The organism is Synechococcus sp. MIT S9508, from assembly GCF_047303045.1.
GTDB lineage: Bacteria > Cyanobacteriota > Cyanobacteriia > PCC-6307 > Cyanobiaceae > Synechococcus_C.
The window spans coordinates 280073-395415 of the sequence record NZ_CP138941.1; the positions used below are offsets into that span (position 1 = coordinate 280073).

General features: G+C 50.9%; 100 protein-coding genes and 1 pseudogene (2 of these 101 running past the window's edge). 33 read left to right on the top strand and 68 right to left on the bottom strand.

Features of this window, described 5'->3' with window-relative positions; all coding sequences use genetic code 11:
- Positions 1-701, top strand: partial view of a magnesium chelatase subunit D family protein gene (locus tag SIB42_RS01560; protein WP_067093204.1) — the 3' end only. It extends 1459 nt beyond the left edge of the window; only the last 701 of its 2160 coding nucleotides appear in the window; its start codon lies beyond the left edge, outside the window; it ends in the stop codon at positions 699-701.
- Between the two features lie 6 nt (positions 702-707).
- Here the strand turns inward: SIB42_RS01560 and SIB42_RS01565 are convergent, their stop codons facing one another.
- Complete coding sequence (locus SIB42_RS01565) at positions 708-1637, bottom strand: MlaD family protein (RefSeq protein WP_067093205.1); 930 nt, start codon at positions 1635-1637, stop codon at positions 708-710.
- Positions 1638-1640: 3 nt separating this feature from the next.
- Positions 1641-2384, bottom strand: a complete 744-nt coding sequence (locus SIB42_RS01570) for an ABC transporter ATP-binding protein (RefSeq protein ID WP_067093345.1) — start codon at positions 2382-2384, stop codon at positions 1641-1643.
- 237 nt (positions 2385-2621) lie between these two features.
- Between SIB42_RS01570 and SIB42_RS01575 the strand changes: the two genes are divergently transcribed.
- Positions 2622-3983 (top strand): gluconeogenesis factor YvcK family protein, encoded by a 1362-nt coding sequence (locus tag SIB42_RS01575; protein WP_067093206.1) that lies wholly within the window; start codon positions 2622-2624, stop codon positions 3981-3983.
- A gap of 53 nt (positions 3984-4036) precedes the next feature.
- Here the strand turns inward: SIB42_RS01575 and SIB42_RS01580 are convergent, their stop codons facing one another.
- From SIB42_RS01580 to SIB42_RS01590, 3 genes are read right to left on the bottom strand one after another with little or no spacing between them, the layout of a single operon-like run.
- Entirely contained in the window at positions 4037-4585 is a 549-nt protein-coding gene (locus tag SIB42_RS01580) for an NAD(P)H-quinone oxidoreductase subunit J (RefSeq protein ID WP_067093207.1), read from the bottom strand.
- On the bottom strand, positions 4582-5355 hold the full coding sequence (nuoB, locus tag SIB42_RS01585) for an NADH-quinone oxidoreductase subunit NuoB (RefSeq protein WP_067093208.1): 774 nt from the start codon (positions 5353-5355) through the stop codon (positions 4582-4584). Before nuoB ends, SIB42_RS01580 begins: the two co-directional genes overlap by 4 nt.
- Positions 5356-5359: 4 nt before the next feature.
- Positions 5360-5722 carry an NAD(P)H-quinone oxidoreductase subunit 3 gene (locus tag SIB42_RS01590; RefSeq protein ID WP_066905075.1) on the bottom strand — a complete coding sequence of 121 codons (363 nt, stop codon included), beginning with the start codon at positions 5720-5722 and terminating at the stop codon, positions 5360-5362.
- 213 nt (positions 5723-5935) lie between these two features.
- On the opposite strand from SIB42_RS01590, the gene SIB42_RS01595 reads away from it, so the two are divergent.
- The 7 genes from SIB42_RS01595 to SIB42_RS01625 all read left to right on the top strand — a co-directional run bounded on the left by SIB42_RS01595 (position 5936) and on the right by SIB42_RS01625 (position 8855).
- Positions 5936-6292, top strand: a complete 357-nt coding sequence (locus tag SIB42_RS01595; protein ID WP_231856350.1) for a rubredoxin — start codon at positions 5936-5938, stop codon at positions 6290-6292.
- Between the two features lie 78 nt (positions 6293-6370).
- The gene (locus SIB42_RS01600; protein ID WP_067093209.1) at positions 6371-7381 is read left to right on the top strand and encodes a photosynthesis system II assembly factor Ycf48; all 1011 of its coding nucleotides are present in this window, start codon (positions 6371-6373) and stop codon (positions 7379-7381) included.
- A gap of 108 nt (positions 7382-7489) precedes the next feature.
- Entirely contained in the window at positions 7490-7738 is a 249-nt protein-coding gene (psbE, locus tag SIB42_RS01605) for a cytochrome b559 subunit alpha (protein WP_067093210.1), read from the top strand.
- Positions 7739-7747: 9 nt separating this feature from the next.
- Entirely contained in the window at positions 7748-7885 is a 138-nt protein-coding gene (psbF, locus tag SIB42_RS01610) for a cytochrome b559 subunit beta (protein WP_074160697.1), read from the top strand.
- A gap of 23 nt (positions 7886-7908) precedes the next feature.
- On the top strand, positions 7909-8028 hold the full coding sequence (locus SIB42_RS01615) for a photosystem II reaction center protein L (RefSeq protein WP_066904825.1): 120 nt from the start codon (positions 7909-7911) through the stop codon (positions 8026-8028).
- Between the two features lie 11 nt (positions 8029-8039).
- Entirely contained in the window at positions 8040-8243 is a 204-nt protein-coding gene (locus SIB42_RS01620) for a photosystem II reaction center protein J (RefSeq protein ID WP_074160698.1), read from the top strand.
- A gap of 141 nt (positions 8244-8384) precedes the next feature.
- The gene (locus SIB42_RS01625) at positions 8385-8855 is read left to right on the top strand and encodes a hypothetical protein (RefSeq protein ID WP_067093211.1); all 471 of its coding nucleotides are present in this window, start codon (positions 8385-8387) and stop codon (positions 8853-8855) included.
- A gap of 43 nt (positions 8856-8898) precedes the next feature.
- On the opposite strand, the pseudogene SIB42_RS01630 reads toward SIB42_RS01625, so the two are convergent.
- The 9 genes and pseudogenes from SIB42_RS01630 to SIB42_RS01670 all read right to left on the bottom strand — a co-directional run.
- A pseudogene (locus tag SIB42_RS01630) lies at positions 8899-9119 on the bottom strand (GDP-mannose 4,6-dehydratase); the annotation flags it as partial.
- Between the two features lie 239 nt (positions 9120-9358).
- Complete coding sequence (locus SIB42_RS01635) at positions 9359-10363, bottom strand: GDP-L-fucose synthase family protein (protein ID WP_067093212.1); 1005 nt, start codon at positions 10361-10363, stop codon at positions 9359-9361.
- Positions 10360-11514: a GDP-mannose 4,6-dehydratase gene (gmd, locus tag SIB42_RS01640; RefSeq protein ID WP_067093213.1), complete on the bottom strand. Its 1155-nt coding sequence runs from the start codon at positions 11512-11514 to the stop codon at positions 10360-10362. Before gmd ends, SIB42_RS01635 begins: the two co-directional genes overlap by 4 nt.
- 182 nt (positions 11515-11696) lie before the next feature.
- Complete coding sequence (locus tag SIB42_RS01645) at positions 11697-13139, bottom strand: nucleotide sugar dehydrogenase (RefSeq protein ID WP_067093214.1); 1443 nt, start codon at positions 13137-13139, stop codon at positions 11697-11699.
- A gap of 36 nt (positions 13140-13175) precedes the next feature.
- Positions 13176-14504, bottom strand: coding sequence for a histidine--tRNA ligase (hisS, locus tag SIB42_RS01650; protein WP_074160700.1), 1329 nt, complete (start codon positions 14502-14504; stop codon positions 13176-13178).
- Positions 14505-14977: 473 nt separating this feature from the next.
- A complete protein-coding gene (locus SIB42_RS01655; RefSeq protein WP_067093217.1) occupies positions 14978-15262 on the bottom strand; it encodes a hypothetical protein in 285 nt (94 codons plus the stop codon).
- Positions 15259-16119: a YdcF family protein gene (locus tag SIB42_RS01660; RefSeq protein WP_231856330.1), complete on the bottom strand. Its 861-nt coding sequence runs from the start codon at positions 16117-16119 to the stop codon at positions 15259-15261. Before SIB42_RS01660 ends, SIB42_RS01655 begins: the two co-directional genes overlap by 4 nt.
- Positions 16077-16430: an asparagine synthase-related protein gene (locus SIB42_RS01665; RefSeq protein ID WP_067093218.1), complete on the bottom strand. Its 354-nt coding sequence runs from the start codon at positions 16428-16430 to the stop codon at positions 16077-16079. The genes SIB42_RS01660 and SIB42_RS01665 overlap by 43 nt, the downstream gene beginning before the upstream one ends.
- Before the next feature lie 77 nt (positions 16431-16507).
- Positions 16508-17662 (bottom strand): glycosyltransferase family 4 protein, encoded by a 1155-nt coding sequence (locus SIB42_RS01670; RefSeq protein WP_197459847.1) that lies wholly within the window; start codon positions 17660-17662, stop codon positions 16508-16510.
- On the opposite strand from SIB42_RS01670, the gene SIB42_RS01675 reads away from it, so the two are divergent.
- A complete protein-coding gene (locus SIB42_RS01675) occupies positions 17655-18095 on the top strand; it encodes a GtrA family protein (protein ID WP_197459848.1) in 441 nt (146 codons plus the stop codon). The two genes, SIB42_RS01670 and SIB42_RS01675, sit on opposite strands and share 8 nt — an antisense overlap.
- On the top strand, positions 18092-19141 hold the full coding sequence (locus SIB42_RS01680; RefSeq protein ID WP_067093220.1) for a glycosyltransferase family 2 protein: 1050 nt from the start codon (positions 18092-18094) through the stop codon (positions 19139-19141). The genes SIB42_RS01675 and SIB42_RS01680 overlap by 4 nt, the downstream gene beginning before the upstream one ends.
- Positions 19142-20092: 951 nt before the next feature.
- Here the strand turns inward: SIB42_RS01680 and SIB42_RS01685 are convergent.
- The 3 genes from SIB42_RS01685 to SIB42_RS01695 form a co-directional block, all read right to left on the bottom strand.
- A complete protein-coding gene (locus SIB42_RS01685) occupies positions 20093-20827 on the bottom strand; it encodes a methyltransferase domain-containing protein (RefSeq protein ID WP_074160702.1) in 735 nt (244 codons plus the stop codon).
- Complete coding sequence (locus SIB42_RS01690) at positions 20820-21776, bottom strand: hypothetical protein (RefSeq protein WP_156485122.1); 957 nt, start codon at positions 21774-21776, stop codon at positions 20820-20822. The genes SIB42_RS01685 and SIB42_RS01690 overlap by 8 nt, the downstream gene beginning before the upstream one ends.
- A gap of 166 nt (positions 21777-21942) precedes the next feature.
- Positions 21943-22212, bottom strand: a complete 270-nt coding sequence (locus SIB42_RS01695; protein WP_067093221.1) for a hypothetical protein — start codon at positions 22210-22212, stop codon at positions 21943-21945.
- A 271-nt stretch (positions 22213-22483) separates the two neighbouring features.
- On the opposite strand from SIB42_RS01695, the gene SIB42_RS01700 reads away from it, so the two are divergent.
- Complete coding sequence (locus SIB42_RS01700) at positions 22484-23080, top strand: hypothetical protein (RefSeq protein ID WP_413328276.1); 597 nt, start codon at positions 22484-22486, stop codon at positions 23078-23080.
- 354 nt (positions 23081-23434) lie between these two features.
- Here SIB42_RS01700 and SIB42_RS01705 read toward each other — a convergent pair whose 3' ends face one another.
- From SIB42_RS01705 to SIB42_RS01825, 25 genes are all read right to left on the bottom strand, one after another.
- Positions 23435-24283, bottom strand: a complete 849-nt coding sequence (locus SIB42_RS01705; protein ID WP_074160703.1) for a PIG-L deacetylase family protein — start codon at positions 24281-24283, stop codon at positions 23435-23437.
- Between the two features lie 818 nt (positions 24284-25101).
- Positions 25102-26136, bottom strand: a complete 1035-nt coding sequence (locus SIB42_RS01710; RefSeq protein ID WP_197459849.1) for an EpsG family protein — start codon at positions 26134-26136, stop codon at positions 25102-25104.
- Positions 26137-26251: 115 nt separating this feature from the next.
- Positions 26252-26410: a hypothetical protein gene (locus SIB42_RS01715; RefSeq protein ID WP_197459850.1), complete on the bottom strand. Its 159-nt coding sequence runs from the start codon at positions 26408-26410 to the stop codon at positions 26252-26254.
- The gene (locus SIB42_RS01720; protein ID WP_156485124.1) at positions 26385-26525 is read right to left on the bottom strand and encodes a hypothetical protein; all 141 of its coding nucleotides are present in this window, start codon (positions 26523-26525) and stop codon (positions 26385-26387) included. Before SIB42_RS01720 ends, SIB42_RS01715 begins: the two co-directional genes overlap by 26 nt.
- Before the next feature lie 34 nt (positions 26526-26559).
- Positions 26560-28494: an asparagine synthase (glutamine-hydrolyzing) gene (gene asnB / locus SIB42_RS01725; RefSeq protein WP_067093225.1), complete on the bottom strand. Its 1935-nt coding sequence runs from the start codon at positions 28492-28494 to the stop codon at positions 26560-26562.
- On the bottom strand, positions 28494-28661 hold the full coding sequence (locus tag SIB42_RS01730; RefSeq protein ID WP_156485125.1) for a hypothetical protein: 168 nt from the start codon (positions 28659-28661) through the stop codon (positions 28494-28496). Before SIB42_RS01730 ends, asnB (SIB42_RS01725) begins: the two co-directional genes overlap by 1 nt.
- A gap of 142 nt (positions 28662-28803) precedes the next feature.
- On the bottom strand, positions 28804-28926 hold the full coding sequence (locus tag SIB42_RS01735; protein WP_255359898.1) for a hypothetical protein: 123 nt from the start codon (positions 28924-28926) through the stop codon (positions 28804-28806).
- 146 nt (positions 28927-29072) lie between these two features.
- On the bottom strand, positions 29073-30152 hold the full coding sequence (locus SIB42_RS01740; protein ID WP_082824986.1) for a glycosyltransferase: 1080 nt from the start codon (positions 30150-30152) through the stop codon (positions 29073-29075).
- A gap of 18 nt (positions 30153-30170) precedes the next feature.
- Positions 30171-31286, bottom strand: coding sequence for a glycosyltransferase (locus SIB42_RS01745; protein ID WP_413328281.1), 1116 nt, complete (start codon positions 31284-31286; stop codon positions 30171-30173).
- A gap of 101 nt (positions 31287-31387) precedes the next feature.
- Complete coding sequence (locus SIB42_RS01750; RefSeq protein WP_413328283.1) at positions 31388-32242, bottom strand: class I SAM-dependent methyltransferase; 855 nt, start codon at positions 32240-32242, stop codon at positions 31388-31390.
- 470 nt (positions 32243-32712) lie between these two features.
- Positions 32713-33645, bottom strand: coding sequence for a class I SAM-dependent methyltransferase (locus SIB42_RS01755; protein WP_197459852.1), 933 nt, complete (start codon positions 33643-33645; stop codon positions 32713-32715).
- 665 nt (positions 33646-34310) lie between these two features.
- Positions 34311-35255 (bottom strand): FkbM family methyltransferase, encoded by a 945-nt coding sequence (locus SIB42_RS01760; protein ID WP_067093228.1) that lies wholly within the window; start codon positions 35253-35255, stop codon positions 34311-34313.
- A 17-nt stretch (positions 35256-35272) separates the two neighbouring features.
- Positions 35273-36376: a CDP-glucose 4,6-dehydratase gene (rfbG, locus tag SIB42_RS01765; RefSeq protein ID WP_231856333.1), complete on the bottom strand. Its 1104-nt coding sequence runs from the start codon at positions 36374-36376 to the stop codon at positions 35273-35275.
- Positions 36337-37113 carry a glucose-1-phosphate cytidylyltransferase gene (gene rfbF / locus SIB42_RS01770; protein WP_067093351.1) on the bottom strand — a complete coding sequence of 259 codons (777 nt, stop codon included), beginning with the start codon at positions 37111-37113 and terminating at the stop codon, positions 36337-36339. Before rfbF ends, rfbG begins: the two co-directional genes overlap by 40 nt.
- Positions 37114-37158: 45 nt before the next feature.
- The gene (locus SIB42_RS01775; RefSeq protein WP_074160704.1) at positions 37159-38130 is read right to left on the bottom strand and encodes an NAD-dependent epimerase/dehydratase family protein; all 972 of its coding nucleotides are present in this window, start codon (positions 38128-38130) and stop codon (positions 37159-37161) included.
- A gap of 12 nt (positions 38131-38142) precedes the next feature.
- The gene (locus SIB42_RS01780) at positions 38143-39453 is read right to left on the bottom strand and encodes a class I SAM-dependent methyltransferase (RefSeq protein ID WP_067093230.1); all 1311 of its coding nucleotides are present in this window, start codon (positions 39451-39453) and stop codon (positions 38143-38145) included.
- Complete coding sequence (locus SIB42_RS01785; protein WP_156485126.1) at positions 39450-40451, bottom strand: glycosyltransferase family 2 protein; 1002 nt, start codon at positions 40449-40451, stop codon at positions 39450-39452. Before SIB42_RS01785 ends, SIB42_RS01780 begins: the two co-directional genes overlap by 4 nt.
- 63 nt (positions 40452-40514) lie before the next feature.
- Positions 40515-41651 (bottom strand): hypothetical protein, encoded by a 1137-nt coding sequence (locus SIB42_RS01790; protein WP_067093232.1) that lies wholly within the window; start codon positions 41649-41651, stop codon positions 40515-40517.
- 49 nt (positions 41652-41700) lie between these two features.
- Entirely contained in the window at positions 41701-41898 is a 198-nt protein-coding gene (locus SIB42_RS01795; RefSeq protein WP_156485127.1) for a transposase, read from the bottom strand.
- A gap of 824 nt (positions 41899-42722) precedes the next feature.
- Positions 42723-44291: a TIGR04372 family glycosyltransferase gene (locus SIB42_RS01800; RefSeq protein WP_413328289.1), complete on the bottom strand. Its 1569-nt coding sequence runs from the start codon at positions 44289-44291 to the stop codon at positions 42723-42725.
- A gap of 282 nt (positions 44292-44573) precedes the next feature.
- The gene (locus tag SIB42_RS01805) at positions 44574-45566 is read right to left on the bottom strand and encodes a glycosyltransferase family 2 protein (RefSeq protein WP_074160705.1); all 993 of its coding nucleotides are present in this window, start codon (positions 45564-45566) and stop codon (positions 44574-44576) included.
- Positions 45567-45625: 59 nt separating this feature from the next.
- Positions 45626-46561, bottom strand: coding sequence for an NAD-dependent epimerase/dehydratase family protein (locus SIB42_RS01810; protein WP_074160707.1), 936 nt, complete (start codon positions 46559-46561; stop codon positions 45626-45628).
- A 771-nt stretch (positions 46562-47332) separates the two neighbouring features.
- On the bottom strand, positions 47333-48190 hold the full coding sequence (locus tag SIB42_RS01815) for an FkbM family methyltransferase (protein ID WP_067093237.1): 858 nt from the start codon (positions 48188-48190) through the stop codon (positions 47333-47335).
- Between the two features lie 24 nt (positions 48191-48214).
- Positions 48215-50008 carry a thiamine pyrophosphate-binding protein gene (locus SIB42_RS01820; protein ID WP_197459853.1) on the bottom strand — a complete coding sequence of 598 codons (1794 nt, stop codon included), beginning with the start codon at positions 50006-50008 and terminating at the stop codon, positions 48215-48217.
- A 271-nt stretch (positions 50009-50279) separates the two neighbouring features.
- Entirely contained in the window at positions 50280-51083 is an 804-nt protein-coding gene (locus SIB42_RS01825; protein ID WP_074160708.1) for a phytanoyl-CoA dioxygenase family protein, read from the bottom strand.
- A 35-nt stretch (positions 51084-51118) separates the two neighbouring features.
- Here SIB42_RS01825 and SIB42_RS01830 point away from each other — a divergent pair, with 35 nt between their 5' ends.
- On the top strand, positions 51119-51907 hold the full coding sequence (locus SIB42_RS01830) for an SDR family NAD(P)-dependent oxidoreductase (protein ID WP_074160709.1): 789 nt from the start codon (positions 51119-51121) through the stop codon (positions 51905-51907).
- Between the two features lie 227 nt (positions 51908-52134).
- On the opposite strand, the gene SIB42_RS01835 is transcribed toward SIB42_RS01830, so the two are convergent.
- The 13 genes from SIB42_RS01835 to SIB42_RS01895 all read right to left on the bottom strand — a co-directional run bounded on the left by SIB42_RS01835 (position 52135) and on the right by SIB42_RS01895 (position 67440).
- Positions 52135-54174: a dehydrogenase E1 component subunit alpha/beta gene (locus SIB42_RS01835; protein WP_231856336.1), complete on the bottom strand. Its 2040-nt coding sequence runs from the start codon at positions 54172-54174 to the stop codon at positions 52135-52137.
- Between the two features lie 19 nt (positions 54175-54193).
- Entirely contained in the window at positions 54194-55132 is a 939-nt protein-coding gene (locus tag SIB42_RS01840) for an NAD-dependent epimerase/dehydratase family protein (protein WP_067093240.1), read from the bottom strand.
- The gene (locus tag SIB42_RS01845) at positions 55129-56151 is read right to left on the bottom strand and encodes an NAD-dependent epimerase/dehydratase family protein (protein WP_067093241.1); all 1023 of its coding nucleotides are present in this window, start codon (positions 56149-56151) and stop codon (positions 55129-55131) included. The genes SIB42_RS01840 and SIB42_RS01845 overlap by 4 nt, the downstream gene beginning before the upstream one ends.
- Entirely contained in the window at positions 56148-57644 is a 1497-nt protein-coding gene (locus tag SIB42_RS01850; RefSeq protein WP_067093242.1) for a PfkB family carbohydrate kinase, read from the bottom strand. Before SIB42_RS01850 ends, SIB42_RS01845 begins: the two co-directional genes overlap by 4 nt.
- Positions 57641-58699 (bottom strand): zinc-binding dehydrogenase, encoded by a 1059-nt coding sequence (locus SIB42_RS01855; RefSeq protein WP_067093243.1) that lies wholly within the window; start codon positions 58697-58699, stop codon positions 57641-57643. The genes SIB42_RS01850 and SIB42_RS01855 overlap by 4 nt, the downstream gene beginning before the upstream one ends.
- A 2-nt stretch (positions 58700-58701) precedes the next feature.
- The gene (locus SIB42_RS01860; protein ID WP_067093244.1) at positions 58702-59373 is read right to left on the bottom strand and encodes a class I SAM-dependent methyltransferase; all 672 of its coding nucleotides are present in this window, start codon (positions 59371-59373) and stop codon (positions 58702-58704) included.
- A complete protein-coding gene (locus SIB42_RS01865) occupies positions 59373-59987 on the bottom strand; it encodes an SIS domain-containing protein (RefSeq protein WP_067093245.1) in 615 nt (204 codons plus the stop codon). The genes SIB42_RS01860 and SIB42_RS01865 overlap by 1 nt, the downstream gene beginning before the upstream one ends.
- Entirely contained in the window at positions 59984-60700 is a 717-nt protein-coding gene (locus SIB42_RS01870; RefSeq protein WP_067093246.1) for a nucleotidyltransferase family protein, read from the bottom strand. Before SIB42_RS01870 ends, SIB42_RS01865 begins: the two co-directional genes overlap by 4 nt.
- On the bottom strand, positions 60697-61929 hold the full coding sequence (locus SIB42_RS01875; RefSeq protein ID WP_067093247.1) for an NAD(P)/FAD-dependent oxidoreductase: 1233 nt from the start codon (positions 61927-61929) through the stop codon (positions 60697-60699). The genes SIB42_RS01870 and SIB42_RS01875 overlap by 4 nt, the downstream gene beginning before the upstream one ends.
- The gene (locus tag SIB42_RS01880; RefSeq protein WP_231856337.1) at positions 61922-62557 is read right to left on the bottom strand and encodes a D-glycero-alpha-D-manno-heptose-1,7-bisphosphate 7-phosphatase; all 636 of its coding nucleotides are present in this window, start codon (positions 62555-62557) and stop codon (positions 61922-61924) included. Before SIB42_RS01880 ends, SIB42_RS01875 begins: the two co-directional genes overlap by 8 nt.
- A gap of 9 nt (positions 62558-62566) precedes the next feature.
- Positions 62567-64330, bottom strand: a complete 1764-nt coding sequence (locus SIB42_RS01885; RefSeq protein ID WP_067093249.1) for an ABC transporter ATP-binding protein — start codon at positions 64328-64330, stop codon at positions 62567-62569.
- Between the two features lie 724 nt (positions 64331-65054).
- A complete protein-coding gene (locus SIB42_RS01890; protein WP_304440526.1) occupies positions 65055-66368 on the bottom strand; it encodes a nucleotide sugar dehydrogenase in 1314 nt (437 codons plus the stop codon).
- 40 nt (positions 66369-66408) lie between these two features.
- Positions 66409-67440 (bottom strand): NAD-dependent epimerase, encoded by a 1032-nt coding sequence (locus tag SIB42_RS01895; protein ID WP_067093251.1) that lies wholly within the window; start codon positions 67438-67440, stop codon positions 66409-66411.
- A gap of 1245 nt (positions 67441-68685) precedes the next feature.
- Here SIB42_RS01895 and SIB42_RS01900 point away from each other — a divergent pair.
- The 3 genes from SIB42_RS01900 (at position 68686) to SIB42_RS01910 (ending at position 73609) form a co-directional block, all read left to right on the top strand.
- The gene (locus tag SIB42_RS01900; RefSeq protein WP_067093253.1) at positions 68686-69879 is read left to right on the top strand and encodes a polysaccharide biosynthesis/export family protein; all 1194 of its coding nucleotides are present in this window, start codon (positions 68686-68688) and stop codon (positions 69877-69879) included.
- A gap of 2 nt (positions 69880-69881) precedes the next feature.
- On the top strand, positions 69882-71642 hold the full coding sequence (locus SIB42_RS01905) for a GumC family protein (protein ID WP_067093254.1): 1761 nt from the start codon (positions 69882-69884) through the stop codon (positions 71640-71642).
- A 350-nt stretch (positions 71643-71992) separates the two neighbouring features.
- Positions 71993-73609, top strand: a complete 1617-nt coding sequence (locus SIB42_RS01910; protein WP_156485128.1) for a hypothetical protein — start codon at positions 71993-71995, stop codon at positions 73607-73609.
- On the opposite strand, the gene SIB42_RS01915 is transcribed toward SIB42_RS01910, so the two are convergent.
- Both SIB42_RS01915 and SIB42_RS01920 read right to left on the bottom strand, forming a co-directional pair.
- The gene (locus SIB42_RS01915) at positions 73599-75038 is read right to left on the bottom strand and encodes a cytochrome P450 (protein ID WP_067093256.1); all 1440 of its coding nucleotides are present in this window, start codon (positions 75036-75038) and stop codon (positions 73599-73601) included. The two genes, SIB42_RS01910 and SIB42_RS01915, sit on opposite strands and share 11 nt — an antisense overlap.
- Positions 75038-76027, bottom strand: a complete 990-nt coding sequence (locus SIB42_RS01920) for a hypothetical protein (protein ID WP_156485129.1) — start codon at positions 76025-76027, stop codon at positions 75038-75040. The genes SIB42_RS01915 and SIB42_RS01920 overlap by 1 nt, the downstream gene beginning before the upstream one ends.
- A gap of 121 nt (positions 76028-76148) precedes the next feature.
- Here SIB42_RS01920 and SIB42_RS01925 point away from each other — a divergent pair, with 121 nt between their 5' ends.
- Positions 76149-76706: an SRPBCC family protein gene (locus SIB42_RS01925; protein ID WP_067093258.1), complete on the top strand. Its 558-nt coding sequence runs from the start codon at positions 76149-76151 to the stop codon at positions 76704-76706.
- On the opposite strand, the gene SIB42_RS01930 is transcribed toward SIB42_RS01925, so the two are convergent.
- From SIB42_RS01930 to SIB42_RS01945, 4 genes are all read right to left on the bottom strand, one after another.
- On the bottom strand, positions 76703-77944 hold the full coding sequence (locus tag SIB42_RS01930; protein WP_067093259.1) for a glycosyltransferase: 1242 nt from the start codon (positions 77942-77944) through the stop codon (positions 76703-76705). The genes SIB42_RS01925 and SIB42_RS01930 overlap by 4 nt on opposite strands.
- Positions 77881-84408 carry a thioester reductase domain-containing protein gene (locus SIB42_RS01935; protein WP_067093260.1) on the bottom strand — a complete coding sequence of 2176 codons (6528 nt, stop codon included), beginning with the start codon at positions 84406-84408 and terminating at the stop codon, positions 77881-77883. Before SIB42_RS01935 ends, SIB42_RS01930 begins: the two co-directional genes overlap by 64 nt.
- Positions 84409-84652: 244 nt before the next feature.
- The gene (locus SIB42_RS01940) at positions 84653-85972 is read right to left on the bottom strand and encodes an MFS transporter (protein ID WP_197459856.1); all 1320 of its coding nucleotides are present in this window, start codon (positions 85970-85972) and stop codon (positions 84653-84655) included.
- A gap of 140 nt (positions 85973-86112) precedes the next feature.
- The gene (locus tag SIB42_RS01945) at positions 86113-87255 is read right to left on the bottom strand and encodes an MGDG synthase family glycosyltransferase (protein ID WP_067093262.1); all 1143 of its coding nucleotides are present in this window, start codon (positions 87253-87255) and stop codon (positions 86113-86115) included.
- Between the two features lie 126 nt (positions 87256-87381).
- Here SIB42_RS01945 and galE point away from each other — a divergent pair, with 126 nt between their 5' ends.
- Together galE and selD are read left to right on the top strand one after the other, a co-directional pair.
- The gene (galE, locus tag SIB42_RS01950; RefSeq protein ID WP_067093263.1) at positions 87382-88446 is read left to right on the top strand and encodes a UDP-glucose 4-epimerase GalE; all 1065 of its coding nucleotides are present in this window, start codon (positions 87382-87384) and stop codon (positions 88444-88446) included.
- Complete coding sequence (gene selD, locus SIB42_RS01955) at positions 88443-90602, top strand: selenide, water dikinase SelD (protein WP_067093264.1); 2160 nt, start codon at positions 88443-88445, stop codon at positions 90600-90602. Before galE ends, selD begins: the two co-directional genes overlap by 4 nt.
- Here the strand turns inward: selD and SIB42_RS01960 are convergent.
- Positions 90523-91995: a glycosyltransferase family 39 protein gene (locus tag SIB42_RS01960; protein ID WP_231856352.1), complete on the bottom strand. Its 1473-nt coding sequence runs from the start codon at positions 91993-91995 to the stop codon at positions 90523-90525. The genes selD and SIB42_RS01960 overlap by 80 nt on opposite strands.
- 152 nt (positions 91996-92147) lie before the next feature.
- Positions 92148-94559: a UvrD-helicase domain-containing protein gene (locus tag SIB42_RS01965; RefSeq protein ID WP_067093265.1), complete on the bottom strand. Its 2412-nt coding sequence runs from the start codon at positions 94557-94559 to the stop codon at positions 92148-92150.
- Positions 94560-94600: 41 nt separating this feature from the next.
- Between SIB42_RS01965 and SIB42_RS01970 the strand changes: the two genes are divergently transcribed.
- The 11 genes from SIB42_RS01970 (at position 94601) to asnB (SIB42_RS02020) (ending at position 107146) form a co-directional block, all read left to right on the top strand.
- Positions 94601-95653: a glycosyltransferase gene (locus SIB42_RS01970; RefSeq protein WP_231856338.1), complete on the top strand. Its 1053-nt coding sequence runs from the start codon at positions 94601-94603 to the stop codon at positions 95651-95653.
- Positions 95650-96852 (top strand): glycosyltransferase family 4 protein, encoded by a 1203-nt coding sequence (locus SIB42_RS01975; protein WP_067093266.1) that lies wholly within the window; start codon positions 95650-95652, stop codon positions 96850-96852. Before SIB42_RS01970 ends, SIB42_RS01975 begins: the two co-directional genes overlap by 4 nt.
- Positions 96849-97802 (top strand): glycosyltransferase family 2 protein, encoded by a 954-nt coding sequence (locus SIB42_RS01980; protein WP_067093267.1) that lies wholly within the window; start codon positions 96849-96851, stop codon positions 97800-97802. Before SIB42_RS01975 ends, SIB42_RS01980 begins: the two co-directional genes overlap by 4 nt.
- A gap of 63 nt (positions 97803-97865) precedes the next feature.
- Positions 97866-98555 (top strand): class I SAM-dependent methyltransferase, encoded by a 690-nt coding sequence (locus SIB42_RS01985; protein WP_067093268.1) that lies wholly within the window; start codon positions 97866-97868, stop codon positions 98553-98555.
- Positions 98556-98682: 127 nt separating this feature from the next.
- Complete coding sequence (locus SIB42_RS01990) at positions 98683-100095, top strand: lipopolysaccharide biosynthesis protein (RefSeq protein WP_067093269.1); 1413 nt, start codon at positions 98683-98685, stop codon at positions 100093-100095.
- Entirely contained in the window at positions 100092-101081 is a 990-nt protein-coding gene (locus tag SIB42_RS01995; RefSeq protein ID WP_067093270.1) for a hypothetical protein, read from the top strand. The genes SIB42_RS01990 and SIB42_RS01995 overlap by 4 nt, the downstream gene beginning before the upstream one ends.
- The gene (locus SIB42_RS02000; protein WP_067093271.1) at positions 101078-102268 is read left to right on the top strand and encodes a glycosyltransferase; all 1191 of its coding nucleotides are present in this window, start codon (positions 101078-101080) and stop codon (positions 102266-102268) included. The genes SIB42_RS01995 and SIB42_RS02000 overlap by 4 nt, the downstream gene beginning before the upstream one ends.
- Positions 102269-102293: 25 nt before the next feature.
- Positions 102294-103157, top strand: coding sequence for a glycosyltransferase family 2 protein (locus SIB42_RS02005; RefSeq protein ID WP_231856339.1), 864 nt, complete (start codon positions 102294-102296; stop codon positions 103155-103157).
- Positions 103154-104359: a glycosyltransferase family 4 protein gene (locus SIB42_RS02010; protein WP_067093272.1), complete on the top strand. Its 1206-nt coding sequence runs from the start codon at positions 103154-103156 to the stop codon at positions 104357-104359. The genes SIB42_RS02005 and SIB42_RS02010 overlap by 4 nt, the downstream gene beginning before the upstream one ends.
- Before the next feature lie 5 nt (positions 104360-104364).
- Positions 104365-105411, top strand: coding sequence for a glycosyltransferase family 4 protein (locus SIB42_RS02015; RefSeq protein WP_231856341.1), 1047 nt, complete (start codon positions 104365-104367; stop codon positions 105409-105411).
- A 1-nt stretch (position 105412) separates the two neighbouring features.
- Positions 105413-107146, top strand: a complete 1734-nt coding sequence (gene asnB, locus SIB42_RS02020; protein WP_067093274.1) for an asparagine synthase (glutamine-hydrolyzing) — start codon at positions 105413-105415, stop codon at positions 107144-107146.
- Between the two features lie 70 nt (positions 107147-107216).
- Here asnB (SIB42_RS02020) and SIB42_RS02025 read toward each other — a convergent pair whose 3' ends face one another.
- The 4 genes from SIB42_RS02025 to SIB42_RS02040 all read right to left on the bottom strand — a co-directional run bounded on the left by SIB42_RS02025 (position 107217) and on the right by SIB42_RS02040 (position 112377).
- Positions 107217-108440 carry a glycosyltransferase family 4 protein gene (locus SIB42_RS02025; protein ID WP_231856342.1) on the bottom strand — a complete coding sequence of 408 codons (1224 nt, stop codon included), beginning with the start codon at positions 108438-108440 and terminating at the stop codon, positions 107217-107219.
- The gene (locus SIB42_RS02030) at positions 108422-109555 is read right to left on the bottom strand and encodes an SGNH/GDSL hydrolase family protein (RefSeq protein ID WP_156485132.1); all 1134 of its coding nucleotides are present in this window, start codon (positions 109553-109555) and stop codon (positions 108422-108424) included. Before SIB42_RS02030 ends, SIB42_RS02025 begins: the two co-directional genes overlap by 19 nt.
- A 10-nt stretch (positions 109556-109565) precedes the next feature.
- Entirely contained in the window at positions 109566-110912 is a 1347-nt protein-coding gene (locus SIB42_RS02035; protein ID WP_067093277.1) for a sugar transferase, read from the bottom strand.
- A gap of 373 nt (positions 110913-111285) precedes the next feature.
- On the bottom strand, positions 111286-112377 hold the full coding sequence (locus tag SIB42_RS02040; protein WP_156485133.1) for an SGNH/GDSL hydrolase family protein: 1092 nt from the start codon (positions 112375-112377) through the stop codon (positions 111286-111288).
- 122 nt (positions 112378-112499) lie between these two features.
- Between SIB42_RS02040 and SIB42_RS02045 the strand changes: the two genes are divergently transcribed.
- From SIB42_RS02045 to SIB42_RS02055, 3 genes are read left to right on the top strand one after another with little or no spacing between them, the layout of a single operon-like run.
- Positions 112500-114362: a carbamoyltransferase gene (locus SIB42_RS02045; protein ID WP_067093278.1), complete on the top strand. Its 1863-nt coding sequence runs from the start codon at positions 112500-112502 to the stop codon at positions 114360-114362.
- Positions 114363-114367: 5 nt separating this feature from the next.
- The gene (locus SIB42_RS02050) at positions 114368-114763 is read left to right on the top strand and encodes an SxtJ family membrane protein (protein ID WP_074160711.1); all 396 of its coding nucleotides are present in this window, start codon (positions 114368-114370) and stop codon (positions 114761-114763) included.
- A 24-nt stretch (positions 114764-114787) separates the two neighbouring features.
- A complete protein-coding gene (locus tag SIB42_RS02055) occupies positions 114788-114949 on the top strand; it encodes a DUF5989 family protein (protein ID WP_231856343.1) in 162 nt (53 codons plus the stop codon).
- Between the two features lie 29 nt (positions 114950-114978).
- Here the strand turns inward: SIB42_RS02055 and SIB42_RS02060 are convergent, their stop codons facing one another.
- Positions 114979-115343, bottom strand: partial view of a CCA tRNA nucleotidyltransferase gene (locus SIB42_RS02060; protein WP_067093279.1) — the 3' portion only. Its footprint extends 883 nt past the window's final position; the window shows 365 of its 1248 coding nt (coding positions 884-1248); its start codon lies off the right edge, out of view; the stop codon is at positions 114979-114981.

Consider the following 115343-nt stretch of genomic DNA (forward strand, 5'->3'; position numbering starts at 1 on the left):
CAGCGGCGCCCTACCAGAAGGCAAGGCGCGAACGCCAGCCTGGGCGCAACGTGATCGTTGAGGAAGCCGATCTGCGGGCCAAGCTGTTGCAACGCCAGTCCGGAGCTCTGGTGATCTTCCTGGTGGATGCCAGCGGTTCCATGGCCCTGAACCGCATGCAGAGCGCCAAAGGTGCTGTGATTCGGCTGCTCACCGAGGCCTATGAAAACCGCGACGAAGTGGCACTGATCCCCTTCCGAGGCGACCAGGCCGAAGTGCTGCTGCCGCCCACACGCTCGATCACCGCAGCGCGCCGGCGCCTGGAATCGATGCCCTGCGGCGGCGGATCACCGCTGGCCCACGGACTGACCCAAGCAGCCCGGGTTGGCGCCAATGCCCTGGCCACAGGAGATCTGGGCCAGGTGGTGGTAGTGGCGATCACCGATGGGCGCGGCAACGTGCCACTGAGCACCTCACTAGGCCAACCGGAGCTGGAAGGTGAAGAGAAGCCTGATCTCAAACAGGAAGTACTGGATGTGGCGACGCGTTACCGAATGCTGGGCATCAAGCTGCTGGTGATCGACACCGAACGCAAATTCATCGGCAGTGGCATGGGCAAAGACCTGGCCGAAGCAGCAGGTGGTAAATACGTGCAACTACCTAAAGCCAGCGATCAGGCCATCGCTGCCATTGCCATGGATGCCATCAACGCAGTGACCTGATTCTGGCTACTTCGATCCACCGGTTTGTGCAGGGTAGACCTCCTCGAACAAGGTGCCGAGACCGATCATCACGCTGCGGAGACCCTTCATGAAGCGGGGGTCATCGGTGAGCTGTTCGATATCACCACCAACCTGATCAATGCGTGCGGTGAGCTCACGGGCATTGGTCACAGTCTGCTTCAGATCACTGACTGTTTCTGGGTTGTCGATCGCTCCTGCCAGGTTGTTGATATGGGCAGCAGCATCGGCAGCCTCAGCCGTGGCCCTGTTGAGATTTTCAATGGTGGGCTTGGCTCTGGCCACTTCAGCGCGCAACTGGTGGACGAGCGTGTCGACATTTTCAGCCGCCAGATCAGCTGTGTTGAGAAACTTCGAAGCGTCCTGACTGGTGATCCCGAACTGCTTGGTGGACTCCACCAGTGCTGGAATCAGGTTCGACTTCTGAGCTTCATTGAGCAGCTGCTCAAGGGAGGCTGTCACGGCGGAAAGACTCGTGGCTGACTCTCCTTGGATGGTTGCACCGTTGCAAAGGATTCCGCTATTGCGACAACGGCCTGATTTCGGCTTTGGCGCATTCTTCGGGAGCGGTGAACCGGTTGTGACCAGTTCGACCTGTGAGTCTCCCCCGAGCAGTGAAGCCGAGGAAACGGCAGCCTTCACAGGCAAAGGCAGCTGCAGATCATCGGCATTGATCTCCAACGTTGCCTTCACCGCCATCGGAGTGACGTCGATGGATCGAACCGTGCCGACCATGATTCCGCGGAAGGTGACGGGCGAGCGGGCCGCCAGCCCTGCGGCATTGGCGAAGTCTGCGGTAACAGTCCAGGTCTCCGACCCCAGACGCACACCTCTCAGCCACAGCATGGTGCCGGCAAATCCTGCGAGCGCTCCAACGATCGAAAACCCAACCAGGGCTTCACGGACACTACGGCGCATGGCTCATTGATCGGAGGGCTGCATCGGTCCGCGAAGGTTACCCGTCCTGAACTGAACGACGTAAGGGTTGTCGGTGGAGCGATACTCATCAACCGTGCCGTCCCACTGGAAACGACCTCCGTAGAGCATCACAATCCGTTCGGCTGATCGCTCGATCGTGCTGTGCACATGACTCACCACCACTGAGCAGCCACGGGCAACGGTGGTGGTCTTCACGATCAAATCCTCGATACGGGTTGATGCAACAGGGTCAAGCCCTGCCGTCGGCTCGTCGTAAAGCAGCAAGGGCATCGCCCCCTCCTCGCGATCGGGATCATCAATCAGAGCCCTGGCGAAACTCACCCGTTTCTGCATGCCACCGCTGAGCTGGCCGGGATATTTGTTAGCCACATCATTCAGCCCAACGGCCTCGAGACACTGCTGAACCCGCTCACCGATCTGGGCAGGGCTCATGCGCCCGAGGCGCATCAACAGAAAGCCGACGTTTTCCTCAACCGTGAGTGAGGCCAGCAAGGCAGGGTTCTGAAACACCAGTCGCACGTCGGCTGGACGGCGCTGATCGAGACGCAGGTACTCCTGAGGTTCGCCAAACAGGCGCAGCTCCCCTGCCGTCGGCAACTGAAGTCCTGCAAGCAGCCTGAGAACCGTGGATTTTCCCGCACCAGAAGGGCCAACAACAGCAATGCGCTCTCCTGGCTGCATGCAGAGCGACACCTTGTCCAAAACTGGCTTAGAACCCCACTGCATCGTGAGGTCACGCATCTCCACCACTGGAGTCTGGGTTGCTGGAGATGTCGGGTCCAGCCTGATCTGCACGGGGTTTTCGCGCGTTACGCGCCCATCTTGCCTCGTTTACACCAATGAGGATGCCCATCAGGAACAACTTCCGTACAGTTCCCTCATCGCGAGGGAAGCGACGACCCTGGCCCCGGATTGCACTTGACCAGCCCAAGCCACCGCGGACGCCGTCAACGCATCCGGGCCATGCAGGCAGCTCGGCAGCGTGATCTAGTGCTGCGCTCCCGCCGAGCGGTGCGTTGGCTGCAGCCAGGTCTAGTGGTTAAGCGCTGGCTGCTCACCTCAGGAATTGGACTGATGTTGGCGCTTCTGGGCGCTGCCGTCTGGGCCGACTTACAGCCCATTTACTGGATGCTCTGGGCTATCCAGGAATCTCTGAGCTGGATCACTCGCGTGTTGCCGAGGGGAATTACCGGGCCGTTAGTACTGCTGGTAGGCGTCGGCCTGCTGCTCTGGGGGCAGAGCCGCAGCTTCGGCTCCATCCAGCAGGCCCTGGCCCCGGAAAAAGACACCGTTCTGGTAGATGCACTGCGGGCGAAAAGCCGCCTCAATCGGGGGCCAAACATTGTTGCCATCGGCGGCGGCACCGGGCTGTCCACGCTGCTGAGTGGCCTCAAGCGTTACAGCAGCAACATCACAGCCGTCGTCACCGTGGCTGACGACGGTGGCAGCAGCGGCGTGCTGCGCAAAGAACTGGGCGTGCAGCCACCCGGCGACATCCGCAACTGCCTGGCCGCATTATCTACTGAAGAACCGCTGCTGACGAAACTTTTCCAGTACCGCTTCTCCGCCGGAGGAGGCCTTGAAGGTCACAGCTTCGGCAATCTGTTTCTTTCGGCGCTCACCGCCATCACCGGCAGCCTGGAAACGGCAATCACCGCCTCCAGCCGAGTGCTGGCGGTTCAGGGCCAGGTTGTACCCGCTACGAATGTAGATGTGCGGCTGTGGGCGGAACTGGAAGACGGTCGCCGCATCGAAGGCGAATCGGCGATCGGACAAGCACCGAGCCCCATCGTTCGTCTGGGCTGCCTACCAGAACGCCCACCAGCGCTGCCGAGGGCTCTTGAAGCGATTGCCCAAGCCGATCTGATTCTGCTGGGCCCAGGCAGCCTCTACACCTCACTTCTGCCCAATCTGCTGGTCCCAGAACTGGTGAGCGCAATCCAGCGCAGCCGCGCTCCCAGGCTTTACATCTGCAATTTGATGACGCAGCCAGGAGAAACGGATGGGCTGGATGTGAGCGGACACCTCAGGGCCATCGAAGCGCAACTGGCCTCTCTCGGCATCAGCCATCGACTGTTTGACGCCGTGCTAGCGCAAGAGCCCATCAGGGAATCACCACTGATTAAGCACTACCGCTCACGCGGAGCTGAAACTGTGACCTGCAACCGCCGTGAACTCGAGATTGAGGGATACGACGTGATGGAAGCACCACTACAAGGCAGTCGGCCCACCGCAACCCTGCGTCACGATCCCCGCAGCTTGGCCCTAGCAATAATGCGTTTTTACAGAAAGCACAAAACAGATAAACCTTCGGTTGCAATTTAATTCACAACACAAAAATATATTTATTCAAGAGCAAAAGTCTTTTTGATGCACGTTTAATAAGCGTCCTGCATCTCATAAAAATCAGGCTGGACATAGTCCTTCCTTAAGGGCCAACCGGTCCAATCTTCAGGCATCAGCAACCTCTTGGGATGGGGGTGGCCTTCAAAATTGATCCCGAACATGTCGAATGTCTCACGTTCCTGCCAATCGGCACCTCGGAACAGTCCGTAAAGGCTGGGGATACTCGGCTCTCCCTCTCTGGACAGAAAGACTTTCAGACGTACTTCGCGCAACTGATCTACACGACCATCGGCAACTTCTGCCAACGCGATGAAATGATAGAAGCTGACCAATTGTTGGCCGGGTCCTTCGTCATAGCCGCCTTGGCACTGGAGATGATCAAATCCATGGCTTTTAAGAGCCGCGGCAATCACGGGGAGAAACAGTGCCTCAACGCCGATTTGCTCAACTCCAACATGGTCGGGATCGAGCACGGAGTGATCAAAGCCTTGCTCACTAAGCCATTGGCTGACCGAGCCTGGCTCTGGACCAGTCGCAACTGGAGAATCTGTTTTGGTGTCTTTCTCTGGAGTTGGGCTCATGACTCCTCAGGGATCTTGACGGGCTCGGCTGTTTCAAGCGCGGGCATCGGTAGACCTGCGCCAGGCTTCAATGCAGCCACCTGGGTTTCAGCGCGCAGGTAAGCACCAGTAACGATCGGCTCAACCTGGGTCATCGCATGCTCAACCGTGCAGTAGCGATGGGTCTGGATCAACAGACGGCGATCGGCCACAGATTCATTGGCCACCTTCTTGCGCAGCTTGATCACTGCATCGAAAATTGCTTCTGGCCTGGGCGGACAGCCTGGCAAGTAGAGATCAACGGGAATCAGCTTGTCCACACCACGGACAGCAGTAGTTGAGTCTGAGCTGAACATGCCCCCGGTGATGGTGCACGCACCCATGGCAATCACATATTTGGGCTCAGGCATCTGCTCATACAGACGCACCAATGCAGGTGCCATCTTCATGGTAACCGTGCCAGCGACGAGCAAGAGGTCTGCCTGGCGCGGTGAACTGCGTGGCACTAGACCAAACCGGTCGAAATCGAAACGAGAGCCCAGCAAGGCAGCGAATTCGATGAAACAGCAAGCCGTTCCGTAGAGAAGTGGCCAGAGACTGCTCAATCGAGCCCAGTTGTGCAGATCATCAAGACTGGTGAGGATGATGTTTTCACTCAGGTCCTGGGTGACAGTCGGCACCCCATCAGCCGAGCCAGCCACGGGGCCGCAGCTGGACTCCCTCAGATCACGGACCGCCTGAATCGAGGGGGCTTCTCCAGTTGTTGCAACTCGTTCGGTCGATGAGGTCATGGGATCAGCTCCACTCCAGGGCGCCCTTGCGCCAGGCATACGCCAAAGCCACCACGAGGATGGCGATGAACACCAGCGCTTCTATAAAAGCCAAAATACCTAGTCGATGGAATGCAACGGCCCAGGGGTAGAGGAAAACCGTCTCCACATCGAAGATCACGAAGACCAGCGCAAACATGTAGTAGCGGATGTTGAACTGGATCCAGGCACCGCCAATCGGCTCCATACCAGATTCGTAGGTGAGTTCGCGCTCACCGACCTGACTCCGCGGCGACACAAGCTTGTTGGTCACCAGGGCGAGCACAGGCACGGCTCCTGCGATCAGCAAGAAGCCGAGGAACGCGTCATACCCCGGAAGGACAAACATCTGGGCTGAACGGAATAGGCTGCAGTCTGGCATTTGCAGCCTCTGGCTGACGTTTGGCCAGGAGACGTCGATAGAGTGTCCACATCCGGTCAATCAGCGGTGAGCGACGAAACACAACCACCGCAGGACCCTGCGAATGACATCGATGCTGATTCAGAGGCGAAGCCAGTTGGCGAGGCTGATCACCTAGCGGAGGCCACAGAAGAGGTTAAAGTGCGTGTCCCAGAAAAGACTCTGGCGGAACAAGCGAGTGATCCACTCACGCACCGTTTCGAGTGCCGAAGCTGCGGATTTGTCTACGACCCTGAAGAGGGCGTCAAAAAATTGCGCATCGAATCAGGCACCGCTTTTCAGCAGCTTGATGCTTTGGCGTTCCGTTGTCCGGTCTGCCGTAGCAAAGTTGGCGCTTTCCGAGACATCGGACCACGTGCAAAGGCCAGTGGCTTCGAAGAGAATCTCGATTTCGGTTTGGGCGTCAATCGTTTAACCCCGGGGCAGAAGAATGTGCTGATCTTCGGCAGCTTGGCTCTTGGCTTCGCCTTCTTCCTCTCGTTGTATTCCCTGCGTTAATTACTAAATGATCGGCGCAGATACTTTTGCGCTGCACCACCCGTATTGCTCCAAGCCTGTCTTCATTTTCAACCCGGCATGAATTCCCTGATCAAATCCCTGGCCCACTTGGCACTCGTGGTCTGTATCGGCTTCGGTCTTGGCGGGTGCGTCACCACCAAAGTGCCAACCGCAACTGCCAGCCCCTGGCAAGTGATCGATCTCAACACTCAGGCCAATCCTCTGGATATCGCCTTCACCAGCGCCGAGCACGGATTCTTGGTGGGCAGCAACCGCCTGATTCTGGAAACCAATGATGGTGGCGCGAGCTGGAACGAGCGCAGCCTGGATCTGCCGGAGGAAGAGAACTTCCGCCTGATCAGCATTGCTTTTGATGGTGATGACGGCTGGATCGCCGGTCAGCCCGGCCTGCTGATGCACACCACCGACGGGGGCCAGAACTGGACGCGACTATTCCTGGACACGAAGCTGCCAGGCGAGCCCTACCTGATTACGGCACTGGGACCCAACAGTGCAGAACTAGCGACCAACGTGGGAGCTGTGTACCGAACCAGCGATGGTGGTGGCAGCTGGGATGCCGAGGTGAGCGATGCAGCGGGTGCAACCCGTGACCTGCGCCGGAGCCCTGATGGCGCCTACGTGAGCGTGAGCAGCCTGGGGAACTTTTACGCCACCTGGGATCCAGGACAACCGGTCTGGCAGGTTCACCAACGCGTTAGCAGCCAACGACTGCAGAGCATTGGCTACCAGCCCGATGGCCGGCTCTGGATGGTTGCTCGCGGTGCTCAGATTCGTTTCAACGAAGACGCTGCCGACAACGAAAGCTGGAGCAAGCCGATTATTCCTATTACCAATGGCTATGGCTATCTGGATATGGCCTGGTCCGACGACGGAGCGATCTGGGCCAGTGGTGGTAACGGCACCTTGTTGGTGAGCCGAGATGAAGGCAACAGCTGGGAGCGCGATCCTGAAAGTGTGCAGGCTCCAACCAACTTCACGCGATTTGTGTTCGACGACACAGATCGTCAACAGCATGCATTCCTACTGGGCGAGAGGGGGCTGATGCTGCGCTGGTCAGCCCTCACCTAACAGCTGCTGAGAGCCAATGGCGAACAACGCTCTGTAACCAACTGGCAGGTCCCAGCGCAGTCGCAGGGCCCCTGCCTTTAGGATCATTGGGCAATTACACTCGAAGTCATGGCCGGCGGCTCAACGGGGGAACGCCCGTTTTTCGAGATCATCACCAGCATCCGCTACTGGGTGATCCACGCAATCACACTGCCTTCGATCTTCCTGGCCGGATTCCTGTTCGTGTCTACAGGCCTTGCCTATGACGCCTTCGGAACTCCTCGCCCTGACTCGTATTACCAAGCCAGTGAGAGCAAAGCTCCCGTGGTTGGTCAGCGATTCGAAGGCAAGTCGAGCCTCGACACACGGCTGAAATAAGTATTTTCCATGACTCAAACACCCACCTCTTCAAAGCCACGCGTTTATCCGATCTTCACGGTGCGCTGGCTTGCTCTGCACACCCTGGGAGTCCCTGCAGTGTTCTTTATTGGCGCTTTGGCCGCCATGCAATTTATTCGCCGCTGATCCCCCAATCGTTCTGAGACATCATGGAGCGCAACAAAAATCCTAATACGTTGCCGGTTGAACTCAACCGGACCAGCCTTTATCTGGGTCTGCTGTTTGTGTTCGTCACAGGCATTCTGTTTTCCAGCTACTTCTTTAACTGAGTTTTTTAATTATGAAGCCTAAGAATGCAGGCAATTTGCCCGACGGACGTATTCCAGATCGTCTTCCTGACGGCTCTCCCGCCGTTAAGTGGCGCTCACGTTGGACTGAGGGAACGTTGCCTCTGTGGCTAATTGCCACAGCAGGTGGGATGGCTGCAATCTTTGTGCTTGGACTCTTCTTCTACGGTTCTTACACAGGTGTGGGTTCCGCCTGACTGGCTTTGCATTGGAATTGCAAACAAATTCTCCGGGTGCATGCCCGGTTTTTTTGTGCCTTTCTTGCGCACTCATCCCAGCGATCAATCCAGACGAAGGTCAGCTCGTCGGCATACGGTTGAAGGGACAGCCAGTCTCTGATGGTTCTTCTCGCCCAGAAGCCAGCCGACTCCAAGGTTTCGAACTCACCCAAGCGCAATCGCCGCCCCAAGAAGCGGCAAGTGTTTTGCCCAGCCCACCCTGAGCAGCCGATCGAAGGCAACGGCAGGAAGTACTACCTGCATCTGCTGCAGCCCGAACAACTACAGGAACGAGGCATTTCGGCCAAACGCGCTCAGCTGATCATCCACGCCTATCCAGTGCTGGTGCTCAGCAATGAATGGCTGGAGGAGTTGTATTGCCCACAATGCGGGAGAATGCAGTGGTGTCATGTGATCAAGCACGACCGCGTAAATCACACGGTGCGTTGGGCTCCCAGGGAGCTATGGGAACAGGTGGCCCATGTTGATCCTGTCGCGGCAAACCCCACGGCAAGCGAGTACTCGCGCAGGGAAGCAGGGCGACACCGCCAGAAACGTATGGATGGAAAACGCTATTACGACTTAAATTAAGTACACATCATCCATTACAAATACGAGGGAATACTTCATGAAACCGCCGCTGCATCACCACAGAATCCCTTGCATAAAAACAATCCCTCAATGAATCAAGATTGTCCAAATACAGTCAATCATTTATGCCCGCATCAATCTCTGCCAAGCCCCGTGGTGCGATCTTGCCGTGACGAACATTTCACCACGCCTCGGGCTCCCATTGTTAAACAGCATTCCATTACAGGCATATAGCTCATAGGCCTCACGGTAATTCACAGTGATTCAGCACAACTTCACAGAGGCTGCTTGGGGAAAATGGTGCTCTCTCTTTCTGCAGAAGCTCCTTTTACTTGACAAAACCAATACAATTCGCAAAGCACAAAAAGCATGCATAATTGAAATAAAGACTAATCCAAGACATTAACTTCAAATTTTTTCAAGGCTTCGAACACATGCAAATGAAAGCGTTTTAACTACTCGAGCTGATTCTTAGAGTCACCTTTTACGCAAGAAACTTAAAACTACTTTGCAATCAAATCAGAAAGATTTTCTGCAACCAAAGGCGCCAATCCATCTGACAAAGAAATCTTCGCATTCCACCCCAAACCCTTCATACGACTTACTTCCAACTGTTTCTTTGGTGTTCCATCCGGCTTAGTTGTATCCCACTCAATCGTTCCCTGAAACCCCACCAACGCTGCGATTTGTTCCGCCAATTCCTTAATCGTTAGGTCCACTCCCGTTCCCACATTCAAAAACGCCAGCGATTGTCCCTGATCATTTTTTGGTGCATCACTCCAAAGAGCGCTCCAGCTCTCCAGCGCAAAAACGCAGGCATTACCCAGATCATCCACGTGCAAAAACTCACGCATCGGTGATCCCGTTCCCCAACATGTCACACTTTTTGCCCCTGCCTCCTTGGCTTCACGGAAGCGCCGAATCAATGCCGGTAGCACATGGCTGTTTTCCGGGTGATAGTTATCTCCAGGGCCATAAAGATTCGTCGGCATCAAGCTGATCGCATCAAAGCCGTATTGCTTTCTCAATGATTCACATAGCTTGATTCCAGTTATCTTGGCGATCGCGTACCACTCATTGGTTGGCTCCAACAATCCCGTCAATAATGCTTCTTCTTTAATCGGTTGCTCTGCAAACTTCGGATAAATACAACTGCTGCCTAAGAACAGCAGCCTCTTCACACCCGCCTTCCAAGCCCCTTCAATCACGTTCGTCTGGATTTTTAGGTTATCCAGCAGAAAATCAGCTGGAAAGTTGTCATTGGCGTGAATTCCGCCCACCTTGGCAGCCGCAAGCACCACCACATCTGGCTTGTACGTTGAGTACCAAGTCTTCACAGCCTCACTATCCAAGAGGTCCAACTCCTGCCGCGTTGGCGTCAGTAAGGCTCCTCCTTTCGCTGCATCGCCATAACCCTTCTTCTGCAACGCCCTACAGATCGCACTGCCTGCCATGCCCCGCGCTCCAGCCACAAAAAAATGGTCATCCGCTTTGATCAAACTGTTCATGCCTTGCCTCCAGCGGCCTTCACTGCATCCGAGTTTGTTGGTGGATTCTCCATTGAGCCCACAACATCAAAGCCCTTCAGCTTCAAATAAGCCTCTTTCTTCGCTTCTTCTTGATCATTAACCACCATCTCTGCAACCAATTCCTCCAACGTTGTTGTCGGCGTCCAGCCAAGCTTTTCCTGGGCCTTTGTGGGATCACCAAGAAGGGTTTCAACTTCAGCCGGACGGAAGTAACGCGGGTCAATTCTCACCACTACTTCTCCAGTACTGCGTTTACCGGTTTCCTCCAAACCTTTGCCTTCCCACTCGATGGCACCCCAGCCCAGCTCTACTGCAGCCAGCTCAATGAAGCGCCGCACCGATTCTTGCCGCCCCGTAGCGATCACAAAGTCTTCAGGAGGCCCCTCTTGCTGCAGCATCCTCCATTGCATCTCCACGTAATCCCGTGCATGACCCCAGTCCCTGAGAGAATCGAGGTTACCCATGTATAAACACTCTTCTAAACCGGCATCAATACGCGCTAGACCTCTAGTTATTTTACGCGTCACAAACGTTTCACCACGTCTTGGACTTTCATGGTTAAACAGCACCCCATTGCAGGCATACATCCCATAAGCTTCCCTGTAATTCACCGTAATCCAATACGCATATAACTTGGCTACTCCATAGGGGCTTCTGGGATAAAAAGGTGTGCTCTCCCTCTGCGGCATTTCTTGAACCAATCCATAGAGCTCACTAGTACTCGCTTGATAAATTCGCGTCTTCTCCACCAGGCCAAGCATCCGCACAGCTTCTAAAATGCGCAGCGTGCCCAAAGCATCGCTATTGGCCGTGTATTCCGGCGCTTCAAAACTGACCGCTACGTGACTTTGTGCACCAAGATTATAAATCTCGTCCGGCTGAACATTCTGAATAATTCGAATCAAATTAGTGCTGTCAGTCAAATCACCGTAATGCAGAATTAGACGCGGATCTTGATCATGAGGGTCCTGATAAAGATGATCAATTCGGATGGTATTGAAACTACTTGCGCGCCTCTTAATTCCATGAACTTCGTAGCCTTTTTCAAGCAACAATTCCGCCAAATAACTCCCGTCTTGACCAGTTATACCGGTAATTAAAGCTCTTTTGATTTCTTTTAACTCAGACATTCAATCAATGAACGGTCGACGACCATATTAGGGAAACTAAGAGCATTCAACACTCCTTGAGGTCCGTCAGCTGCAAGATGGCGAGGTTTTCGATGCCGTGCCCCGATAACCACGTTCCAGCAAACGCAGGCTGAGGACTGCGCCGATGAATCAAGCAGCACCGGTGACTCAAACAGGGCTTGTCATGGCTGGCCTTCACCCACACGCCAGAGGTTCAGACCAGCGTCCTGAACTTCAGCCGGTATGACCACCGACCGCGCATCGAAGACCCAAGCGGGCTGTCGCATCAAAGGAGCCAGAGTCAACCAATCGAGCTCTCGATATTGAGTCCACTCCGTAAGGATGAGCACTGCATCAGCCCCCTTTAACCCCGAGGGGATGTCGTCAATGGGCCACCAAGTACCCTCACCGCTGAGTGCCGCTCGTGTAGGACCCGATTCTGCATCGGGTGCTGTGCTCGCTGGCAAATTCAGATCACATGCAATTTGACCCGGATCAACTTTGGGATCATGGATGGCAAGCTGAGCACCCTCCTCCAATAGATCCTTAGCAATGCGGATTGCCGGGGCTTCCCGAGTGTCGTTGGTATCGGCCTTGAAAGCAAAACCAAGGACAACCAAGCGTTTGCCCGTGACGGTGCCAAACAGTTTCTGCACCACCGTGCGTGCAATGCGGTGCTGCTGCCAGCTGTTCAGCTGAACCACCGATTCCCAGTAGTTGGCTACATCGGGGAGCCCGAAATGCCTGCACAAATATACGAGGTTGAGGATGTCTTTCTGGAAGCAGCTACCACCGAATCCCGGGCCTGCCTTCAAAAATTTCGAACCAATGCGACTGTCGCTGCCAATCGCCCGGGCCACCTCACGTACATCCGCGCCAGTTGCTTCGCAGAGAGCCGCAACGGAATTGATCGAGCTGATCCTCTGGGCAAGAAAAGCATTGGCCGTGAGCTTGGAGAGCTCGCTGCTCCAAAGATTGGTGCGCAGGATGCGCTCCTGAGGCACCCAATGGTGATAAACCGATGCCAAAGCATCAATGGCCTCAGGATGTTCGCCGCCGATCAGCACCCGATCAGGGGATTCAAGATCAGGAATCGCGGTGCCTTCCGCCAGAAATTCTGGATTGGACAACACGGAGAAACTGCATTGGGCGCCGTCAATGGATTGCTCAGCCGCCGAAAGAATGGACTTCACCGCTTCTGCGGTGCGCACCGGCAAAGTGCTCTTCTCCACCACGATAGTGTGACCTGTTGCGGATTTAGCGACCTGACGAGCACAGGCTTCAACCCAGCGGAGGTCACTGGCTTGGCCAGCGCCAAGACCTTTTGTTTTAGTGGGTGTGTTCACGGAGATAAACACCATGTCTGCTGCAGCGATCGCCTCATCTACAGCCGTTGAGAAATAGAGGTTGCGGCCTCGAGCACGTCCAACCACTGCATCCAGTCCTGGTTCATACACTGGCAGCTTGCTCAGATCACTGTCGTTCCAGGCATCGATGCGAGTCTGATTGATATCAACAACTGTGACCTGAATCTCAGGGCAGCGATCGGCGATGACCGCCATGGTCGGACCGCCTACGTAACCAGCACCGATGCAACAGATAGAACGAATTGAAGCAGCAGGCATCCAGTTGTGGGGTCTAGGCCATCAAACGCTGGAAGGTTATCGCTGATCCTCGGGGCAAAGGTAATTCTGGGCAGTGGTCTGTAGAACAGCCACCACTGCAGCAGGGTCATTAAGCTCAAAACGCTGCTCTTCGCCTGCTTTCAGCAAAGGTTTGATACGCACTTGACGAGCTTGAGCTTCCTCTTCGCCGATCACCGCAGCCCAGGCAGCACCACTGCGATTAGCGCGCTTGAATTGCTTCGCAAAGGCAGCACTGGAGCCATCCAACTCAACGGATACACCAGCCGCCCGCAACTGCCTGGCCAATCTCAAAGCGAGAGCCTCAGCTTGATCTCCGCGATTCACCAAATAAAGATCCGGAACACGTGTCGCTGTCAGTCTTGCCGCTGCTCCATCAGGATTCGCGGCCGCCTCCGCCTCCAAAACCAGAATCAGCCTCTCCATACCGAGAGCCCAACCCACCGCAGGCGTCGAAGCACCCCCAAGCTGTTGCACCAACCCGTCATAGCGACCACCTCCGCACACCGTGGCCTGCGCTCCGAGCTGATCGCTGACGATCTCGAAAGCTGTATGCCCGTAATAATCGAGGCCTCGCACAAGACGAGAATTGAACTGAAAAGGAATCGCCAGCTGATTTAGCAATACCTGAACGGTCTCAAAACGCTTCGCACTCTCTTGGCTGAGAGCCTCCACCAAGGTGGGAGCATCCGCGAGCAGAATCTGAGTTGACGGGTTCTTGCTGTCGAGAATGCGCAGAGGATTCGTTGACAGTCGCTGCTGGGAATCGGTATCCAACTGATCAACTCTGTCTTCCAACCAAGTCACCAGCTGCTGTCGGTAGCGCTGGCGATCTTCCAGAGTGCCAAGACTGTTGATCTGAAGCTCAAGGCCAGATACACCCAAATCCCGAAGCAGATCCCATGCAAGAACGATCACCTCTACATCACTGCGGGCGCTGCTAACACCGAGACATTCCACGCCAATCTGATGGAACTGACGCTGGCGGCCGGCCTGGGGGCGCTCATAACGGAACATCGGTCCGGCATACCAGAGCTTCTGTGCCCCCTGGCTGAGTAAGCCGTGCTCAATTGCCGAACGAACCACCGAGGCTGTACCTTCAGGGCGCAGCGAGCAGGAGCGATCGCCGCGATCAGCAAAGGTGTACATCTCCTTGCCCACCACATCGGTAGCTTCACCGATACCGCGATTGAATAACTCAGTGGGTTCTAGAAGCGGCGTGCGGATCTCATCTAATCCAGAGCGCTGGAAGTGGGCCCGAGCCACAGACTCCACAGCCCTCCAGAGACGCGTCTTTCCCGGGAGCAAGTCGACCATGCCTCGAAGGCTTTGCAGCTGCTGACTCACGCCCTTGTTTGTTTAGTGAAAACTAGTTTGCAGGGCCACAGGATCAAGCCTGGACTCAACACAGGCGAAACCGCCCCAGATATAGACACAAGTGGTTTACCAAAGCAGATCAACACATTCAATCCCAACAAAGCCGATGCTTGACATTGCTCTTTGAAAGAGCGAAGTCAGTACCAGTGGATCCACTGATACCCCAGAGCTGCATGCGCAGCAAATCAAGCTGCGATGGCCAAATCTGCTGCCGTGACCATGGTTCAATCAGCCTCCTTGGGACTTCTTTGTCGGCGAGCGAAGATTTCACCCTCGTGCCCAGACCACCAACAGCCAACTGAGCAACCCATTTAGCTCTTGGGAAATGGTTTCTATCACTAAGCACCAGCATCTTTGATGGGCGTGATTGAGGAGGCAACATCTTCATCCAATCCGCCAAAGCCACTGCCTGCCCTACCGAATCTCCCCCAAACTCGGGGCGCTCATACAAAACCGAAAGCGGAGGAGAAGCCTGGTGTCTGTGAAAAGTAGTCCGGCTGGCCTGTGGCCGGAAAGGTGATCAACAGAATCGACAAACCCCAGGGTTCTTGGCGCTGAAGGGTCAGGGCGTGATCAAGGCGGTGGCAGCCATCCAGCACCAACAACCAGGACCTCCCAGCAGCTGGGAACAAAACAGGCCTGATCAATGGCCAAACAAGCCAGAAGCCAACTCCAGCCAAGGCCATCGAAAGCAAACCAGAACGATGCCGTTCGAGGGGAGGAGTCACCAGGCGCGAAAGATCGTACGGCCTATTGCTTCTCTAATGGCACGGCTGCTGCGCTGCAATCCACTAGCTGTTGGGAGGTAGTTGAGCGGATCACGGAAGGGGTGACCTGCCCAGGCACCGCTGGCCTGGAAATCGAGGGCAAAAGGCAGAACGGTGAGCCCCTGCCGCTCAAACAACCGCCGGGCCCGAGGCATATGAAAAGCTGAGGTAACCAGCATGAGCGTGCTGCCGACTGGGAGCATCGCAGCTACTTCCTTTGCTTCATCGGCGGTATTGCGTACTCTCGCTGTGCTGAGAACGGACTTCGCAGGCATCCCGAGGGCAATCGCACGCTCACGCAACACATGCCCTTCGGGCGGCAAATTGGGCTGAGTGGGCCACCAACCACCCGTAAAAATCAGCTGGGGATCGTCCCCTTGCTTCCGAAGCTGCACGAAGGCATCAAGGCCTCCAAAAAAACGATCAGCATCGACCCATTCACTCGTTCGAGCAGGCCCAGGAGCGGCATGGCGGCCCGTGCCAAGCACCACCACCGCTGCAGGCCTCGCGTTTTGAAGAACCGCAGCAGCGGTGCGGCGCTGATAAGGATGCTCTAGCCAACGCCACAAAGCTTCAGAGGTGAGCGGTGTGGCAAAGATCCAGAGGACAGCCAAGGCGCTGATCCCAGGCCAACGACTGCCGTGAATCCCTCCCCAAACCAACAGCAGCATCGCCACCCCAAGGGGCAGCAGCAATAGGGGCAAGATCTTGCTGAATAAAAACATCACTGAAGCCACTGGGAATAACAGCCCTGCAACATCAACACACTCCAGAGCTAGGGGAAGGGGGTGATCAGCACCCGCAGGTGAGCCTGCCAAAGGCGCTGCACTGGTTCAGGCCGCAACCAGACCAGGCGGCGAATCAACGCTGGATTGAGCAGGTCTTCCGCCAAAAACCTCAAGGGTCCACACAACCAAGAACCTATGGGCAGCCCAAAGCCTGCTTTAGGGCGATCGATCAAGGACCGAGGCACATTGCAATCCAGCAGCTGACTTAGAGCCGACTTGTCAGCACCATCTGGCATCTTCAAGCTAATAGGCAACTGCCAAGCGAGGGAGGCCATACCGGCTCTGGGTTCAGCCCACACTCCTGCAGCATCCGCGCCTCGATGCTGAAGTGCAGCAGCCATGGCCGCAGCGGTTTGTTGGAGATACGGGTCTGTGCACTACCAGGATGCATCCAAAACCCAGCTAAGCCGCACGTCGCTTAAAAGATCCCCTTTAAAAGGGGCTTGCGATCCAACGATGCAGCCAAGAGCCTCGAGTATTGCTGCATTGTGGATTCATTTACCAGAGAGACCTGAAATTCAGAAACCACTTTTTGGCGCGCTGCCTTTCCGAAGCGCTTTGCCAAAGCAGAATTTTCGAGCAGCAAGCGAATCGCCAGCACCAGCGAACGGGCATCGCGCTGAGGCACCAATAGACCGGAGATGCCATGGTCGACCACATCGCGGCAGCCCGGCACATCGGTAGTGATGATCGGGCGTTCCATGGCGGCGGCCTCGATCAAGGCGCGAGAAAGACCTTCCCGCCAAGAGGGAAGCACCACGATGTCGCTGGCGGCATAGACCAGCTGCATGTCCTCAACATGGCCGAGGCAGCGGATGCGTTGATTGGCACGCAACTCAGCCAATTCAGCCGGGGTCAATGCCGAGCGGTTACCGCTATCGAGTGCACCGGCCACCAACAGCTCAAGTTCGACTCCATTTGCCCACAGACTCCGGCAGGCCTGCAACAACTCTGCAATGCCCTTTTCACGTATCAAGCGCGAGGGGAACAACACCTGCAGGGGGTCGTGGAACTGGCCAGCGGAATCTGCGCTGGGCTTAAAACGGTTGATGTCGACACCGGAGCCGCGGATCAGGCGAGCCCGCTCGCCATCGGTAATTCCAAGCTGAATCAAGGTCTCTTGATCGTCGCTATTTTGGAACACCACCGTGGACCGACGCGCTTTGAAGGCCGCGCGATACACCGGCTTGATTGCCGTACGCAACAATCGGCTGCGTTTTCGCGTACCCAGGAACACATGGCCTAAACCAGTCACGGCATTGATCACCCGATATATCCGCGCTCCCTTGGCGGCAATGGTGCCGTAAAGGCAAGCTTTGATTGTGAAATGGTGAACGAGATCCGGCGTTTCACGTCGATAGATGCGCAACAGATCTATGAGGGCATGGGCTTCGCTGAGAGGGTTTACGGAGCTGCGCGCGACTAGCCAGGGATGCACCGTAAATCCTTCCGCTTCCAACAGGGCGGTGTAGGCATCGTGGGGTGCCACCAACTCCACGACATAGCCATGTGCGCGCAAGTTCTGGAGTAGGGGCAGCCTAAAGTTGTAGAGATACCAGCTGGTATTGGACACCAACAGCACTTTCGGGGCAGTCTGTTTTGCTGCTGGCACCAGTCGCCCTAAGGGAGTAATCAAATTGCAGCACATCGCCGCGCTGGGCAGGCAACGCCGGTTTCGTTTTGTGGTGGCAGGCACGGCCAACACGCTGGTTAGCCAAGGGGCGCTCTTGGTGCTGCTGGGTGCTCTGCCCGTGATCTCTGCCACCCTGCTGAGCCAGCTGCTGCATGCCGGCTGCAGTTATCTCACCAGTGCCAGGGCCGTGTTTGGCTGCAGCGGCAGTCCACAGCTCTACGTCCTAGTGGTGACCTTGAGCTGGCTGATGCAATGGCAAGCGCTGGCGGTCTTATTACGAGCCGAGCTGCAACGTTCGCATGCCGTAGCCATGCTGGTCCCAGTGCTGGCGCTCACCTCCTACAGCCTGCAGAGACGGCTGGTGTTTCGATGAGAAACCCAGCCGAGCTCAATCCAGCCCAGGTGGCTGTGGTAATCCCTTGCTTCCGAGCAAAGGGCCTCGTTGGCCCGGTGGTAGCTGGAGTGCTCAGGGTCGGGGAGGAGCTGGGGAACTACTACCAACTGCTCGTGCTGGTGGTGAACGACGCCTGCCCCGAGGAGAGCTGGCACGAAATTACCGGCCATCCCCAGGTGCAGGTGCTGCACCACAGCCATAACCGCGGCGTCGGAGCCGCCACCCTCACGGGGCTGCAGGCAGCGTTGGAGCAGCAGTGCCAGGCCATGGTGAAGCTCGACGCCGATGGCCAGCACCCGCCCTTGTATTTACTGGATCTGATACCCCACCTACTTGGGCAGCCGGCTGGTGAGCTAGCTCTAGTGAAGGGCAGCCGCTACCGCTGGCCAAGCCCACCCGGATCTATCCCTTGGGCGCGCCAACTGGGCTCGATCCTGCTGGAACCGATGGCGCGGGCGGCCCTGGCCTACCGCAATCTCACTGACATCAGCAATGGCTACTTGGGCTTGAATCAGTTGAGCTGCCGCTACCTAATGGCAGCTCAACTGGGGCCATCACTGCAGCAGCGCTATTTATTTGAAAGCAGTGTGCTGGTCCGCAGCGCCTGGCTGGGCCTTGAGCTACGGGAATTTGCGATGCTGCCGCGCTATGGGGAACGCTGGATCAGCTCAATGGAAAGTGGCGCGATGGTGCTGCCGCTGTTGGGGTTTTGGAGCCAAGCGACCCTGTCGAGACTGCTCCGCTGCTACATGGCCAGCGTTAGCTTGGGTAGCGGTTTGTTGCTGATGACGGCATTAAGCTCAGCGCTGGCCGGATACCTGTGGATTACGAGGGTTGGCCCTGAGATCGCCGATCGAACCCAAGTGAGTGCTGGCACCTCGAGCGCTTTCACAACCGCCTGCGCTACCGCTCTGGTGAGCTTGCTGTTGCTGTTCCTCTACGACTACCGCTCAGGTAGTGATGTGAAGGTGTTGCGCTTTCCTGCTCTACTGCGGGATTTGGAGAAGAAACAATCAGTCGATTAACTAATAGCTATAAGCCAGAGAATGGTTTTCTTGCATATCAAAGCAATTTATCTCAAAAGCCAATCCAATAGCATAATCCGTCATTATAAAATAAAAACTATTCAAATTTACACATCAATTTTTCAAAGAATGCAAATCCGAACGGGAGACAACCAGGGCAAGCTAAAATACACAATAAAAACAATTTGATTATATTGAACCAATGGAGGCAAGCACAAGCAGCAAAGGAAATTGAGCACTTCTTCGCAAAACCAGTAAAGAGATTTACGCTTCACTCAAATCATCGCCTTTAAACTCTTCATGAAGAAGCTAAAAAACTAATGAAGCGAAATTAAGAAGATCCAAGAAATCGCCAATTGCCCCTAGATCTTTCTGAGCAATTCTCCCGAATACAATGAACACTAATTTATCATAATCTACGTAAAAATCCGAGCAAGGAAGGGCCTGCACGAATGGAATATGAACAGACTTCTAATAATCAAAATGTAAATCACACTAGATGACCTTAGCCATACCGAGTCGCGCAGCTTCCTCTAGCACTTCGAAAGACTTCGAACACCGATATATATTCGGTCAAATATCAAAGCATAAATAAAAAAAAATTTATTGGCTCTTAACCGTGCCCAAAGCCTCACTCTCTTATATATCCCTTACATCCGCCTAAGGAGAAAAGCGAGTCTGCACTGCATAGAGACTAGTTTCCCAAAAAGGATTAAGCAGCCCTAACAAGGTAAATCGATGCAGAAGCATTTTACGGAAGATGCTTTAACTATTGAAATACACAGATTTTAAAGCAGACTTTCATTGATTCAATCAGTTAGACGACTAATAATTATTTTTTTAGCTTGCTTAATAGCCTAGACACAAGTTCGCTAAACACGCGAAATTAACTGGGACTCATTTTCAATGAATCATGAAATAGTACAAATTAATGACATAAGAATTTCAAGACTACACACGTGGCGCAAACCGGACTACATAGTTTGACGCCACTAAAGTCAAAAGAGAACGAAGGAATGGGTGGCATCGGTTCACATCCAAGACAAATGAGTAGACGAAAGGCAGCGAGACGATTGCTAAAACATTCTGAGGTAGAAGAGCGCTGGAACTCTTGACAGCTTTTGTGAGTGCGAAAAGATCAAAATAATTGATCTTTAGAGAGTCAAACAGTGAAACTGCTCGGCGAATTAAAGAAGAGCCATTTGGAAAGGAAATGACAAAATCTGAATTCCCAACATTAGAGCCAATAACCCGAGCAACAAAATCTAAAGGCATATCAATACATCCTAATGATTCACAAAATAAGAGGCAACTATTGGGATATAGAAAGCTTTGCCCACAGTACTCAAAAATATTTTGATGTTGAAGTGTTAGCAGATCACATTCAACCGGAATAAGGCCTTGGCGCTCTGCCCTCATACACATAGCAGGAGAGAAATCTAAGCCGTATACTTGGATTCCAGAAGAAGCGATTGGTGCTGTGACAGAACCATCGCCGCATCCACAGTCAAAAACGACTTGATACTGTTGCTGGATTAATAGATGACGAACAGATTTATGAATAGCGCGAACAAGCGCTGCGTCTATAAACCCGTTGACGTAATAACCAGGGATGTCGGAGCATAAGGCTCGTTCTTGAAAGTAGTGTCTCCAATCTGCAAAAGAGTTTTTCCCAAAATTATCCACAGGAGTACATCCAGCAAAACTTACTAAATAGAGTATACAGAGATTTATTTCTTGTAGAGATGACCAGCCTAGTCAGTATTCTCAAAAAAGCTCGCAATACCAAATTAAAATAAATTGAAAGTTTAGAGTTAGCGTACATTTGCACTGTTCCATCATTGCTGACTCGACAGCTATGAAGTAGAGCCCGTTTAGCTCCAAGCCGTTCCTTAAATATACTCAAACCCCATTGTGATGTGGATCCCAAGCTAAAGATTTGCTGATTAGTACTGAAAGCAAGTGCGATCGCCTGATTCCATAGGCCTATCGATGTAAAATTAGTTGAATAGGCACTATCCATAACCAACCATTTGACATGGAACACACGGTTCTCTGAAGAGTAAATGAAAAAGCCTACAATTCTCTGATCCTCTCTAGCGATACAAAGAGTTGCTAATCCAGAACGCAACAAACCCTGAATATAATGCAGTGGTGGGCATGGACTGCCTAGTCGACAATGTTCGCGCAACAAAATAGAATTAATTCTGACCATGTCAGAATTAGGGATATAATTATATTCAGCAAAGGATAATCTTTTGATCGCCTGCCTGCATTTTTCGCGCACTCTTTTAGATAGCTGATGCAAGTATTGCTCATAACTATCTCCAAGAACAATGACATGATGGAGCAATCCAGCGTGGGCCGAAAGACGAGCTAAATCATCGTCAATCGGACAGTCGAATCGAATCGCTGGCAAGTTAATCGAGTCGTGTAGATTCTCAGAGAAATCCCAAGGCATTTTTAGCTTTGAAATATCACTAACAAACCAAAATGGCAGCCAAGGTACCGCAACAAGGCGTTCAAACCCAAAGATGCGATACTTAAGCCATATACCTTTATGAACCTCTAAGCCAAGTGCTGCTCCAGTAGCAGATGACCAGCGGCGAACCCAATCTAAACTATAGTGAAACAAAACTCCACTCAGCAGACAACTTTTATGGGAACTTATATTAGCTCATGAGCAATAGGATTCATCTAGTCACAGCACTTGCTGTTGCCTCGATTGCTTGTCTTTGGCTATTCGTGCCTGGAGCGAAAGGATTAGCAGCTGACAATGTCTGGTATGTAGCGGCTGGAAATCAACTCGTTAATCTACAGTTTGACGCCGTATATATTATATTTTCACCACTGTATTCGCTAATAGCATTCGCCTGGTCCAAACTCAGCATCAATTCAAACATGCGTTTCACGATTGAGGTGATTACCTGTTTTACATTTTCAGCGTTTACTTGGTATTCATTACTCGCGATTCCACGGTTCATATTAACGCCGATACTTTCAAATTCAGGCTGCAATGTATTGATTAAAAAGATCTTTTTCATTTCTCTATTAATTTTTAATCCAGTCATATTAAAATATTCCTTGCCAATTTTTTCAGACTCTTATTCCATCATTGGCGGTACATTGTTTACATTTTTTCATGGCATCGAAGCAAAGTCGCACCATCTAGTTAACAGGTACACAATCAATAGAGTAGATCCAGTCTCAAAAATACTTTTGAGCCTTCATCAGAAGCCTGTAATTTATTTTTCTCTAATTAGCCTGCTCTGCTTACTAAGGTATGGAAACTTTTTCTTACTTTGCTCGTCATTGTTCTTTTACTTTTGCACTAATAAAAGGATGACTAGTGTACAAACTAAGCGGAATCATTCAAAGTGGGTTAGATTATCTTTTATCGCAAGCTCAGCAGCAATGCTAATTGCTATTCAATCATTCATTCTTAGTTTTTATAAAGATTGGAGTATGAATTTGTTGAATAGCTCATCTGGATTTCTAATACCCGTGAGATTAGTTCAGAAGTTATTAATGGTATTTATATTAACTATAGGAGGGCGCGAGGGCTTTCGGTGGGCTATCAATGATCCAATGGCACTTCTTAACTTTGAATCACTACAGAGACAATATTCACTGGCGGATTACAATATCTCATTTCAGGAATATTTACTCTCATTGACCTATCTTGCATTGATGCTGGTTGCATTTTTATTTTCGTTAATTGGCATGTGGCGAATTTGCAAAAGAATCTTTTGGCCTTACATTTTAGGAGTCACCTTGCTCTTAATTACAGAAGTAGCTATTAATGTAGCGCATCAACGCTACTTTCTCCCATTTTTGCCCAGTCTTTACTTTGGATTATTCCATGCAATTTATTGCAAGAAACTAGATTCCGATATTTGGAAATCTCCTAACGGTGATTTGCCAAGAATAAACCAATAGTTATGAAGATATATCCGATTATATTTTTAGATTCAATAAGGTCTCCTAGCACATAGCTGGACGCAAGAGGAACTACTAAATAGCAAATTGCGGTAGTCCAGTAAATACGGCTAAGTTCAGAATGTCGCAGGGCAGTGATCCACAGAATTACCCCTGTAGCTGCAAATATTATGAATAATATTCCATGCCAAATCCGCATATTCATAGAGAAGTGGCTTGAAGATCCGAACAATTGAATTGTTTCACCCAATCTCGTAGTAGCAATTTTAAGCTCAATTTGAGCAATAGATAGGACAACTCCAGAAAGCAATGCTTTCACGACAGGAGTATTTAATCCCGAAAGATGCGATAAAATCATAATTTATACAAGTTACAGTGGGAGGCCTCATCAATTGATTGCAGAATAATAGAGCGAACATGGGATAGCCAATCATGTTTGGCACACTTTCGATGAAGTTCATAGAGCGCTGAGCTTTTAGTCTCCAAAGTGCCAGCTAAAGTTGTGCAATAATCCAAGGATCCAAGTGAATACAATACGTCCTTACTACCACTGATATATGAAAATATCATAGCCGGCAGCAATGCGATCCAAGAAGTCCACTGGCTCCGGTAGACATGAAAAGCCAAAATAATTCGAGTCCTCCAAAATGGGCGACTCAGTGCAATGTATGGGATAAATTTTACCGCACTGTAATGATTATGTTTAGAGAAGACTTCGAAGAATTTCCATCTACCAGTGGCAGTATAAGTTTTATAAAAGAGTGGCTCACAATGGGGCTGATTAGAAAGAGCAATCATGCAAGCCACAAAAGTACTATCGTGATCTTGATGCCCTCCTTCCAGAGCGGGACACAACACTACAGAGTACTGATCAAGAATATTTTTTAAGAGCTTAATAAGATTTGGTAGATTTTGATGAAACAGACCATCTATATATTGCTGGCCCAAATCCTTTGCATTGATATAAGCCCACTGAAGGATTTTGCAAGAGTTTTTAGCTTCTAGGCATCGGTGATCTGAACCACTTAGGAATAATACCGTTATGCAGTACCCTTTCGACTCGAAGTATTTCCCATGGGGGATACAAAATATTTCATCGTCCGCATGAGGCGCTAATACAAGTAAATTGTGCCCTCGCAGATCAGTGTTTTTGTTTTTATCTTTGTTGCAACCAAGCCTATCAAAAGCATCAAAAATTTTCATACATGAATCGGGTTGAGAGAGTTAAACTGATTCATATTTCTGCCAATAGTTAATGCTGATACACTTTTCTAAAGGCTGAATTTAAAACAACAATAAGCAGAAAGCAGTGACCCCTTGATCGGGTGGGTACTTTGGGCGGCGGCATTGGTCGGAGAATAATCTTCGAATAAAACAAAACATGAAGTGGATCTTCTCGGAGATGCTTATAGTTTTTGTGTGTGCTGAATAGCCTACATAATAGACTATAGATTCAATGAGTATTACCCGATTTCAATAAGTTGCTCATAGTAGATTTAAATATATACCTTCTAGGTACTGTTGCTACAGGGTGCTATCAGCACTCGGTCGGCGTACCGATCATCAGCTGGCGATGTCTTCGGAAGCTGTGGAAGGTTACCCAGGGCGCAGCGCAGCCAGAGCCCTAGGCCTAGCAGTGCTGTCTGAGTCTGAAACCTGGCTATGACGTTAGCCATCTTAGGCAAAATGACGGCTAGTGTTCCCTGGCTGAGGTAAGCCGATGGCTGGCTGAGCAAGCGTCCTCCAGCTCAGGTCTGCTGTTCACCCGGTGATCCATCTTTCACTGGATCACGGGGCAGGTAGGAGATAGCCAACCACTGCCTGCTGCTACTTGCCTTACTCGACCGCTAGCCCTAGCTGCATCAAAAGTGCAGATGGAAGCATTAGGCCAGAAATTGTTCAGTTGTTTTTTCCAATTTCGATATTGCTGCCCACGTTTATGGGACGGCCCATACGCGCTACTCGATACAGATCATTCCTCTCTTATTGCTTATGCTCTGCGAACCGCGTCGCTTCCCTACCTACAACCCCAACACGCTGGCATAGGGCAGCCATCCGCTGGCGTGGGTGGCGAAGTTGAGCCACACAAACTCCACGGCTACGCAGAAGCCCAACACGGCTAATAGCAGCTGAGTTTGCTTGAGACCAAACAATTGGGTGCAGGGCAAGCGAGAGCCCACCACCAGCTGCAGGGGGATCACATAAAGAGCAATCCTATCCACAGCGGTGCTGTTGTCTGGCAGCAACACCAGGGCCATGGCGCAGACCAGGGCCGTTAAGGCCATGGCGCGCCAGAGGCGCAGCTGCTGATCTGTGAAGTCAAAACGCTTGGGCCAAAGCAGCAGGAGCAAGCCGGGTAGCAGATTCATGGCCACGCGAATAGCGGCGCCTTCTGATTTGTATTCGACTTCGATGTAACCAGCGACCATCATTTCGACGTGGGCTGCCAGAAAAGTTTGCACCAGGGCCGCACCTACAATCAGCAGAATCAGCAGGCGGAGGACCCGCATGAGGAAAGTGCGGCCCCGCACGGCGGGAACCACAAAGGCCAGCATCACAAGAGCCGTGGAGTGGAAGGTGGCGGCAGCGGCCATGGCAAGCAGAAAGGGCCACATTCGGCCCCGCTCCAGGGCCAGCATGCCAGGCATGATGAAGCCCAAGGCCACCCCTTGGCGGCTGTAGCCCATGGCCACCACGATCACCAGATAGGGAATCGCAAGGCAGAGCGCCAGCCAGGGCAGGGGCTGGGCCCTGCAAAAAACAACCAAGCCAGCCGAAAAGATGGCCCCACTCACAATGTTCACCCCATAGATGCCTAGGGGATTGTCAGCAAATAGCCAATTAAGGATGTTGTAGCCAGGGTCGCCCATGGCGATTGACTCGGAGATGGGAATGCCTTCGGCGCGGGTGAGGTAGGGGATGTAGCTGAACCAGTCGCCGCCGACCTCATGGCGCAGGCCAATGAACAGGGTGAGTGTGATGCCGATCAGCCAGGCTTGCCAAGCGGGCCAGGGACGGCGCGGGCCCTCCAAACAGGCCCAGATGGGAAGCAGCAATAGCAGCCAATACGGAATCACTGAACTAAGGAAGAAGCAAAAGAAATCGCACCTTAGGAATGAACTGGCGCTTGCACTGCATCTACTGCGCCTCGCTCTCCCACCTTGAACAGGCCTAGTAGAGGGTGCGATCGAGAACTTCACCGATGGCGCGGCTGCTGGCCTCGAAGCCTTTGCCGGAGGGGAGGTAGTAGAGCTGATCGGCCCGGATGGATGGCCCAGGTGCCGCTGGCCTGGAAGCCCACCGGTTAGGGGAGCATCTGGAGGCCGGCACGTTCAAACAGGCGGCGGGCAGGGGGCATTTGGAAGATGCAGGTCACCAGCACCACGATGCTGGCGGGCGGCAACTGGGCAGCCACCATACGGGCTCCTTCTGCGGTATTGCTCACGCGGGCGGGGATGGCCAGCTGTGTTGCTGCACGTTTATCCCCACTGCTCCAGCCAGGCCTGCCACATCAGCACAGACCAAAGCTTGGTGGTGTGGTCGTAGCGCCCGGAGAGGTGCTGCTGCCAGAGCCGGCTGATCGGCTCGGGGCTGAGGTAGCCCTCGCTACGCAAGCGATCCGGGTGGAGTAGCTCAGCGGCCCAAGGGCGTAGGGGGCCGCGCAACCATTGACCGATCGGGATTGCGAAACCGGCTTTGGGTCGTTCAATCAGATGCTTTGGCACATATTTGTAGAGAATCTGGCGCAGGGACCACTTGCTGGCGGCTGCGCCCTTGCCGGGGGGAATCTTCATAGCCATGGGCAGTCGCCAAGCCAGGGCCGCCACCCGGTGATCGAGGAATGGTGCACGAGTTTCTAAGCCCACGGCCATCGCGGCACGATCTACCTTCACAAGAATGTCGTCTGGAAGGTAACCCAAAGCATCCCAAACCATCATACGGGCCACAGAATCGCCGCTGAGGCAGGCGGGCAAGGGCTGGAGAGGCACTTCCTGGTCGGACGGCTCGCAGATGAGGGAGCGGTAGAGATCGTCGCTGCTGTTCACATGGCGCAGCCTGGATGCCAGCTTGTGGGCCTTATGGCCGAACTGCTTGATCGGCAATGGACGCCCCAGGGCATCCCAGGCTGAGGGCGGAAGACTGACGATGGCGCTGCCGAGGCTGCGGCGCAAAGGAGCAGGCAGCCAGGCCAGGCGATTCCAGATGCGTGGGCCCCAGAAGTAGCGGTTGTAGCCACCAAAGAGCTCATCACCGCCATCGCCGCTGAGGGCTACGGTGAAGCCGGCGAGGCGAGCTTCTCGGCAAACCAGGTGGGTTGGTAGTTGTGAAGAATCGGCAAAGGGTTCGGAATACAGCTGTGGCAGCTGGGGGATTAGAGCGAGGGCATCGGCACTGGTTAGCGTTGTCTCGTAATGGTCGGTGCCGAGGTGTGCTGCTACAGCGCGGGCATAGGGAGCTTCGTTGAAGCCAGCTTCCTCGAAGGCGATGGTGAAGGTGCGCACCGGCCTGCTGCTTTGGCTCTGAAGGAGGGCAGTTACTAGGGATGAATCAATGCCACCAGAGAGGAAGGCGCCGAGGGGCACATCGGACAGGGCCTGGTCGGCAACGGCCTGGGTGAGAGCTTGCTCCAGGGTTTCTAAGGCTTCAGTTTCTGAACTGAATGGCTGGGCGTAGCTGGTTTCGATCTGGGAGTTGAGCTGCCACCAGGGGCGGCTGGCAGGCAGAGCAGCGCTTGGCTGAAGGGGCAGCGGAATCGACACACAGTGGCCAGGCGGCAGCTTGGTGATGCCGGCGTAGATCGAGAGCGGCGCCGGCACATAGCAAAAACGGAGCAGCTCTGTAAAGGCCTGGCGGTTGATGGGGTTTTGGAAGCCGGGATAGCCCCGCAGGGCAGCCAGCTCAGAGCCAAACAACAGAGCCTGCTGCTGGCCGCTACCGCTGAGGCCCCAATACAGGGGTTTTTCACCAAAGCGGTCGCGGGCGAGCTGGAGCTGATGATCACGAAGATCAACTAGTGCTAGCGCCCACATGCCTATGCAGCGCTGTAAGGCAACTTCCAGGCCCCAGGCTTCTATGGCAGCGAGAAGGATTTCGGTATCGGCATGGCCGCGCCAGGCTGGTGCCAAGCCGGCAGCCTCCAACTGGCGGCGAATGGCTCGGTGGTTGTAGATCTCACCGTTGAAGGCGATCACATAGCGACCGGTGGCGCTGGTCATCGGCTGGTGACCAGCCGATGAAAGATCGAGAATCGCTAGCCGCTGGTGTGCTAGGGCTAGGCCAAGCTCTGGCTGGACCCAGACGCCTGCATCATCTGGCCCGCGATGGGCGATGGCGGCGCCCATACGGGTGGCTTGTGCTTCTAAATCACCAGGAGCTTCTGGGGAAAGGCGAACAAAGCCTGCGATGCCACACATCAGATGCCTTTCTCGATCTGCACCACGTCATTGAGGCCCTGAAAATTGCTTCCCATAATATTGAGGAGGGACTGGTGGGATCTATCCGTGGCGAACAGGGCGGCGAAGCCGCGGAGAGCATCAAGAAAGTGATTAGAAGTTGAAACTGCTCGGGTTGACGTCGTCATGTTTCAGCCTTGCAGCCCACCACACACCATTGGGGCGAACGGGACGAAAAGCGAAGATCCACCAGCCCGGCGGCGGTGTTTGGCAGGTGATGGAGCAGGCCGAGGCTCAGTGGAACTACACATATAGGTGATCAGCCAGGGCCTAGCGGCCCACGTCCAGGGCACTGGAGGGATTGATGCAGTGCAGCCGGCCCAAGCGGGGAGCCACAAAGCCGGCCCAGCGGCTGGAGCCGCAAGCCGCAGCCCATGTCAAAAGCCTCGGCATTCGGAAGCAGCTGTTGCCAGGGAAAGATGAAAAAGTATTGGTTAAACAGCCGCTCAACTTCTGTGGGCGCAATAGCCCTTGATCGAAGAGCTGAGACTCATCACCTAATTCGGCGATATTGCAGTGTTTGAGGTTTGGGCTGGAGGCTATACCTTTGGGTGACCGGCGGCAGCACGGCGAATTACATCGGTGAGCACTGGCAGGGCACTGCGAAGGGAGTAGCGCTGCTCGACCCAGAGGCGCCCGGAGGCGCCTAAGCGCCTACGCAGATCGGGATTTGCCGCCAGTTGCCGGAAGGCAGCAAGCCATTCAGTGGAGCTGCCTGCAAGCAGACCGCAACTGGACGGCACGGCATCCACGTTGGCACCCACAGGGGAAGCAATCACCGGGATGGCGCAGGCCATGCACTGGATCAGTTTGTAGGCGCATTTGCCGCGGGCCCACTGGGAATCAGGCAGCGGCATCACACCCACATCGAACTGCTGGATCAGAAGCACTTCCTGCTCCAGGCTCCAGGGTTGCTCAATCACCTCCACGCCAGCCATTACAGGGGCGGGGCCGCCCACCACGAGCAGGCGCACAGGCCGCTCGAGGGATAGCTGTTGCAAAGGCTCCACCAGCTGCTGCAGATAGGGAGCGGTGGAAGGGCTACCGATCCAACCCAAAGTGAAGGGGGAAGCTGGCAGATCCGAGGGCTGTGAATCAGCAGGGAGGTAGTGATCAGTATCGACACACGAGGGCAGCAGCGTCACGCTGCTGTTGAAGCGCCGGACGTAAGCGGCGAGCCCGGCATTGCCGGCGGTGGCGGCAACGGCAGCGGCCATCATGCGCTCACACTTGGCTCCCAACAGGGGATGTAGCCAGCGCAGGCGGCCAGTGCGATATTTGAGATAGAAGGCGTCATCAAGGTCATAAACGAATGGGTTCTTCAGGAGGCGCCGCTCCAGCCAGCTGGGCAGAAAAGGCATCAACTCGCCATACACAATTGCTAAATCGAAGCGATCGGACTGGTGCAAGGCTTTCAGGCGCCGGCCATAGGCAGTGATCAGAGCGCGCAGTGACGGGCGGCCACCGGCGAAGCTGCGCTGTAGGTAGGCGTTGTCGAGCAGCGACTGGATTTCAAGAGAGATGCCGGCAGTAGCTAAGGCCGGCTGGTACTGCGACAGCCGGACGCGGTGGCTGGCTGCCTGGGAGCCGTAGAGGGAGAAGGCAAGAACGCGGATCACACTGGCTGCGATGTTGAATCAGGCGAGAATGTCTGCATAAAGCTGGCGATAGGCGGCGGTGCCTGCTTCCAGTGAAAACAGCTCTTCTGCTGTTCTGCGGCAGCGGCTTGCAAGCTGAGAATCTTTGAGCAGCTCCAGCAACTCCGCAACGCAAACATCCATCTCAGCTGCGCTAAAACCGGGTGCCAGTACCCCAATGCGGTTGCTACGGACCACATCTTCCACATCTCCAACTCCCGGGTTCGTAACAACAGGGAGGCCGCAGCCAAGAACTTCTGCCATACGGGTGGGGGAACGCCCTAATTCAGAAGTAGACCCACCCGCATAAAACATCACCGAAGCAGTGTGCCTTTGCACAATTGCAGGCATCTCAGCAGGGCTAGCCGATTTAATTATTAGCCTGTCGATCCAACTAGAATCTGGCTTAAGGGAGGCAAAGATTGCTTCAGGTGAATCGCGACTGATCAACTCAAATCTAGCTGTTGAATCAACTCGTGCCACGGCATCGAAAAAGGCACGCAACCAATCAATAAGAAACCAACCACTCAGCACGGTGCCTATACAACCGATAACCAATTGGGAGGAGCTGGGTGTACTTAAAGGGGTAAATCGTTGTAAGTCGGCGCAGGTAGGAATAACAACGATGCGTTGACCTGATAGCTCACGTGGATATTGAACCTTCAGATAGTCAATTGCGACATGTGTGAGCGAAATAACAGCACTAGCTTCTTTCAGACAGCTCTGCTCCAACCAAATAAGAGCTCTGTGCAGAACAGAGCCACGACTTAGATGACGAGCGGTGATAAGCTCTTCCGGCCAGAGAGCCCGCATATCGAAGATAAAAGGCACCCCAGTAAGCTTACGCAGCAATAAAGCAATGGCTGCAGGCACGTAAGAGCGGGCATGGACAAGATGGGGCCTTGGCTCTAACCAGCATTGTCGAAAAGAGGCGAATGCAAGCTGGAGGACAGCCAGGGCGGGGGCCCAAGGCCGGGGCCTAGCGTAAAAGCGCAAGGCGATCCAGTTCATTCCTTGAATAGCGCAACCCGATTTCATTTTCTGCACTGCGACTACATCAGCACGATCGGCGGACTTCTCAAAACTAATTATAATTAATGAGTAATCCTTGCTCAATCCCCTTAGGTATGGCCAAATCTGGCTTTGACCCAGTGGTTCCAATAAGCCATTACGGGTGAGATAAACAACACGCCTAGAACAAGGTGAATATTCGGACATCAATCTTTCTTATGCGCGATTAGAATAGTCGTAGAACCCATCCCCATAATCGTCAACGTCAAATTGATCAACCGCTTCAAACTACGAAGCAAACTTGTACCTTCAGAAATCGTTCTGAGGTCAGGTGCGACTACATGATCATCGATATAGCCGGAAGACTTCAAATTTCTTTTGCCAAGGTAAGGTAACCTAAAAAGGCTCCTTACAAACCCGAAAAGCTGAGGGGAGATATTATTGCTTTCAACAGCAATAAGTCGAAGCCTCGGCTCATGCTGACGCACAAGGCGAGCAAGGCCCCTTGTGGAAAAATAAATAATATGCTCAGGATGAAATACATTCCACTTCTCTCCTAGGCATAGGCGATCTAGGGAGTCATAGTTTGGTGTTGTGAGGTACAAGACACCACCTGGAGCAAGTAGGTCGGTCGCACGCTGAATCATGGCAACAGGATTTTCAACGTGCTCAATCACCTCAAACATTGTGATTGCATTCCAGGATGAGGAATCCAATGCAGGAGAGAAAAGCGAATGTTGCTGAACAGGTAGGTTAAAGCTGCGTGCGACGGAAACCGCCTCTAGAGACAACTCTATACCTTTAATCGCATAGCCCGAATTGCGAGCAGCCCAAACAAATTCTCCTTTGCCACAGCCCACATCTAAAATATTTTGAATGTTTGTAATTTTGCAAAGCCTTTTAAGCACACGATCATAACTAACAAGAGTAAGAGGAGAAACAAGATCCTCTATTTTTGCACCAATATACTGTTTATAGTAGGAATAAAGATCTTCCTGGAAGAAGTGGTCTGCTTCAGCCAAGAAAATAGTTTTGCATTTCATGCAACGGCCGATGGACACCTCTGGTCGAATATCGCGACGATGGTGGCCTGCAACCCGATAGATAATTTCGGATTTGTTTGACCCACAGATAGGGCACAATGCCTTCTTGTTGCTCATAATGGTTAGTCCACTAACTGGCCAAGCCAAAACTGAAAAATAAGTATCATCTGCTGAGGGGCGATTTGATCAAAGAGGACGCTCAGGCGTGGAATATCGAAGCATTGCATCGATCCCAGGCGCAAAGAGAACTGTCGTTGCATGGTCCCGATTTATCAAGCCATGAGCCAATGAGGGAAAAGGGCAGAACAAACAGAACCTGATATGAGAAGAAACAAAATTGTGATGTCAAAATCGTCGATAAACGAGTACGTTCAGTTCTTAGCAGAACTTAAAATGGTTTATCACAAGGTTAAAATTAATTAAAAGGCTAGGCCAAACACAGACCATGGAAAGTGGCCATCGCAAAAATCGAAGATGTAGCTAATGGTTCAGGATGATCGCTTGATCGCCCGCACTACTGTAGAACAACCAGCTGGATAGGTCGCCAACCCTGCGAAGGTCACCTCACAGCCACCGCGGTTGAACATGCGGGCAACATCCTTAACCCGCTGGGGGTTATCGAATTCGGGAGAAAGGCCATCAAAGGTGTCCATTACCGCCCACTCGCGACGCTGATACGAATTGAGTCCTTTAGGGAAACCACGTAAGTCGGTGATCGGAATGAATCGCGTAAGGAATCCGACCCGCAGGAAACAAAGGGTGTCGAAGAGGAGCAACATCCAGCTGATATTGAGGCGAATCAAGCGCAAAAGAAAGGGCTTGGGCAAACGCTTAGAGAACGGCCTGAGAAAATATTTAGAATGAAACTTGGTATACCAACCATTGATCGGATAAAAATCGACCACTATCTCTCCTCCAACCTTGGTTTTAGCAATCAAGGCTGTAACAGAATCTTCAAATGAGGGCGTATGCTGAAGAACTCCGAGGCAGAAAACTCTATCAAAACTGTTATCCAAATAAGGTATTTCATAAATAGACGCCTGTGCAAGTTGCAGGCGATCCCTGTAAACAGCATTATTGGTATGATTAGCATCAACAGCACTTGAATAATCTATACTGTGTAAAACACCTGTAGTCGTTCTGAGAAAGACCTCACTGAAGCGGCCCGCGCCACTACCTACCTCTAGAACACTGTAGTGGCTTAGATCCGACGGATCCCAGCCTGTTTCGCTGTAGAAGCGCTGCTCACTATGATCCGTACCAGAATAGACATCGAGCTGGGTTTTATTAAATAGGTTCCACTGAAAGCCGAAGCTTTCAGAGTAGTTGTCAGCGTCGCAGAACCGTGGGATACCATGAACTACAGGATAAAATTCACCGCTTTGAGGATCAACTAATTTCTCGCCATCTCTGTTAAGCACTGTGCATCTGCAGGGATGAGAATAGGGAAGAAATATCGAATGTTCGGACATTGGAACAAGTGAATAGCGGAATTGAACAGGTCGAATGCTGAAAGACAGCTAAGAAAAAACTTGTAATTGAAAGCAAACTCAGATTCAATCAACAATATACGCTGATCAAAGAGGAACGAAACCTCGAGTAAGCAAGTAATTCACTGTAGTTGGAATAAGAATTCGAGGCTATCAAAGAGAATTGTAGCCTTTTCAACCGAATATGCCGCAAAGAGGAAGCCTCTCCATCCCGACCTTATTCGCCAGAAAGGGGCTTAATCGAGCGGTGTGATAATGTCTAAAGGATAATGGTAAAAAGCTTACGTGAGAAGACTAAAAAGGGAGCAGCACAGACGAAGGGTGTCATAGAGTTCAGAAAGAAGGAGCATTCAATAAATGACGCTTTACTACTGAAATGAAGCCTGAACAACACAACGAAAAATTACACCGACAATTATAGAAAATCGAGAGGACTAAGCTATAATTCACTAATCAAATGAAGTTCTAGAACCGCTAATTAAAAAAAATATGAAAACGAAAGCTAAGTATTGAGAAAAAGTCCAGCAGGCGTTCGATTGGAGTAACATTCAGACAATTAAAACAGAAAAGCGAAGAAACTTGTGTTGAAATAGCTTCTATTTATTATCATCACTAAGACTACGAATATCAGAAGCAAGCCAATCCGGGATTGCAATAATCAATTGATAAAAATCTGGATTAAACTCATCGATCATGACAACAGCCCTTGAAGAACCCTTGATCAAACGATAAACGGTACTGTAGATAAGCTGAAAAAAGACAGGAAAAACATTTGGCGGAGATGGTGATTTTTCAACATATGCAAAATTAGAGTAATTGAATGATTTGATTAAATCAATTGACCTAGTGCTGTTGCCTACGAAGTCTGATTTATGCTGTTCGAAGATTATTATTGGCTGATTCTTTTCTATCACTTCTCTGGCGCCAAGCAAAACATCGTACTCGTGACCTTCAACATCAATTTTAATTAGTTTTACAGGAGAAACAGTTTTATCAATTACAGAATCCAGCGTCTTCAAGTTGAGATTGAGACATTGACCACCCCCTTCAGCGACAATGCGTGATCCACCCATATTTTTTGGGTCGACAACAAAAGATCCTTTTTTCTCGGAGCTTGAAAGCCCAAAATTAAAACATTTAATATTAGTCGCCAACCTGGAATTCAACTTCAATAGCTCAAATGTCAATGGTTGGGGTTCATAACTGAATACGTTAGTAAAGTATTGAGAAAAATACACACTATGATTTCCAATATTGGCACCAATATCCAAAACAGAACCCTGAAAGATTTCGTCTCCATTTAATTGTTTTAACCACTCAAACAAAACCTCTAATTCATCGACTTCATAAATACCATCAATATTGATCGCTGTAGATACATAGTCAAATGAAAAAACTACAAACTGCTGACGATGCTCAAGATGTTGACGGGCCAGCCTGTTTAGATTGGACTCTAAAAAATATCTTTGAATCTTACTTAACACATTCGGAGAAGACGATTTCTTTACGAAAAGCGTGGTTTTGTCTGTGAAGTCAGTCATGAATAATCCTCAAAATGTCAGCTATTAGCTGCAAAAGAACGGATCTGACGCAGTGTTACATCGCGCATATTCGCTCCATTCAAATATGCTTTGTGCCAATCCAAAATGTGCTGTATTGCAACCTCTAGAGGCCACCTCGGCGTCCATTCGAGTTTCTCTTTTGCCTTAGAAATGTCCAGCTTTAGAAAATTAGCCTCATAAACATCATCCGATGCACATTTCCAACTCGCATCATTTCCCCAAGAAGTGACCATTTTTTCGACTACCCAGTCAACACGTTTAGAGTCTTCTGGAAATGGTCCAAAATTGAATGCTTCAGCAAATTGTAGACCATCAGTCCAGAGTTTTTCTGCCAAAAGAAGATAGCCACCGAGGGGCTCTAAAACGTGCTGCCATGGTCGTATCGCTTGTGGGTTTCGTACACATACACAATCCCCCGTTTCAATCGCTCGAATAATGTCAGGTATTAATCTGTCTGTTGACCAGTCACCACCGCCAATAACGTTACCTGCTCGTGCTGTTGCCATGGCAACAGGATACTCAGCGTATTTGTCGGCATTGAAGTATGAATTACGATACGCAGAACTCACTAACTCTGAGCAACCCTTACTACTGCTATATGGATCGAAGCCACCGATGGGTTCATTCTCACGGTAACCCCAGACCCATTCCTTGTTTTCATAACACTTATCAGTCGTAACATTCACGACCGATCGCACACTTTGTGTTTGGCGAATCGCTTCTAGTAAATACACGGTTCCCATCACATTAGTGGAATAAGTCTCAACAGGGTCTACATAAGAGCGGCGCACAAGCGGCTGAGCAGCCATGTGGATAACAATATCGGGTGCGGACTGTTGCATAGCATTAGTCAACTTAGTGCCATCACGAATATCGCCAATAATAGATTTCATACCACGAGCCACCTGCGCTACTTCAAAGAGGCTGGGATTAGTGGGTGGGTGTAGTGCGTAGCCGGTGACTTCAACACCGAGTTGCTGCAACCAAAGGCACAGCCAACTACCTTTGAAACCGGTGTGACCTGTGACAAATGCCTTTTTACCACTCCAGAATAAAGAGTTCATGGCCACACCTTCCACGGTGCTTTGCCAGATTGCCACAGTTCTTCCAAATGGTTCTTGTCACGAAGGGTATCCATAGGCTGCCAGAAACCACTGTGCTTAAAAGCTTTTAGCTGGTTGGATTCTGCCAACGCCTCAAGAGGTTCGCACTCCCACAAAGTTTGGTCGTTAGAAATAAGGTTAATAACTTTGGGTGAGAGCACAAAAAAACCACCATTAATCATGCCGCCATCACCCTTGGGCTTTTCCTGGAAGGCGGTGATCCGCTTATCAGAGTGAATCTCGAGGGCGCCAAATCGGCCGGGTGGGTAAGTGGCAGTGAGTGTAGCTTGCAGCCCGTGGGCGCGGTGAAAATCTATGAGCTCGGTGATGTTGATATCACTCAAACCATCACCGTAAGTAAAGCAAAAATCTTCATCCCCTTTCAGGTAAGACTTAACACGCCTGAGCCGACCGCCAGTCATAGTGTGGTCTCCTGTGTCCACCAGAGTTACGCGCCACGGCTCGGCACTTTGTTGATGGACTTCCATGCTGTTTTTGGACATATCGAAGGTGACATCCGACATGTGCAAAAAATAATTAGCGAAATATTCCTTGATTACGTAACCCTTATAACCGCAACAGACAATAAAGTCATTAATGCCATAATGGGAATAGATTTTCATAATATGCCAAAGAATCGGCTTACTTCCTATCTCAATCATGGGCTTAGGCTTAAGATTGGTTTCCTCTGCCAACCGGCTACCAAGACCACCAGCCAAAATAACTGCCTTAATTTTTGAATTGCTCGTCATATTCTATTCAAAGTAGATTGTTAAACATTAGGCTGGCAAGATACCAACATGAGCTTTGTACCATTCATATGTTCGGGTCAATCCTTCATGAAAAGTAGTTGCACACTCCCAATCAAGCATTTCCTTCTCCAATGCTGAATCATAGATTTGATCAATACGTTCATCGCGATTCTCATGAAGAATACGGGGATGCAATTCCTTCTGGCCCGAAATTGAAATGAGTAAAGTTACAAGATCTTGCACCGATATACTCTTGCCAGTACTAATTTTAAGAGGATTAGCGGAAAGGGACATATTTGGCAAACGCTCTGCAACAGCACAATAGGCATTAACAACGTCACCAACATAAACATAAGAACGGGTCATTTTTCCATCACTTCTTATGACTGGAGAATCCCCCTTTAGTATAGACAATATAGCACTAGGGATGAGTCTATGCCAATTTCGATCTCCCTCCCCATATATATTGTCTGTGCGAACGCAAGCAACAGAAAGCGAGTAACTATCGCGATATGAAAATGCTATTAACTCGTCGGCAGCCTTGGACACCATATAAGGATGGTATCTTCGATTAGAAGACGAGCCAAAACAAAATTCTGCTTCACGGCTAGAGGCAATAACTATTCGCGCATTAGGAGTGTAAATCCTACACGCCTCCAAGATTGAATAGGTGCCACGAATATTTGTTTCCCATAACGCATAGGGCGATATAAGCTCAGTATTATTATTAGATGCAGCAAGGTGAAAAATTACATCGAAGGATTTGTTAGCAAACAAACGGTGTAATTCATTCAGATCAGCAACATCGCATGTTACCGCGGTGACCTCGCTCGTATTGAAAGCAAAAGGAATATCAGTGTATGAATCCTTATTAACAGTCGCGTGAACACTCGAACCACGCGCTACGAGTCCTTTAACCAAGGCCGCGCCTAAAAATCCGCTTGCACCCGTTACAAGTACATTGGATTGTCGCCAGTCAAACTGAGCGGGATCTGACACTACTAAATATAATTAGAGAGAAAACGCTTGATCTTCAAAGCTATTATCTAAATAACGTTCATAGTTATCAATGTCTACCAAATGAAGGCGAGGCAAGGCAAATATTAGCTTCCCTCCACGTTGCAAGAACTCCATTTCATCTCGGATAACTTCGTTGCGAAAGTGCCATATAAACACAAATAAGTATTCAGGCTTACGGGCTCTCAGTTTTTCATGAGAGATAATTGGAATTCGTGTTCCAGGTGTAACTAGACCATCTTTTTCTGGATTACGATCTCCAATTGCCTGAATGTCATTCGGACCAAGTCCGCAGTAATTTAGAATAATATTTCCTTTAGTAGAAGCCCCGTACCCGAATACCTTTTTCCCAGCTGCACCTAACATCTTGAATAAGTTTTGTACATCATCACGGTGCGCCAAAATTCGATTATGAAGACGCTGGTATGTCGAGGGTTCATCAAGCAATGCCTCCTCAGAAATAAGACGATCAATTTCACTCTTATTGGGAACATAAGGACCATCTTCCTTGCCTACGAAGAGATAAAAACTACCGCCATTCATATCGTTTAGAGATACTTCTAAAGTCTTAAGTCCACACTGCCGAAACATCCATTCCATTTGCCGTAAGCCAAGATATGTTACATGCTCATGACAAGTTTGATCATAAGAAAGTTGTTTCAAAAACAAAGGAAGATAGGATAATTCTAAAGCCCAAACACCATCAAAAGAGAGTAAAGCACTTATATCCCTAATAAATGTCAGCGGATCATCAAGATCGTAAAACATTGCGATGGATGTAATGATTTTACACTTTTTAGTTCCTATAAGTGTACGTGCTGCTCGCTGCGAGAAAAAATCATAAGCGACACGAATATCAGGCTGATAGTTTGAACGAAACTTCTCTGCAGAGGGATCAATTCCTACCCGCACAAGACCTGCCTCAGCACCATAGTGGTTTAATAAGGTACCGTCATTGCAACCAATATCCAAAACGACATCACCACTCTTCGGCTCAGCATATACAACTAACTCATTGACTTTACTAGTAAGATGGGCGACCATAGTAGGGCTAATTGAAGAGAAATAACCGTAAGTTGTTCCATACATTTCATCCAGGTCTGCTGTATGTCGAAGTTGAACAAGTCCACATGCGTTTGGTGAAGCGCTTTTATCACAGCGGATCAGGTCAAGGGGCGAAAAGGAAGGATCAGGAGCGTCCGGGGAAGGAAATACGCTGCTGAGTGCTTGGTTGCCCAGATCAATAATTGATACTAAGTTTGAATTACCGCAAACACGGCATTTCTTCCAACTCTTTGAAATCATTTTGAATCCTTCGAAGATAATGAGGGTTGAATAAAACCATTTGGCGAATTACCGTGAAAACTAGGGATACGCAATCTTGAATAAACCAATTGAATTAGTTTATTCAAGACACGCCGCCTGAATGTCCAAGATGAAACCACTAATTTGGGGAAAACATAAATCAAGAACTTAAGTGCAGGATACGGTATCCCTCTACCCCTTTTTTCCAAAGCGACATAAAGATTGGTAAAATGATATTCATCTATATAAATCTGTTTAATTCGGTTTCCGAATTCGCTTGAAACGAAAGCAATGAAACTCTTATAATCGAGAACACCGCAGGAAGATGATATCGTGGTGTCGTGATTACGCATCCTTACAAGAGGTTCGTTTACCCAGACAATTGGGCCGCGGTCTAATATTTGCGAAAGGAATATAGTGTCAAAGTAATATCGACATTTAGAGAGATCAGGATAAATACCCTTAATCAATTCTGTATTGTAGGCATACGAGCTAAAATTGGCTGCACCACCAAAATCGCCAGCCAAATATTGCAATACGAATTTATGTTTATCATAGAAGAAAATATTTTTATCACTCGCAGCAAAGACATGGGTATTGCCTGTAACCCCCCTCTTTATCCGTGTGCCATGGGAATTGATCATTATCCCGTTAGTACCAACAGCGGCCGCATGCGGCGTCACGCTGAATTGCTTGATTATTGTTTCTACATACTCTGGCTCCATGACATCATCATCGTGAAACATAACGAAATAGGGTGTGACCACAGATGAGATCACCTTTCGGAAATGTTCGATAGCTGGAATTCCGGGAAACCATGATTTGTATTGCAGTGATGGAAAGTCAATATTGACTATCTCTTGGAGTTGCTTGTTGGAAGAGTTATCTGATATTACAATATCAAACGCACAAGTAGATTGATTAAGGATTGACTTAATTGCCTCCACCGCAAAACGCGGTCGGTTATGGCATAGTAGTACAACAGTAAGGAGTTTCATGTTAGTTTCGTCGATTATGCTAAGACTCTCATTAAACGAATGTGTAGTGAACATATTACAAAGTCAACTGGGAGGGTAGTGGCTCACAAATTGGTCAAACTCATGTTTTATGTTTTCGAAGGAATCGGGTTTAAAGCATAATCGCTGTTTATCAGTGGCAAACTTATAATCTTCTCCAATAACGTGCCCAACAGCCTTGTATGCTTCTTCTGTAGTAATTATCGAGTTGGCCGGCAACATATTCATGCAAATATAGCTAGCGGTTGGATTAAAAACGGCAAGATCAGCACAACCATTAGGCACAAAAAAGTTAAGAAAGGCGGTCTCGTAGATCGCAGCACGTAAACCAATATTCCAAGAGCACTCTCTAAAAATACTTGCATCCTCAAAAGCTGACTCCTTGACGAAGGCATTGTCTGTATCTGGAATAATCACCGCATGATAGCCACTTACTAATAAGTAAGTGGCAAACTTTGACCAAGCATCAATATTGCTGTTGCGACCCTTATCATAGAGGGAGCTACGGATTGTGATAGTTACAACTGGTAATTGTATTTTATTCATTTGCAGCCAATCTTGAACATACCTAAGCCCTTGGGGAAGAGCTCTGAGGCCTTCTACTAAATTTGGTTGGTCTAGTTTTTTGTATCTCAAGACGGGGTCGGATGGAGCTCTCAGATTTACACCATCATAAAGATATGGATATACATCATGATTTTTTATAAGATCAAATACATCATCTCTTCGGGGTAAAAAATAAAGTCCTCTGCAAAAAGGAGACAGAGGAATTAGCGGCATGATTATATTTTGAAGCCGCCAGAGCTTACTATGATCGTCTATAACGGAGTCATACTCTACAAAACTCAAGTCCGGTCTAAGCGCAGTCGAACGAGGGACTACAACTACAACGAAGCCTTTTTTTCTTTGCTTCTTTGCTTCAAACTCAGCATCTACCAACATCATAACAAAGGAATATGTTATGTCGCAGATTTCTAGATCGTATATTAAATAGAGGAGTTCATCATGCTTTGCTTTTTTAAAAAATTTGAATATTTTTTTCCTGGCGCCTAAAGCAAAGTCGATTAATTGTTTTGAAGACTGCTTAGTAGGGTTTCTAATTTCTATTTTTAATCTATTAAAAAACCATAATAGACCCTTTTTATGAATTTTATTAAATAGCACATGCGGGCTTATCTTCATGAGACGTCTAAATTCGGTTCAGAAGCCAACACAATGTACCTGAAAATACCTATCGGTCGATCTGTGGCTTCATCCCCAGGCACAGATCTGAGATCACCAGCATACTTCCAGTCAGGGCATGCTCATTGAGCAAGCTCAGGAACTCTCGCCAGAGGCCCTCGGCCTTGATTTCGATGACGGAAAAGCCGAGGGCCTTACGATAGGCAAGGATATTGATGCCGATCGCTACCATCACGGCCAATGACACCACCAGAATAATCTGGTCAAACTGGCCGTTCAGGTAAGTGGCCTCACAGGTAGACGTCGGGGAGATGGGTGTGGTCCAAGGGCCGGCCTAGGAGGTCTTCTACATGGACGTCGAGCACCTGGCAGGTTCTGCTGATCTCCGATTTGAGATTCCACGCACGAACCCAGCGCATCGACTAGTGCCTAGACCTTGCGGGTGGAGATGCCTTCGCGTAGGACTCCAACACCACCGCATAAAGGGCTTGCCGACACGGCGACGCGGCTCAAACCAGGTAAAAGAAGCTGCCCTGCAGCAAAGATGGAATGGACGAGAAATGTCGACCACCTGGATAGTGAGCAACCGCTCCGGATGGCCGTTGCGAAAGGTAGAGCGCTGATCCAGGCAGGGCTTATGGAGCTGGGCGACTGTGATAACAGAAACTGCGGCTTCCAGCAGATGCTGAAAGCAGGGGCTCACGATTTAAGCGCTCACGGCGCTTGCGCTGGTGCCATGCACGAGCTGTACCAACTCTTAGCGCCACTATGGGTATGTGTAATGGTCTGTCTTTGGTTTGGAGGTAGTGAACCAAACATGATCACAGCCGCATACGCCCATTGCCACAGTTAACTGACTTAGGAAGCGAGCCAACATCCATGGACAACACCAGGGCTAATCCTCATCAGTTACACCACTAAATGGGACGCCGATCAGCCCAACGTAGATGAACATGAACCCAAAAGCGATAAAGCAATAGCCTCAGAGAAAAATCACAGTCGAAATCAACCTGGCTACTCAATACGGACTACTAAAAAAACAATTCACCGGAGCCTCCTAAATTAAAACTGCTAAATTAAATGCTTATGCTGTTCAATAAAAAACTTACTAATTTTTGGGAAAATAGTTACATCATGATCGATTGCAATATCATTAAATCTTGCTTGCAATGGGGTTAGGGTCTCAAGCGATGACGAATCTAGGGCAGCAAGCATTTCATTGCAAGCTTCAAGTATTTCTAATGATGAATTATCCACTACCGACAAGTCATCATCATCCGCGAGTGAGGAGATTTCAGTAGATGAAATGCTTGAAAGAAAGACTTCGCTGAAATTCAGGGTACGATTAAGTCTTTTACTGTAGACCAATTTTGGCATAAATATATCTTTATAGCATGGAACAGTATGTCTTATGGGGAAGCAATTTGCTTGTATGGTTGGTCTTCCAAATAATATCGGTATATTGGCTGGCCCCGAAGTAGTTTGAATTGAAAAAAGACATTCGGCGAGAAAGTAAGTGTCAAGAAAATGAGATTGTTCAACTATTTGGGTGTAATCAATTACATTTGGGATTCTTGGTAGTGGTATAGAATTTTTTCCGCCTATTCTAACGACCCAACCACCTTTACTAGTAATTTGGTGGATTGCTTCAATATAAGTATTTGTCTTAGAATTTCTGAGACTTCCATCATTCCTGTCTCTTATATGTATAGTAACAAACCAATCTTCCTGTGAAAACCCGAATGACTGCATAAAACGGAAGCCTTTTTCCTTGCATTTTATAGGTATTTTCAACAATCTATTTAGACTAGCTAAACCCGAATCTCTGTGTATAAGGGGTCTAACTTCATACCAATTACACCATTGACCCTTAAAATTTATTTTATAGACAAATGGATTTTCGTATTTTTTTATGTGTTGCGTTTGAATTACATCTCTTTCGCTCACATATTCTATGTTCTTAAAAGTATTTACAATTAGGTCTAAAATACTTTTATTTGCTATTTTAGCAGCTGCTAGACTAATAAAAATAGTGCCGCCGTGTGACCTATTGTCAATTTGCATAGCAAGCGCATAATCTACTATGATGCTTAAATGGCCAATAGAATAAGTAAAGTATTCAGAGAGATACATGTTATTCGTCAGATCGATATTATCCGAAATTGCCTGATTGTTTTTGAAAGCAATATATCGGTCGAAATACTTATTTACTCTTTTTTCGTCACCTATATAAAAAGGAAGATCCAGCAAGCCTCGCCAATTCATTTTATTAGCAGGATCAGTAGCTACCAATGCTTCAAAAAGCTTTATTCCATATTCGGCTCTATTGGCTAGCATGTAATAATGGAATAAGACTTTTGAAATATTTTCTCTTTCGATTAACGTGCTCAGCAATAAATAATCGGCTGAATTCGCAAAATTTTTACTTAAGGACTGAAAAATCACATGGTCATTTACTTCCAGAAAGAATAGATATAAATTAATTCTATTTTTAATACTATATTTGAAACAAATTGCATTGTTCAATATTACCAGAGATCGCGATACTGTAGAGACAATAATCCCGACAGCAGGATTAACTTTCCCATTTAAACAATATCCCCAATAATACTTCTTAATTGGTTTTACTAATGAATACATCGAATTTATGGACATTTTACAGATGCCAATGCAAGAAACTTTGATAAGCTAATTTACGGGAAAGGTAAAACTTGGTATCGTCATGGGAATCATCGTCGAGACAGGTATTTACTGACATTGATGTTAAGGAGCCACCTAAGAATTGATCCACTATAGGCGACAAATCTCCGTCGCCATTTTCCAGAAAGTAAAGACAAGTCCTCATTGTAAAACTCTTAAGGTCATTACAAGTGTTGGGAGATGTGCTGCTAGTTTTGAACAATAAAAAGTTTGAGATACAGATCACCTGAGAAACAACTTTTTTAAAAGGTATTTGACCATTTTTAAAGAGAAAATATTTAATAATATAGCCATATAACGATTAATTATTGCCATCATAAACAGTTGTACTAGAAATCGAGAATTACCATATTTTTTGATCAAAAAGGGGAGAAATCTTAGATCTTTAGGATGTAGATTGGTATAAACTTTTAGAATTACGCTGAGAATCATCTTTTGCTTATTCTCATTTGTCTCCTTAAAATAAAGATTTAACAACGGAATTAGTCCACCAATGCTACCGCCCAATGATGCCCACTGATTACTTCTGCTGTAAGAATCTGGTGGAGAACCTCTGAAGGTATAGACTTTTCCGTTTATTGCGACATCACTATTCAAGCAAAGAAGAATAATAAATACAAAAGCTTCATCAAGTTGGATTTTTTTTGACTTATAGTCTCCACGCAATATAAATTTGCTTTCATATCCTAGATGCTGCAAATAACCTCGATCAAATAATACAGATGAATATGACGGATGCGCAATTGTATATAAATATTCAGCTATATATTTTTGACCATTTATAATTTGCCAGCCATGATAGTTCCATGACATCATTGTCTTAAGATAATGCTCTACAATAGAATTTGTAATCACAATATGAACATCCTTGTTTTTATCTAATACTTCGATACAGTGAGCCAAACAATTATTGTCAGTAAAATAATCATCATGATGCAAAAACATCCCGAACTCACCCGTACATCTTGAATATGCTGCACAACTGTTCCAGTAGAAAGATAGATTTTCTGAATTCTTATAGTATTTAAAGGTTATATCTTTTGATTTTAAATTTATATACTTATTCACTATAGATCTAAGATCATTGTATGAGTTGTCATCGGAAACGACCACTTCAATCGGCCTATATGTTTGCTTTAGAATTGATTCCAAAGCCCTGTCTAATAGCTCGCAATTGTTATACGCTGGTATGGCTATGCTAATTAACTTTGGCATTGAAGAACTTAAGAATGAAATTACTTATGTAAAAAGGGTAAAATCTGTACCGCGTAGATTTAATCCATATTTGATTTTCTCCAATGAACGAATTTAACAAGCTTGCTCTTGAAACTTAGTTCATGCTTGAAACCTAAAGAAGTGATTTTGTCATTACTAATGCAACACCTTGATCCTCGACTAAAAGCTTCTATTGGAACTATTTGATAACGAAACTCTTTAGACAATATACTTGCAACAAGCTGAACACTTTCAAGCAGAGAATACTCTTGCTTTCCAGTTAAATTATATACTTCACTATATTCACAATTATGATGATTAATGACAAAAATTAAGGCATTCGCAACCTCTTCCACATGCAACCAACTCACCAACGTAGTATTATTATTATCGATGCTACCATTCAAGTATATAAGATTTTTGGCAACAATCGAGGAAATGATTTGACTGAAAAACTTTGTTGGCAGCTCTCTTTCACCAAAAATACTTTGCAAACGTAATATCACGCTTGGTATTCCATAAGTAAATGAATAACCCTGTACCAAAGATTCACCTGCAGCTTTCGTAGCACTATAAGGAGTTAGGCATTTTAACCTATCTTTTTCCATCCATTTAGCATTATCTTCATTTGGACCATAAACCTCTCCCGTGCTTATAAATATAAATTTTTTCAAATCAGGACAACAATTTCTTGCATGAGTTAGCAAATTCAAAGTGAATACTACATTACTATCAAATGCCGATAACGGATCCTTAATTGTCAAGGGTACTTGTGCACTAGCAGCGCAATGTATTATTATTTCTGGATTTGTAGACGTCAAGGAGTCAACTAAATATATTCTCGAGGAATATTCTTTCAAGGTTTCAATAAAGTAGTCAAAACGGGTATTTTTTGTATGAATCAGGCCTATCATGTCATGATCAGTTTTTTCAAGTAAATATTTCAGGATAGAGCTACCTATGAAACCTGTAACTCCAGTTATTAAAATTCTCATTTATTTATGCTTTTTCATGATTGGTGAAAATAAAGTGCATAATTCTAAAATAGTTTTTTCACAAGACCTTGTGAACGCTTTGCCTATGGTGAATAATGATGTTGTTTTCATAGTTGAGCATGGCAAGTAATTCAGCTTGACTACTAAGCTTATATTCTATATTAGCGTAATTAGGCTTGGAGCACACGTGAAAGAACTCAATTATGTATAGGCTAGTTTAATCAGGGTCAGGGTAGATTCAAAGTCAAACACAAGCATCATTCCCAATGCTTTGAGAATGTGTTGAGGTCGCGAGAATGACCTCGTCCCTTTACTCAATAGCGACTCAGCTGTAACCGATCTCTATCACATGCTGATCAGCTATTTCAAGTAAATTCCGAATGTGCGCATTCGGCTGGGGAGTTCGCATCCCAGCCTGGTATTTGCTGCTGATCACGGTGCTCAAGAGTACCTGCTTCGGAGAGGGATGACTCCTAGAGCATTTGCGAGGGACTATAAAATCTTAAAAACTTTGCTGTGTGCCACAAGTTTTCACCGAATCGATGGGCTTGGAGCTGAGGCGATGGCCATTCTGAGTACGGCAGCGATCAAGCTGCTTCTTGTATTAGCTTGATTTTAGTCGCTCCGATGCGGGTTGCAGGCAGATGCATGACATCAAAGCGCTTATAGCAATGTCGAAGCGAAAACCAAAACCATCATTAGACTTTGATCTCAGCCCTTCATCAAGACGAAAGAAAGCAGCATGTATTAGAACGCTATATAAACATAAATTTACCAAGGCATCACCGATTTAGAACTCACAAATACACCACCTTCTTTATAACTTCGAGGCATGTCCTCAATAGTTTTCACAGGGGCCCAGCCGCACTTTTGCGAGAAGATATTGACACCTGTATTGTCGAAACGCTGGTAAACCAAATGCGCATTTTCTGCAGTTCCAATTTCGACAAAAGCATCCACCTTCTTCCATGCTTCAATAGGGATAGCATTGAGTAATACTGCCTCATGGCCTTCAGCATCAATCTTTAGAAGATCTACCCGATTGACTATATCCCGTATATCCTGAACTGTGACATCAAACTTCTCAAGTTCGCCATACGGATTGGATTTAGCCCCAACCAAATGGCTGCTAGTTGTATTGCCAAGAACACGCACAAACTGCATAGTTCCATCTTTTTCAGAGACGGCGGCCTGATGAGTACGGCAATTATTGATGTTATTCAAACCTAGGTTTCGACGCAGTTTCTCAAAATGTGCTGGGTCAGGCTCATATGCCTCAACTGTACTGTCACAAAGAGATAATACGATCGTGTGCAAGCCAATGTTGGCGCCAATATCCGCTGCACGAGCATAACGACCACGATTACGGTAGTAAAATGAGAACATCAGCAACTCGTCCAAACCAAACAAGTCAATTGAATCAATGGCCCCCATTTTCTCGTAGGGCAAACTCAGCAAGCCCAACTCTGCAAATGGCACCTTTTGCTCTGCCTCAAATGCAGGCTGCGCTTCATGAAATGCCGGGGTAGTCAGCCCTGAGACAAATCGATAAAAAGAAGACCCTCTTGCATGCTCTTGCGGGTGGTCTGCCAAAAATTCTAAAAGATTGCCGAAGCGTTCCAATTGCATTGATTGAACCTTTGAAGTTGAGTGTTAAAGAATTCGTAATTCAGCGAGCTGTTCTGGGGTTAGCAGGGGCATTTGATTTTCAAGCGGGGCCCCCGCCTTGAGAACCGGATACAGCTTCTGGTTGGGATTGATTTCGATATTACAAAAGACGGGACCAGCCGTAGAATATACCTCCCTAAGCTTGGCTCTAATTTCAGAACTTTTAGATATAGTGATAACAGCAATTCCCATAGCCTTAGCAACGTTAGCGAAATCTGTCAATCCCAATCCGGAAGCGGCGTCGACGCCTACATAATTTCCATCCAACCACGTTTCTAGAGTCTGTTTCTGAATGCCATGCGCATGATTGTTGAATAACATTATTTTCAGTGGGACCTGGTATCTGACAACCGTCGCAAGTTCACCCATACAGAGTTGAAGGCCGCCGTCTCCAATAATGCAGGTGACCGATCGGTCTGGTGCCGCTGCTGATCCGCCTATGCCGGCCGCTACGGCATAACCCATTGGAGTAAAATTCCACGCCGAGAAAACCCTTTGATCTGACTTCACTCTGAGGTTGTTGCAGGTCCAGGTCAGATTGCCTCCAGTATCGACAAACACAATTTCGTCATCGGCGAGCGCATCGGAAAGTTGATGGACAAAATGATGAGCATCAACATAGCCCGCGACATCATCTGGCTCCACTGGAATATCGTCGGGTAGCTGTGCACGCCAGCTCTCTATTGTGGCCAACCACGGAGCAATGCTAGGTGCCTTGTACTGCTCTATGACTGCTTTGGCTGTGTCAAAAAATTCTCCCATTAAGCACTGGATGCGCCCAGCAATCCTTATGCCATATCCATCGAATTTATCCATTTCTCCCTTGTCTGCGTCAACCATGACAATGCGCGCATTTGGGGCAAAGGTGCTGAGGACGCCGCCAGTGAGGTTTTGCGAAAGACGTGTGCCCAAGCAAACAACTAGGTCGGCGTGCTGGATAACAAAATTTCCGAGACGCGAGCCGTACACGCCAAAAGTACCGACGCGATGCTTCCAGTTGTACGGAATCAGGTCAAGCCCGGCCCAAGTTTGCAACAGCGGAATCTCGACATGTTTGAGGAACTCGCGGAGCTCGTCTGCCTTGCGCGGCGTACTTAACCCTCCACCCAGCACGATGACGGGACGCTTGGCCGCAGAGATCTGAGCCAAAAGCGACTGAACCTGTTCTGACAACCCATTAGAAATCACATGTTTCGCATCTGAATAACGTGGCAACTCGGCAGTCTCGAGATGAGCGCGCTGGAGATCATCGGGAATATCTACCAATACAGGACCTGGTCGGCCAGACTCAGCCTCGGCGTATGCACGATCTAATATGCTGGCGATTTGGTTGCTATTTGATAGTTGCGCTGAATATTTAGTTACGCTGGAGTAAATAGACAGAGAGTCTGTTTCCTGAAATCCAACTTGCCGGACTTTACGCTCACCCTTGAGCCGATGTGTGGCAACTTGCCCGGTCAGCATAAGTGCCGGTACTGAATCGTAATAAGAGCAGCAGACACCAGTGAGCAGGTTGGTTGCACCCGGTCCGCTGGTTACGATACATGCACCCATACGACCTGACACGCGGTAATATCCGTCGGCAGCCATTGCGGCTGACTGCTCATGTGCAACAAATGTAGTACCGACTCCTGCATGTTTTGCTGCTGAGTCAAACAGATGGACGGCAGCACCGCCTGACATTCCGAAAACATGTTTTGTGCCTCGAGCGTGCAGGTAATCAATCACATAGTCGCTTAACTTCATGACATGCATCATCAGTTTTTGTGCCTCCGTCAAGAAAGTCGCCGGAGTTTATAGATGTTCGAATTTACAATGAGTTCTTCCATTAACTGCGGATGCTGCCACTGATAATGGACCAGGGAGAAGTTTCTCCCGCCCAGTGCGCCACTGGGCGCCAACACAGACCATTGAAACATGGCGAGGTTTCGAGCAAGGCCCTCACATCGCCTTAACTGTCCATGAACTGGCACGTCTTGTCAAAATTCGGCCCGGCGACTTCACCGGCAGCCAGCCATAAAAAACCACCCAAAATACACTTCTTATCCTATCAGTTGTTTGCAGGACTATGAACTAGCTTCCTTGAAATATAAATCGAATCATCCCCAGGAGGAAGATAGTCGTATCCAAGCAGTGAAATAATTTCCTTCGCTTTATATGTACTATTTAAAAAATCCGAGAAAAAGCTAGAAGATGTATAATTGACAACAGGCTTGATTATCGGGGTTGTAAACATGAAAAGATTATAGAACATGTCACTAGTTAATATTGGTGTATGATGCACCAGGTTAGAATCAAAGACTACAATGTCTCCCATCTCCAGAGATAGTGGCTTAGAGGGCGCCTCATTGAAATTGTAAAAGAAATCTCTGTGTGATTTTTCTTTTATAACTAGTGAAGCTGAATCATTTTGGCTATGGAATGACAAAAAACTTATGCTCAAAGGATGCTGTGAGGGAGAATGTAGATATGGAATATCTCTATGCCATTCAATAGTTGATGCACCTTGGTAGGCTTGGTTATGCACGGCCCTATTCAAATGCAGCTGATAGCCACAAGGAAATATCTCTCGCAGTAAATCATGAATAAAGCTTGCAGTTAATAAGTCTCGCAATCGATCGGAGTAGATAAATGGACTTCGATATATTCCAGCAAATTTAGACGATTCCTTTACTCTGTATGGCAGCTTTGATCCCTTCTCTTGTATGTCATTTATTATCTCATTACAATCACCAGGACTGAGTCGATTCGGAAGGACAAAGTAGCCATTATTCTGAATTTCTTTAAAAGGTTCAGATCTTACACTATTCCCGAATTGAACAACTTGATCGAGGCCAGGGTGCGACTGGTTCACGCATTGGTACAATTCATGGAGTCATCATAGCAGTTATGAATAAAGCGATCATTCTTGGAGGATCATCTGCTATTGGGACAGAACTAATTGAGAGGCTTTCTAGCAAATGTTCACGCATATTGTCTACTTACAATTCAAGAATGCCAACAAATATACCTGCAAACGTTCTTTTGAAACATCTAGATATTGCTGCGACTAACTTGAGCGAGTTTGCAGACACTCTGCATGAGGATGCTGAGGGTTGGGATTTATTTGTATCATGTATAGGGACGCAAGAACCTGTAGGCCTATTCGAATCTGTAAATGTAGAGCAATGGATTGAGGGATTCAATAAGAATTTTACGTTGCAAATCGAGTTATTACTGCGGCTATTGCCCTTTAGAAATCGTGACGGAAACGCAACAGTAGTTTTTTTTGCAGGTGGCGGTACCAATGGTGCGACTCCCTACTACTCTGCATACACGCTGGGGAAGATTGGCTTAATTAAATGTGTGGAATTGCTAGATGATGAAATATCAGATACCAAGTTTGTCGCTTTAGGCCCGGGATGGATGTTGTCTGACATTCACAATGCGACTATCGAAGCGGGCCCAACGATAGCAGGACCGAATTATTTTAAGACACAATATATGCTCGAAAATCAATCCTTGATGAATACTCCCAATAAGGTCGTAGATGACATTTTTTTTCTAATGAGTCAACCAAAACGTTTGGTAGGTGGAAGAAATTTTTCGTCAGTACACGACTCATTCTCTGAACAGACTCTCCAAGAACTTTATGAAGCCAATCCTAATTTCTACAGACTTAAGCGTTTTATGAATTAAACCGGGATACGCAGCTCTCCATGTTCTGTTTTCTTTAAATGTGCATTTATTATTCTTGTCACAATCTTCATAATTTAGCTAGTTTGAGTATTTTTATACTAAGTAAACTGTAAATTAGTGTTTTTGGGGAAATTTTAAATAGTTTTGAAAATCTGCTGGCTATCTCTATTGCCAATACACGCCATAATGCGCAACATACCTTGGGAATAAGAAATAATAATCAGGCGCTAAAATGGGCCTTGAAAATCTCTATTCGGCTGATCCCTACGCCTGGTTGAAGATTGAAAGCTGGGTACAAATTCAGCTGAGCTCTTCATTTGGGCTAGAACTCTCTTAACTATATCATCTGAAATGGGGTAGTAATCATCAGCCAGGGAATGACTAGTTGGCGCAGGATATGAAGGTAGCGCTAACTTTTCTGGTGCACTTATCAGCTGAGAAAAGAGCTTCTCTGCTATGAGCGAAACAATTTCTGAGGCTACACCACAGAAGGGATCTGCATGATCAACAACTAATAGTCGTTTCGTGCGGTTTACTGACTCAATCAGCAACTCATCATCAATCGGGCGAATACTCCGTAAGTCAACAACCTCCGCATGTATTCCATACGCTTGAAGCTCATCAGCAGCCTTCAGGCACTCCAATGTCATATAAGAGATTCCAACCAATGTCACGTCTGTTCCCATCCGTACTACCCTCGCTTTTCCAAGTGGAACGCGGTATGCATCGGTTGGCACCAAATCTTTAACGTTATAAAGCCAGCGATGCTCGAGGCAAAGTACTGGATTGTCATCCTCAATGGCAGAAATAAGCATACCTTTAGCGTCGAAAGCTGTTGTAGGCATGATCACCTTAAGCCCAGGTATGTGACCAAACCATGCATGTAGGCTTTGGCTATGTTGAGGCCCTTGGCCCCAGCCACGTCCAATGATCATGCGGATCACCATTGGAACACTCATGGTTCCGTTAAACATGTAATGCCATTTAGCGGCTTGATTAACAACTTGATCTATTGAGACCAGTGCGAAATCAACCCGCTGATGGGTTAAAATTGGTCTTAGTCCGGTAATTGCCGTACCAATTGCAACGCCGGTTAAAGCATTTTCTGCAAGTGGGATATCGAATACACGCTGTTTCCCGTGTTTTTCTTGTAAGCCCAGTGTGGTACCAAATATTCCCTTAGGATCTGGAACTCCAAGGCCCATAAGATAGGTTGTAAGATCTTGTCCTAGACATTGATCCTGAGCTTCTAAAAGCGCTTCTGCGTAACTGATTTCACGAGATCCGGCATTCGAAGGTGGATCATACCTTTTAGCTTGAGCATACACATTGCCAGTGGCAGCGGCATCAGGGAAATTGGCAATGAGAGCTTGCTCAAACCCAGAATTTATCTCTAATGTGATATCGCTAATTTCTTTTGAATCCAGTGAGAAACCAGTATTTTTAGCCTGAATTCTCAGCGGATCATTCTCTTTCCAATCCAGAAATTCTTGCTCGGAACGGTAGCCAATATTGTTGTCATAGCCTGGCCCGCAATGCTCACGCCATCGATAAGTGGGCATTTCCATAAAAACTGGCATGCCACCCACTCGAAGTTTTTCAACAGCATCTCTCGCCTTGCCGTAGATATCATCGACATTATTTCCATCGGCATAGATCACTTCAACACCGTGACCCGCTGCCACCTGGCCGATTGTTCTATTCGAAGGTTGCCTTACCCCTAGTGGGGAATAAACCGAATATAAATTGTTTTCACAGGCAAATAGAATTGGTAAACTTTTGAGTGCTGCAAAGTTGAGACTTTCGTGCACTACCCCAGCTTCCATTGCACCATCACCTAAGAAGACAACAACTACACGTCCTTTACCTTCTCGCTGAGCTGTTAGTGCTGCGCCTACAGCTATCGGCACCGTACTTCCGACAATTGGCGTGGCTCCAATAAAACCACAGGCGCGATCTGTAAGGTGCATCGAGCCACCCTTGCCACCGCAACACCCAGTAGCCTTTCCGTAAATTTCCGCCAACATCGCCTTTAAATCACCACCTTTAGCAAGGTAATGAGCGTGGTTTCGATGTCCAGAAAAAGTCCAATCAGTATCTTTAAGCGCAGCACAAATTCCTACAGCTGCAGCTTCCTGGCCAATGCTTAGATGCACGGGGCAACGCATTTCTTGTTCTGGATATCGCCTGGCGATTTCCTCTTCAACCATGCGAATTCGAGTCATTGCTCGAAGAAGTTGCATTCCCTGTTTTAGTGAGGAGCTCATCAAATTCCGAATTTTATAATCACAAGCCGAGGTGTTGCATCCATTTCACTGTGTAGGTTTGATCTCCATCGGGCAGTTCATTCTGAGCATAGGCTTTAGAGATTTCGGCGATTGCATCGGCAACTGTATGGCTGGGCTTGAAGCCGGTGGCAAGCAGCTTGCTGGAATCTTGCCGGTAGGAGCGGGGATCGTTTGAAGCACTAACTACAATCTCGGCGCCGAGCTTGCTCTTCACCATCTCGGCAATGGTGAGGATCGAGATGTTCTCAAAACCAGCGTTGTAACAGCCGCTGGCAATCTGTGGATGGGCGAGGAAGTGGCGATATACATTAGCGATGTCCTGGATGTGGATATTTGGCCGGGTTTGATCGCCACCGAACACTGTTATGCGACCATTTTTAAGGGCCTGATAAGTGAGCATGTTCACGCTCACATCAAGACGCATGCGCGGTGAAAGACCGCAAACGGTGGCGGGCCGGATACAGTGAACTTGCATTTGATCGGAATAAGAAAGAAACACTCTCTCGGCCACCATCTTGGTTTTGTTGTAGACCGAGATCGGCACCAGGGTGAGATCTTCGGTGACGTTGAGTTCGTCTTTGACGCCATAGACGCTTCCGGAGCTGGCGAATAGAAACTGCTTGACCCCAGCTCTCAATGCCCGGTCGGCTAGCTGCTGGCCCGCCAGCACATTCACCTCCCAACTAAGCGTGGGGTTCAGCTCCACCGCAGGATCATTAGCAATGTTGGCCAGATGGATGATTGCTTCAACGCCATCCATCGGAATTGCATCGATATCGAGGATGTTGAGCTGGAGATTGGTGAGTTTGGGGTGTGTTGGTAGCTGGTTGCCGAACCATTGGGTGTCGACACTGATCACCTCATGGCCATCGGCCAACAGCAGGGGAACCAGAACGGAGCCTTTGTAGCCGCAACCGCCAGTGACGAGAACTTTCATGCTTTGTGTTGATAGGTCCAGGGAAGGGACTTGAGCTGCTCTAGGTGACTATCCACCCAGGCCATGGTGTCTGTGAGCCCCTCATCGAGGCTCACCTGATCGCTCCAGCCAAAGCTTTCACGCATTGCGCTGCTGTCGAGCAGGTAGCTCTGATCCTTGCCCAAGCGCTCACCGCTATCTTCCACAACGGATGAGAAAGAAGCTCCACAGCGCTTACAGATCTGCTCAACAAGGGCTCTGATGCTGATCGCTTCGCGGGTTGAGAGATGCCAGGTGCTGCCGGGATCAGCTTCTAATGCCAGCTGCAGGGTGGCCCGCACTACATCGTGGATGTGAATGAAAGAGCGCTCGGAATAGCCCCCGCCATGCAATTGCATCGGCTGACCCGTACGGGCACTGAGCATTGCCCTGGGAATGATCCGATAGAGCTGCTGGCCGGGGCCATAAACGTTGGCTGCCCGGGTGAACACCACAGGGAAGCCGTAAGCCTTCTCAAAGCTCAGCAGATGTAGATCACAGGCCGCCCGGCTCACCGCATAAGGAGTGCTGGGGGCAAAATTATTGGTCTCCTGGATCCATCCGCCATCGGTGCTGCCATAAACCTCCGGAGTGGTCACATGAACGTATTTCTTCAAAAACGGCTTCTGACGCAGAGCATCGTGCAGCGCCACCTGACTCACCACATTGGTGCGATACCAGTGGGTGGGATTCAACCAGCTCTCAGCCACCATCCCCTGAGCTGCGAAATTCACAAGCACTGAGGGTTGTACACGGTCAATTAACTCCAGCAGCTCAGAGAGCTGGCTGTTCAGGTCAATTGCCCTAAAAGCGAAGTTATCAGCAGTTGCCAAGGGTTCGCCAATAGTTGGTTCAGGCCAGCGATAGGGCAGAAATACAGACTCGGGTTCGACCGAGCGGCTGACGCCCCAGACGTTGTGGCCGCTTCTCAGGGCCTCCGCCACGAAGTGGGAGCCGCTGAAGCTGTTGCTGCCGATAACGAGAATTTTCTCTGAACTCACGGTTGAAGCACCTCCTCCAGGTTGTTGCGCAGAGCATCGGCGCTGATCGGGGTGTTGCCCATGGTTTCCACCGCCAGCGACGCCATGCAGCAGGCCAGAGCGGCGGTGGACATCATCGCCTGTCCGCTGGCCAGTCCCGTAGCCATAACCGCCAACAGCGAATCGCCTGCTCCGGCCACATCCAATGGATTGACGCTCAGGGCGGGGAAGGGCTGAGTGATCACTGTCCCCTCGGCATCACGGTCGTAAGCAATGAAGCCTTCAGCCGCCAGCTTCACAACCAGGCGCTCGCATTTGCTGTCCTCCAGCAACTTCTGGCTGAGGCTTTCGAGTCCGCTCTCTTTATCCTGCAGGGCCAAGCGCAGCTCCCGTTCATTCGGGCAGAGCAGAGAGAAGTTCTGAAAGCGACTGATAGATCCCACCTGGCTGCTGCACTGCAGATCGCCGAACAGCATCAGCCCATGACACCGGGCAAGTTTCTGCACCACCTTCAACACCTTGGGAGTAACCACTCCGTAGACAAAATCCGAGACCACAATCCCGCGGGCATGAGGAGCCAGTTCCTCCAGGCGGGTAATTACCTGCTCCTCAATCTCGCTATCGAGATTGTGCTGCTCCAGCCGACTGACGCGGAACAGCTTCTGATTTTCGACCATGTAGCGCTTTTTAAAGGTGGTGGGCCGGGAGGGATCGCGGCTGAGGCCATCACCGATGCCGTGGGCGTTCAGCTCCTGCTGCACCAGATCGCCGGTACTATCATTTCCCACCACCGACACCAGATCGCACTGGGCCCCAAGGGCATGGATGTGGGCGGCCACCACCGCCGCCGCACCAATAAAGTTTCTATTGGCTAGCTCTCTTACCACCACAACGGGTGCTTCAGCACTCATGCCGATCGCCTCGCAAGCGGCGTATTGATCAACAATCGTGTCGCCAAGCACGATCAGCCGCGTTTCGGGCCAAGCCTCCATCGATGCCAGCAGCTCGGCGCGGTTCAGGTTCTGACGGCAGCAGGAGGCCTGAAACTGCTCCCGTCGCCGCTGAAGTAGATCCCGCTCGGAGTTATTGAGCAGATCAGCGCTGGCGTAAGTCACATCGCCGGCATGGAACTGCACGCTGCCCCCCTGGGAGCGCATCAGCGCCAGAGGTTGCTGCATTCGCTGCGATCCCTCTAATTCGGTGCCCAGCACCAGCACTGCTGGTTGCAGGTATTCGATAGCAAGCTCCAGCTCATCGCCCTGCAGCAAAAGCACCGCATCAGCAAGCCCCAGCATGCTCAGCGCCTCGGCCCGCTCCGGCTGGCGAAATGGATAGCGTCTCGTTTGATCGGCGGGGCCATCGCCGATAAGGGCCACCACCAGCTCTTGGCCCAGGCTGCGAGCATGGCGCAGATAGCGGATATGGCCTGGATGGATGGTGGTGAAGTGTCCGTAGGCGAGCACACAGCCGCGCATGGCAGCGGCCTGCTCAAGCTGCAGAAAAGAAGAAGTCACAGGGTAATCATCACCCGGCCAGCCGTGGCGCCGTCGCGCATCGCGGCGATGCCGTCATTGATCTGTTCCAGCGGGAAACGCGCACTCACGAAGTTATCTAGCTGAAAACTGCGCCGCTCCAGCAGCCGCAGATAGCGAGGGATATCAAGATCGGGCTGGCACTCACCGCCGTGGGAGCCGCTGAGCAACTTGCCGAAATGCAGGGGTAGGGAATAGAGATTCAAGTTGTTGCCGAAGCGCGGCACGCCGACCAAAATAACTCTTCCTTGACTGTGGGTGAGCCGGTAGCCCAGCTCAATCAGCGCGGGCACGCCGGTGTTGTCGATGAACACATCCAGCGGCTGACCGGCGAGGGCCTCTTGGATAAGAGTTTCAGCATCACCCTGGGAGCTGTTGATGGCATGGCTCGCGCCTAGCTGGCGGGCCAGCTTCAGGCGGTTGTCATGCAAATCCACCGCAATGATCGGCGTCGCCGACACCAGTCCCGCCGCCTGAATGATATTTAAACCGACACCACCGGCGCCGAACACCACCACCGCTTCGCCCATCTTCAACTTGGCATTGTTTTCGACCACACCAAAGCCAGTGGTGATCGCACAGCCAAATAGGGCTCCCGCCTCTGGATCGGTGTTAGCCGGCACCTTGGTGCAGCGGTTTTCGCTCACCACTGCATGGCGGTTGAACGTAGTAACCCAGCCGGCATTGAGCGGTTGGCCGCGCCAAAAGTATTTGGGCGGATCAGCCTGGATACCGGCCCCAGGCCGCCAGTGCAGCACCACGCTATTGCCAGGTTGAACGTGCTTAACGCCGGGGCCAACTTCTAGCACCCTGCCGAAGCCCTCATGGCCCATAAGATGGGGCAGGTAGCGGTCAGGCCCCTTCACCCCGTCGATCTCTCCCAGCTGGGAGCCACAAATGCCGCTCACTTCGACTTCTACCAGCACCTGGCCCACCTCCAATTGCTCAGGGAGCTCGATCGTGTCTATAAGCAGTGGCTGGTTTTGGGCCACCAAGATGGCGGCCTGGGTGCTGCTGGGACGCTTGGCTATGGACATACTCATTCGAAATAGATATAGGAGTGATCGCCGCTGTAGTCGGTTTGCTCAAACCACCATTGCCAAGCCTCGGGGGTATTGAAGGCTTCGCAGGTCACCTGCCAATAGAGAAGGTTTGCTTTTTCGGATTGATTTCGCCAACTCTCCACACAGAGATATTTATACTGTTTGCCTACACGTTGCATTTCGCGCAGCGCTTTGTCTAGCTCGTGAGCATGAAGGCAATGAAGAGTGTTGATTGAGTAAACAAAATCAAAATGGTTATCCGGCCAAGGCAGGCTTGTGGCATTTCCCAGGGTTAGTTGGCTGCGGATTTCTTCCTTACTGTTCTCTAGGGCATAGCTTGAACTATCTATCCCGTAGATCTCTGCATTTGGCAAAACCTTGAGAAAATCGTAAAGCAAAAATCCTTTACCGCAGCCAATATCAAGGATTCTTGCATTTTCAGGAAGCTGATAATGCTCCACCATCGCCCGCGCCACTTTTTCCCAGCGCCCTTCTATGTAGCGATAGCCGCCGTAGCAAATACGGCGATCACCATCCCAATAATCAAAATCAAACTTTTTGGCCAGTTCTGCAGCCTTTTCTTTGGGAAACTCTGGATCATTTACCCGGGCTAGATAATCGCGTTGCGTGCTCTTGTGAACAACGCTCATGAAATCAATTTCAGCCATCAGTTCAGGCGGGCAAGCTCGGTAGGTTTATTGCTGTTCAGCCACTGCATACACAAATGGCCCACCACCAGCTGGGTGTCTTCAGCGATCTGCATGTCGTCGATCGCAAAGTGAATGGATACGTCGGCTAGCTCACAACAACGGCCTCCGTTGAAGGCAAGTATCGCAAAGCTTCGCATCCCCAATGCGCTAGCTGTTTCAATAGCGCGCACCACATTGGCTGAATTACCACTGCCAGATAGCACAATCAGCAGATCACCTTTTCGCCCCTTCACTTCCAGCTGGTGGGAATAAATATTGTCGTAGCTAGTATCGTTAGCTAGGCATGTAATCACACCAGAATTTGCAGGCAGAGCATCCACCCGTAAACCAGGGAGTTTAGGTCCGGGGCCGCAGGCTCCGATGCCGTAGTGGAAATCATTGGCCATGTGCATCGCGTTAGCTGCGCTGCCACCGTTGCCGCAGATATACACATTGCGTCCCTCCGCCCAAGCCTGCCGAAGTTCTGTCGCTAGTATCTCTACGCCTTCAAGAACTTCAGCGCTGAAGCAGTTCTGCAACCTCTGCAGATAGGTTCCGACAGCCACGGCAAAGCTGCTTTTAATCACAGTCATAAGGTTTCACCAATAAGTTGCTGGGCTCTAAAAAGGGCTTCTGGTGTGCCGATATCGAGATAGGGCTGATCGGTGTGCCAGCTCTGAATCTTGCCCAACAGGGTGGGAATCACTTCAGTGCTGAAGTCGCTCGGCGGGGGAAACATGCTGGTGAGGTAGTCGAGAAAAGATGGATCAAAGGCATAGAGAGCGCCATTAGCGCAATTACCTGGGGGATTGGCCACTTTTTCGTGGAAGGCGATCACCACTCCTTCGTCATCAGTTTCAACGATGCCGCAGTTACTGGGTTGATCAGTGAGGAATGTGAGCATTGTGAGCATGCAGCTTGTGTGGTGCTTTGCATGGGCAACAAGCAAGCCGCTCAAATCAGCCGCCATAGCATTGTCGGCATGAATCAGAAGCCCGCCTGCTCCGTCGAAAAACGAACTGTTTGCTAGCAAGGTGCCTGCAGTACCCAGCAGCTCAGGCTCGTGCACGACCTGCACATCCATTCTGTTGCTATGCCACCCTTTCACAAATTGCGTTACTTGCTCTGATAAGTAGTGGGTGTTAACTAGCACCGCTTCACAACCAACTGACTCCAGCTGCCGCAACCAGCGACCCAACAACGGCTCGCCGCCGATCGGCACCAGGCACTTGGGTGTTTGAAGGGTGAGGGGGCGTAAGCGAGTGCCCAGCCCAGCCGCCAACAGCAGAGCTCGTAAAGGTTTCATGAAAAGTTGAAATCATCCATTACTTGATCCAGGATCAGATCAGCCAAGGCAAAGCTGGCAGTGAATGCCGGCGAAATAGCGTTGAGCACGTGGGTGCTGGACAGGCCAGGCAGGCAGAGGAAATCGTCTTCCATGGCTTGGGTGTTGTGATTGAACAGCTGGGAGCGGATACCCACCTTGTCGCTGAGTTCGAGATGTTCGGCCCGGATAGCGGGAATTAGTTGCTGAGCAGCCCGCAGAAGCAAAGGCGGGAGCGAAAGGAAGGCCTGCTCATGCACATAACGTCGGAAGCCTCCGCGGTTCACCAGATACTGGCGGGCTAGAAGCGCCAGGTTTGCTACCGCCATAGCGGGCTCTGCCGCCTGAAGACGTCGGTAGTTTTCGCGGCCCCAGGCCGGGGTGGCCGTTGGCCCGATGCTCACCACAGGACTTGCGCCAGCACTGGGTGTGAAGTGCACACCCAGGAACGGCACATTTAGATCCGGAACCGGGTACAAGTTGCAGCTCGGCACAATCGGGCAGTTGGCCTTGAGCTGCCAATACAGCCCCTTAAACGGCAGCAGGCTGTATTCCTCCCCCACCCCGAAGGAATGGGCTACCCGGTCGGCCTGGAGACCGGCGCAATTGAAAAGATGCCCGTATTGGACTGCGCTGCCATCGGCCAACAGCAGTTGCAGCTGCTCGGGTTTTGCCGTCCAGCCCGACTGAGCTGCCAACACGTTCACCCCCCGCTGCCGAAGCTCTTGTTGCAGCCGCTGCACCACCGAAATCGGCTTTACAACTGCCGTGTTCGGACTCCAGAGAGCACGACCACTGGCGCTGCGAGCTTCCGGCATCTTCTGACGCAGCTGGCTTTCATCCCACAGCTCCACCACTGCCCCATTGGCACGACCGCGCTCTGCCAATACATCAAGCTGGCCATCGAGTTCAGCTCGCTGCGGGACGATCAACTTGCCACAGGCATTAAGAGGGAGCTTGCGCTCGTTCACCCAGGCCTTGAGGCGATTAGCACCAGAGACGCACACCTGGGCCTTCACAGAGTCAGGCTTGTAATAAAGACCCGCATGCAGCACGCCGCTATTGCGGCCAGAGCTATGGCGGCCTAGGTCTGGTTCCTTATCCAACACAATGATGTTGGTGGTGACGCGCCGCTCCAGAAGCTGGTAAGCGATGCATAGGCCCACCATGCCGCCACCCACGATCAGCACATCGCAGCTATGCCTAGTCATTGAGGCTCACAAGTCGGTCAAAGGGAAAATCGAGTAAGGAATCAAGAAGCGCTAACTCAAAACAAGAGTTTCCTTTGATGCGCATCTGTTTTTGAGAAAACCAGCGCTGAACGGCAGGACGCTCTCTTTGGCCATAGCCAGTTTGCACATGGGCCATCCAAGCCAGGCCCGCCCGATCCCCTGCATAAAGGTCTGAAAGGCGATCGCCGATCAGCAGGGATCGAGTGAGGTCAAGCTGAAGATCTACTGCTGCTGCTTGCAGCATTGCCGGGCTGGGCTTACGCCAGCTAGTGGGTGCTGCATCAGGTCCATGGCCATTTGCATAAATCGCAGCGATGGGGGCTGCAAGCCCAAGCAACTCAAGAAGACGATCGGTGACCTGTTCATAAGCATCCCAATCAAAGTAACCTCTGGAGATACCGGATTGGTTGGTAATTACAACCACAGGCCAGTCCTTTGCAAAAGCATGTTCGAGCAAATTGCGTGCCCCAGGGCAAAGTTGCACTTCTTCGGGTCTGCATAAGTAATGCCTATCCTCAATTAGAACACCATCCCTATCCAAGAAGAGGGCTGGCTTATTATAGGGCAAATTTTCTACTAAAAGACGTCGACGATTAGAGCTTTTCAAACCAATGTGTCACGAAGATTGGCGGACATATAATTTACCCATTTCTAGCCGAATCACTCGATCGCAATTTTGAACCGTGCTTAGCCGATGAGCAATTATCACGATCGTGAGCTCCTTACTCAACCAGTCGATTGCATGCATTACCGCTTGCTCGGTGGTGTTATCGAGCGAACTAGTGGCCTCATCAAAAACCAAAACCCGGGCCTCCTTATATAGCGCCCGGGCAATACCGATCCGTTGCCTTTGGCCACCACTGAGTCGAATGCCCCGCTCCCCCACAAAGCTTTTATATCCGCCATCGCTGCCCTCAATGAAGCTGGCTATTTGGGCCTGCGCCGCCGCATCCCGGACTCGCTCAAGATCGATTTTATCCTTTGGGATGCCGAAGGCGATATTTTCCGCAATCGAGGCATCCGCCAGATAGATGCTCTGGGGTACATGGGCAATCGCCGCCCGCCAGGCAAGCAGCCGCTTCGGGTAAAGCGGATCGTGCAGATCCAGCCCGTCCACAAGCAATCGGCCGCCACTCGGCACAAGCAGACCCATCAGCAGATCAACAGTGGTGCTCTTGCCACTGCCAGTACTCCCGACCAGACCGATCCGCTCGCCCCGTCGAATCTCCAAGTCCAGCCCGCTCAGCACCTCCGGCAACTGGGGGGCATAGCGAAAGCGCACCCCCTGAAGCTGGATGGCGTGGTTCAACTCTAAAGGTGCCGACGCCACAAACATTGGCGGCAGAGGCTGTTTGAGCAGCTCTATCACCCCTGCCAGATCTGCGTTGAAGCTCTTCAAAGAAGCCCAGCCGGTATAGGCCTGCTGCAAAGCGGGCAGAAGGCGCTGGGCACCAAGGGCTAGGGCTCCCAACAGCGGAATCACCTCGCCGCCGCCATCCTTTTGCCCCACCAGCAGCAAGCCCAACAGAGCAATCGCCACCATCCCCAGAGCCTCAAGTACAAAACGGGGAAATGAAGCAAGAAAGTCGTTTTTGGCCTGCAGCTGTCGCTGGCACCGGTCTGCCTTGAGGTAGATCTCCTGGTAGAAAGGCTGGCTGCCATCCAGTAGCACATCCCGAATTGCCCCTAGGCCCTCCTGTACGGCCTTTACCAGCTGGCCGCTGGCCGCAGTGATCTGGCGGCTGTTGCGGCTGAGATTGCTCCGGCTGATTTTGACTATGAAAATGTAGGCGCTGCCAAACAGGGCCGTCGTCAACAACGCCACCTTCCAATTAATCAGCAGCAGACCGATGAGAAGGAACGCTGCCACCATCAAGGAAGTGGCCAATATCAAAACTGAATTGAGCGCACCCACAGTGCGCCCCACTTGGAGGGTGATCGTGTTGATAACCGTGCTGCTGTTGCGCTGCACGTGCACCACATAGGGCTGATACAACGTGCGCCGGTAGACCTCGCCGCTCAAGTCTGATCCGACTGCCGCCGCAAGCCGAGTGTTTAGCCATAAATTCGTAAGCCGCACCGTTGCCGCCACCAACGCCGCCGCAACAAATGCCGACGTAGCCGGCAGAAGCAGCTGGGCTGGACCAATAAAACCCGCGCGCAGCGCCAGCGCCTGGACTAGTGGCTTCTGCCACAGCTGCTCTGGCGAAGTCAGCACCGCCAGAAAGGGCAACACCGTCCCCAAACTCACCAGCTCGGCCACACCACTAGCCAGCATCACAACCAGCAATAGCCCCAGCTGGATCCGGCGACGGCGGCTGAGAAGGCTAAAGATGTCGAGAAGCAGTGTGCGGGTGGGTTGGATTGAGGCTGGGGTCATAGGGAGTGGCTTTGGTGTTATTGACGATGCAGGTTGGGGGTTGGGTTACATACCAGCCACGATCGAACTCAACAACCTGAAAGAGCCAATCTTGCAGCCAATAAAAGCCCAAGCCTTGGCAGGTAGTGTGGTCTGATGTTCTGGATTCAAGAGCAGGTTGCACTACATCTCAACCTGCACCAGAAATCAGATCGGAAAATCACCTTGAGCGATGGCTTAACAAATTATCTGGAGTGAAGGTCGCCCATGTCCATCACCTCAGAGTGGTATTGCAAGTTCAAATCTGTTTCGTTGTTGCCTTGGCGCTTGGCGACACCGTCCACCAAAGCCGCCAAATACTGGAACTTAATCCACCTTCCCTCCCAGATTCCCCATGACATAGTGCAAACTATTGGGCGGGCATCTCACACCACCTAAACCCCTAGATAATTCAACTTATGGGCATTGCTAAGTTCGCATTTCTCCTGGCTGATCTCGTCATTTAGAAGAACCATAGGAATCGAGGTTGCCTTGCTTCTCTAGCCGCCTTCCAACTCGACTCAGGATCCGACAAAAGAGTCCAGCTAGATCAAGCCATTGATGAGCTGCTGCAAGTCAATGGGCATTCTTGGGGCAAAAGAAGTAAAAAATTGATGACCCTAGGCTTAATTAAGTCTGATGCTGCGCCACCGCAATCCAAATTTTTAATGTCGTTGAGGTAGTGAACAAACTCCGCGACCCAGGGTTACAACCGCATGGCTTGCAGTTCGCGGGGGATCTTGCTCTTTAGATCTAGCAGCACACCACCAGGGGCCACTAGCTGGCGCCACACTTGGTTGGATAGTGAGGTGAACTGCTGGTGCGCCACCGCCAGAATCACCGCGCAATAGTTGCTGGCAGTGGATATTTCAGAGGTCACTTGTAAGCCATAGAGCCGCTGAGCCTCCTCAGGGTCGACCCAGGGATCAATCACCTGCGGCTCCATGCAGTAACGCTGCAGCACTTCCACAACGTCTACTACGCGAGAATTCCGCAGATCTGGGCAGTTCTCCTTAAACGCAAGCCCAAGCACCAGCACCTTGGCACCTGAGATCACCATGCCGCGCCGAGCCATCTCGAGCACCAGCTGCTCCACCACCCAGGAGCCCATCCCATCATTGATTCGCCTGCCTGCCAACACCACCTGGGGGTAATAGCCCAGCTGCTCCGCCTTATGGGTGAGGTAATAGGGGTCCACACCGATGCAATGGCCGCCCACAAGACCCGGCCGAAAGGGCAGGAAATTCCACTTGCTACCTGCTGCTTCGAGCACATCTAGCGTGTCGATCTCCATCTTGCGGAAGATCATCGCCAACTCGTTCACGAGGGCAATGTTCAGATCTCTTTGAGTATTTTCGATGACCTTGGCGGCTTCCGCCACTTTCAAGCTCGCCGCTAAATGAGTGCCCGCCTTGATGATCGAGCCGTAGAGGCCATCTACCCAATCAGCAGCAGCCGGGGTGCTACCACTGGTCACCTTGGTGATCGTAGTGAGCTTGTGCTCACTATCACCTGGGTTGATCCGCTCCGGGCTGTAACCGCAGAAAAAGCCCTCGTTGAACGTAAGGCCTGAAGTCTTCTCCAGAATCGGCACACATACCTCCTCTGTGGCACCCGGATACACCGTGCTCTCAAAGATCACCAGCGGCAGGCTGCTTATTCCTGCGGCAGCCCTTGAACACAAGGCCCTACCCACCAATGCGCTGGCATTTTGGAGCAAGGTGAGGTCGGGCCGTTTAGCGCTATCGATCGGGGTGGGCACAGTGATGATGAACACATCCGCACCTACCAGCTGTTCATGATCGCCCGTGAGCTCGAGGTGAATTGCCGCTTCCAACTCCTTGGGACTGGTTTCTTTGTTGCAATCGTGGCCGGCGCCTAACTCACGGAGACGCTGCTGGTTGATGTCAAAGCCGATCACCCGGCGGATCAAGGCCACTCCAGTTCGCAAGCAGGACTGGGGCTTGGCAAACTCCACAGCCAGCGGCAGGCCCACATAGCCCAGACCGATAACCGCCAAGTTGCAAGTGGCAAGTGGGGGGAAGGACTGTTGTGTTGAATTACTTATCTGACACCCCATAAAACTCGCGATACCAGGCCACAAAACGCGCAACACCTTCTTGTATTGGCGTATTGGGCTTAAACCCTAACCAAGCTTCCAACGCGGACGTATCGGCCGCCGTCGCCGGCACATCTCCGGCCTGCATCGGAAGCATCAGCTTTTCCGCCGTCACCCCAAGGGCCTGCTCCAATGCATGGATATAGTCCATCAGCGGCGTGGGATTTGAATTGCCAATATTGAAAACACGGTGGGGGGCCCAACTGGTGGAGGGGTTGGGAGCTTGCGAATCAAAGGTTAAATCCGCCTTGGCCGGCTTATCGAGCAGCCGCATCAAGCTTTCGACAATGTCGTCAATGTAGGTGAAATCCCGCACCATCTCACCCTTGTTGAAAATCTGGATCGGCTTACCCTCCAGCATCGCTTTGGTGAAGAGAAATAGCGCCATATCGGGTCGTCCCCATGGGCCATATACGGTGAAAAAACGCAGACCAGTGGCCTGCAACCCGTAAAGGTGGCTGTAGGTGTGGGCCATCAATTCATTCGCCTTCTTAGTGGCGGCATAGAGGCTCACGGGGTGGTCGACGCTGTGTTGCTCGGAGAACGGCATGCGCGTGTTACCGCCGTACACCGAACTGCTGCTGGCATAAACCAAGTGAGCCACACCTTGATGCCGGCACCCTTCCAAGATGTGACCGAACCCCACGAGGTTGGCCTGGATGTAAGCCGCTGGGTTTTCAATCGAATAACGGACTCCTGCCTGAGCCGCCAGATTCACCACCTTCTGAGGTTTGTACTTAGCGAAGACTGCTTCCACAGCGGAACGATCTTCCAAATCCCCTTCAATCAATTGAAAAGAACTGCCAGTGAGCTGTGCGGTGGTTTCGAGCTGAGCAATCCTGGCTCGCTTAAGAGCCGGATCGTAATAGGGATTGACGTTGTCAAACCCCACCACTGCAGAACCCTGCTCCAGCAGCCGTTTGCTCAGATGGAAGCCGATGAAGCCTGCGGCGCCGGAAACGAGAACAGTCATTCAGAGCACAAAGAGAGAAACGACATGGCATTCGTCATCCAAGCTGATCCAGCTCATAAAAAAAGCGCCAACGCTCTGATCGACCTGTTGGTTCATGGGATAAGCAAATTTGTAGAGAGTGCGGACAGGTAGTCCACCTCCAGCTTTTTCTTTGGGGTGAAGTCGGGGGTGGGGGGACTTCCATAGAATTTCACCATGATTGACCATTGCAATGGCAAGCCCTGAGTGATAAGCAGAACATCACTTGAAGAGGGGCGTAGACACAAAAAATCTTTCAGCCGTCTCAGCGGGCGGGAGCAGCGCTCTACCGCCTCAGCAGTGACACTCATTCCAAGAATTTTACATAGCAGTGGCAAAGATCTTTATCAGATTGATCGGCCGGGGTGAATCGAGAGAAAACAGGGATGGAGCAAGGACAATTGCATTTAAATGGATCATGTTACAAAAATATTACGACATCTTTCGTAATAGCTCATCCCCCAGTCTGCAATGATATCGAGATACCGAGACTGTGCTGAGCGAACCTTTTAAGAGCAAACGTAGATGAAAAACTGATTGACAGCCCTTGATTGACAGCCAGCCTCTAATCAGCAAAACCTAGGATTAATATCTGCTAAGCGCGCATATTTTTACCGATTTTACATTTAAATTGGAGTCCTTGAAGTCTTCATTGACATTAGCCTGGTAGCACCTAGGCGAGTCTGAGTATTAGCCGAATTCCATTCTCCACCTTATCAAAGAAGAATATCAATCATGAATTGATCCATCATTCACGGCGCTATTCTTAAGGGTGTGAGGAAGCCATAGGAGCCACCTCTTGGGCTAGCCAATTGGCTGAATGAGTTTTACGGCGGCGCGGAACTATCTCCAAGGCTTTGCGGCTGACTCACCCTTTTTGTTTCTTCGGTCCAACCATTTTGCCGGGCCGCATGAGCTTTTCGAGTAAACGCAGGCCCACTCCTGAGCGATCGACTCCTAGAAATTAGAAGTATCTGCAAGCAATAAAACTTTCACCTCAAAGAGAAGGAATATAAAGTCGGAGCTTAAATACTAATAAGCAATCGTATACAATGTTTCAGATTGCGACCTGAACATTCACAAGTAATCCTGAAATTGCACTTATCCGCAAAAGATAAAAAATCAATTATAGCACAACAATCTAGCCTTTTATTATTAACTTGAGCCACTACAAACCCTGACCACCCCCTTTTCGGGCTACTTGCAAGCTTGACTAAGATTCCTTGTATGAAGCTAACAGCATCAACAAGCTTGAGGCACTGCCTCCCAATTTTTGCAAGTGCAGCACTTGCCTTTGGAGTACATGCACCAACGGCAAACACGCAAGAACAAGCTTCGCCGGCAGTAGCGGTCAAAAAGGCTTCTTCGGAGCAGGAACTACACACAAGATCTCCAAATGGTACTTATATACTCGGCGCAGGTGACTCAATCTCTATAGAACTTCTTGATATTCCCGAATACTCGGGAAGATTCACCATTGGACCCGACGGTACGATATATCTCCCTAGGCTCCGCTCACTTTACGTAGAAGGTCTAACCATTGAAGAACTTCGCTACTTCTTGACCCAACAGTTTAGTGCGTACGTATTAGAACCGCAGGTTTTTATAGGCCCAATTAAGTACAGACCCATACGTGTTTATGTTGGAGGAGAAGTTGCACGACCTGGTTATTACTTCCTTACCGACCAGCAAGAAATTGTAAATCAATTAGATCCACCAGAGGGTATCGAGGGCATCACCAACAACCCTTATGATCCGCTCGGTCCAAACATAGCAACCATAACTGGAGCAGACGTAAAGAAAGCACTCCGCATCCCCACTGTCTTTGATGCAATGCGTGTCGCTGGCGGCGTCACCCCCTATTCGAAGCTCAAAGATGTAATCGTTACCCGCAAACGCCCCCTAAGCAGCGGAGGCGGAAAAATTCGCACTAGTCTTAATTTTCTTAGCTTCATCACCGAGGGCAACGAATCTCAAAACATTCGACTTTTTGATGGCGACTCTGTAGTAGTTGCACGTTCGCCTGTTGTATTGCGTGAACAAATCATCAAAGCAGGAGAGACCAATTTGAGCCCTGACTTCATTCAGGTCTTCGTTACAGGTCGCGTAAATGAGCCAGGATCCAAAGTGCTTCCACAGGGTGCGTCTCTCGATCAAGCCCTCGCTTCTGCTGGCGGACAGAAGATCCTGCGCGGTCGCGTCGAATTCGTTCGCTTCAACCGTGATGGCACCACTGATAAACGCAAGTTTTCTGTAGGAGGGAACAATCCTGCTGGCTCCTACAAAAATCCAATTCTTATGGGCGGGGATGTAGTGCGAGTTAATGAGTCACCACTCTCTGCCACCTTCGCCGTACTCGACGAACTCACTGGACCATTCCTTGGTATCTATTCCGTATACAGCCTGTTCAACGGCTTCTAGTAATGAGCAAAGCACCAATTGAAAAGGCCACTCAGCTTTTGCCTGGTCAAAGCGATGACATTGATTTGCATCAAGTCATTGGAGCATTACTTAGGCGCAAAAACTGGATTGCTGGTGGCGGAGCACTAGGGCTCGTCCTGTCTGGTCTAAGCCTGCTAGAGGCTAAGCCGATCTACCAAGGTGAATTTCAGATCGTGCTAGCAAATAAGTCATCAGCTAGTAGTACCGCCCTCTTGGGTGCAGAACTAGGCCTCAGCGGCCTCCTTGGAAGCCAGGGTGGCGGAAAGGATTCAACCGCTACCGAGCTCGCAATCCTTAAGAGCCCTTCAGTGCTGAGACCAGTTTTTGACGCAGTTAAAGCTCGCAAACCGCCTGAGCAAGCGCAAAATATGCGATTCCGCAGTTGGGCAAGTTCGGCCATTACTGCAGAACAAGTCAAAGGAACCACTGTTGTGAACGTGAAATTCCGCGACACAGACAAACAAATAGTCCTGCCGATCACCAAGATGATTTCTGAGGAGTATCAAAGCTATTCCTATCGAGGCCGCAAACGAGAACTCAAAAATTTGATTGCCTATCTCAAAGAACAAATCAACATCATCAAGCCCAAGTCAAAAGCTAGTTCTCGATTAGCTCTAGATTACGGTTTCACCCATGGTCTCGGCATTCTCGACGGTCTCCCTCTCGCTGGCAACGTTGCTGGAGCTGGTGTCTCCGAGAAAGAAGGCAAAGGCAAAGGAAGAGGAGCTGTCGTTTCAGCCACTGGTGGCAGCGTTGAAGTTGCTCGCACCCAGGCTCAACAAAAGGTAAAAGCTCTTGAGGTCCAAATACAAGAAGTAAATAGAGCTGGTGCAGGGTCTGTTTACTTTGCCTCACAGTTGTCGTCTATGACCGACAAGTCCTCAACGTTCGACAAACTCACTGCGGTAGAGGTCCGTCTGTCCGAATTACGTTCGCGCCTCAAAAACAACGATCCCCTGGTAGCAAAACTGGAAAGAGAGAGAAACACCCTCATCAAATACATCAACCAACAAACGATTGCACTTCTGAATGGTGAGCTCGACCTCTCCAGGGCCAAGCTCAAAGCCTTAAACCGACCAAAAGAAGTCGTAGCCCGTCACCGTGAATTGACTCAGGAAGCGCTACGTGATGAGGCCACAATGGTGACCCTTCAGAACCAGCTCAAACAATTAGAACTGCAACAAGCTCGCGACAACAATCCTTGGGAATTGATCTCCACACCCACCCTGCTTGACACTCCCGTGAGCCCAATAAAAAGAAAGACACTTACATTTGGTCTGCTTATTGGTTTGGTCGCTGGAACTGGTGCTGCACTAGTCGTAGATCGCCGCTCGGGCATTGTGTTCAGCACAAATGAACTGCAAAGCTTGCTGCCATGTCCACTGCTTAAACACCTGCCTGCCATGGCCCAAGACACTTGGACCGATGCAACAGACCTACTTGCCTCGGGACCACTGGCAGTGGGCACTGAAAACAGTGCCATCGCCCTAATTCCTCTAGGAAACATTCCGAACGATCAGCTGCAAGCCTTCAGTGCGGAACTCCGTCGAGCTCTCAAGGGCCGCGAATTGATTGTGAGTACCGACCTTCGCGAAACGAGTCACTGTGTCACCCAACTTGTGCTCACTGCTGTAGGAGTTGTGACTCGCACCCAGCTCTCGCAACTCAGCCAAAAACTTGCACTTCAGGGAACTCCTATTGCGGGTTGGGTACTACTCGATCCTGAACTGAATCTGGGGTGAAGAACACAACTTCCCTTCCAATCAGAACAGGCCAACTTTTCCTATCAGGCTCCTTCTTGACAGTGGGATGTGCGCTGTGCCCCCAGACAGCCCATGCTCAGGTTGTCTGGGAGCCCCTCTACTCTCCCGTCGTAACACCTGCACATGAGATCTGGGAAACAGTCACTGAATCCGATGAAGAGGATCAATCCCTGACGTCTTTGTACTGGGAAGTTGTCCCTGAATCTGAACCAGATGCAGAAAATCAACCATCGACAGTAGTTGTGTGGGAGGTACTCAAACCCGATGATCTGAAAGATCTTCCATCTTCGGAAACAGCATCGGGTTCGGAGGTCAACCCACCAACCAGCTTGGAAGAAGCCGAAGCAATGCTCAGCACCATTCCTCTGAAACCAAGCGATTACCAACCACTGCTGCGACTTTCACCCTCCGTGCCCACAGCGGAAACGTTGCCTGCAGATCAGTGGCGCATCTCGTTTGGAAACGTCTCACCCTTCGAGAGTGATACCGGCACTGGCAACCAGAATTATTCGGTCAACCTCGATGTTGGTTTCAACGACAATTTGATGGTGTCTGGCTTTATTAGCCAGGCTGATGACCCCCTCAACGCCCCACTCACCGGTTTCGAAGTACAACCAGCCAATTTTTGGCAGAGCTACGGTGCCGCGGCCCGCTGGCAAGTACTCAATCAAGACAACTGGAAGCTGGCAATTACTGGCTCTCTTGAAGCCTGGGAAGTGGGTAGTGGCGGTGACGACTCATTCGCCGACTCAGGCGACGATGCCAGCCCCAACATCTTCAATAACTCAGGCAGCCGAGTCTTCACGCGCAACATCGTGGGATCCCTAAGCATGCCGGTGAGCTGGCAAGCAAGCGCACAGTGGCAATTCAGCTTTGCGCCAGGAGTGAGCTTTCTGCCCTCAACCCAAGGAGCTGACCAGGGCGGGGCTGGCAGGTTCTATGGAACCAACCCCTATGTCAGCGGCGGTGTTCTGTTCCAACCATTTCCCGAGCTGGGATTCACCGCCAGCATCTCCCAACCGTTTGGAAGTGGCACCAACAGCTTCGACGCAAATCTGGCCTTTTCTCGTGTCCCCATTCTTTCAGCAGGCATCAACTGGGATCTCAATCCACGCATCGGACTCAAGGGCCTGATCACCAATGGCTTTGGTACAACACCAGCCACAGCACTACTCGCTTTGCCCTCTGATAACCGACTTGGTTATTCCGCAAGCTTCGTGTTCACGCCTGGCACTGCCGACACACCGCAAGCACCGCTTACGTCGAGACAACAATCACTCACCAAAGGGGGGCTCACGGTGAATACCGCCCTGGTCCCACCGGACACCAGCACAGAAGCGTGGATCAATGCTGATAGTGGCGGAAACGTCAATGGATTCGTTGGCTATTCGCTCTCCAACGTGTTCCAGCTTTCTCTCTTCAGCGGAGGTATTTACAACAATGTGCCCCAGACCACTCCCCAGGCACGCACCTATGCAAACGACGGCGGCTACAACTGGCGCATCGGCGGTAAAGCCGTAGCTTTCAGTCCCCTGCGCGGAGCCCCTTTCTGGGGAGGTGGACGGATCACCCTCGGTAGAAGTGATGCAAACAGCAGCTCCGGCCAGGGCTACGTATTCGCTGAATCCATCAACACTTGGGAAGCAAAAGACTGGCTTGCTTTTAATGTGAACCCAAAGGTGGCATGGAGTGGGGTAGGCACTCTGTGGGGTCTTGGCCTGAGCGCAAATGTGAAACTAGCGCCGGGTTGGGAGCTGATTCCAGAAGGGAATCTTGTTGTAAATCAAATGTCCCAAAGCAACGGCACCTTGGGGCTTCGTTGGCATGTCACAGACAGCATGGCGCTTGAGGCCTATGGAAGTACTGCAGCATCGCTGCTTGATATTGGTCAGTTGATCAATGCAGACCAGGTGCGCTTGGGTGGAAGATTACTCATCAGTTTTTAACCACCGATCGCGGTACAAGCTTCAACACAACACCCGATGCACTACGCAATGTGAGTCGCCCGGTCCATTGAGGGCCTGGGTCCTCACTTCCGGGGAAGAGCTGAAAGTGCTTGATGAGCTCTGCCAGCACCAATAAGGCCTCCTGCTGGGCAAAAGCAGCTCCGGGGCATTTTCGCGGACCTAAGCCGTAAGGGAGCCAAGCTTCTTTTCGGCAGAGAATCTCCTGATTTGATGCTGTACCTTCCAGAAAGCGTTCTGGGCGGAATTGATGAGGTTCCGGCCAATAGTCGTCATGTCGATGAATCACCCAGGGAGAGAAGGTCAATAAAGATCCCACCGGACAACGACTGGTCGACGGTGCTTGCTGCGGGAATTCCATCGATTGAACCGAAAGTTCAGTCTCTTCATTGACGCGTTCACGAATAAAGAAACTCACGGGCGGATAGAGGCGCAAGGTTTCCTGAAACACGGCAGCCCCGTAACGCATCTGCCTCAAGCTTTGGTACGTCACCACCTCAGGGAGAGATACCACTTCTGCATGCAGCTGGGCCTGAGCCTCTTGATCCAGAGCCAACAGCCAACAGGCACTGCTCAAGGCACTGGCTGAAGTTTCATGACCGGCCAGAAATAGAAAGCAAATTTGATCCACCAATTCCTCAGTCGTGAAGGAACTACCGGTTTGTGGATCCACGGCGGCAAGAAGGGCACCCAGCAAATCCTTCACACCAGCCTCAGGCTGCGCAAGCCGCTCCTCGATCACTCCTTGGATCCACTGACGAATCACCAGCGCATCGCGTGTCAGCGAGCGCTGCACCCAACGCCGTGGCAAACGCGCAAAGCGCAAGATCAGTGCCCGAGCAGCTTTGCGTTGATAGCGCCCAAACGCCTCAAACACCTCGCGTGCCTCTCCCTCTTGGACCGGCCTGCTGAGGATCGTGCGGACGATCACATCAGCGGTGACCCAGGTCATCGCAGCCTCGATATCGATTTCTGATCCTTGTTGGCTGCAATCGCCTAGATCTGGAGGCTGCTGCAAAAGCCGCTCCAACATTGCTTCTTTTGCAGCCTCCATCGCAGGAAACACCTGCTCCAACTGGGCCACCTGAAACGCCTGATCAACCAAACGCCTCTGGCGTGCCCATTCGTCTCCATTGACAGAAAAGATGGCTCGCCCAATCAGAGGTTCAAGAATCCACAGTGTGTATGGGTGCTTTGGGAAGGCGTCCACCTCCTGCACAAGGACGCGCCTTAGCAGTGTTCGATCATTCACCAAAAACACTCTCAGGCCCAGAAGATTGAGCTCACCAAGAGCGATGCGAAAATCCCATTCATTAAGCAAACCAAACCAACTGCTCCATCCGCGCTTTAGGCGCCGCAGTACGTTGGCGGTGTAGGGCAAGGGCTTTGGCCAAGGGGGTGTGATGGCCATCAGATCCTGCTTTCTTCAGTCATCAGCCCGCAGAGATCCAGACCTGAAGCGGGATTGGTCAAATAATCGAAATGGAGGTCAAAGAGCTGAGCCAACCATTGCCGTTTGCGATGTAAGCCGTTGGCTTGACGCAGATTCAACAACTGCATCCGCGGGTAGTCACTGTCGCCTCTCTTGGGCACAGGCAAACCGCAGGCTTGATAGGGATTCACGCCGGCAAAACACAACAGGTCATCGAAGGAGGTGACATCCAGCCAGGGCAAACAGGGTTCAATCGCCAGCATCTGAAGATCATCGCGAAAAGCCTCCGCACCTGGATACAAGCCAAGATTGGCGAGGTTCTGCCCCAGGCTCAGCAAACGCAACCTGAACTTGATAGGTGTGGAATTGGGATGGCGTCGCAATTCAGCCGCCACCATCGCCAAGACAAACGATCCGGAACTATGACCCACTAACAGGATTTCATCAGCGGGATTCATCTGTTCCAAGGCCAGCAATGCCCCCACCAACTCCTGCACCCGCTGGCGCAACATGGTGTCTCTCATGCTGCCAAGGCGATGGGTGAACAAGATTGACCGGCAGAGCCACACCACACCCAAACGATCCGCCAGCCGCCAGCCCTGCCAGAGCACAACAGCCACCACCAACGGCACCAACGGAAACCAGAGGAAGGCAGCCAAGACTCCAGCGGCAACCGCTGCAAGCGTGACCAAAATCAAAACCATGACGGGGTAAAGCCCGCAAAGAGCCACACCAGGACACAACCGCGCCGTATCCACGAGTCCGCCCTGCAGCAGATAAGCCCGCGCAAATCCAAGCAACTGGGTCAGCAAAGGCCAGGGGTGCTTTGGCCAGTTCGCACGGGCGATGTCATCCCAATGCAAAAAAGCAAGTTCATAGTGTTGATCAACCCCAGGATCCAATAATGGCCAGCGGGTGATCCTTTGACCTTCCTGGCGAGACCCCAAACGCCAACCACGGTGTTTCATCAGCCGCGCAAATAAACGCTGATAATGCGCCACACCTCGGGGGTCAAACCCGCTGAGAAAGTAAGTGCGTCGCTTGCACGATGATCCCGTCTTCTTCAACTCTTCTGCTCGATTCACTGCCATGTCCATCCAGCTTCACCTGCGATCAACATTGCTCGGACTGGGGCTCGTGATGACACATTTACCAGCAACGCCATCGGACGGCGCGGAACCAACGACGATTCAAATCCAACAGTCAGGCAACACCCGTACGGCTGAGATGACGCTGCCAGTGTCACAAGCGCATGCATGGAACGTGCTCACGAACTATGTCGCCACGGGAGAGGCGATGCCTGACGTCAGCAAGGTGCAGCTGCTGAGCCGTCAAGGCAATCTGATTCGGATGCGCCAGACCTATCAAGCGCCTTACACCTTTGGCTTGACAATCAACGCAACCCTGTCCGTGAAAGAAAGCCCAAAAACAGCAATTAACTTTCACATGCTGAAAGGCGATCGCATTCGCAAGCTCAATGGCAGCTGGACGATCACGCCAACAACAACAGGAACTCGTCTGCGTCACACCATCACTCTGGTTCCAGAGCTGCCAGGCATGCTGCAACCGGTCTTCGCTGAACTCACTCGCAACAGCTTGCGTGAATCGATGCAACGCCTCAGTGAGCTGATGCAGGCCAACAACTAAACCTCAACACCCCTATCCCCGCGGAGCACCACGCACGAAGGTCTCAACTGCACGGCGTAGTCGACACCACGCCATGAAACATGGCGCGTTAACAAGGCCGACAAGGTGGCCAGTCCATCCACCAATTGGCCAGGGAGAAGTCCCACAAGCCAACCCCAAACCCGAACAGGGTCCTGAGGGCGCAGCAAACATTGAATCCAGCAGAGCAGACAAACACATCCGAGCTCATAGATCAGCACTGCCAACCAGGCTCCTTGAAACAAAGCAAACACCAACAGCAGCATGCTGCCAAGGCCATGAAAGGCCACAAGTGGCCAAGCAGGGTGATGCAGGCGAGCTGTGAGCAGTTGACGGATGATCCAGCGGCCTAATGGCATCATTGGCTGTGCTGGTTCGGGATCCACCATGAGCAGGCTTGGTTCGAAGCGATAGCTCAATCCCAACTGCCTCAAGGGCCCGAGCAAACCAGTGTCTTCACACAAACCACGCCTTAAAAGCTCGCTCCAATCACCGGCCTCCACCAGCTCACGGCGAACGCAAAGGGTGCCGCCCCAGGGAATCTGCAACAACGTCATCAGCACCACGGCCCCTGCATTCCAGACGGCTCGTGTCCAGCTGCTCCAACCGAAAGCTCCAAAGGTGGGGGGAAGAGGACGAAACCAGCGATTCCCTGAGATGGCACCCACACCTGGTTGGAGGCAAGAGCGCGCACAACGTTCCAAGCCGTTGGCTGGGAAACGAATATCGGCATCCAGAAGAACAACCAGAGCACTACTGGGGTGAAGCTGAGAAAACGCCTGGTTGAGTGCTGCGCATTTCAGCGACCCTTGGGCTGGGCGCTGAAGCAGAGTGCAGCAATGAAGCTCAGCCCAGGCCACATCTTCACGTCCTTGCCAGGGCTCGAGCAGGGCCCAGGCTGGATCCTGATCACTGTCCACTAACACTTGCAACCGCCAAGGAGCTGGATAGGTCTGAACAGCCAACGCCTCCAGCAAACGCGGCAGGCAGGCATCAGCACCCCGCAAACACAACACCACTTCCAAATCAGGACAAGCAGCGTCAGCACAAGCCGCTGAATCGGACGCGTTACGCAAAAAACGCAATCGTTGGCTGAACGCAAAGACAAGCAGGGCTTGCCCAAGCAAGAAGGCCAACAACAACAGCGAGGCCGGCATCAGCGAGCCAGTTGCTCCTGAAGCAGCAGGACCGAAGCCCAGGGCCCAATCAACTGATGCCATGGGGGGCAGCGCACACCATGGGCCTCCAACACCTGGGCCGTGTAGGCACAACTCGGGCGAGCCCGCTGACCCACGCAGTTGCGCTCGGGATAGGTCAACCCGTCGTCGCCCCAGCCCTGCTGAAGGAAGGGCAGCAAAGGCTGGAGAGGGTTGCCAGAGCTCCGCTCAATCTCTGAGATCCATTCCTGCATCGGCAACACTTGCCAACCGTCCATGCCATCAGTGAGTTGCCTCAACAGAGTGGTGAGCAATAGCGGCTCAGGATGCTGGAGATGGAAAGCACGACCTTGTGCCTCATCACTCCAGGCCAGAGCCGACACCGCATCCGCAACGTAATCAACAGGCACCACATCCAATTCCCAGGCCAAATCAGGCGAAGCACCTAAGGCCAAACAGCCCTGGAGCAAGCGCTGAAGCAAGTCTCCCTGGTGCCATGTACTTCCAGAGGATGGACCTGCAATCAAGGGGGGCCGATACACCGAAACAGGCAATCCTGCTGCTGCTGCACGACGCACCATCCGGTCCGTGACCCATTTGGTTTGGGAATAGCCGAGCTGGATGCCTCGCCAATCCTCAAGCGGATCGTCTTCAAGAATCAACTGATCGCGGCAGGCATCGGCCTCAAACACCGCCACGCTGGAAATCAAGGCGAAGCGTTTGGGAGTATCAGCAGCTGCTAGACGCAGAAGCTCACGCGTTCCGCCCACATTGGTGGCCGCCAATTGGGCATAGCTCGCCATCTGACTTAACTGGGCACCGTTGTGGAGGATGCCGCCAATGCCCTTGCCAAGCGCAGCAAACTGATCTGCATCCAAGCCCAACTGAGGCTGGGCAAGATCGCCAAGAACCACATCCAATCGCTTTTGCCAGGCGGCCTGCCAAAGCCCATAACGGCGCAGGTTCTGCTCCAACCGCTCCAAGCCTTGCTGCTCGGAGGCCGATCGCACCAAACAGCGAATCCGTAAATCCGGCCATTGGCGGAGTTGCCCTGCCAGAAGATAGGCGCCTAAGAAGCCACTCGCGCCAGTGAGCAGGACGCGTTCTCCAGGCGCCTCCACGGACGGGCTCTCCAGCAATGACCAACTGTCATCCAGCTGAGACTCTTGATCAAGATCCAATCCCTCCGATGCCGCTGCCGAGCCGTCTGGCAACAAGCGCTCGAGAGCCATACTGGCCAGATCATCCAGGCAGGGGGCGTCGCTGAACGCAGCCAGATCAAGACGCCAGCCCAATGCTTGCTGTACTTCGGCAGCAAACTCTGCCGCCATCAGCGAATCGAGCCCTAAATCAAACAGGCTGGCGTGAGCATCGAGCTGAGCTTCCGGTTCTTCCATCACTCCGGCCAGAAGCTGTTGAAGCGTAGACAGCAGCCATGGCCTGCGCTGATCCGCTGCTAAGGCCTCCAACTGAGCGCGAACCTGGGCTTCTGATCGACCCGGAACTTCATGGATCAGGGATCTGAACCAAGCCGCCTGGCGGGGCAAGGCCTGACTGACGAGCCGCGGCCAATCGGCTGCCATCACCGTCACCACTCCGTTACGACCTCGCTGCAGCAATGACTCCAGAGCCGCGAATGCTTCATCTTCCGCCAGAAGATGAAGGCCGACAGATTCAAAGCGCCGCTCCAACCCTGCAGCCATGCCCGAACCAGCCCAAGGCCCCCACTGAATCGCCAGCTGAACTGGCCCCTCAGAGTCCGCATTGCGGCAGCTGGATTCAACAGCCCCATTGGCAGCGCCATAGACCAACTGGCCAGGCGAACCCAGTGCCGCGGCGAGTGACGAAAACATCACCTGGAAGTCGAGGTGTTGAAACGCATCTGGCTGCAGCTTTTGCAAAGTGTCCAGTTGCTGCTGAGGGCCCAGTTTGGCCTCAAACACGGCATTGAGACTGGTGAGTTCAATCTCACCAACTCGCTGATCTTTCAGCACTCCAGCAGCATGAAAGACGCCACGCAGCGGCATGTCCTGAGGTAGCTCAGCGAGTGTTTGAGGAAGGTCGTCCCAGCAGAGCGCCTCAACCTGCAAACCCTGAGAACGGATGTGGTCCAACCACTCGGCAGTATCCGAGCCTGGTACTGGCAGACGTCGACCCAACAACAACAACGAGCGGGCACCCCGATCCACCAACCAGGATTGGAGACGTTGCCCGATTCCTCCAAAAGCACCCACCACCAAATAGGTACCGTCACCACGAACAGCACAAGGAGGGGATTGGCTGGGCAGGGTGATCACCAATTTGCCCACATGCTTGCCCTGCGACATCCGCCGGAAAGCGTCCTTGCACTGCTCCACAGCAAAGGCTGAGACAGGCAAAGCGGGAAGGGTTTGGTCCTGGGCAGCCGCCACCAATCGCAGCAATCGCTGCCTCATGAGTTGGGGATCGCGAGCTGCCACTTCCAGCAGGTCAAAGCGGAAATAGCCCACGTCAGGCCGTCGTTCCCGCACCTGCTGGTCGGTCCAGATCTGCAGCTTGCCCAGCTCCACAAAGCGCCCGCCAGAAGCAAGCGCCTGGAAGCTGGCATCCACCCACTCACCTTTCAGGCTGTTCAGAACCACGTCAACGCCGCGGCCTTCGGTGTGCTTGAGCACCTGATCACCGAAATCCGTGGAGCGGGAATCGAAGACCGCTTCCACACCTTGCTCCAACAATCCAGCCTGTTTGGCCTCACTGGCGGTGGCCAGGATGCGAGCACCGCAGCGCAAGGCCACCTGCACAGCTGCCTGCCCAACGCCACCTGCAGCCGCATGAATCAAAACCGTCTCCCCAGCTTGAAGCCGGGCGAGCTGCTCGAGCCCATGCTCTGCCGTGAGATAAGCTGTCGAAAGGCTTGCCCCAAGCACTGGATCCAACTCTTCTGGCCAGGGCACGCAGAGCATGGCCCTGCAAGTCACATGGCTTGCCAGGCTTCCCAGGGTGAGCGCAGCAAGCATCCGCTGGCCCACCAACGAGGAATCCACCCCGGGACCGACAGCAACCACCCGCCCGACAGCTTCGCCACCGAATGGCAATTGAGCATTGGCTCTAAGCCCGAGGGATTGATTGTGACTTTGCAGAAGCCCCAAAGCGTTGAGAACATCTCGAAAGTTCAGCCCCGTGGCCTCCACCGCCAACTCCAGCTCTCCTGGGAGAAGACGCGCTAGAGGCAAGGGCGCCTTCAGCAGACCTTCAAGTCGACCAGTCCCATCGGAAAGCATGCGAAACCGCTCTTGATCAATGGGCTGAAAACTGCGGGTTTCAATGCGATCAGGACCAGACCAGAGCACCTCAGCATCACCGGCGGTGGCAGCCAAAAGCTGTTGCCAATCAGCGGATGACAGCCCACTGGCCAGAGCAGAAGGCGAAGCTGTGATCGTGCTGCAACGCCATGCGGAACAGTCCTGTGCCAGGGAACGCACTGCCGCCTGGACCGCCTCAGCAGCAGGTGAGGCCAAAGCAGGCATCCACAACAGCAACTGGCGAGGCTGACTGAGAGGAAGCACCTGGAGTTGCTGCACCAGCGCTGAAGTCACCGATTGAGGATCCGCTTGTGAATCCAGTTCAAAAGGCGTGATTGCCTGCTGCTCGCTCCATTCCCTAACGGCATCTGGCAATGGCCCAAACGCAATCAGGCTGATGGGCTCAGCCGCTCTTGGGCTCCAGTCACTGAGTGCATGTGCCGCAATGGGTTGCCAAATCTCCTCCAGCAGTTGTGCGACAGGTCTGGAAGGGTCCTCAGGCAGCATCAACTCCAGCAACGTTCGCGTCAGACGCCGGAACTGGAGGCCACGGATCGCTCCGATGAAGTTCCCAGAGAGATCGAGAACATCCAAGTCAGCGGTCACATGCGCGCGACTTGCCTCATCTGCCTGGCTGAGTGCGTCCAGGCGAAGTTGTAAGCGACAACGCAGTTGGTCAGGCAATGGCCATCGCAACATCTGCATCTGCTCCACTCCCACAGGGAGTAGCAATTGACCATCAGCGTGCGTTTGGGCAAGAACCGCAGCCACCAGTTGAAAACAACCATCGATCAGGCTGCGATCAGGGGCCGCCTCCGGACGCTGCAACAGTGCTTCAGCACCTGAGGCGTTCGCTTGCAAATCAACAAGCGGCCTGTAGCAGCTGCCGTAATCCAGCCCAAGACTCTTCAGGGAGCGGTAGAAATTGGCAACATCCAGCTCAGCACCAGGGTCAAACACCAATGCCGGCAGGGGCTGAATCGGTTGTTCAAAGGCTGTGGTTAGCCGTAGCTGCCCATGGCGCTGCCAGCTGCCGCCATCTTCGGCCTGAGGGGCGCGGGCATGGAAGCTGAACGAATTACCGTTGCGCACAGCCTGCAGTTGTACCGATCCGGCGTTGAGCCACAGCGGACGATCGAGATTGAGATCGGCACATTGAAGTGGCTGTTGTTGGTCGTTCAACCAATCCAGGAGAAGGGCGAGATAACCCGCTGCCGCAAACAGGGGATAGCTGCACAACGCATGGTCTTGTAAATCGCGAGCATCAACCGGATCCAACTCGGTCTGCCAATGCTCTGACGGTCCTGGAAGATCCAACCTCTGTAAAGCCATTCCTGACTGCTCAGAGGTGACACTGCTGCCAAAGCCGACGTGATCCAACCAAAGGCTGGCTTTGCCTTGGTCCAGTCCCTGATCTCGTGGCGTCCACCAAAAACTTGAACGCAGAAAGGGGTGACCTGGAGGCCGCAGATGATGCCAGGAGGCACCTTGATGCCATGACAACCAATCAATCGGGGCTCCTTGAGCCAAAGCCTGAACAAGCTTTTGGAGCTGCTCAACCCCCGCGGCACCCTCAGACAGAGTCTGCTGTTTCAAATCTCTCAACGTCTCTGGCAATCCCCCAGGTCCACGCGCATCAACGACACCGGTCCACGCCTCAGGCTCTTGCCCGCGCAACTGGAGTACCAAGTCTTGAACACTGCTCGCAATCAACCCCACCGCATAGGGAAATTGGGAGCGTCGCAGATGAATGCTGGCGCAGAGGTCCTGCAAGCTGACGGCAGCATGAGCCTCAAGCCAATCCGCTGTTTGTGCACGAAGCAGATCAAGAGCTTCCTCGTTGCGCGCGGTCAACCAGAGCAGGTGCAATGAAGGCTCTAAAAAAGATGTTGACTTGGGTTGAGAAGGCTCAAGAGGAGCACCGCTCAGAACTGCATGAGCATTGGTGCCACCAAATCCAAACGAGCTGACACTGACCACTAGTTCCTGCTCAGGTCTTGGGAAAGGTTGCAGCGTTGTCGAAACCTTCAAGCCCAAAGCAGGCAGATCCACACTGGGGTTAGGCCGCGAGTAATGAAGGCTGGCAGGCACCATGCGCTGCCTGAGGCACAACACGGCTTTGATGAAACCCGTAATGCCTGCAGCGGTTTCCGAATGACCCACATTGGTTTTCACCGAGCCCAGCAAACAGGGTTCGGTGCTTGGCCGCTCCTGCCCCAGCACCGCTCCAAGAGCCCTGAGTTCAATGGGATCCCCTTGGCGAGTGCCGGTGCCGTGGGCTTCAACCAATTGCGCTGAAGCCGGGGACAAGCCAGAGGCCTGATAAGCGGATTGCACACAAGCGATCTGAGCTTTTTTGCTGGGCGCGGCCATGCCCTTACTGCGCCCATCGGAATTCACCGCCGTGCCACGAATCACAGCTTCAATCGGATCACCATCTCGCAACGCCGCCGCCAACGGCTTGAGCAGCACAGCTCCCGCCCCTTCAGAACGCACATAACCATCAGCTGCTGCATCAAAGCTGCGACAACGGCCCTCGGGCGACAGCAAACCGGCTTTGCAGAAACTCATCTGAATAGCGGGGTGAATCAAAGCCTGAGCACCGCCAGCCAAGGCCAGTTCCGATTCACCACGCCTCAAGCTCTCGCAAGCCAAATGCAAAGCCACTAACGACGAAGAACAAGCCGTATCAACTGTGAAGCTGGGCCCTTTGAAATCAAAGGCGTAAGAAATCCTGTTGGCTGCAATGGAACCGGTGTTGCCGGTGAGAATGAACGGTTCGTTGTCAGGCGTGAGGTATCGATTTTCAGAAGCCCAAAGCAGAGCTCGGTAATCAGCGCTGGAAATGCCCATGAACACTCCCACTGAGCGTCCACGCAACTGCTCGAGGGGCTGAGCACCCGCCTCCATCGCCCTCCAACACACCTCAAGCAAAAAGCGCTGCTGAGGGTCCATGCATTGGGCTTCCCTGCCGCTAATGCCAAACAAAGCTGGATCGAACTGGTCGATCCCATCCACCAAGCCCGCTCGGCGCACATGCTGGTGCAACGGCGTACGCGGATCAGGATGATGGTGAAGCTGAAGATCCCAGCGATCTGAGGGAATTTCAGTGATCGCCTCACGTCCTTCCGCAAGCAGTTGCCAGAACTGTTCAGGACTCTCGACCCCACCAGGGAGACGGCAGCCCATGCCCAAAACGGCGATGGGCTCTTGAACCGATGAAACCTGAGTGATCTGCTGAGTCATGCGCCGGAAACTTGCTTTCCGTTCACGCGGACGGCATGAACATCTTCACAGACGCAGTTCAGTGAGTCGAACGAGCGAGGCCACAGCCGAACCGGTTCCTCGATATTTCCAATTCGGCAAACGACCCAACTGTCTGGCAAAAACTGAAAAACCAAAGTTGTTGGACCTGGTTGTATCTCCACCCATTCAAAACCAGCACAGCCCCCACCCGGCGGCCTATGCGTTGGGCGCGATAGAAGCTGCATCAATAAGGACCCGCAGCATCAATGGATGGGTTGGTAACCAAAGAAAGGCGTCTCGCGCACAACCCAGCGACGATCACCCAACCCAGACTCCCAATGCCAATCGCCATCACGCGACCCTGCCCGGTACCAAGACTTCCCAGTAACCAAGACGGCCACAAAGGCCAATCGAGTAACGGGCGCAATCCGTAATCAGCCAGCAAAGGTACAGCCAGAAAGGCACACAACCTGGTTGCCCATTCGCAGCCATAGCGCAACGAAAAATAACGAGGAAGTGAGTCCCGGGGAGCCAGGGTCACCCAGGCCTGGTGAAGTGCTGCCATCACAACGGGCAAAGCTGCACTGAAGACAAAGACGGCTCCAAACCAAATCACAGGTCTATGAGCAAAGGCTTGCAAGCCAGCACCCATCAAGATCAAAGCCTGAACCACCAGGGCCAAAGGCAAGACGGTTCGCCAGCGATGTCCCAGCAGCCACCGCCAGCATGCGAACCCGATCAAGTAACCAAAGGCGCCTGTAATCAGCACCCAACCCATCCACTCAGGCGAATAGGCCAGGGATACCCAGGCAGGAAAAAGCACTTCCAGGGATGCATAAACAAATGCCGTCAGCGCCGTCAAAACAAGAGCTGAGCGAGCTTGCAAAGAGCGCTGCCAGAGCGACATCAATCGGTGCAACGTACCAGCAGCAAAGATCTGATCAGGCACTACTGAAGTAACCGAATTAAGGCGCCGGACCTCCTTCAACCAAGGCGCCACCAAAACACTCAACAGAGCCAATACGAAACTGATGCCGTCGACCAGCAAGACTCCGCCCAGGCCCTGACTGGCCACAAGCCAGCTCCCCAGGAAAGGAGCCATGGTGATCACAAGACCATCCACCGTGGCGAACAATCCATTGGCGCGCTGTAAGCGCTCTTGATCAGAAATCAACAGCGGAATCAGACTCGAGAGACGCACCACCAACAGGGCTTCAGCCACAGCGGCCAAGGCTTGAATCGCTAAAACACCGACCAAAGGTGGCGGGGCATCCGCTGAAGAGCTGAGCAACAAAAATGCCAACAAAGCCGTGCACACAGCACCAGTGGCATGGCAAAGCACCATCAATCGACCAGGACGCCAAGTCGAAAAAACACGCAAAAACAGTGGCAAAGCGAGCAAGCGTGCCCCCTGCACCACCATTGCCACCAAGCCGAAGTCGAGGAGCTGTCCCGACTGAGAAAACAACCAAAGACCGACGCCATAGAGACTGGTCTGAGTCCCCAGGTTCGAAATCAGCTGGCCGCCCCAGAGGTAGCGAAACAGGCGATTGGATCTCTTCACCACAAGAGAATGTTGAGAAAAAACAGGGGGGGCAGTGCACACCTATTGAGATGTGTCTGATAAAAATGATTCAACCCTCTAATCAAATAGGAAGAACGCAACTTCATGTATTCAGTGCAATCAACGCGCTTGGGATTGCATCAGGAAACCTGAAATAAGCCCAGTGCTTGCGGACCATCGAAGAGAAGCCGACGAATCGCTTCTCGGTCGGCACTTAAGCGATGACACTGAACACGTGCCTTCAACTGTTGGTACTGGTGAGGCTGCTCAATCCAAGCCCGACACAGTGCGACAAGATCCTTTGGCTGACGAATACAGCAATTGATGTCGCGAGCTTGGAAATAGCGAAGGGCCAATAATTCCTGAGGCATCGTTGTGCCATATCCATTAAAAATCAGCACACAGCCGGAGGCCAATGCTTCAGTGGATGTTCGCGCTCCTGGTCGCGCCACCATCGCCCAGGCTGTTCTGTAGAGCCTCGCCATCGCTGCTGGGCCTTGAAAAGCCAACGGTTCAACCTCCAGCTGAGGATGCTGGACCGCCCAGGACTGCACCTGCAGAAATGCCGCCTGACGACGACCGCAGAGGGCGACAACCCTGATCTTCCCAGCCAAAGGCAGCAGGGTCTCCAGCAAACGAATGTGGTTATTGGCACCATTGGCCCCAGCTCCTAGCACCAGCAGTGGCAGCTGCTCGATATCACTATCCGGAATCTCTCGCTCCAGCTCCGCCTCAAACGCGGGATCGAACAACGGACCAAGCGCCGGGGTCGGTAATGCACGGTAGCCACGACGACGCACGTCATCGCTGACTTCCTGGGAGAGAGTCCAAAACGCCTCGGCCCGTCGCGTCAGCCAATTGCGACTGAAGCCAAAGCCACCCTCCAACTCCGTACAACAGGTGATGCAGCGCAGACCAGGGAAGACCCGCTTCGCCAAATCGAAATGACCACGGTTGATATGAGGGTGCGTAGAGATCAACAAGTCCGGCCGCAAACGTCGCAGTAGACGGATCACATGGAAACGTCCGAAAAGCAGAGTTCCTGGCTTCGTGACGTCTTCCCACTCCACAACACGCCAATAGATCTGATGCATCCAGGGGCCATGACGCTGAATCCAGTTGTAGAGAGCAACTCCTGCGCGGGTAAAAACGCTGGCATTTTCCAGCACATGCTCAACCCACACCTCACCGGTTGGATCCCAACGCTTGAGCCAGGCCTGAAGCGCATAGGCAGCCGCGTCATGGGCAGTGCCACCGCTGGACGTGAAAATCAAAACCCTCATCAGATCAGGGTCTCATGCCTGTTGTCTTTGGCTGATGCATCGCAGCCAAAGAGGAATCCACTTCCACACACTCCCATTGGCTTTGATTCATCGCCAATAGATTCGGTTGGTTAAGGAACGTGATCCATGGCACGGCTGCTAATCACAGGCGGGGCTGGATTCATTGGTAGTCACACCTGTGTCGTGCTCTTAAAGGCAGGCCACGACTTACTGGTGCTCGACGACTTCAGCAACAGCACCCCACTCGCCCTAGAGAGGGTGTCTTCACTTGCAGAGCTTGATGTCCTGACAGCCCAAGCCCGCCTGCAGGTTCAACACGGAGACATCCGCGATCAGGCCGGCCTTGATGATCTGTTTGCCAAGGCAGCTTCAAAGGCCGCGCCTATTGATGCTGTGATCCACTTCGCCGGGCTGAAGGCCGTCGGTGAATCGGTGCGTGAACCGCTGCGCTACTGGGATGTGAATCTGACTGGCAGCAGATGTTTGCTGGCTGTGATGGAGGCGCATGACTGCCACACACTGGTGTTCAGCAGCAGCGCCACGCTCTACGGCTACCCAGAATGCGTACCGATCCCGGAGACAGCGACCACTCAGCCAATTAACCCCTACGGACATTCCAAGGCAGCGGTTGAACAAATGCTGCACGATCTATCTGCCAGTGCTCCCAATCAATGGCGCATTGCCTGCCTGCGTTATTTCAATCCCGTGGGAGCCCACCCCAGCGGGGAAATTGGAGAAGATCCGCTTGGTACTCCCAACAACCTGTTCCCCTTTGTAAGTCAGGTGGCTGTAGGAAAACGGGAATATCTCAACGTCTTTGGAGGCGACTGGCCTACCAAAGACGGCACCGGTGTTCGTGATTACATCCATGTGATGGATCTGGCGGAAGGACACCGCGCAGCCCTCAGCTGCCTGCTCGCTGAACCAGCTCAGCTACTCACCCTTAATCTAGGCAGTGGCCAGGGCGCGTCTGTTCTGGAGGTGGTGCACGCCTTTGAACGCGCTAGCGGCCGCAAAGTGCCCTACAAAGTAGTGGCCCGCCGCTCAGGAGATGCGGCCATCACGGTTGCCGATCCCTCCCTGGCTCTTCAACGTCTCGGCTGGCAAACCAAACACGGCCTAGACGACATCTGCCGCGATGGCTGGGCCTGGCAGTCGGCCAATCCAGCAGGCTACGGCGATCAAGGATGAGCGGTCTCGTGCTGGCCGGTGGTGGGCATAGCCATGCGCTGGTCCTACGCCGCTGGGCCATGCAGCCCAGAAATCGCCCAAAAACCCTGATAACGCTGGTGAGCAGAACGAGCACCGCCCTTTATTCAGGCATGGTTCCCGGCTTGGTGGCCGGGCTATACAGCCGCGATGAACTCGCGATAGACCTCCGGCGACTAGCCGATCAAGCCGGAGTGGCCTTTGTCCAGGCAGAAATCACCGGAATCGACCTGCAACGCCGCCATCTGGGTCTGCTTGATCGCCCTGCCCTCCACTTCGAATGGCTCAGTCTCAACCTCGGTTGCGTGACCCCAGGCAGTGACAAGGGCCATCTGGACGATGTACCCATTAAGCCTTTGGAGCATGCCCTGATAGCTCTGGAGCAAAGGCAATCGGTAAATCACGATCACCCAATTGAAATTGTGGGCTCAGGGCTCGCAGCGATCGAACTGGCCTTAGCACTGCGTCATCGTTGGCCGAGCTGTCCAGTGGCGTTGAGCGCTCGACCAGGACGCCTTTCACACCGCTTTAAAAAAGCACTCAACATCGCTCTCGTCCAAATCGACCAAAGCGAACACCCCACCCCCAGCAAGCCGAACAGCAAAATTCCCTCACTTAAATTGCGCTGCACCGGCAGTCGCGCACCTGATTGGCTGGAAACAAGCGGTTTGCCAGTGAATGTGGATGGCCGGGTGCTGACAGACACATCGCTACAGGTGCTGGAACACCCTGGTCTTTTTGCAGCTGGAGACTGTGGAGTGATTGGAGCCCACCCTCGGCCCGCCTCCGGCGTCTGGGCCGTTCAGGCTGCTGCAATTCTGGCCCGCAATCTGGAAGCCATCTGCAGACAGCAGCCCCTACGCCCCTGGCGCCCACAACACAGAGCACTACAACTCGTAGGCGGTTTTAATTCCGCCATGCAGCCCACGGCGTGGGCAGTCTGGGGACCACTGCAGATTGGTCCCCATCGCCTCCTTTGGAGCTTGAAAGAGCGAATCGATCGCAGATTTATGCGGCTTTTTAAGACCAAGGCAATGGCCGCAATACCAACAGTCGTTGATTCATATACAGGAACGATGCTCTGCCGCGGCTGTGCAGCCAAACTGCCTGCAAAGGAGCTGACGAAAGCACTCTCCGATGCTGGTGTCGGACAACTCGCGACTGCTCCTGAAGATGCAGCAGAGCTGCCCAAAGCGCGAAGTGAGAACAACAGACCTGTCCTCCAGAGTGTGGACGGATTCCCTGCTTTGGTCAGTGATCCCTGGCTTAATGGGCGACTGACAGCACTGCACGCCAGCTCCGACCTCTGGGCTTGCGGAGCGAAAGTGCAGTCCGCTCAAGCGGTGATCACCTTGCCACTGGCTAAGGGACCTCTTCAGCAACACCTACTAAGCCAAACACTCGCAGGAATCCGCTCGGCTCTGGAACCTCAGGAAGCCCTGCTGATCGGCGGTCACACCCTTGAGTCCCGCAGCCCTTCAGACAGCCCCGTGAGCATGGGCGTGCACGCTGCACTCACGATCCAAGGGAGCCCAGAAGGGGAAATCTGGTCCAAAAAGACCATCCAAATTGGTGATCAGCTTCTTTTGAGCCGACGACTTGGCACCGGAGTGCTGTTCGCAGCTGCAATGGCCGGAGCTTGCAAACCAAAGGATCTGGATCAAGCGCTAACGCAGATGGCCACAAGCCAGCAAAACCTTGTCGACCAATTGAGAGACCTTGAGAGACAACACCCTGGCGGACTACATGCAGCTACCGACATCACCGGATTCGGCTTACTGGGTCACCTGGGAGAAATGCTGCCCGAAAACGACGAACACGATCAATCACTTGACGTAGAAATCAATGCGGAACGTATTCCTGCTTTGCCAGGCGCCCTGGAACTTCTGGAAGCGGGTTACGCCAGCAGCATTGCGCCTGCCAACCGTAATGCTTGGCAGCTGTTAACCACGAGAGTGAAGCTGGACTTCAGCGGGATTCAAGCCAACCAGGACCATCAGCGAGCAATCGCTGAGTTGCTCATTGACCCCCAGACCTGTGGACCACTGCTGATCAGCGTTAATGCTGGAATGGCGGAAGATCTTCTAACGAAACGTCCTGATGGGTGGTGGTTAATCGGCACCGCAACACACGCGTGAATGCTGGGGAAGCATCCAAGGCTTCACAGGAGAGGCCGGCTTGAGCAGCCTCTGTTTCCAATGGCAGCAATCCCTTTTGAAGCATCTGCTCAGGTCCGCTGGTTGCGAGCCACACTTCCGTAGGCAGTGGCCGTTGCTGTAGACGGCGATTCAAGTCGTAAGGTCCACCCCAAGGAGCTGGGTAAACAGCTATACGACCTGATGCCAACTGCACCTGATCACTGAACTGCAACAAACGCGGCCTGGGGCTGTATCGCTCTTGCTGACCAGCTGTTAACAGGCTAACGGCACGGAAATTATCCGACTCGCGACTGCCTCCCAAAACTCCGTTGATCCCAAGGAAAGACTGCTGCCACCAGAGAAGTAACACGATGACTGAGAGCAACACAACCACTTTGCTTCCTCGTCGATTTAAGTGGAGCTGGGCTCCAGTCACTGCAAGCCAAGGAATAACGGCTGGCAAAAGTACAACGAAATAACGGCTGAAAGCCATCGGCTTGAAGAATGAGATCGCCACCAAGCCCACCACCATGATCGCTGAAGCTGTCAGCCCACAGACATCCATCAAGGCGAAACGATTGAAGCTTTGATTCTTGAAACCATGAGACACATGCTTGACACCCCAGCGGCGCAAACCCAATAGAACCAAGAAAAAAAGTACCAACTTTGGCAACGGCCAAGGACCAATTGCCCTGGCCAAAGTGTCTTCAAACAAAGCAAAATCAGGACGGCCTATCCAAGCGCCTGCACTGGAACCAAACAAATATGATGAGGCATAAATTACCCAAGCAAATGAAGGAACAAGAGCGATAAAAACAACACTTCCAAGACGCCAGCGTCGTCGCCAAACATCCCAAACTCCTGCAGCAAAAAATATGAACAACCCATAGAAGTGCGTCAAGGAAGCAGCAGCCACTACAAATCCATAACCCAAGAAACCAAGAAGGTAACTCTGTTGACGAATACAGCGGCTGCGTAAAAACCAGCCTAGAGCAATCAATAAAACAAGAAATGCATAACTCTTGCCTTCTATGGCAAAGCGTACCGGATATGGGCTGCAAAAGAACAGCAATGCAGAGCAAGCCATCGCTTTTCCGCGAACATCACGGAGCGCCAGTGACCCGGCCTGCCATATGACTAGAACTCCACCCAGGGCATAGGCCAACCAGGAAAAAAGCCTCAGACTTACTGAGGTTTTGCCAGCCACTCCACCCCAAAACCAAAGGAGTGTGTAATAAAAAGGCGGGTGAGTATCCCGACGAAGCCAGGCAACTAAGCCAGAATAATCAGACTGAAAACTCTTACCAGCACTGGAAAGCTCATCAATCCATAAGCTTGTGGCGTCAACAAGAAACAAAGCCTTGAAGGCAAACGCAGCACACACGAAAGTCACCAATAGCCATGGCCAGAAACGACCCCAAAAACTCACAAATTCGTTCTTCCTACAACAAGAAAATGGAAACATCTCTAATCAAAAGTTTCAGCATGACTAAAAACTAAATCCAGAAATACAATAAATTCATCCCATAGGTCAAATTCAACAGGTTAAGCCTGCAATGGCTTAATTGGAGCCAATCTTGGATCAAGAATCTTGGCACCAATTCCAGGAAATTTAACGGCGATTGAAACTTTTTCACCACTGCCAAAAATGTGAGTCACCTCGCCTTCTCCGAAACTGCTATGCATCACGCGGTCTCCCACACTCCAGCTCTTCCCCGGTGCCGGCCCAGCCTGACGTCTCCGCACGGCATTGGAAGGCTGGCCGATTGCGTCGCCACTGCTCACAGACCTGGCGTCGTTGCGATCAACACGGGTCAGCCGATCCAAGCGCTGTTCACGGCGGATGGCTGCTCCACCGGAGCGAGGAATCTCGCCCTGCACAAGCCCTTCAGGCAGTTCGGAGAGAAAAACACTCGGCACTGCAGGCTCGCGCATGCCGCCCCACAGACGACGCTCGCTGGCATGGGAGAGAAATAACCGTTCTTTGGCTCGGGTAATACCCACATAACAAAGGCGTCGTTCCTCTTCCAGAGAAGCGGGATCATCGAGCGATCGATAGCTGGGGAAGAGCCCCTGCTCCATTCCCACCAGACAGACGACAGGAAACTCCAGGCCCTTACTGCTGTGCAGCGTCATCAGCGTGACCCGGTCAGCCGCTGTGTCTTTGCTGTCGGCATCGCTCGCAAGGGCTGCCGAAGCCAGGAAACCCTCAAGATCACCCTCATCGTTTTCTTCCTGATACTGAAAACCAGCATTGACCAACTCCTGCAGGTTGCGCCGGCGCTCTTCGGCTTCATCCGTGCCCTCGGTGATCAGCTCGCTCACATAGCCGCTCTGCTCCATCACCTGCTGAATCAGCTCCGAAGGCGCCATGTTGTGAACGCGCTCGCGCAGGCCGTTGATTAGCTCACAAAACTGCAACAGCCCTTTGGCGGAACGGCCTCCCAAGGAGCGCACCGCTTCAGGATCACTCACCACTTCCCAGAGCGGAATTCCCAGCTGATTGGCCGCATCCGTGAGCCGCTGGATCGTGGTCTTACCAATGCCGCGTTTGGGCACATTGATCACCCGCAGGAGACTGACGGTGTCAGCCGGGTTGATCATCAGGCGCAGATAGCCCAGCACATCCTTGATCTCGCGCCGGTCATAAAAGCGCAGCCCTCCAACCACCACGTAGGGGATCCGCCAGCGCACCAGGGATTCTTCGAGTGCCCGCGACTGAGCGTTGGTGCGATAAAGACAGGCCATATCACCCCAGCTGAGCTCGGGGTTGGCCGCTTCCATCATGCGAAGACGATGAACCACGGCTTCTGCCTCTGCAATCTCGTCATCACAACGGGTGAGCGAAATCAGCTCCCCTGCGCCGCGCGTGGGCCGCAGCACTTTATCGATACGCTCGCTGTTATTGGCGATCAGAGCATTGGCCGCTTCCAGAATCGTGGCGGTGGAGCGGTAGTTCTCCTCTAACTTCACCATCGTGCGTGTGGCGTCGTCAGGCGCCTGGTCGCCGAAGTCATCCTGAAAGCCCATCAGGATTGTGAAGTCGGCGGCTCGGAAGCTGTAAATACTCTGATCTGCATCTCCCACCACAAAGACCGAACGCCCTGACCAGTTGTCGTAACTCTGGGGATCTTTGCCGTCGGTCACCAGCAGCTTGATCAGGTCGTACTGGGTGCGATTGGTGTCTTGATATTCATCCACAAGCACATGCGCGAAGCGACGATGCCAGTAGCTGCGTACCTGCTCGTTCTGCTGAAGTAGCTGCACCGGAAGCAGCAGCAGATCATCGAAGTCAAGAGCATTGTTGGCAGCCAGTGCCTTGCGGTAGCGGCGATAAACATCCGCTGCAAGTTTTCCTCGCTGCCCTTCAGAATGGGCTTCCATCTGGTCCGGAAGCCAGCCCTGATTTTTGGCGTTGCTGATGGCCCAGCGCACCTTTTTAGGCTCAAAGCGCTTTGGATCAAGCTGCAGTTCCTGGGTCACGATCTCCTTCACAAGGCTCTGCGCGTCGGCCTCGTCGTAGATCGAGAACTGCTTCGTCCAAGTGAGTCCCTCTTTGTCTTTGAACTTGTCGATGTCGTAACGCAACATGCGCGCAAACAAAGCATGGAAGGTGCCGATCCACAGCTCCTTGGTCACCTCGCGATAGATCCTCGACCTCAGCTGACGCTGCTCCACTGGCGGCAAAGTGCTCCAAGGCTGCCCGAACTGACTCTGCGCCAGACGGTGAGCGAGCAACAACTCCAGTCGCTCCTTCATCTCCCTGGCCGCCTTGTTCGTAAAAGTCACAGCAAGGATCTGGGATGGATCAGCACCGTGTTCACCGATCAGATGGGCGATTCGGTGAGTGAGTGCACGAGTCTTGCCACTACCCGCACCGGCAACAACCAGAAGGGGCCCTTCATGATGGTCGACCGCCCGGCGTTGGGCGTCGTTCAGTCCGGCAAGAAAGCTCATGGGAGGAGACTATCGAGCAAACCAAGCAAACACGACGAGTTGTGCAGCAGCTTCCATTGCTCCTGATCGCCGACACGAGTGTCCCGGAGGCTCTTGGAAGCAAGCTAATGAACGGCGCAGCAAGTCTTGGACTTCAGCCCGAAAGAGATGTTCGGGTTACCTACACCTCACCAGCGGCTGCTTACTCGCCCTCCATGCAACGCCTAAGAGGAAAAATCTTCTTCCGCCTTGCTGATCGCCGAAGTTGGGAGTGGTGGAAATTTCAGCATGAGCTACTCAATCAAATCCACCAGTTCAAGCCAAGACTGGTCTTAATTACGGGAGTGCTGCCGATAAGAAGAAGGATCTTTGAAGAGATCCACAACCACGGAGGTCATGTTGTCAATTACCTCACCGATGATCCCTGGAACCCAATACATCGTCGCCGTAGCTTTTTGCGCAATCTCCCGTTATACGACCATATTTTCAGCACGAAAAAAGCTCTGAGAAGGAGGCTAGAGAATGCGGGAACACCTTCCACAAGCTGGCTGCCCTTCGCTTACGATCCAATCCTGCATCAGGCAGTTCAGAGAAGTTTAAATACTAATAATCCAGTGATTGTATTTGTCGGCACGGGCGCTGAAGAGCGGCTCGCCTGGTTAGCAGCACTAGAGGATTTGCCAGGGGTAGTGCGACGCATCCACGGAAACAACTGGGAGAGGTTTGATACCCCAGGTTGGGAGAAACAATCGGCGGTTACAGGAGAGGGCTACTGCAGTGTCATTCAAAATGCTGACATCGTGCTGGGTCTGCTTCGAAAAGCCAATCGAGACCGCTCCACTGACCGTTCCTATGAGATTGGAGCAATCGGTGGTTGTGGCCTATACCAAGATTCCCACGAACATCGCGAACTACTTCCCAAGTATCCGAACGAAGGCTTCTTTAAGACTCCAAAGCAACTACGGGAAAGAGTCCAGCACTTAATGGCCCACCCGAGCTTGCGTGATCAACTGCGAAAGTTGGGATCAGAAGCAATGCGCAAACCAGGAAACACTTACGCCGCTCGCCTGCAAACCATGCTCCAGTGGTCTGAACAAAAAGGATGTAGCCGATGAAGATAACCATCGTGGTGGGTGGTCGATGGCATGCCTTTGATTTGGCACAGCAGCTGCACTCCCATGGTCATTTGCAGCGATTGATCACCAACTACCCCCGTTGGTTTGTCACACGCTGGGGCATCCCTCCAGAAAAAGTAGTGAGCTTGCCCCTCACCTTTTGGGTCGTCAAAGCGATCTACAAAATCGGCGGGGAGGCTCTGATGATGCGCTGCCAATGGTGGGTGCACAACTGGTTTGCAAAGCGCGCCGTTCACTACCTGGAAGGCAGTGAACTGATTCACGGGTGGTCGCAATGGAGCGAGCCCAGCCTCCGCTGGGCTCAACAGAACCAAATTCCTACCGTGCTGGAGCGCTCCTCTGCCCACATCCTCGAACAGAGTCGGCTGTTAACGGAAGAACATCGGCGATTAGGCCTGCACTGGCCCGCGACTCATCCAAGGATCGAAGCCATGGAGCTGCGCGAATACAACCTCTGCACTGCCATCGCAGTACCAAGCCTTTTTGTAGAACGCAGCTTTATCGCCCGTCACCAAAACTCAGCTGTTTTATTCCGCAATGCCTTGGGCGTGAACCTTGAGAAGTTCAAACCTTCAGCATTGCCGCCAGCCGCACCCAAACAGATGGGGCTAAAAGCGATCTACGCCGGCTCGCTGTCGGTACGCAAAGGTATTCCCGACTTAATCACTGCATTCCAAACCGCAAACCTTCCAGACGCCAGCCTTACCTTGCTCGGTGGACAAAGCTCGGAACTCGAGGACCTTCTCAAACGAAAACCTCCTTGCATCAGGCAACTGGGGCATCGCCCTCAGAAGGAACTGGTCATGCACTACCAACAAGCCCATTGCTTTGTAATTGCATCAATCGAAGAAGGGATGGCCATGGTCCAGATGCAGGCCCTGGCCTGCGGCCTTCCACTGATCTGTACCACCAACACCGGTGGAGAGGATTTGCTGCGAATCCAGGGATCCCAAAGCAAGGACAACGATCAGGACATTCAGCAATTCCCTGCCGGTTTTGTCATACCAATCCATCGGCCGGATGCCATAGCTCGATGTCTTCAGCGGCTATACAACGAGCCTCTACTTTGGGAGCGTATGCGCGAAGCTGCCCTGGAACTCGCCAACAGCAAGTTGAGCTGGAGCGACTATGGCGAGCGCGCCATCTCGCACTACAAAAACCTGCTGCAGCAAAGATGATTACCTCGGAGCACATCTCAATAGTTCTGCCTGTATATGGACGCCCAGAGTTACTAATGGAGGCACTGAACAGCGTACTGCAACAGGAGAGTCCCCAGTGGCATTTACTCGTGGCGGACGATGGCTCCGATCAGCAAACACAGTCCCTATTGCAAGGCTGGATTAACACGAATAACAACGAACGCATTGATTGGATAAGGCGCCCGCAGAACCTCGGACTTTTCGCCAACTTGAACAAAGCTATTCAGGAGATAGACAGCGAATGGGCACTGTTGCTGTGTAGCGACGACTACTTACACCCCACAGCATTAACAACCATCCAGGAGTGTTGGCGGCGCTGGCCGGAGGCTGGCCTGATCCTCTCCACATCTGACTCCATCAACAGCGATGGCAGCCCGAGACCATCAGACAGTGCTTGGCACCACGATCAAGTCAGCAGATCTACAGCCCTGATCACTCCTGAGCAACTGATACCAGCACTTTTGGAGCTGGGTAGCCTTAACGGCAATCTCACTGGAATGGCGTTCTCTCGGAGCCTTTGGCAAGCCACAGGAGAATTCCGAGAGGATTGGAGGCATGCAGCGGACTGGGAGTGGCTGGTTCGCGCCGCCGAACAAGGCCCAGTAGTACTCAACCGTTTGCCGATGGCATCCATTCGAACCCATGCAGCTCAGCTCTCGAACAGCAACCGGCGCTCCGGCCATGAACTTAGAGAGGTTGCTGAAGTAGTGCGCTACCTGCGTTCCCATCCCTTGTTGACCGAGGAACCACGCCGCCATCAATGGGCGGCAAGAGTGATGCAGCATCAACTTTGGAATCTGATCAAACAAATCCCTCTCCGTGGAACTAGCCCCTTGATAAAGGGATTACCAAGTATTAGAACTGCTGCCGGATTACGTCATACGACAATGTCTTTGCTTCAATCAATTCCAAGGCGCCTGCGAAAATGACCTGTCACAAGGAGCTCGTGTGCCGCTGATCGACGCCAATCAACCATCGAGAATGTGTATTCAATGAGAAAGAACAAAGCCAAACTCCTTCCACATCGCTCAGATGCACGCTTGGCATCATTAATCGCCACACAAATACTACCAACCCTAACTGGAATCAACTCAATACTAGATATTGGTTGCGGAGATGGCATTGTTGGCGATCTAATACCTAAAGAATGCAACTATCGAGGAATTGATCTCAGCAATGCATCAATTTACAAGCAAAACACAGAAGATCCGAGGATAATCTATAGCCAGCCGGACTATCTAAAGACGACACTTCAACGAAGCAAAAAAGCAGACGCTGTTTTAATGCTTGACGTACTTGAACATACTCCTAAGTTCACAGAATTATTTGAATTCTCCCTGCCACAAGCGAACAATTATGTCCTAGTAAGCTTGCCCAACGAACTTTTTCTGGCCGACCGTTTAAACTTCATGCTTGGCAAAGAACATCCTGCACACTCGCTAGATCTAATAAAATTACCCGTGGGATTCAAGCATCAGTATTTGATTAACACTACCAAAGCGCGACATATTCTTAGCGAAATATCCAAAAAGCATGGCTTCGTTTTAAAAGAGGAATGGCACAGGCCACTGAGAGCCAAAAACAAGCTTTTCCAGCCTAGCCTCTGGCTTATAAGACAAGTTAGCTCATACCAACTATGGAGCATGGGAAGTGTCTTCATCTTTGAGAAGATAGAGCCATGAAAAAACAATCACTACGCGAGCATTTCACTTTCATAGATGGATATAGGAAGCCCTCTATGGAGCCTCATTTCAATAAACTATCACCAAGTTTAAACAAGCCCAAACAACGTATGAAGAATATAAGCCGATGACACTAGGGCCACCTCCCATCAAAAAAGGGGTACTTCATCTCTTCAGTGGGGCACTGGCTGGAAGAGGAGCTAACTTTCTACTTAATCTTATTATCAGCAGAATATTAGGCCCAAACGGTCTTGGACTCTTTGGATTGATACTTAGCAGCAGCCAAGCCTTCGAAATCGCCGCTAGAGGCGGAGTTGACTATGGTTTACAATGCAAATTGAGTGAAAAAGATAACATAAATCCTGAAAGTGATACCAAAGTAGCGATACGCTACGTGGAGCTTGTCACTCCTATTCTGCTGGTATTTCTTTTTATTTGGGTTATTCCTTTCAAGGGACTTCTGCCAAATACACTTACAATATCACGGGCTACATTAACATTATTTTTGCTACTCATTTGTGTCTTTGAAAGCTTAGGCGGTCTGTCCTGGGATCTTTTTATTGTTCATGGCCAGACTCGCTTGGTAGCACTTAGGCAAGGATTTTTTGCTCCTTTAAAACTCCTTTCAGCAGCAGTAGGAGCTGGTTTGTATGGAGTGAGTGGAGCCTTAATCGGTTACGGAATGATGAGCGGCGCACAAACAGCCTGGCTCCGAAACCGCTGCAGATCATTTTGGAAGCCTGAACTTCTCCAAAAGACGTCCTGGAGGCAAATGTGGCAGCTAGTTAAAAGTGGACTCCCCTTATATGGAACAAACGCACTGAATTCATTGGTCTTTCTTCCATTACTCGCAGAAGTGGCAAATAGTGCAGCAATCACAGATGTGGGATACTTACGAATAGGGCAACTGATGGTTCAGATTTTTAACATGTTGCCTGGAGCATTAGCGCCATTGCTCTTTCTCAAACTACGATATTTAGAAAACGACCAAATCCGCACCCAAAACTCAGAATCACCTCTCAGATTGATTTGGTCTATAGGCCTACTGAGCTTACTCATTTATCTATGTGTAGACCGTCGGTTAATAAGCCTGGCCTTCGGAAACGAATTTCTTCCATCGCTTCTACCAACACGTCTTTTGGCCTTAGCAGCAGTACTCGACTCTGTTGGTCAAATGCTTCACACACCTCTTTTGGCTAGCCAAAGGACAGGTATTTTCACATTCAGTCAGAATGGATCCTCTCTCGTTGCAGCCTTGCTGGGATGGTGGCTAATACCTCAATATGGGTTGCAGGGATATCTCATCGCTAAAATCAGCTATTCCTGGCTTCCCATCCTGATTTATACAATAGAAGCATGGCAAAGGTATATAAATCCCAAAAGGATTTTAATTCTTATGGGAGCAAGTATAGTCATCACTCCACTATGTTGGCTAAATCAACCATCGCCGACAATTATACTGCCTATGATTATTATAGTACTGGGAATTACACTAAGGGAACTAAAGCAGTTAAACATGCAACCTGAAGGCAATCCATGAGTGTTAAAATATTGTTTTTAACTGACGACCGAGAAGACTATCTTGCAGATTCTCTGCTTCATGGAATCCGACAATTGAATGATGCTGAACTAGTTGACTATCCTCGTAAAGAGTGCCTATATCAAGCCAAAACCAATAAATCTTCCGAAACGCTGAGAGGGAACGGATTTACACTCTATGGCCTTCTAGAAGAGCCAAAGCCAGAGCCGTTTCGCGGCCGGATTTGGAGTCGTTTAGAGGAAGGCTATTTTGATGCCGTCATCTTTTCAAATTTATGGAGGCAGTGGGGATTAGCACTTCAGTGGAAATCACTCATTGAAAAACAAACTCTTATTTTTCTTGATGGCGATGACGATGAACGTCATTACCCAAACAGCGGAAGTCGTTACAGATTGTTTGGATTCGGAACTGCGATGAGAGGACTTTTGGGACAGTCAACGACTCATATCTTCAAGCGAGAATGGACGAAAAAAACACGCTTTAATCCAAATTCTGTAAAGATGCACAAAATCGCATTTGCAATTCCTGAAGAAAAGATTCTTTCAAAGCCTATCTCCAAGCAAAGTACATTTCCCGTCCACATCGTAGATAAAGAAGTAGCCGAGCGAGTTGGAGGTCAGACTAGTTACGCTTTTAAGCTAGAACACAACTATCGCACGAACTTATCCGAAGCACGTTTTGGGATCACATGTCGAAGAGGAGGTTGGGATTGTCTACGCCATTATGAAATTGCAGCCGCGGGCACTATTCCTTGCTTTCGCAATTTAAAGGAGAAACCGATCCAATGCGCCCCCCATGGCCTCCAAGACGGATACAACTGCATTGCATATAGTGATGCAGACGATTTACTGGAAAGGATAAATATTTTACCTCCAGATCAAGAGTACACGATGCAACACAAAGCACTTGATTGGGCTCGAAGTAATAGCACGCGTCAACGAGCCATTGAAGTGCTGCAACAAGCAGGTTTGAACTGTCAATCATGAGCTTGAGGATCACCCATGCCATTCCTGTGTATGCGCCGGCATGGCACTTCGGTGGCCCAGTACGGAGCGTGAGCAGACTGTGTGAAGGTCTAGCTGCTGAAGGACACCAAGTTAAGGTGATCACAACCAACGCTGGTTTGCGAGGCCTGCCACACAACCAATTGGGACGGCCTGTCTTGCTCAATGGTGTTGAAGTGACGTACTACCCGGTGGACCGACCCGAAGGGACGATTCAGTCAAAAGCTCTCGAAAATGCTCTTCCTCAAATTTTCAAGAAAGTCGATCTTATTCATCTCAGTGCCATTTGGCAGCCATTGGGAATTTCGATTCAGCGCCAAGCATGGAAACAAAAGATTCCATTGATTCACAGCCTACGTGGTGCACTTGGGCCCTACTCCCGCAGGCAGAAATGGTGGAAAAAATATCCTTATTACCTCTTACGAGAGCGTCCTTGGTTGCAACGAACGACGGCTCTACACGTGACAACGCGCCAGGAAGAGCGTGAACTGGATGGTCTCGGACTGCGCTCTCCCCGTATGCTACTGCCCAATCCAGTAGACCTTGCTGAACTTAAGCTCAATTCAAAAGCGAGGGTGGCCTTTCGGACCAAATATGGGATCAGTTTGGAGACGCCCTTGCTACTGATCTGCGGCCGCCAGCATCACAAAAAAGGACTCGATCTCCTCCCTCCGATACTTAGCGAGCTAAGAAATTACTCTTGGCAGCTTTTATTGGTTGGCCAAGATGATGACGGCAGCGGTACAGCCCTATTGCAGGCCCTCACGCTATCAGGGCTAAGCAATAGAGTTCGCAGCCTGGGGATACAACCCTCCTCAGAATTGGGTTCCATTTACAACGCATCCGATCTGCTGTTATTACCCAGCCGCCACGAAAACTTTGGCAACGTAGTCATTGAGTCCTTGGCCTGCGGTTGTGCAATAGCAGTTAGCGACAAAACTGGTGTCGCTGAAGATTTACAGATAGGAGCTCCCCCTGGATTCGGTAGCGTCATGCCACGAGAAAGCGGCATCTGGAAGTCTTGGCTGGCGAGCTGGCTTGACGATCCACAGCGTGCTGGACCTGAGGTGGCTGCTTGGGCAGCTCAGGGGTACAGCATCGAAGCCGTCACTAGACGGGCACTAGAGATCTACCAGTCAATCATCCAGACTTCTGGTGATCTGAACTGAATGAGCAGGACTCATACGTGAATCTGTGAAAAACCAGAACCTGCGAGAACAGACCTCAACTACACCCTCGATTGCTGCGGTGGTCTTATGCCTCAACGAAGCTGTCAACCTTCCACGAGCACTGGCCTCTCTGACATGGTGTGATGAACTACTCGTTGTGGATTCAGGCAGCACCGATGGCAGCCAGCAAGTGGCGATCCAAGCAGCCGCCATGGTGGTGGAACATCGCCAACTGGGTCGGTTCTTGATCACCGAACAACGTAACTGGGCTCTGAAGGAGGGAGGACTTCGCAGCCAGTGGGTGTTATTTCTTGATGCCGACGAAGAAATCTCTAATGAGTGTCGACAAGCGATCCAGCATGCAATCGGACAGAGGGGTGCACCTGACGGATTTGAACTGACACCGCGCTACTGGTTCATGGGCCGCTGGCTGAAACACACGCAGGGGTATCCCAACTGGCATCCACGACTGGTTCAACGAGAAAAACTGTTCTTTGAAGGTGGTGTCTGGGAAAGCTTTGCTGCCGGAGGCAAAGTGGGTCGCATCACCGCTCCCTACGAACACTATGCCTTTAGTAAAGGCATGGATGACTGGCTAGAGCGACACATTCGCTATGCAAAATGGGAGGCAGATCAGATCTGGGCCTACCTACGAAAGAATGATCATGAAGCCTTTAAAACCAAGCGCAAACTCCGTCTAAGAACCCTAAGCACCCGACTTTGGCCAGCAAGACCACTGCTGCGATTTCTGCAGAAATATGTCTTTCAAGGCGGCTTCCGCGAAGGCTGGCAAGGCCTTCTGTTTGCACTGATGATGGCTTTTTATGACCTGATTACGGTCATAAAAGTGATCGAAAAGAAACGCTCCGTAGCAGGTCAAACTCTGTGACCAAACGAGGCCGTCGACTGCTTCTAGTAAGTGAGCATTTTCAACCCAGAACTAGTGCAACCGCTCAGCTGATGACTGATCTCGCTAACGATCTTGTGGGATTTGGCTGGAGGGTGACCGTGGTTACCGCAACGCCTGATCAGGAAACACCCTCGCCATCAAAGGCAACGGAGGTTGTCCGTCTAAAGAAAACCCACACCAAGCAAAGCAGGAATGGAGTCTTTTCCAAAGCACTGCGCGGCGTGCACTTTTTAATCAGCAGTCTGACTTGGTGTCTAGTTCGGGGCCGGCAAGGCGATGTCATTCTGATCGTATCCAACCCACCCTTCATTGGCCTGCTCGGGCCCCTTTTACGCACGCTGAAGGGATTGCCCTACGTCTTTTTATTCCAAGATTTATTTCCCCAAACAGCCGTAATCAGCGGATTGCTTCCACCATCAAGCCCAGTCACAAATACCTTGCGCTGGCTGATGAGCTTGGTATGTAGGAATTCAGCCAGCACGATCGTGCTGAGTGACGCCATGCGCCAACAATTGATTCGTGATCTCGGTCAACGCACACCAATTGCAGTTATACACAATTGGGCTGTGGAACAAGCGCATGCCTTACCCCGCTCTGTAAACCCCTTCGCGGCAGAACACGGCTTTCAAGATTGTTTCACGGTTCAATACTCAGGAAATTTTGGGCGCCTACACGACCTCAAAACACTCTTAGATACTGCCAGCATCCTGATTAAACATCCGGTGCAATTCGTATTCATCGGAGGAGGAGCAAAGCAGTCTCAGATCGATGCATCTTGCGAGATCAATGCGCTAACTAACATCTTGCGGCTTCCCTACCAACCCAGAGGCAAATTGCCATACAGTCTGGGGGCATGCGATCTGGCAGCCATCAGCCTCATGCCTGGGGCTGAAAACAGCATGGCCCCCTGCAAGTTCTATGGAATTTTGGCCAGTGGACGAGGAGTTGTTGTAGTTGCCAGGCGGAACTGTGATTTGGCCCAGATCGTGCTCAACGCAGGTATTGGTGTGGTGGTGGAACCAGGTGAAAGTGCGGCACTTGCCGAGGAACTGCTGCAGCTCAGCAAACAGCCTGAAAGGGTTAAAGCGATGGGCGACAGGGCCAGGTCTTTGTATACAGAACGCTTTGGTCGCGAGCGTTCGGTCATGGCTTACGCACACCTATTAGAGCAACTCCAATGATCCTGTTGCTGAGCTTCGACGTTCGCCGCAGAGGTGGCATCGAGCGCCTGACCTTGCAGGTACAGAACAGCCTGGAATCCACGGGTCACAAGGTGCAACTTCTCACGCCCAAACGACTGGGGCCCGGCTGTTTAGGACGTCAACTTGGACGCATGTGGTTTCTACTGCAGCTGCTGCCAGCCTTATGGCGAAGCAAGCAGGTGCTCAGCATGCACGTGCTGATGCTGAAGCCTTTGCACTGGCTGAAATGGTGCCGAAGGCGAGATCAAGATCTCCTCTGCTGGGTTCACGGCATTGAGGTTTGGGGTCGCAATCGGACGGCACAGAGCCGAGCACTGAGTCGCTGCCGGAAACTGCTTGCCAGTAGCAGGTTCACCAGAGAGCAACTGGCATGCATTCCATGCCCTATCAGCGTGGTACACCCGATGGCAGATCTAATCGATCCGGCCACACCTCCTGCGCCACTACCAGCCACTCTCACATTGCTCACGGTGGCGCGTATGAGCCTTGCCGAGAGCTACAAGGGTCATCGGCTAATCGTGGAAGCTCTGGATGAGTTAAATCGCCAGAGTGAGCTGAAGAATGGATTGGTATGGGAAGTAATTGGTGAAGGCGACGAGCGACCGAAGCTGATGCAACGCGTGGCGGACCTTGGCCTGGAACCCTGGGTGCAATTTCATGGCCCCCTCTCCGACAAAGCACTTCAAGCCGCTTTTGCTAGGTCCAGCATCTTCCTCATGCCGAGTTTCTTTTCCATCAATGAACGCGGAGAAGCGAGCGGTGAAGGGTTCGGAATCGTTTACTTGGAGGCGGCCTTAGCTGGGCGGGCCTCCATTGCCTGCGAAGTAGGCGGTCAAAGCGATTTAATACGCCACGGTGAAACCGGCTGGCTGATTCCTCCTGAATCAGCAGCGCTTGTGCAGGTTCTTCGTGAACTGATTCACACTCCTAACCTCGCCGTAAAACGAGGCCGCCAAGCCAGGGCCCATGCTCTAGAGCACTTCTCTGCCCAACGCTTCAACTGTCAGCTCCAGGAAGCCCTGAGGATCTGACATGTGTGGATTGTTTGGCGCGCTGGGTTATCCGGCCATCAACACTGAGGCTGTGTTGAGAGCCCTTGAGGGACGAGGGCCTGATGACCGTGGCTGCTGGCGCGAGAGTGGGCGCAGCGATGGCCTCGAACTCCTTCACACTCGACTTGCGATCCAAGACTGCTCACCTTTAGGCCATCAGCCAATGGTGGCTAGCGATAGCGGCCTTGTGCTGGTATTTAACGGTGAGATCTACAACCAGCAGGAGCTCCGAAGCCAGCTGGTGCAGGAGGGGTATCCATTCCGCTCTCACTGCGACACAGAAGTGTTGCTGCAGGGTTTCCAACATTGGGGCCAAGACGTATGGGCCCGACTGAATGGCATTTTTGCGGCGGCCTGCTGGGAGACCCGCAGCCGGCGGTTAACCCTGGCGCGCGATCGCTTTGGGGTAAAACCACTGCTCTGGAAACGAGATCGTGATGGCCGCTGCGCCTTCGCCTCAGAACTCAGTGCCCTTCAGGCCTCGGGTTGTATGGGAGCAGCCCGAATCCATCACCACGCACTTACGAGTTACCTGCTGTGGGGTGCAATCGCCGGTCCACTCAGCCTGATTGAGGGTATTGAAAGCCTCCCAGCAGGACATACCGCTGTAAGAGAACAAGGTGGGCAATGGAGTGTGCAACCTTTCACAACGCAAGCGCCTATCTCACCTAAACCACAAAACTGGACTCTGGCGAGTGCTACAACAGCCGTGGGGGAGGCATTGGAATTGGCCGTCGCACGCCAAAGCATCGGCGACCATCCCGTTGGGATGTATCTAAGCGGGGGCCTCGACTCAGGTCTTCTGGCGGCAACCCTGCAACGACATCAGTCCAAGCCAGTGCAAAGCGTTTCCATCGGCTTTCAAAGTCTGAAAGGGGCTCTAGATGAATCTGAACGCGCCGCCGTCACTGCCAGTCATCTTGGACTGAAGCACCAGACACTACGAATCGGAATCGCTGATCTCGACAATTCATTCGATGCATTTATCAAGGCGATCGACCAACCCAGCATCGATGGATTCAACACGTTTCTGGTCACAAAAGCTGCGCGTGATCAGGGCATACGTGTGGCATTTTCAGGTTTAGGCGCCGATGAACTATTTGGAGGATATCCCCACATGCTGAAGGGCTCGCTGAAGGCAGCCAATAAGGCAAGGCATATTCGACTACATGGACTAACCAATCACCAAATAAGAACCTTGGAACGCGAGCGGCTCGAAAGAGCCGGATTGGAAAACATGGAGGACATTGCCTGCCAGCAAGCCTGCAGCCGATTGGAACTGGCGGGTTACCTACAAGACACTTTGCTGCGTGATGGCGATGTCACAACGATGACCCAGGGGCTGGAACTCAGGGTACCCTTCCTTGATCAAGATCTTGTGGACTTAGCGCTAGAAATTCCACAACATCTGCATCAGATCGAAGGAAACAAAACATTACTTAGACGCCTAGCTGAGCCGTTACTGCCAGCGGCCGTGCTGAAGGCCCCCAAACAAGGCTTCAATCTTTCATTGGCATCTTGGCTACTTCAGCACCCACGTTTCCACCCCCTTCGGATTAACTCAATCCTCCAGAAAACACTGGCAGTACATGACTTACACATACCACGAAGGATGATTGCCTTATGCTGGATAATAATGAAAGCCACTGGGCGAATAGCGCCCTATTGGCGCTGGGTGGTGTTAGCGGAATGGCTGGAGCAAAAATCAACCTAATGAACTAAAGGCTCAGTTTTAGGAAGCCATGATCAGTAGGAAAAGGATCTGAATTGCAAGTGGTTCTTTTTCACTTGGATTGGTGTAACGCAGCAACTACAGCTTGAGCCAAATCTTCAGGTTTCGGCAACGAAGTCAAGGGTGCTTTAACAAAACCAGCAGGATAACGAATTGCCAGATTACGCATAGCAGATGCTAATGCCGCCGCATCTCCAGATGGAAAAACACTGGAACCAGCAGGGAGATCGTCACGATTCAATAAAAGGTCTCGAACACAACCTGGATGGTCTGAGGCAAGAACGGCAAGACCAAACTGAAGAGCTTCATTGACAACTAGACCCCAGGTCTCACCTTGAGAGGATGGAAAAACTAAAACATCTCCAATGGTATAACCCTCGCCTAACTCACATTGATTACGGAAACCAAGGAAACGGCAACGTTCCTTAAGAATAGATCTGGCATTACTTTCGAAGCAAGATCTCAACGGTCCGTCTCCCATCGCAATAAGCCAAAAGCGACGTCGGAGGCTCTCAGGAAGTTCATTTAGGGCCTCGATAAGAAGAAGTGGATTTTTAACCTCCGTCATCTTGGCGCTCCAGAGCAACACTAGATCAGTTGGACCAATTCCAAACTCGCGTCGTAACATGACACGATGGGGGGCCCATTGCCTCACCTGGTCTGCGAAAAAAGTAGTGTCAACTGCGTAGCTCACAGGATAACGACGATGAGAAGGGACACCGAGTCGGGAAAAATGATCGTTAGAGTCAGAGCCGATTGGAAACACAACATCGAACTGGCGATACCAAAAACTCAGCAAAATGTCCTTAAGGTAGTTCTTAAAGAAACTACGAAAGAAAGCTCGATCAGTTCCATCCGCGCGGAGCATTAAACGCACTCCTGACTGACGTAAAAGCAATGTTGTAATAGTAATAAAAATAGGGGTATAAGCAAAGATGAGAACTCGATCAGGCTTGAAGTTGTGGATCAACTGGCAGGAACGCTTGGCACAAGACCAAGCGGTCGAAGGCCGTGAGAGAGCAGAAAGCGGTAGTTCACTAGAAAACACATGGGGAAAACCATCGGTAAGAGCGGAGTCCCAAGCGAAATCGATACCGAAATCAGGGTCGTGGCTTACCCTAACTCCGTGATCGCAGCCGAAAACGACCAACAAATCAAGACTCGGATCATTGGCTAGTGCCTCAAATACAGGCTGAAAGTACTGGACAGGATGCGTAATCAATACAGCAAGCCGCTTACGACAATGTCGAGAAAAAATCATTGCTGACATAACCATGGCGCGATCTGTCGCGCAGCAACATTATGACCATCTGAATTCCAATGACCGTGCCCTGAATTATCAGAGAAACCGTGCAAGTAAAATATTGCAGAAGCTTCATCCACAGCATGCTGCAATAAGGGTCCAAGAGATAGGTAAGAAATTTGGGAAGAAGTAAGAAGATTTGCCAAACGTTTTTCCTGCAGGAACACTGAAGAAGATCTCTCACTCGCAATAGGCCAGACTTGATCTGGACTGGTAGTGCTGACGACCAGAAACCGTGCGCCAGTCACATTCACTTCTTGGTACAACTTATTAATCAGAGCTTCTGTCAAATTCCATGCTTCGGAAGAAGCTGGAAGGGGCGGAGAAGGGGGGGAAGATGTAGAACTTGATCGGAACGTAAATGATTCGCGCCGAAGAGCTGCGAAACGATTCTTTGATTCATTCAAAAGCTGCAAAGTACGGCTGTGGTTGATAAGGTTATCAAGCAAAAGACCGAAAATTGAAGTTCGAAAACGATAACTACTAGATAATTTGAAACTATTGTCTTGTTCTAAATTACCATCTACGGAAAACTTGAAATAAGGACGGTCATCGCGAGCAATAGGTTCATTATCACTAAAATCATTACCAGGATAAACAGCAAGGATCACTAGATCTGGACGAAACTTGCTGGCGAGATAGCGCCAGGTCAAAAGAGACTGACCTGTGCCATACCCACCAACGCCAAAGTTCAGAATCTCAGCTTTTCGTCCCTCCAGCAGAGAGCAATCATTTAAGCTATTTAGCTGCTTCTGCAAAACTTTCACCCACGTCTCATTCTCATTGACTTGAAGGGCCTCGGTAAAAGAGTCACCAAGCACAGCAATTCGGAAAACACCATCGGCTGGACTCCTAGAAGGAAGAGAACCACGAAAACCAGCTGAATTGATAGCCACAATTGAATGACCCTCACGGGAATAAATTCCGCGGGCATTCGGACGTAGACCGTAACCACGTTGAGCATCTACAATGTAAAAAGCAGGGTGGTGTATACTCAATGCCCGCAAACTTATCTCAACAAAAACAAGAGAAACTAAACCTGCACCAAAAAATAAGAAAATATTAGAAAGTGAACGAGAGAAGCGCATCTGTTACTCTTCAGCGAGAAATTGCAATCGGCTGAGCACCCTCAGCTTTTAGAACTAAACGAACGGTACGCAAAAGGATTAGAAGGTCAAGGAAAAAACCAGCATTACGTACATAATAAAGATCAAAACTCAACTTCATCCTCGAATCTTCCACACTAGCTCCATAAGGGTAATTGACCTGAGCCCAACCACTAAGTCCAGGACGAATCCAATGACGAATACGATAATGAGGAAGCTTAATTTCCAGTTCTTTTTCCAACTCAGGTCTCTCAGGCCTTGGACCAATTAAACTGAGCTTACCAGAGAGAACAGAAAACAACTGAGGTAATTCATCTATCCTTAAACGACGCATTAAACCTCCAAAGAAGGTAGTTCTAGAATCATTTATCGCGGCCCACTGGATACCGTCGGATTCTGCATTTTCTCGCATACTTCGGAATTTCCAAATCCTAAGACGTTCACCATAAAGACCAGTTCGAATTTGTGAATAAAAAATTGAACCGCCGTCTTCAAGCCTAACAATAGCCATTGCAAATAACATAAGGGGAAAGGTCAGAATAATTAAAATCGATGCCCCCAAAACATCAAAAAGGCGCTTCAAACGCCATGCAAGGCGTCCAGGCTGAATGCTGAAACCATCAGCGTCAATAAACCAACGCTGATCAATCAATTCAGGTGGTACACGATGCAAAACAATTTCACACCAATCAACAAGAGAGCGAATCTGTAAACCTTGACCTCGCAATGCAAGCAAAGATTCCACTGCATCTTCGTTCAAGTTAACCTGACTACTGATCGCGACTGTCACATCAACCAACTCAGAACTAATCATGCCAGTTTTTAAGAACAAAGACTCAAAATTCTCAGAACTGAACAAGGAAGGCGTAGAAGAAGAAAGAACATTAGAACAGTTCAACTCACCCTCTAATATTTGTCGTTCATAGTCGGACAACACAAGCAACCATTTTTGGAATCTTCTACGTTTACGACGAACCAATATCTGACCAGAAATAGACAGAATTGATGCTATAGCTAACAAAGGGATCAAGAAGCCACGAAAACGGGTTCCTGCATCAATCACCACAAAAAACCAGCTATGGAAAACAAATAAAGCCAGGACCAAGGCAACAACAACACCCAAACGTAAATATTTCGAGTCCCGCCAACCTGTTATCGGCCGTCCTGAATAGCGACCTAATAGATACGAAGAACAGATCCATACCAGTAGCAACACAGCAAGCCCATTTGCAAAGCCAGGCCAATCTCCTAGGCGGCGCCAATAGACGAAGTTATAACTCATCGCTACAGAAATCAGGTCCCATAACGCCAAACCAACCAAAGCAAGGCGTTCCTGCATCCAGGGAGCTCTCCATAGCATACGGAATCTATCAAGTAGTCAGCTTCTACAATAATGGAGCAAGGACAACACAGTCTCCAGGCTGGAAAAGGGTAAACGACACTTAGCATGGCAAGAAAATCTAAACACTTTGTCTACCAAAAGTGTCAGATAGTCCAAACCAGGAGCTAACAAAATATCGGACGGACTATACTCTAAAAACAAGCTATATCAATCGTATTGAACTTTAAGGATATATTGCAGAAGCAGACATAGTTGTTGCACGAAGCTCGCAAATAGACAGATTTAACCTAAAATATTTAACAAACATATCAACACCAATCAATATTTATGGAACCGGGAACAAGTCTTTCATTTCCAAATTAGACAGGCTTCAAAGTGTTAAATACTTGCTGATTCGTTGAATTAGCTTGTCTGCTATTCCGCTCGATCCTCGTGAGTTTGCATGAATTGCGTCACTTGAACCAGAGCGATCATAGGGATTGTCAAGAAACAGAGGCTCATAGAAAAGGGTATCTCTAAATGAACCTTTCATTGAAGCTATTGTGTTTTTTGTAAAATCATGGATGGCCAAAAGATCCTCACAGAGCGTGTTCTTAGTATATGAACGATAAGAGTAATGATCCAGGAAATAGCAATTTGGATTAGATTGGGCTACAAATATAATTTTTGTTTTGGGCCAGGATTCAACTATAGATTCAATCAAATTATCGAGCTTCTGCGCATAAGAACTTTCAGCAACTCGCGAATATGATTCACCTGTGACAAACGTTTCACCCTGGACAGGAAGCACGCCTTCAACATAGTCAAAAAGATTATTGTTATTCAATACCCATGAGTCTACATTTCCCTTTAATGAGCGTATAAGCATAACCAAAGCACTATTAATTAAAATTCGTTCTTTTAATCCAGGAGTTTTTAAATCAGGATCACTTGCGGAATATCTATCAACCTTATCAAGGCTATAGAGCGCATCATTATGACCATAGTAAATAATTACAATCTCAGGATTAAGAATTTTAATGTGCTTCAGCCAAAGTTCAACTGAATATTTATTCCCCAGAAGAGTCTGGCCAGAAACACCAGCGTTAATAACATCAACATCTTCGCGTGAAGTATTGCTAACTATGGAATTCAGGCCTTCCTGAAGTCGTTCAGCCCAAGTAAGGCTCTCAGGAACTACATATTCAATTGCAGTCGATCCTCCCAAAACTAAGATTTGCCTCGAATTATTATTATTTACTTTACCTCTAAAGCCGTACTTATCACGTCTAAAATTGACAATAACATCTTCACCGGTCAAGCCATAAGTTCTAAAACTATGAGTGCGCCCAGATTGTCGGGATATTGCAGGGATTCGCTTAGCTGGATTCTGCTGCAACCAATTCCCAAAGACAAGTTCAAGACCAAATAACGCTGCTCCCAATAAAACAACATTAATACCAACCAATTTGACGATTTTCATTATGTCAAAAAATTATGCAAATACTACGCGAAAGACAGCAGCTAATCGGATTTTTCTTGTATTTTGAACGCTTGACTCATCCCCATAGGATCTGAGATTATATCTGTATCAGCTTGCACTGAATGCGCATTCTCGGCATATCTGCTTACTTCCACGACAGCGCTGCGGCTTTAGTGGTGAATGGTATGACCAAAGCGGCAGCCCAAGAGGAGCGTTTCAGTCGCAAAAAGCATGACGCAGGGTTTCCTAGACAGTCTATGCGTTTTTGCCTTGAAAGCCAAGGAGTAACGCTTGAGGACTGTGACGCTGTCGTCTACTACGAAAAGCCACTGCTGACGTTTGAACGCTTACTAGAGACCTATCTGGGAGCAGCTCCACGCGGAGGTCGTTCATTCGTAGCAGCTATGCAAGTTTGGCTGAAAGAAAAACTATTCCTAAAAGCAGAACTGAAGAAGCAATTACGAGCGGTGGCTGACGAAATGGCCGCTGAAACATGCAAGCCGCGGTTAACTGAACTACCAAAGCTACTATTCAGCGAGCATCATCTGTCGCATGCTGGGGCAGCCTTTTTCCCAAGCCCATTCAAATCAGCAGCAGTACTCTGTATGGATGGGGTTGGAGAATGGGTCACGACTTCAGCCTGGACAGGAACAGGCGAAAAACTCAAGCCTCTTTGGGAAATTAATTTTCCTCACTCTCTTGGACTGCTGTATTCGGCATTCACCTCCTACTGCGGCTTCAAAGTGAACTCAGGGGAGTACAAGCTTATGGGTCTCGCTCCCTACGGAGAACCTCGTTTTGTTGATGAAATAAAAAATCACCTCATCGATATTAAGCAAGATGGAACATTTCGACTTGATTTGAGTTATTTCAAATTCCACCGGGGCTTCAGAATGACCGGACGAAAATTTCATAAGCTCTTTGGACGTCCACCGCGCAAAGGAGAAACAGAATTAAGCCAATTCCATATGGATATTGCAGCATCAATTCAAGAAGTAACTGAGGAAATCGTAGTCAAAATAGCCCGAAGCCTGCAAAAAGAAACTGGAGCTCGCAACTTGTGTCTAGCAGGTGGTGTAGCTCTTAACTGCGTTGCAAACGGCAAGCTATTGAAAGAAGGAATCTTTGAGCGAATATGGATTCAACCAGCCAGTGGGGATGCTGGCTCAGCGATCGGCGCAGCATTGATAGCTGAACATCATTACTTTCAACAAGATCGCAATGTTTACAGCGAAGATGGAATGCAGGGAACTTATTTGGGGCCAAAGTTTAGCAATCATGAGATCGCTTCCTATCTAAACAAAATCAATGCTTCTTATCAATTTATCTCCGATACAGACCTCTTCTCTTACCTAGCAGTACTTCTGAACCAAGGTAAAGTCATAGGTTGGTTTAACGGTGCAATGGAATTTGGTCCACGCTCACTTGGCGCACGCTCAATCCTTGGAGATCCGCGCAATAGCGAGATGCAGAGCACAATGAACCTTAAAATTAAGTATCGAGAAAGTTTCCGGCCATTTGCGCCATCAGTTCTTGAGGAAGAGGTGAGCAATCAATTTGATTTACACTTGAAAAGTCCTTATATGCTATTAGTGGCACCCGTAAAGAAGGACCTCTGTCGCTCGATGAATGCTGAAGAAAGGCAATTGTTTGGCATCGACAAACTCAAAATCTCACGTTCAACGTTACCCGCTATAACACATGTCGACTACTCAGCTAGAGTTCAAACGGTTAACTCACAAACAAATCCCCGCTACTACAATCTAATTAAAAGTTTTCAACGCCTTACTGGCTGTCCAACAGTAGTTAATACCTCGTTCAATGTGCGAGGAGAACCGATCGTCTGTACTCCGCAAGATGCATACCGCTGCTTCATGCGTACAGAAATGGATGTATTAGTGCTTGAGAATCACCTGCTATTGAAGGATCAACAGCCTAAAGCAGAACAAAAGGAAAACTGGATGCAAGAATTCGAACTAGATTGATCACGATGACAAATCCATCCCCGACGACAAGACAACTGCGTGAATTCGGCTTTTTGATAGCCATTGGATTTCCGCTGCTGTTGGGCTGGCTGTTACCAACGCTCCGTGGACGCAGCTTTCACCTCTGGACCATTTGGATTGCGATTCCATCCCTCATACTCAGCCTGGGATCCCCGCGTATGCTTTCCGTTCCCTACCGAGGGTGGATGAAGCTGGGACATGCTCTGGGCTGGGTCAATGGTCACATCATCCTTGGAACAGTGTTTGTAATTGTGCTTCAGCCGATTGCTGCGGTTATGCGGTTGACTGGATATGACCCACTTCGTCGGAGATCAACATCGACCAGCAGCTATAGAGAGCGCATAACCCGCAAACCAACAGATTTAACTCGACCTTTCTAAATCTCACATTCGAAACAAATTCTCATGCAAGCTTTATTTGAACTGATCAAAGACATTTGGGATTTCATGCGTGTACGTAAAAAATACTGGCTGGCACCACTCATCATCACTCTTGTGCTAATGGGCGCCTTACTAGTCTTCACACAGGGATCAGTGATTGCACCGTTCATTTACACGATTTTCTAGCCAAATCAACATCTCTGAAATTAAATAACCTACCGCATCCGTTCTAAAGCTTGCAACCGAGACTTATGGAGTGCCTCACCTAATCGAGGTCCAGGCTGAAAACCTTGCTTCATAAGCTCACTTGCGGTGATCTGCGCAGAAGCGTGACGCCAACGTCCCCACCAGCGCAGAAGCGGACGCCAACAAATCTGATGCTCACAAATAGCAAGAGCCACAACTTCTGGAGTCCAACTTTGCTGCTCCAATGAGCATGTCCACTTCAAAGCACCCCACTCAACCCAGGAGGTGGTCAAAACATCACTTTCAAGCCAACGTCGAAACAGCAAAAGCTCTTCTAACCAACTTTGCTGCTGACCAGGAATTTGGAGACGTTGCGAAAGTGCTACAGGATCTG

Bases quoted from the DNA above. Each gene is read 5' to 3' on its own strand.
- SIB42_RS01565 (WP_067093205.1), bottom strand. From the start codon at position 1,637: ATGCGCCGTAGTGTCCGTGAAGCCCTGGTTGGGTTTTCGATCGTTGGA.
- SIB42_RS01570 (WP_067093345.1), bottom strand. From the start codon at position 2,384: ATGCAGTGGGGTTCTAAGCCAGTTTTGGACAAGGTGTCGCTCTGCATG.
- SIB42_RS01575 (WP_067093206.1), top strand. From the start codon at position 2,622: ATGCAGGCAGCTCGGCAGCGTGATCTAGTGCTGCGCTCCCGCCGAGCG.
- SIB42_RS01580 (WP_067093207.1), bottom strand. From the start codon at position 4,585: ATGAGCCCAACTCCAGAGAAAGACACCAAAACAGATTCTCCAGTTGCG.
- nuoB (WP_067093208.1), bottom strand. From the start codon at position 5,355: ATGACCTCATCGACCGAACGAGTTGCAACAACTGGAGAAGCCCCCTCG.
- SIB42_RS01590 (WP_066905075.1), bottom strand. From the start codon at position 5,722: ATGTTTGTCCTTCCGGGGTATGACGCGTTCCTCGGCTTCTTGCTGATC.
- SIB42_RS01600 (WP_067093209.1), top strand. From the start codon at position 6,371: ATGAATTCCCTGATCAAATCCCTGGCCCACTTGGCACTCGTGGTCTGT.
- psbE (WP_067093210.1), top strand. From the start codon at position 7,490: ATGGCCGGCGGCTCAACGGGGGAACGCCCGTTTTTCGAGATCATCACC.
- psbF (WP_074160697.1), top strand. From the start codon at position 7,748: ATGACTCAAACACCCACCTCTTCAAAGCCACGCGTTTATCCGATCTTC.
- SIB42_RS01615 (WP_066904825.1), top strand. From the start codon at position 7,909: ATGGAGCGCAACAAAAATCCTAATACGTTGCCGGTTGAACTCAACCGG.
- SIB42_RS01620 (WP_074160698.1), top strand. From the start codon at position 8,040: ATGAAGCCTAAGAATGCAGGCAATTTGCCCGACGGACGTATTCCAGAT.
- SIB42_RS01625 (WP_067093211.1), top strand. From the start codon at position 8,385: ATGGTTCTTCTCGCCCAGAAGCCAGCCGACTCCAAGGTTTCGAACTCA.
- SIB42_RS01635 (WP_067093212.1), bottom strand. From the start codon at position 10,363: ATGAACAGTTTGATCAAAGCGGATGACCATTTTTTTGTGGCTGGAGCG.
- gmd (WP_067093213.1), bottom strand. From the start codon at position 11,514: ATGTCTGAGTTAAAAGAAATCAAAAGAGCTTTAATTACCGGTATAACT.
- SIB42_RS01645 (WP_067093214.1), bottom strand. From the start codon at position 13,139: ATGCCTGCTGCTTCAATTCGTTCTATCTGTTGCATCGGTGCTGGTTAC.
- SIB42_RS01665 (WP_067093218.1), bottom strand. From the start codon at position 16,430: ATGGCTGCTGCACTTCAGCATCGAGGCGCGGATGCTGCAGGAGTGTGG.
- SIB42_RS01680 (WP_067093220.1), top strand. From the start codon at position 18,092: ATGAGAAACCCAGCCGAGCTCAATCCAGCCCAGGTGGCTGTGGTAATC.
- SIB42_RS01695 (WP_067093221.1), bottom strand. From the start codon at position 22,212: ATGACTGGATTAAAAATTAATAGAGAAATGAAAAAGATCTTTTTAATC.
- SIB42_RS01700 (WP_413328276.1), top strand. From the start codon at position 22,484: ATGACTAGTGTACAAACTAAGCGGAATCATTCAAAGTGGGTTAGATTA.
- SIB42_RS01705 (WP_074160703.1), bottom strand. From the start codon at position 24,283: ATGAAAATTTTTGATGCTTTTGATAGGCTTGGTTGCAACAAAGATAAA.
- asnB (WP_067093225.1), bottom strand. From the start codon at position 28,494: ATGTGTGGCATCGCAGGCTTTGTTCGCCTTTCCCCAGAAGCTCCTGGT.
- SIB42_RS01730 (WP_156485125.1), bottom strand. From the start codon at position 28,661: ATGACGACGTCAACCCGAGCAGTTTCAACTTCTAATCACTTTCTTGAT.
- SIB42_RS01735 (WP_255359898.1), bottom strand. From the start codon at position 28,926: ATGCCGAGGCTTTTGACATGGGCTGCGGCTTGCGGCTCCAGCCGCTGG.
- SIB42_RS01760 (WP_067093228.1), bottom strand. From the start codon at position 35,255: ATGACTGACTTCACAGACAAAACCACGCTTTTCGTAAAGAAATCGTCT.
- SIB42_RS01780 (WP_067093230.1), bottom strand. From the start codon at position 39,453: ATGATTTCAAAGAGTTGGAAGAAATGCCGTGTTTGCGGTAATTCAAAC.
- SIB42_RS01785 (WP_156485126.1), bottom strand. From the start codon at position 40,451: ATGAAACTCCTTACTGTTGTACTACTATGCCATAACCGACCGCGTTTT.
- SIB42_RS01790 (WP_067093232.1), bottom strand. From the start codon at position 41,651: ATGAAGATAAGCCCGCATGTGCTATTTAATAAAATTCATAAAAAGGGT.
- SIB42_RS01800 (WP_413328289.1), bottom strand. From the start codon at position 44,291: ATGTATTCATTAGTAAAACCAATTAAGAAGTATTATTGGGGATATTGT.
- SIB42_RS01805 (WP_074160705.1), bottom strand. From the start codon at position 45,566: ATGCCAAAGTTAATTAGCATAGCCATACCAGCGTATAACAATTGCGAG.
- SIB42_RS01810 (WP_074160707.1), bottom strand. From the start codon at position 46,561: ATGAGAATTTTAATAACTGGAGTTACAGGTTTCATAGGTAGCTCTATC.
- SIB42_RS01815 (WP_067093237.1), bottom strand. From the start codon at position 48,190: ATGCAATTGGAACGCTTCGGCAATCTTTTAGAATTTTTGGCAGACCAC.
- SIB42_RS01830 (WP_074160709.1), top strand. From the start codon at position 51,119: ATGAATAAAGCGATCATTCTTGGAGGATCATCTGCTATTGGGACAGAA.
- SIB42_RS01835 (WP_231856336.1), bottom strand. From the start codon at position 54,174: ATGAGCTCCTCACTAAAACAGGGAATGCAACTTCTTCGAGCAATGACT.
- SIB42_RS01840 (WP_067093240.1), bottom strand. From the start codon at position 55,132: ATGAAAGTTCTCGTCACTGGCGGTTGCGGCTACAAAGGCTCCGTTCTG.
- SIB42_RS01855 (WP_067093243.1), bottom strand. From the start codon at position 58,699: ATGTCCATAGCCAAGCGTCCCAGCAGCACCCAGGCCGCCATCTTGGTG.
- SIB42_RS01860 (WP_067093244.1), bottom strand. From the start codon at position 59,373: ATGGCTGAAATTGATTTCATGAGCGTTGTTCACAAGAGCACGCAACGC.
- SIB42_RS01865 (WP_067093245.1), bottom strand. From the start codon at position 59,987: ATGACTGTGATTAAAAGCAGCTTTGCCGTGGCTGTCGGAACCTATCTG.
- SIB42_RS01870 (WP_067093246.1), bottom strand. From the start codon at position 60,700: ATGAAACCTTTACGAGCTCTGCTGTTGGCGGCTGGGCTGGGCACTCGC.
- SIB42_RS01875 (WP_067093247.1), bottom strand. From the start codon at position 61,929: ATGACTAGGCATAGCTGCGATGTGCTGATCGTGGGTGGCGGCATGGTG.
- SIB42_RS01885 (WP_067093249.1), bottom strand. From the start codon at position 64,330: ATGACCCCAGCCTCAATCCAACCCACCCGCACACTGCTTCTCGACATC.
- SIB42_RS01895 (WP_067093251.1), bottom strand. From the start codon at position 67,440: ATGACTGTTCTCGTTTCCGGCGCCGCAGGCTTCATCGGCTTCCATCTG.
- SIB42_RS01900 (WP_067093253.1), top strand. From the start codon at position 68,686: ATGAAGCTAACAGCATCAACAAGCTTGAGGCACTGCCTCCCAATTTTT.
- SIB42_RS01905 (WP_067093254.1), top strand. From the start codon at position 69,882: ATGAGCAAAGCACCAATTGAAAAGGCCACTCAGCTTTTGCCTGGTCAA.
- SIB42_RS01915 (WP_067093256.1), bottom strand. From the start codon at position 75,038: ATGGCCATCACACCCCCTTGGCCAAAGCCCTTGCCCTACACCGCCAAC.
- SIB42_RS01920 (WP_156485129.1), bottom strand. From the start codon at position 76,027: ATGAAACACCGTGGTTGGCGTTTGGGGTCTCGCCAGGAAGGTCAAAGG.
- SIB42_RS01925 (WP_067093258.1), top strand. From the start codon at position 76,149: ATGTCCATCCAGCTTCACCTGCGATCAACATTGCTCGGACTGGGGCTC.
- SIB42_RS01930 (WP_067093259.1), bottom strand. From the start codon at position 77,944: ATGGCATCAGTTGATTGGGCCCTGGGCTTCGGTCCTGCTGCTTCAGGA.
- SIB42_RS01935 (WP_067093260.1), bottom strand. From the start codon at position 84,408: ATGACTCAGCAGATCACTCAGGTTTCATCGGTTCAAGAGCCCATCGCC.
- SIB42_RS01945 (WP_067093262.1), bottom strand. From the start codon at position 87,255: ATGAGGGTTTTGATTTTCACGTCCAGCGGTGGCACTGCCCATGACGCG.
- galE (WP_067093263.1), top strand. From the start codon at position 87,382: ATGGCACGGCTGCTAATCACAGGCGGGGCTGGATTCATTGGTAGTCAC.
- selD (WP_067093264.1), top strand. From the start codon at position 88,443: ATGAGCGGTCTCGTGCTGGCCGGTGGTGGGCATAGCCATGCGCTGGTC.
- SIB42_RS01965 (WP_067093265.1), bottom strand. From the start codon at position 94,559: ATGAGCTTTCTTGCCGGACTGAACGACGCCCAACGCCGGGCGGTCGAC.
- SIB42_RS01975 (WP_067093266.1), top strand. From the start codon at position 95,650: ATGAAGATAACCATCGTGGTGGGTGGTCGATGGCATGCCTTTGATTTG.
- SIB42_RS01980 (WP_067093267.1), top strand. From the start codon at position 96,849: ATGATTACCTCGGAGCACATCTCAATAGTTCTGCCTGTATATGGACGC.
- SIB42_RS01985 (WP_067093268.1), top strand. From the start codon at position 97,866: ATGAGAAAGAACAAAGCCAAACTCCTTCCACATCGCTCAGATGCACGC.
- SIB42_RS01990 (WP_067093269.1), top strand. From the start codon at position 98,683: ATGACACTAGGGCCACCTCCCATCAAAAAAGGGGTACTTCATCTCTTC.
- SIB42_RS01995 (WP_067093270.1), top strand. From the start codon at position 100,092: ATGAGTGTTAAAATATTGTTTTTAACTGACGACCGAGAAGACTATCTT.
- SIB42_RS02000 (WP_067093271.1), top strand. From the start codon at position 101,078: ATGAGCTTGAGGATCACCCATGCCATTCCTGTGTATGCGCCGGCATGG.
- asnB (WP_067093274.1), top strand. From the start codon at position 105,413: ATGTGTGGATTGTTTGGCGCGCTGGGTTATCCGGCCATCAACACTGAG.
- SIB42_RS02025 (WP_231856342.1), bottom strand. From the start codon at position 108,440: ATGGTTATGTCAGCAATGATTTTTTCTCGACATTGTCGTAAGCGGCTT.
- SIB42_RS02030 (WP_156485132.1), bottom strand. From the start codon at position 109,555: ATGCGCTTCTCTCGTTCACTTTCTAATATTTTCTTATTTTTTGGTGCA.
- SIB42_RS02035 (WP_067093277.1), bottom strand. From the start codon at position 110,912: ATGCAGGAACGCCTTGCTTTGGTTGGTTTGGCGTTATGGGACCTGATT.
- SIB42_RS02040 (WP_156485133.1), bottom strand. From the start codon at position 112,377: ATGAAAATCGTCAAATTGGTTGGTATTAATGTTGTTTTATTGGGAGCA.
- SIB42_RS02045 (WP_067093278.1), top strand. From the start codon at position 112,500: ATGCGCATTCTCGGCATATCTGCTTACTTCCACGACAGCGCTGCGGCT.
- SIB42_RS02050 (WP_074160711.1), top strand. From the start codon at position 114,368: ATGACAAATCCATCCCCGACGACAAGACAACTGCGTGAATTCGGCTTT.
- SIB42_RS02055 (WP_231856343.1), top strand. From the start codon at position 114,788: ATGCAAGCTTTATTTGAACTGATCAAAGACATTTGGGATTTCATGCGT.